General features: G+C 59.0%; 106 protein-coding genes, 1 tRNA gene and 3 pseudogenes (1 of these 110 only partly in view). 62 read left to right on the top strand and 48 right to left on the bottom strand.

The window, feature by feature from the left end; genetic code table 11:
• The 13 genes and pseudogenes from ruvB to MMG91_RS14660 form a co-directional block, all read left to right on the top strand.
• Positions 1-615, top strand: the 3' portion of a protein-coding gene (ruvB, locus tag MMG91_RS14725; RefSeq protein ID WP_008006678.1) for a Holliday junction branch migration DNA helicase RuvB. 447 nt of this gene lie to the left of the window's left edge; 615 of the gene's 1062 nt are visible here — the last part of the coding sequence; its start codon lies beyond the left edge, outside the window; the stop codon is at positions 613-615.
• A gap of 127 nt (positions 616-742) precedes the next feature.
• Positions 743-1210, top strand: coding sequence for a tol-pal system-associated acyl-CoA thioesterase (ybgC, locus tag MMG91_RS14720; RefSeq protein ID WP_007933231.1), 468 nt, complete (start codon positions 743-745; stop codon positions 1208-1210).
• Positions 1200-1895 carry a protein TolQ gene (gene tolQ, locus MMG91_RS14715; RefSeq protein ID WP_007897030.1) on the top strand — a complete coding sequence of 232 codons (696 nt, stop codon included), beginning with the start codon at positions 1200-1202 and terminating at the stop codon, positions 1893-1895. The genes ybgC and tolQ overlap by 11 nt, the downstream gene beginning before the upstream one ends.
• Positions 1896-1918: 23 nt before the next feature.
• Positions 1919-2371, top strand: coding sequence for a protein TolR (gene tolR, locus MMG91_RS14710; protein ID WP_162556275.1), 453 nt, complete (start codon positions 1919-1921; stop codon positions 2369-2371).
• A complete protein-coding gene (gene tolA / locus MMG91_RS14705) occupies positions 2371-3450 on the top strand; it encodes a cell envelope integrity protein TolA (protein ID WP_310659998.1) in 1080 nt (359 codons plus the stop codon). Before tolR ends, tolA begins: the two co-directional genes overlap by 1 nt.
• The gene (gene tolB, locus MMG91_RS14700) at positions 3447-4748 is read left to right on the top strand and encodes a Tol-Pal system beta propeller repeat protein TolB (protein ID WP_038981961.1); all 1302 of its coding nucleotides are present in this window, start codon (positions 3447-3449) and stop codon (positions 4746-4748) included. Before tolA ends, tolB begins: the two co-directional genes overlap by 4 nt.
• A 52-nt stretch (positions 4749-4800) precedes the next feature.
• Positions 4801-5298, top strand: coding sequence for a peptidoglycan-associated lipoprotein Pal (gene pal, locus MMG91_RS14695; protein ID WP_003178634.1), 498 nt, complete (start codon positions 4801-4803; stop codon positions 5296-5298).
• A 6-nt stretch (positions 5299-5304) separates the two neighbouring features.
• A complete protein-coding gene (gene ybgF, locus MMG91_RS14690; protein ID WP_310659997.1) occupies positions 5305-6138 on the top strand; it encodes a tol-pal system protein YbgF in 834 nt (277 codons plus the stop codon).
• A 166-nt stretch (positions 6139-6304) separates the two neighbouring features.
• A complete protein-coding gene (gene queE / locus MMG91_RS14685; protein WP_305446611.1) occupies positions 6305-6952 on the top strand; it encodes a 7-carboxy-7-deazaguanine synthase QueE in 648 nt (215 codons plus the stop codon).
• Between the two features lies 1 nt (position 6953).
• The gene (queC, locus tag MMG91_RS14680) at positions 6954-7646 is read left to right on the top strand and encodes a 7-cyano-7-deazaguanine synthase QueC (RefSeq protein ID WP_305503006.1); all 693 of its coding nucleotides are present in this window, start codon (positions 6954-6956) and stop codon (positions 7644-7646) included.
• Between the two features lie 63 nt (positions 7647-7709).
• Positions 7710-7785 (top strand) — tRNA-Lys (locus tag MMG91_RS14675).
• A gap of 396 nt (positions 7786-8181) precedes the next feature.
• Positions 8182-8759, top strand: a pseudogene (locus MMG91_RS14665) (aminotransferase class III-fold pyridoxal phosphate-dependent enzyme); the annotation flags it as partial.
• A 34-nt stretch (positions 8760-8793) separates the two neighbouring features.
• Positions 8794-10008 (top strand): aminotransferase class V-fold PLP-dependent enzyme, encoded by a 1215-nt coding sequence (locus MMG91_RS14660; protein WP_310659996.1) that lies wholly within the window; start codon positions 8794-8796, stop codon positions 10006-10008.
• A 148-nt stretch (positions 10009-10156) separates the two neighbouring features.
• Here MMG91_RS14660 and MMG91_RS14655 read toward each other — a convergent pair whose 3' ends face one another.
• The gene (locus MMG91_RS14655; protein WP_310659995.1) at positions 10157-10417 is read right to left on the bottom strand and encodes a hypothetical protein; all 261 of its coding nucleotides are present in this window, start codon (positions 10415-10417) and stop codon (positions 10157-10159) included.
• A gap of 140 nt (positions 10418-10557) precedes the next feature.
• Between MMG91_RS14655 and MMG91_RS28990 the strand changes: the two are divergent.
• From MMG91_RS28990 to nadA, 3 genes and pseudogenes are all read left to right on the top strand, one after another.
• A pseudogene (locus tag MMG91_RS28990) lies at positions 10558-10695 on the top strand (hypothetical protein); the annotation flags it as partial.
• A gap of 65 nt (positions 10696-10760) precedes the next feature.
• Positions 10761-10943, top strand: a complete 183-nt coding sequence (locus tag MMG91_RS14650; protein WP_310659994.1) for a LuxR C-terminal-related transcriptional regulator — start codon at positions 10761-10763, stop codon at positions 10941-10943.
• A gap of 275 nt (positions 10944-11218) precedes the next feature.
• Positions 11219-12277 carry a quinolinate synthase NadA gene (nadA, locus tag MMG91_RS14645; RefSeq protein WP_310659993.1) on the top strand — a complete coding sequence of 353 codons (1059 nt, stop codon included), beginning with the start codon at positions 11219-11221 and terminating at the stop codon, positions 12275-12277.
• Between the two features lie 135 nt (positions 12278-12412).
• Here nadA and MMG91_RS14640 read toward each other — a convergent pair whose 3' ends face one another.
• The 12 genes from MMG91_RS14640 to arcD (MMG91_RS14585) form a co-directional block, all read right to left on the bottom strand.
• Positions 12413-12901, bottom strand: a complete 489-nt coding sequence (locus tag MMG91_RS14640) for an RDD family protein (RefSeq protein ID WP_007903319.1) — start codon at positions 12899-12901, stop codon at positions 12413-12415.
• A gap of 94 nt (positions 12902-12995) precedes the next feature.
• On the bottom strand, positions 12996-13208 hold the full coding sequence (locus tag MMG91_RS14635; protein ID WP_003175786.1) for a cold-shock protein: 213 nt from the start codon (positions 13206-13208) through the stop codon (positions 12996-12998).
• A 380-nt stretch (positions 13209-13588) separates the two neighbouring features.
• A complete protein-coding gene (gcvT, locus tag MMG91_RS14630) occupies positions 13589-14713 on the bottom strand; it encodes a glycine cleavage system aminomethyltransferase GcvT (RefSeq protein WP_310659992.1) in 1125 nt (374 codons plus the stop codon).
• A 33-nt stretch (positions 14714-14746) separates the two neighbouring features.
• Entirely contained in the window at positions 14747-16123 is a 1377-nt protein-coding gene (locus tag MMG91_RS14625; RefSeq protein ID WP_305446605.1) for an L-serine ammonia-lyase, read from the bottom strand.
• Positions 16124-16284: 161 nt separating this feature from the next.
• Positions 16285-19137: an aminomethyl-transferring glycine dehydrogenase gene (gcvP, locus tag MMG91_RS14620; protein WP_310659991.1), complete on the bottom strand. Its 2853-nt coding sequence runs from the start codon at positions 19135-19137 to the stop codon at positions 16285-16287.
• An 11-nt stretch (positions 19138-19148) separates the two neighbouring features.
• Positions 19149-19532, bottom strand: coding sequence for a glycine cleavage system protein GcvH (gene gcvH, locus MMG91_RS14615; RefSeq protein WP_008005432.1), 384 nt, complete (start codon positions 19530-19532; stop codon positions 19149-19151).
• Between the two features lie 438 nt (positions 19533-19970).
• Complete coding sequence (locus MMG91_RS14610) at positions 19971-21479, bottom strand: sigma-54-dependent transcriptional regulator (RefSeq protein ID WP_310659990.1); 1509 nt, start codon at positions 21477-21479, stop codon at positions 19971-19973.
• A 168-nt stretch (positions 21480-21647) separates the two neighbouring features.
• Positions 21648-22010, bottom strand: a complete 363-nt coding sequence (locus MMG91_RS14605) for a DUF5064 family protein (RefSeq protein ID WP_310659989.1) — start codon at positions 22008-22010, stop codon at positions 21648-21650.
• A gap of 12 nt (positions 22011-22022) precedes the next feature.
• A complete protein-coding gene (gene arcC, locus MMG91_RS14600) occupies positions 22023-22952 on the bottom strand; it encodes a carbamate kinase (protein ID WP_310659988.1) in 930 nt (309 codons plus the stop codon).
• A 155-nt stretch (positions 22953-23107) separates the two neighbouring features.
• The gene (locus tag MMG91_RS14595) at positions 23108-24118 is read right to left on the bottom strand and encodes an ornithine carbamoyltransferase (RefSeq protein ID WP_008005440.1); all 1011 of its coding nucleotides are present in this window, start codon (positions 24116-24118) and stop codon (positions 23108-23110) included.
• Positions 24119-24187: 69 nt separating this feature from the next.
• Positions 24188-25444: an arginine deiminase gene (gene arcA / locus MMG91_RS14590; protein WP_305446599.1), complete on the bottom strand. Its 1257-nt coding sequence runs from the start codon at positions 25442-25444 to the stop codon at positions 24188-24190.
• 35 nt (positions 25445-25479) lie between these two features.
• Positions 25480-26907: an arginine-ornithine antiporter gene (gene arcD / locus MMG91_RS14585; protein ID WP_305446598.1), complete on the bottom strand. Its 1428-nt coding sequence runs from the start codon at positions 26905-26907 to the stop codon at positions 25480-25482.
• Between the two features lie 444 nt (positions 26908-27351).
• Here arcD (MMG91_RS14585) and arcD (MMG91_RS14580) point away from each other — a divergent pair, with 444 nt between their 5' ends.
• Positions 27352-28779, top strand: coding sequence for an arginine-ornithine antiporter (gene arcD / locus MMG91_RS14580; protein WP_310659987.1), 1428 nt, complete (start codon positions 27352-27354; stop codon positions 28777-28779).
• Positions 28780-28895: 116 nt separating this feature from the next.
• Here the strand turns inward: arcD (MMG91_RS14580) and MMG91_RS14575 are convergent, their stop codons facing one another.
• The 3 genes from MMG91_RS14575 to gap all read right to left on the bottom strand — a co-directional run bounded on the left by MMG91_RS14575 (position 28896) and on the right by gap (position 31882).
• Positions 28896-30227 (bottom strand): CoA transferase, encoded by a 1332-nt coding sequence (locus MMG91_RS14575; protein WP_310659986.1) that lies wholly within the window; start codon positions 30225-30227, stop codon positions 28896-28898.
• Positions 30228-30321: 94 nt separating this feature from the next.
• Entirely contained in the window at positions 30322-30786 is a 465-nt protein-coding gene (locus tag MMG91_RS14570; RefSeq protein WP_305449843.1) for a methylglyoxal synthase, read from the bottom strand.
• A gap of 94 nt (positions 30787-30880) precedes the next feature.
• Positions 30881-31882, bottom strand: a complete 1002-nt coding sequence (gene gap / locus MMG91_RS14565) for a type I glyceraldehyde-3-phosphate dehydrogenase (RefSeq protein WP_008013978.1) — start codon at positions 31880-31882, stop codon at positions 30881-30883.
• A 218-nt stretch (positions 31883-32100) separates the two neighbouring features.
• Between gap and edd the strand changes: the two genes are divergently transcribed.
• From edd to MMG91_RS14510, 11 genes are all read left to right on the top strand, one after another.
• Positions 32101-33927 carry a phosphogluconate dehydratase gene (gene edd / locus MMG91_RS14560; RefSeq protein WP_305446595.1) on the top strand — a complete coding sequence of 609 codons (1827 nt, stop codon included), beginning with the start codon at positions 32101-32103 and terminating at the stop codon, positions 33925-33927.
• The gene (locus MMG91_RS14555) at positions 33924-34874 is read left to right on the top strand and encodes a glucokinase (protein ID WP_310659985.1); all 951 of its coding nucleotides are present in this window, start codon (positions 33924-33926) and stop codon (positions 34872-34874) included. The genes edd and MMG91_RS14555 overlap by 4 nt, the downstream gene beginning before the upstream one ends.
• Before the next feature lie 178 nt (positions 34875-35052).
• Positions 35053-35784 (top strand): response regulator, encoded by a 732-nt coding sequence (locus tag MMG91_RS14550; protein WP_008006907.1) that lies wholly within the window; start codon positions 35053-35055, stop codon positions 35782-35784.
• A gap of 31 nt (positions 35785-35815) precedes the next feature.
• On the top strand, positions 35816-37243 hold the full coding sequence (locus tag MMG91_RS14545; RefSeq protein WP_405046541.1) for an ATP-binding protein: 1428 nt from the start codon (positions 35816-35818) through the stop codon (positions 37241-37243).
• 173 nt (positions 37244-37416) lie between these two features.
• Positions 37417-38676 carry an AGE family epimerase/isomerase gene (locus MMG91_RS14540; RefSeq protein WP_310659984.1) on the top strand — a complete coding sequence of 420 codons (1260 nt, stop codon included), beginning with the start codon at positions 37417-37419 and terminating at the stop codon, positions 38674-38676.
• A 129-nt stretch (positions 38677-38805) separates the two neighbouring features.
• Positions 38806-40113, top strand: a complete 1308-nt coding sequence (locus MMG91_RS14535; RefSeq protein ID WP_305446591.1) for an ABC transporter substrate-binding protein — start codon at positions 38806-38808, stop codon at positions 40111-40113.
• Between the two features lie 186 nt (positions 40114-40299).
• Positions 40300-41208 (top strand): carbohydrate ABC transporter permease, encoded by a 909-nt coding sequence (locus MMG91_RS14530; RefSeq protein WP_007902369.1) that lies wholly within the window; start codon positions 40300-40302, stop codon positions 41206-41208.
• The gene (locus tag MMG91_RS14525) at positions 41201-42046 is read left to right on the top strand and encodes a carbohydrate ABC transporter permease (RefSeq protein WP_008009453.1); all 846 of its coding nucleotides are present in this window, start codon (positions 41201-41203) and stop codon (positions 42044-42046) included. The genes MMG91_RS14530 and MMG91_RS14525 overlap by 8 nt, the downstream gene beginning before the upstream one ends.
• Before the next feature lie 3 nt (positions 42047-42049).
• A complete protein-coding gene (locus MMG91_RS14520; protein ID WP_310659983.1) occupies positions 42050-43210 on the top strand; it encodes an ABC transporter ATP-binding protein in 1161 nt (386 codons plus the stop codon).
• A 162-nt stretch (positions 43211-43372) separates the two neighbouring features.
• The gene (locus tag MMG91_RS14515) at positions 43373-44719 is read left to right on the top strand and encodes a carbohydrate porin (RefSeq protein WP_310659982.1); all 1347 of its coding nucleotides are present in this window, start codon (positions 43373-43375) and stop codon (positions 44717-44719) included.
• 224 nt (positions 44720-44943) lie between these two features.
• Entirely contained in the window at positions 44944-45843 is a 900-nt protein-coding gene (locus MMG91_RS14510) for a D-hexose-6-phosphate mutarotase (RefSeq protein ID WP_305446588.1), read from the top strand.
• 56 nt (positions 45844-45899) lie between these two features.
• On the opposite strand, the gene MMG91_RS14505 is transcribed toward MMG91_RS14510, so the two are convergent.
• A complete protein-coding gene (locus tag MMG91_RS14505; RefSeq protein ID WP_173667542.1) occupies positions 45900-46760 on the bottom strand; it encodes a MurR/RpiR family transcriptional regulator in 861 nt (286 codons plus the stop codon).
• 228 nt (positions 46761-46988) lie between these two features.
• Between MMG91_RS14505 and zwf the strand changes: the two genes are divergently transcribed.
• The 4 genes from zwf (at position 46989) to MMG91_RS14485 (ending at position 50751) form a co-directional block, all read left to right on the top strand.
• Positions 46989-48458, top strand: a complete 1470-nt coding sequence (gene zwf, locus MMG91_RS14500; RefSeq protein ID WP_008072962.1) for a glucose-6-phosphate dehydrogenase — start codon at positions 46989-46991, stop codon at positions 48456-48458.
• Entirely contained in the window at positions 48445-49158 is a 714-nt protein-coding gene (gene pgl / locus MMG91_RS14495) for a 6-phosphogluconolactonase (RefSeq protein ID WP_310659981.1), read from the top strand. Before zwf ends, pgl begins: the two co-directional genes overlap by 14 nt.
• A gap of 17 nt (positions 49159-49175) precedes the next feature.
• A complete protein-coding gene (locus MMG91_RS14490) occupies positions 49176-49841 on the top strand; it encodes a bifunctional 4-hydroxy-2-oxoglutarate aldolase/2-dehydro-3-deoxy-phosphogluconate aldolase (RefSeq protein ID WP_305446586.1) in 666 nt (221 codons plus the stop codon).
• A gap of 184 nt (positions 49842-50025) precedes the next feature.
• Entirely contained in the window at positions 50026-50751 is a 726-nt protein-coding gene (locus MMG91_RS14485) for an intradiol ring-cleavage dioxygenase (protein ID WP_305446585.1), read from the top strand.
• Between the two features lie 2 nt (positions 50752-50753).
• On the opposite strand, the gene MMG91_RS14480 is transcribed toward MMG91_RS14485, so the two are convergent.
• A complete protein-coding gene (locus MMG91_RS14480; protein ID WP_310659980.1) occupies positions 50754-51935 on the bottom strand; it encodes an aminotransferase class V-fold PLP-dependent enzyme in 1182 nt (393 codons plus the stop codon).
• Between the two features lie 25 nt (positions 51936-51960).
• Positions 51961-52197: a DUF3820 family protein gene (locus tag MMG91_RS14475; RefSeq protein WP_007949456.1), complete on the bottom strand. Its 237-nt coding sequence runs from the start codon at positions 52195-52197 to the stop codon at positions 51961-51963.
• A gap of 204 nt (positions 52198-52401) precedes the next feature.
• Here MMG91_RS14475 and MMG91_RS14470 point away from each other — a divergent pair, with 204 nt between their 5' ends.
• From MMG91_RS14470 to MMG91_RS14455, 4 genes are all read left to right on the top strand, one after another.
• On the top strand, positions 52402-52869 hold the full coding sequence (locus tag MMG91_RS14470) for a PA2169 family four-helix-bundle protein (RefSeq protein ID WP_305446583.1): 468 nt from the start codon (positions 52402-52404) through the stop codon (positions 52867-52869).
• Positions 52870-53026: 157 nt separating this feature from the next.
• Positions 53027-55015, top strand: coding sequence for an FUSC family protein (locus MMG91_RS14465; protein ID WP_310659979.1), 1989 nt, complete (start codon positions 53027-53029; stop codon positions 55013-55015).
• Positions 55002-55208 (top strand): DUF1656 domain-containing protein, encoded by a 207-nt coding sequence (locus tag MMG91_RS14460; protein ID WP_305446581.1) that lies wholly within the window; start codon positions 55002-55004, stop codon positions 55206-55208. The genes MMG91_RS14465 and MMG91_RS14460 overlap by 14 nt, the downstream gene beginning before the upstream one ends.
• A gap of 11 nt (positions 55209-55219) precedes the next feature.
• A complete protein-coding gene (locus tag MMG91_RS14455; protein WP_305446580.1) occupies positions 55220-56080 on the top strand; it encodes an HlyD family secretion protein in 861 nt (286 codons plus the stop codon).
• Between the two features lie 85 nt (positions 56081-56165).
• Here MMG91_RS14455 and MMG91_RS14450 read toward each other — a convergent pair whose 3' ends face one another.
• Together MMG91_RS14450 and MMG91_RS14445 are read right to left on the bottom strand one after the other, a co-directional pair.
• On the bottom strand, positions 56166-56636 hold the full coding sequence (locus MMG91_RS14450) for a MaoC family dehydratase (RefSeq protein WP_007934748.1): 471 nt from the start codon (positions 56634-56636) through the stop codon (positions 56166-56168).
• 41 nt (positions 56637-56677) lie between these two features.
• Entirely contained in the window at positions 56678-57622 is a 945-nt protein-coding gene (locus tag MMG91_RS14445) for an alpha/beta hydrolase (protein ID WP_310659978.1), read from the bottom strand.
• Between the two features lie 257 nt (positions 57623-57879).
• Between MMG91_RS14445 and fadD2 the strand changes: the two genes are divergently transcribed.
• Together fadD2 and fadD1 are read left to right on the top strand one after the other, a co-directional pair.
• Positions 57880-59568 carry a long-chain-fatty-acid--CoA ligase FadD2 gene (gene fadD2, locus MMG91_RS14440; RefSeq protein ID WP_310659977.1) on the top strand — a complete coding sequence of 563 codons (1689 nt, stop codon included), beginning with the start codon at positions 57880-57882 and terminating at the stop codon, positions 59566-59568.
• Positions 59569-59952: 384 nt separating this feature from the next.
• Positions 59953-61653, top strand: coding sequence for a long-chain-fatty-acid--CoA ligase FadD1 (fadD1, locus tag MMG91_RS14435; protein ID WP_310659976.1), 1701 nt, complete (start codon positions 59953-59955; stop codon positions 61651-61653).
• A 78-nt stretch (positions 61654-61731) separates the two neighbouring features.
• Here the strand turns inward: fadD1 and MMG91_RS14430 are convergent, their stop codons facing one another.
• Positions 61732-62109: a hypothetical protein gene (locus MMG91_RS14430; protein WP_123719252.1), complete on the bottom strand. Its 378-nt coding sequence runs from the start codon at positions 62107-62109 to the stop codon at positions 61732-61734.
• Positions 62110-62299: 190 nt separating this feature from the next.
• Between MMG91_RS14430 and MMG91_RS14425 the strand changes: the two genes are divergently transcribed.
• The 3 genes from MMG91_RS14425 to def all read left to right on the top strand — a co-directional run bounded on the left by MMG91_RS14425 (position 62300) and on the right by def (position 64142).
• On the top strand, positions 62300-62491 hold the full coding sequence (locus tag MMG91_RS14425; RefSeq protein WP_128870210.1) for a CsbD family protein: 192 nt from the start codon (positions 62300-62302) through the stop codon (positions 62489-62491).
• A gap of 170 nt (positions 62492-62661) precedes the next feature.
• Entirely contained in the window at positions 62662-63606 is a 945-nt protein-coding gene (locus tag MMG91_RS14420; protein WP_305446576.1) for a YihY/virulence factor BrkB family protein, read from the top strand.
• Entirely contained in the window at positions 63603-64142 is a 540-nt protein-coding gene (gene def / locus MMG91_RS14415; RefSeq protein WP_305446575.1) for a peptide deformylase, read from the top strand. The genes MMG91_RS14420 and def overlap by 4 nt, the downstream gene beginning before the upstream one ends.
• Positions 64143-64188: 46 nt before the next feature.
• On the opposite strand, the gene MMG91_RS14410 is transcribed toward def, so the two are convergent.
• Together MMG91_RS14410 and gstA are read right to left on the bottom strand one after the other, a co-directional pair.
• The gene (locus tag MMG91_RS14410) at positions 64189-64605 is read right to left on the bottom strand and encodes a GNAT family N-acetyltransferase (protein WP_305446574.1); all 417 of its coding nucleotides are present in this window, start codon (positions 64603-64605) and stop codon (positions 64189-64191) included.
• Positions 64606-64970: 365 nt separating this feature from the next.
• Entirely contained in the window at positions 64971-65573 is a 603-nt protein-coding gene (gstA, locus tag MMG91_RS14405; RefSeq protein ID WP_310659975.1) for a glutathione transferase GstA, read from the bottom strand.
• 99 nt (positions 65574-65672) lie between these two features.
• On the opposite strand from gstA, the gene MMG91_RS14400 reads away from it, so the two are divergent.
• Entirely contained in the window at positions 65673-66605 is a 933-nt protein-coding gene (locus MMG91_RS14400) for a LysR family transcriptional regulator (protein WP_310659974.1), read from the top strand.
• Between the two features lie 75 nt (positions 66606-66680).
• Here MMG91_RS14400 and MMG91_RS14395 read toward each other — a convergent pair whose 3' ends face one another.
• Positions 66681-67313, bottom strand: coding sequence for a glutathione S-transferase (locus MMG91_RS14395; protein ID WP_310659973.1), 633 nt, complete (start codon positions 67311-67313; stop codon positions 66681-66683).
• A gap of 67 nt (positions 67314-67380) precedes the next feature.
• Positions 67381-68412, bottom strand: a complete 1032-nt coding sequence (locus tag MMG91_RS14390; RefSeq protein ID WP_305446570.1) for a LacI family DNA-binding transcriptional regulator — start codon at positions 68410-68412, stop codon at positions 67381-67383.
• Positions 68413-68627: 215 nt separating this feature from the next.
• On the opposite strand from MMG91_RS14390, the gene MMG91_RS14385 reads away from it, so the two are divergent.
• Positions 68628-69161 (top strand): gluconokinase, encoded by a 534-nt coding sequence (locus tag MMG91_RS14385; RefSeq protein ID WP_007902444.1) that lies wholly within the window; start codon positions 68628-68630, stop codon positions 69159-69161.
• Positions 69162-69242: 81 nt separating this feature from the next.
• Positions 69243-70595: a GntP family permease gene (locus MMG91_RS14380; protein WP_217854227.1), complete on the top strand. Its 1353-nt coding sequence runs from the start codon at positions 69243-69245 to the stop codon at positions 70593-70595.
• A gap of 62 nt (positions 70596-70657) precedes the next feature.
• Here the strand turns inward: MMG91_RS14380 and alaC are convergent, their stop codons facing one another.
• The gene (gene alaC, locus MMG91_RS14375; protein ID WP_123357886.1) at positions 70658-71875 is read right to left on the bottom strand and encodes an alanine transaminase; all 1218 of its coding nucleotides are present in this window, start codon (positions 71873-71875) and stop codon (positions 70658-70660) included.
• Between the two features lie 138 nt (positions 71876-72013).
• On the opposite strand from alaC, the gene MMG91_RS14370 reads away from it, so the two are divergent.
• The 3 genes from MMG91_RS14370 (at position 72014) to MMG91_RS14360 (ending at position 73814) form a co-directional block, all read left to right on the top strand.
• Positions 72014-72676, top strand: coding sequence for a LysE family translocator (locus MMG91_RS14370; protein ID WP_305446569.1), 663 nt, complete (start codon positions 72014-72016; stop codon positions 72674-72676).
• Positions 72677-72742: 66 nt separating this feature from the next.
• On the top strand, positions 72743-73228 hold the full coding sequence (locus MMG91_RS14365) for a GyrI-like domain-containing protein (protein WP_305446568.1): 486 nt from the start codon (positions 72743-72745) through the stop codon (positions 73226-73228).
• Between the two features lie 97 nt (positions 73229-73325).
• A complete protein-coding gene (locus MMG91_RS14360; protein ID WP_305446567.1) occupies positions 73326-73814 on the top strand; it encodes a GNAT family N-acetyltransferase in 489 nt (162 codons plus the stop codon).
• Positions 73815-73950: 136 nt separating this feature from the next.
• Here MMG91_RS14360 and MMG91_RS14355 read toward each other — a convergent pair whose 3' ends face one another.
• From MMG91_RS14355 to MMG91_RS14340, 4 genes are all read right to left on the bottom strand, one after another.
• Positions 73951-75783, bottom strand: a complete 1833-nt coding sequence (locus MMG91_RS14355; protein ID WP_123719238.1) for an ABC transporter ATP-binding protein — start codon at positions 75781-75783, stop codon at positions 73951-73953.
• A gap of 93 nt (positions 75784-75876) precedes the next feature.
• Entirely contained in the window at positions 75877-76434 is a 558-nt protein-coding gene (locus MMG91_RS14350; RefSeq protein WP_007902463.1) for a peptidylprolyl isomerase A, read from the bottom strand.
• Between the two features lie 3 nt (positions 76435-76437).
• A complete protein-coding gene (locus MMG91_RS14345) occupies positions 76438-77241 on the bottom strand; it encodes an alpha/beta hydrolase (RefSeq protein WP_310659972.1) in 804 nt (267 codons plus the stop codon).
• Between the two features lie 14 nt (positions 77242-77255).
• The gene (locus MMG91_RS14340) at positions 77256-78179 is read right to left on the bottom strand and encodes a LysR family transcriptional regulator (RefSeq protein WP_018926731.1); all 924 of its coding nucleotides are present in this window, start codon (positions 78177-78179) and stop codon (positions 77256-77258) included.
• Between the two features lie 49 nt (positions 78180-78228).
• On the opposite strand from MMG91_RS14340, the gene MMG91_RS14335 reads away from it, so the two are divergent.
• The 3 genes from MMG91_RS14335 to MMG91_RS14325 all read left to right on the top strand — a co-directional run bounded on the left by MMG91_RS14335 (position 78229) and on the right by MMG91_RS14325 (position 80456).
• Positions 78229-78558, top strand: a complete 330-nt coding sequence (locus tag MMG91_RS14335) for a 3-phosphoglycerate kinase (protein WP_310659971.1) — start codon at positions 78229-78231, stop codon at positions 78556-78558.
• Positions 78559-78711: 153 nt separating this feature from the next.
• Entirely contained in the window at positions 78712-79311 is a 600-nt protein-coding gene (locus tag MMG91_RS14330) for an FMN-dependent NADH-azoreductase (protein ID WP_310659970.1), read from the top strand.
• A 281-nt stretch (positions 79312-79592) separates the two neighbouring features.
• A complete protein-coding gene (locus MMG91_RS14325) occupies positions 79593-80456 on the top strand; it encodes a carboxylate/amino acid/amine transporter (RefSeq protein WP_310659969.1) in 864 nt (287 codons plus the stop codon).
• A gap of 119 nt (positions 80457-80575) precedes the next feature.
• Here MMG91_RS14325 and MMG91_RS14320 read toward each other — a convergent pair whose 3' ends face one another.
• Positions 80576-81874 carry a mechanosensitive ion channel family protein gene (locus MMG91_RS14320; protein ID WP_310659968.1) on the bottom strand — a complete coding sequence of 433 codons (1299 nt, stop codon included), beginning with the start codon at positions 81872-81874 and terminating at the stop codon, positions 80576-80578.
• 193 nt (positions 81875-82067) lie between these two features.
• Between MMG91_RS14320 and MMG91_RS14315 the strand changes: the two genes are divergently transcribed.
• Positions 82068-83414 carry a DEAD/DEAH box helicase gene (locus tag MMG91_RS14315; protein WP_310659967.1) on the top strand — a complete coding sequence of 449 codons (1347 nt, stop codon included), beginning with the start codon at positions 82068-82070 and terminating at the stop codon, positions 83412-83414.
• Between the two features lie 132 nt (positions 83415-83546).
• Here MMG91_RS14315 and MMG91_RS14310 read toward each other — a convergent pair whose 3' ends face one another.
• Entirely contained in the window at positions 83547-83825 is a 279-nt protein-coding gene (locus MMG91_RS14310) for a hypothetical protein (protein ID WP_310659966.1), read from the bottom strand.
• Between the two features lie 382 nt (positions 83826-84207).
• Here MMG91_RS14310 and MMG91_RS14305 point away from each other — a divergent pair.
• A pseudogene (locus tag MMG91_RS14305) lies at positions 84208-85578 on the top strand (filamentous hemagglutinin N-terminal domain-containing protein); the annotation flags it as partial.
• Here the strand turns inward: MMG91_RS14305 and tnpB are convergent.
• Together tnpB and MMG91_RS14295 are read right to left on the bottom strand one after the other, a co-directional pair.
• Positions 85572-85853, bottom strand: coding sequence for an IS66 family insertion sequence element accessory protein TnpB (gene tnpB / locus MMG91_RS14300; protein WP_310659965.1), 282 nt, complete (start codon positions 85851-85853; stop codon positions 85572-85574). The pseudogene MMG91_RS14305 and the gene tnpB overlap by 7 nt on opposite strands.
• 154 nt (positions 85854-86007) lie before the next feature.
• On the bottom strand, positions 86008-86313 hold the full coding sequence (locus MMG91_RS14295) for a hypothetical protein (protein ID WP_310659964.1): 306 nt from the start codon (positions 86311-86313) through the stop codon (positions 86008-86010).
• Positions 86314-87131: 818 nt separating this feature from the next.
• On the opposite strand from MMG91_RS14295, the gene MMG91_RS14290 reads away from it, so the two are divergent.
• Entirely contained in the window at positions 87132-90047 is a 2916-nt protein-coding gene (locus tag MMG91_RS14290; protein WP_310659963.1) for an aldehyde dehydrogenase family protein, read from the top strand.
• A gap of 48 nt (positions 90048-90095) precedes the next feature.
• Positions 90096-91253 (top strand): MFS transporter, encoded by a 1158-nt coding sequence (locus MMG91_RS14285; protein WP_310659962.1) that lies wholly within the window; start codon positions 90096-90098, stop codon positions 91251-91253.
• A 74-nt stretch (positions 91254-91327) separates the two neighbouring features.
• Here the strand turns inward: MMG91_RS14285 and MMG91_RS14280 are convergent, their stop codons facing one another.
• On the bottom strand, positions 91328-92062 hold the full coding sequence (locus MMG91_RS14280; protein ID WP_310659961.1) for a thioredoxin family protein: 735 nt from the start codon (positions 92060-92062) through the stop codon (positions 91328-91330).
• 201 nt (positions 92063-92263) lie between these two features.
• Between MMG91_RS14280 and MMG91_RS14275 the strand changes: the two genes are divergently transcribed.
• A complete protein-coding gene (locus MMG91_RS14275; protein ID WP_310659960.1) occupies positions 92264-92656 on the top strand; it encodes a transcriptional regulator in 393 nt (130 codons plus the stop codon).
• A gap of 64 nt (positions 92657-92720) precedes the next feature.
• Here MMG91_RS14275 and MMG91_RS14270 read toward each other — a convergent pair whose 3' ends face one another.
• The 3 genes from MMG91_RS14270 to MMG91_RS14260 all read right to left on the bottom strand — a co-directional run bounded on the left by MMG91_RS14270 (position 92721) and on the right by MMG91_RS14260 (position 94783).
• Complete coding sequence (locus MMG91_RS14270) at positions 92721-93590, bottom strand: DUF6279 family lipoprotein (protein WP_310659959.1); 870 nt, start codon at positions 93588-93590, stop codon at positions 92721-92723.
• Positions 93591-93667: 77 nt separating this feature from the next.
• A complete protein-coding gene (locus tag MMG91_RS14265; protein WP_310659958.1) occupies positions 93668-94384 on the bottom strand; it encodes a TorF family putative porin in 717 nt (238 codons plus the stop codon).
• A gap of 210 nt (positions 94385-94594) precedes the next feature.
• On the bottom strand, positions 94595-94783 hold the full coding sequence (locus tag MMG91_RS14260) for a hypothetical protein (protein WP_017337097.1): 189 nt from the start codon (positions 94781-94783) through the stop codon (positions 94595-94597).
• A 351-nt stretch (positions 94784-95134) separates the two neighbouring features.
• Between MMG91_RS14260 and MMG91_RS14255 the strand changes: the two genes are divergently transcribed.
• Positions 95135-95971 (top strand): S1 RNA-binding domain-containing protein, encoded by an 837-nt coding sequence (locus MMG91_RS14255; protein WP_305446554.1) that lies wholly within the window; start codon positions 95135-95137, stop codon positions 95969-95971.
• 267 nt (positions 95972-96238) lie between these two features.
• Positions 96239-97171, top strand: coding sequence for a DMT family transporter (locus MMG91_RS14250; protein WP_310659957.1), 933 nt, complete (start codon positions 96239-96241; stop codon positions 97169-97171).
• Here the strand turns inward: MMG91_RS14250 and MMG91_RS14245 are convergent.
• Positions 97107-98297, bottom strand: coding sequence for an MFS transporter (locus MMG91_RS14245; protein ID WP_305502954.1), 1191 nt, complete (start codon positions 98295-98297; stop codon positions 97107-97109). The genes MMG91_RS14250 and MMG91_RS14245 overlap by 65 nt on opposite strands.
• A 104-nt stretch (positions 98298-98401) precedes the next feature.
• On the opposite strand from MMG91_RS14245, the gene ptrR reads away from it, so the two are divergent.
• Positions 98402-99295: a putrescine utilization regulator PtrR gene (ptrR, locus tag MMG91_RS14240; protein WP_310659956.1), complete on the top strand. Its 894-nt coding sequence runs from the start codon at positions 98402-98404 to the stop codon at positions 99293-99295.
• A gap of 139 nt (positions 99296-99434) precedes the next feature.
• Positions 99435-99569, top strand: a complete 135-nt coding sequence (locus MMG91_RS14235; RefSeq protein WP_310659955.1) for a PA1414 family protein — start codon at positions 99435-99437, stop codon at positions 99567-99569.
• 98 nt (positions 99570-99667) lie between these two features.
• Here MMG91_RS14235 and MMG91_RS14230 read toward each other — a convergent pair whose 3' ends face one another.
• From MMG91_RS14230 to speB, 5 genes are all read right to left on the bottom strand, one after another.
• Positions 99668-99919 carry an acyl carrier protein gene (locus MMG91_RS14230; RefSeq protein ID WP_310659954.1) on the bottom strand — a complete coding sequence of 84 codons (252 nt, stop codon included), beginning with the start codon at positions 99917-99919 and terminating at the stop codon, positions 99668-99670.
• Between the two features lie 243 nt (positions 99920-100162).
• A complete protein-coding gene (locus MMG91_RS14225) occupies positions 100163-101542 on the bottom strand; it encodes a sodium:solute symporter (protein WP_305446549.1) in 1380 nt (459 codons plus the stop codon).
• A gap of 189 nt (positions 101543-101731) precedes the next feature.
• Positions 101732-103243 carry a cytosine permease gene (locus MMG91_RS14220; protein WP_310659953.1) on the bottom strand — a complete coding sequence of 504 codons (1512 nt, stop codon included), beginning with the start codon at positions 103241-103243 and terminating at the stop codon, positions 101732-101734.
• Between the two features lie 54 nt (positions 103244-103297).
• Positions 103298-103720: a nuclear transport factor 2 family protein gene (locus MMG91_RS14215; RefSeq protein WP_310659952.1), complete on the bottom strand. Its 423-nt coding sequence runs from the start codon at positions 103718-103720 to the stop codon at positions 103298-103300.
• Positions 103721-103729: 9 nt separating this feature from the next.
• Entirely contained in the window at positions 103730-104680 is a 951-nt protein-coding gene (speB, locus tag MMG91_RS14210) for an agmatinase (RefSeq protein ID WP_030131905.1), read from the bottom strand.
• 304 nt (positions 104681-104984) lie between these two features.
• Here speB and MMG91_RS14205 point away from each other — a divergent pair, with 304 nt between their 5' ends.
• Both MMG91_RS14205 and MMG91_RS14200 read left to right on the top strand, forming a co-directional pair.
• Complete coding sequence (locus MMG91_RS14205; protein WP_258620607.1) at positions 104985-105878, top strand: LysR family transcriptional regulator; 894 nt, start codon at positions 104985-104987, stop codon at positions 105876-105878.
• Positions 105879-105882: 4 nt separating this feature from the next.
• Positions 105883-106479, top strand: coding sequence for a DTW domain-containing protein (locus MMG91_RS14200; protein WP_310659951.1), 597 nt, complete (start codon positions 105883-105885; stop codon positions 106477-106479).
• 122 nt (positions 106480-106601) lie between these two features.
• Here MMG91_RS14200 and MMG91_RS14195 read toward each other — a convergent pair whose 3' ends face one another.
• The 3 genes from MMG91_RS14195 to MMG91_RS14185 are packed head-to-tail and all read right to left on the bottom strand — an operon-like array spanning position 106602 to position 111518.
• Positions 106602-107957 carry an HlyD family type I secretion periplasmic adaptor subunit gene (locus tag MMG91_RS14195; RefSeq protein ID WP_310659950.1) on the bottom strand — a complete coding sequence of 452 codons (1356 nt, stop codon included), beginning with the start codon at positions 107955-107957 and terminating at the stop codon, positions 106602-106604.
• Between the two features lie 9 nt (positions 107958-107966).
• A complete protein-coding gene (locus MMG91_RS14190) occupies positions 107967-110126 on the bottom strand; it encodes a type I secretion system permease/ATPase (protein ID WP_310659949.1) in 2160 nt (719 codons plus the stop codon).
• Between the two features lie 33 nt (positions 110127-110159).
• Positions 110160-111518, bottom strand: a complete 1359-nt coding sequence (locus MMG91_RS14185; RefSeq protein WP_305446542.1) for a TolC family outer membrane protein — start codon at positions 111516-111518, stop codon at positions 110160-110162.
• A gap of 590 nt (positions 111519-112108) precedes the next feature.
• Between MMG91_RS14185 and MMG91_RS14180 the strand changes: the two genes are divergently transcribed.
• The coding region (locus MMG91_RS14180) for a retention module-containing protein (RefSeq protein ID WP_310659948.1) at positions 112109-114558 on the top strand (2450 nt) is incomplete at its 3' end.

Below are 114558 nucleotides of genomic sequence, written 5' to 3'. Positions count from 1 at the left end.
ATCAAACTCGATTTGCCGCCGTTCACCCTGGTCGGCGCAACCACCCGCGCCGGTATGCTGACCAACCCATTGCGCGACCGTTTCGGGATCGTTCAGCGTCTGGAGTTCTACAACACCGCCGACCTGGCAACGATTGTCAGCCGTTCGGCGAACATTCTCGGTTTGCCACTGGACCCGGAAGGTGCCTTCGAAATCGCCCGTCGTGCCCGTGGCACGCCGCGGATCGCCAACCGCTTGCTGCGTCGGGTCCGGGATTTTGCCGAGGTCCGCGCCAAGGGCCACATCACTAAACCGATCGCCGACCTGGCCTTGAACCTGCTGGATGTCGACGAGCGCGGCTTCGATCATCAGGATCGACGCCTGCTGTTGACCATGATCGAGAAGTTCGACGGTGGGCCGGTGGGGGTGGACAGTCTGGCGGCAGCCATCAGCGAAGAGCGTCACACCATTGAAGACGTGCTGGAGCCGTATTTGATCCAGCAGGGCTACATCATGCGCACTCCGCGGGGGCGGGTGGTCACTCGGCATGCGTACCTGCACTTCGGTTTAAACATCCCGTCACGATTAGGCGAGATGCCCGTGGTAGACGAGTTCCTCGATGCCGTGGACGATTAGTCACCTTTGCGCGCTGATTTATTCGGTGTTTGTGCTGTCCCAGGACCGTACTTTCGCCAGAAAGCCGCGAATCAATGAAAAACAGTTGCCTGGCCGGATTGGCAACCTGAGGAGTAAGCACTAGAGTATGCGCGCGCAAAACGGGCTTGAGCCGTTCGCACATCGTTGTCGCGTTTATTACGAGGACACCGATGCGGGCGGCATCGTGTATTACGTCAATTACCTCAAGTTTATGGAACGGGCTCGAACCGAGCGGCTCCGGGAGCTGGGCTTTGCCCAGTCGGCGCTGGCAGGGGAGGACCTGTTGTTCGTCGTGCATTCCAGCGAAGCGCGTTACCACGCGCCGGCGCGACTGGACGACGAACTGCTGGTAAGCGCTGAAGTAATTGAATTGAACCGGGTCAGCCTGCGCTTCAAACAGCAGGTCAGGCGGGCTACGGATAATGTGCTGCTCTGCGAAGGGCAGTTTCTGGTGGCCTGTGTGCGCACCAACAGTTTGAAACCCCGAGCCATTCCCGAAGCTCTACGTGCGGCCTTTGCCGACGTGAGCGGCGCGGGTACACACTCAAAGCAGGAGATAAAGCGTGGAAGCTAACGTCGTCGACCATTCCTCCATGTGGAGCCTGGTCAGCAATGCCAGTATCGTGGTGCAACTGGTAATGCTGATCCTGGTAGCCGCATCGGTGACCTCATGGATCATGATCTTTCAGCGCAGCAACTTGCTGCGCGCCGGTCGACGTGCCCTGGAGAGCTTTGAAGAGCGCTTCTGGTCCGGTATCGACCTGTCCAAACTCTACCGTCAGGCCGGCAGCAACCCTGATCCGGATTCGGGCGTCGAGCAGATCTTCCGTGCCGGTTTCAAGGAGTTCTCCCGTCTGCGTCAGCAGTCAGGCGTTGATCCGGAAGCGGTCATGGAAGGCGTGGCCCGTGCCATGCGCGTCGCCATTTCCCGTGAGGAAGAAAAGCTCGAGCAGAGCCTGCCGTTCCTCGCCACCGTCGGTTCCGTCAGCCCGTACATCGGTCTGTTCGGTACGGTCTGGGGCATCATGAACTCCTTCCGTGGTCTGGCAACTGCCCAGCAAGCGACTCTGGCCACTGTGGCTCCGGGTATTGCCGAAGCACTGATCGCTACCGCGATCGGTCTGTTCGCCGCTATCCCGGCCGTTATCGCGTACAACCGTTTTGCTGCTCGCAGCGAAACCCTGCTGGGCCGTTACTACACCTTCGCCGACGAATTCCAGGCGATCCTGCACCGCAAAGTGCACACCAGCGAAGAATAAGCAGGTAATTTCCAATGGCTTTAATCGCTCGAGCTCGCAAAAAGCGCAAGCCGGTTGCCGAGATGAACGTGGTGCCTTACATCGACGTGATGTTGGTACTGCTGGTCATCTTCATGGTGACCGCGCCGATGCTTAATCAGGGCGTGAAAGTTGATCTGCCCAAGGTTTCCAGCGAAGCCTTGCCGCAGGACAACAACACTCAGGTCCTGACCATTTCGATCAAGTCTGACAAGACCTACTACTGGAACCTTGGCAGCGAAGTCGACACCGAAAAGCAGCAGGACAAGGCCATGACCTTGCCGCAAATGACTGACGCGGTGACCAAGATCATTCGCGCCGGTACTGAAGGCGGCAAGCGTACCCAGGTATTCATTCGCGGTGACAAGACTGTCGATTACGGCTCCGTCATGGGCGCCATGGGCGGGTTGCAGAAAGCCGGGGTCGGTAATGTTGGCTTGATTACCGAGGCACCCTGATGCAGCAAATGCGAGAGCCGTCCGCCTCGGAAAGCTACTTCTGGCCTAGTGTCTGGGCGCTTGTCTTGCACGTGCTGGTTTTTGGCATGCTGTTCGTCAGTTTTGCCTTCACACCGGAACTGCCGCCGGCCAAGCCGATTGTCCAGGCGACCTTGTACCAGCTGAAATCGAAAAGTCAGGCGACCACCCAGACCAATCAGAAGATTGCGGGTGAGGCGAAGAAATCCGCCGCGCGCCAGACCGAAGTCGAACAGATGGAACAGAAAAAGATCGAGCAGGAAGCGATCAAGGCCGCGGAACAAAAGAAGGAAGATGCGGCTCAAAAAGCCGAAGAATCCAAGAAGGCCGACGAGACGAAGAAAGCGGAAGAGGCAAAAAAGGCTGATGAAGCCAAGAAAGCCGATGAAGCCAAGAAGACCGCCGAAGCCAAAAAGGCCGAAGAGAAACAATTGGCTGATATAGCCAAGAAGAAATCTGAAGAAGAAGCCAAGAAAGCTGCTGAAGAAGAGGCCAGGAAAGCGGCCGCTGAAGAAGCGAAGAAAAAGATCATCGAAGACGCGAAGAAGAAAGCCGCCGAAGACGCCAAGAAGAAATCTGAAGCTGAAGAGGCGAAGAAGAAAGTCGCCGAAGACGCGAAGAAGAAAGCTGCTGCCGATGCCGCGAAGAAAAAATCGCAGGAAGCGGCACGTAAATCCGCCGAAGACAAAAAGGCCCAGGCCCTGGCAGATTTGCTTTCCGACACGCCGCAGCGTCAGCAGGCCTTGGCCGATGAGCAGGGTGACGAAGTCGCCGGCAGTTTCGATGATCTGATTCGTGCTCGTGCAGCGGAAGGCTGGGCTCGTCCACCTTCGGCACGCAAAGGCATGACGGTCGTGTTGCAAATCGGCATGTTGCCCGATGGTACGGTGACTTCGGTCGGCGTGGCCAAGTCCAGCGGCGACGGTCCGTTTGACGCTTCCGCTGTAGCGGCGGTCAAGAACATTGGACGTTTGACAGAAATGCAGGGAATGAAGCCGAGTGATTTCGCTCCGTATCGTTCATTCAAGATGACATTCACACCTGAGGATCTAGCCTTGTGAGAAACCTTCTTCGAGGAATGCTTGTCGTTATCTGCTGCCTGGCAGGGATAGCGGCAGCTGATGAAAAAAACATTCTGGTCACCAGCGGCAGTGATCGGGCCACCCCGATCGCAGTTGTTCCGTTCGGTAACCAGGGCGGCAGCGTGCTGCCGGATGACATGGCTGAAATTATCGGTAACGACCTGCGCAACTCGGGTTACTACTCGCCGATTCCAAAACAGAACATGATCAGCCAGCCGAGCCAGGCCAGCGAAATCATCTTCCGTGACTTCAAGGCGCTGGGAGCCCAATACGTCATGGTCGGCAGTATCGTTCCAGCGGGCGGTCGTCTGCAGGTTCAATACGCACTGTTCAACGTCGCCACCGAGCAGCAAGTGCTGACCGGTAGCGTATCGGGCAGCGTCGATCAATTGCGCGACATGGCGCACTACATCTCCGACCAGTCGTTCGAAAAACTCACCGGTATCAAAGGTGCGTTCTCGACTCGTCTGCTGTACGTGACGGCCGAGCGGTTCTCCGAAAAGAACACTCGCTACACGCTGCAACGTTCGGACTATGACGGTGCCCGTGCCGTGACGCTGCTGCAATCGCGCGAGCCGATTCTGTCGCCGCGTTTTGCTCCGGATGGCAAGCGCATTGCCTACGTCTCGTTCGAGCAGAAGCGTCCGCGCATTTTCATGCAGAACATCGACACCGGTCGCCGTGAGCAGATCACCAACTTCGAAGGCCTGAATGGTGCGCCAGCATGGTCGCCGGATGGTCAGCGTCTGGCATTCGTACTGTCGAAAGATGGCAACCCGGACATCTATGTGATGAACCTGGGGTCGCGTCAGATCAGTCGTGTCACCAACGGTCAAGGCATCAACACCGAGCCGTTCTGGGGTAAAGATGGTTCGACCATCTACTTCACCTCCGACCGTGGCGGCAAGCCGCAGATCTACAAAACCAGCGCAAGCGGTGGTGGTGCGGAGCGTGTGACCTTTATTGGTAACTACAACGCCAACCCTAAACTGTCGGCCGATGAAAAGACCCTGGTGATGATCCATCGTCAGGAAGGCTTCACTAATTTCAAGGTAGCGGCCCAGGATTTGCAGCGCGGTAGTGTAAAGATCCTCACTGATAGCACTCTGGACGAGTCGCCTACTGTTGCGCCCAACGGCACCATGGTAATCTACGCCACCCGCCAGCAGGGCCGGGGAGTCTTGATGCTCGTGTCCATAAATGGACGCGTGAGGCTCCCGCTTCCTACCGCACAAGGCGAAGTCAGAGAACCGTCCTGGTCCCCTTACCTGAACTGACGCGGCGCTACATGTTGTACTTAACACACTGGGGTTCATTAGGAGTTTCACGATGGAAATGCTGAAGTTTGGTAAATTTGCTGCGCTGGCTCTGGCCATGGCTGTAGCTGTAGGTTGCTCGTCCAAAGGCGGCGACAATGCCGGTGAAGGCGCTGTTGATCCAAACGCTGGTTACGGCGCAAACACTGGTGCCGTTGATGGTTCCCTGAGCGAAGAAGCTGCTCTGCGCGCAATCACCACCTTCTACTTCGAATACGACAGCTCGGACCTGAAGCCAGAAGCCATGCGCGCTCTGGACGTTCACGCCAAAGACCTGAAAGCAAACGGCGCTCGCGTTGTTCTGGAAGGCAACACCGACGAACGTGGTACTCGTGAGTACAACATGGCACTGGGCGAGCGTCGTGCGAAAGCCGTTCAGCGCTACCTGGTACTGCAAGGTGTTTCCCCAGCTCAGCTGGAACTGGTTTCCTACGGCGAAGAGCGTCCAGTTGCTACCGGCAACGACGAGCAGTCCTGGGCTCAAAACCGTCGCGTCGAACTGCGTAAGTAATTCGTCATGCGAACGTGCCGTCGTGCTGTAACTGTTTTGGCTCTCAGCCTCGCACCGCTTGCGGTGTGGGCTGCGGTTCCTGTGGTCGAGGACAACTCCGGCTATAACAATAGCGGGAGCAGTTATCCGCCTGCGGGTTACGGTACGAACGGCGCCTATGCCGGGGGAGGGGTTTCGACCCCTGTCTCGGCACAGGGCCAGCTGTTCAACCAACTACAACAGATGCAGGATCAGATCTCGCGCCAACAGGGTGCGATCGAAGAACTGCAAAATGATGTAGCGCGCATGAAGCAAGAGAACCTGGAGCGATATCAGGATCTTGATCGGCGCATAGGAACCGGCGTTGCACCAGCCGCGACTCCTGATAATTCTTCCACCGGTGGCAATTTGAATGCCCCCGGTGCAGGTGCAGGAGCGGCAGCCGCTGCCACACAAGCGCCTGCCGCAGGTGGCGAACCGGCTGATCCGGCGAAGGAAAAACTGTATTACGATGCAGCCTTCGACCTGATCAAAGCCAAGGATTTCGACAAGGCCAGCCAGGCTTTCGCCGCATTCCTGCGCAAATACCCGAACAGCCAATACGCGGGCAACGCCCAGTACTGGTTGGGTGAAGTGAACCTGGCCAAAGGCGATCTGCAAGGTGCAGGTCAAGCATTTGCCAAGGTTTCACAGCTGTACCCCAAGCACCCTAAAGTGCCTGATTCGTTGTACAAGCTCGCTGATGTAGAGCGCCGTCTCGGTCATACCGACAGGGTCAAAGGCATTCTGCAGCAGGTTGTGTCCCAGTATCCGGGCACTTCCGCCGCTCAGTTGGCACAACGCGACTTGCAGCGCATGTAAGGCTGCTTGAGCTGTATTGAAGAAACCCGCGCCTATCGCGGGTTTTTTCGTTAGAATTCATGCCCTTTTTATGAAACACGCTTTTTGGGATCTGCGCGTTGGCGAGGTTCCTTGAAGTGCCTGACGGAGGCGGACAGCCTGTTTAGCTGTTACGCCCGTGGCGACTATGCAAGACACATTGAGAATCACCGAAGTTTTCTACTCGTTGCAGGGTGAAACGCGGACTGCCGGGCTGCCCACTGTATTTGTGCGCCTGACCGGTTGCCCATTGCGTTGCCAATACTGCGACAGCGCCTACGCGTTCACTGGCGGCACCATTCGCACGCTCGACGACATCCTCGAGCAAGTGGCCGGTTTTCGCCCGCGTTATGTTTGTGTTACGGGTGGCGAACCCCTGGCGCAACCGAATGCCATTCCCTTGCTCAAGCAGTTGTGTGACGCCGGCTACGAAGTGTCGCTGGAAACCAGTGGCGCACTGGATATCTCGGCGGTCGATCCGCGGGTCAGTCGCGTCGTCGACCTGAAAACCCCGGGTTCGAAAGAAGCACACCGCAACCGCTACGAGAACATCGAGCTGCTCACGCCTAACGATCAGGTAAAGTTTGTCATCTGCTCGCGGGAAGACTACGACTGGGCCGTGTCCAAACTGATTCAGTACGGTCTTGACCTGCGTGCCGGCGAAGTCCTGTTCTCGCCGAGCCACCATGATCTGAGCGCGCGTGATCTGGCGGACTGGGTGGTGGCGGACAATCTGCCTGTACGTCTGCAATTGCAGCTGCATAAATATCTTTGGAATGACGAGCCGGGGCGCTGAAATGACTGAACAAACGAACACTGTCGAAAAACGTGCGGTCATCCTGCTGTCCGGCGGCCTCGACTCCGCGACCGTCGTGGCCATGGCCCGCGCTGATGGCTACCGCTGCTACACCATGAGCTTCGATTACGGTCAGCGCTCGCACGCCGAATTGCATGCCGCAGCACGTGTCGCCCAAGACTTGGGTGTGGTCGAGCACAAGGTGATTGGCCTGAACCTGAACGGTATCGGCGGCTCGGCACTGACCGACACTAGTATCGATGTACCGGAAACGCCGGGTGAAGGTATCCCGGTGACGTACGTGCCGGCGCGCAACACCGTGTTTCTGTCCCTGGCGTTGGGGTGGGCTGAAGTGCTGGGCGCGCGGGACATCTTTATCGGGGTTAACGCGGTGGATTACTCCGGTTACCCGGATTGCCGTCCCGAGTTCATCGAAGCCTTCGAGCGCATGGCTAATCTGGCGACCAAGGCCGGGGTAGAAGGGCAGGGCTTCCGTATTCAGGCGCCACTGCAGAACCTGAGCAAGGCGCAGATCGTTCAGGCCGGCGTGAAGCTTGGCGTCGATTACGGGCTGACCGTTTCCTGCTATCAGGCAGACGATAATGGCCGCGCCTGCGGTAAATGCGACAGCTGCCGCCTGCGTGCAGAAGGCTTCGCAGCAGCCGGTGTGACCGATCCAACACCTTATTTTTGATTTATTTCAAATTAGGTGTTGAATAGTCCTTAAAAATCAGTATTATACGCGCCACCACACAGCGGGTCGTTAGCTCAGTTGGTAGAGCAGTTGGCTTTTAACCAATTGGTCGTAGGTTCGAATCCCACACGACCCACCATTTTTGTAGCAGTTTTAAAAGTCTGGAAGGCCCACGCAAGTGAGGATTTCCGGATTTTTTTTTGCCTGCAATAAAGCGCAGACGCGGGTCTGGAAGGGGGAAAGGCAAACACCTGTGTCTTCATCCCAACCCTGCTGATCACCAGAGTAAACGGCACGGAAGATTCTGCCTCCACACTTCGCATGCCCGACCCTTGCTGTTCAGGTCCAGATACCGCTGCCAGCGGCTGAGCCCGAAAGCGCTGTCACTATGTGACTTCGAAATCACTGCCCAAGCATTCTAAATAGTATTTAGCCGCCGCTCGACGATGGGCAGTGGTCGCATACACGCGAATTGGCCCAAGCCGATGGTCGCGGTAATGTCGGTCATATTGCATTTGGCGCCTAGGACATTAAGTTGCGTGAGATCTGCAATCGTAAAGGGTGGTTGTTGATGCTGGACGAAGTCCAGACTGGCATCGGCCGCACCGGTCGGTGGTTTTCCCACCAGCACTCGAAAATTCAACTCGACGTAATGACCCTCGCCAAGGGGCTGGGCTCCGGCATACCGATCGGCGCGTGCCTCGCCTGGGGGGGATGCAGCGACAACGTTCACCCCTGGCAGTCATGGTTCGACTTTCGGTGGTAATCCTCTTGCCTGCCGTGCAGGAACAGAGACCATAAGGGGTATCGAAGAAGACGGTCTGCTGGATCACGCCCGAGCTCGGAGAGTTTATCGTGGAACAATTGCGCGAAAAATTAGCCGACTTGCCACAGGTCCAGCAAGTACGCGGCCTGGGTCTGATGATCGGGATCATGCTTGATCGTCCCTGCCAGAAGCTGGTGGCTGAAGCCCTGCGTGAAGGCCTGTTGATTAATGTTACGGCCGAACGCGTTATCCGATTGTTGCCGCCTCTGGTGCTGACTCGCGAAGAGGCCCGCTGGGGAGTCGACACGCTTGTGCGTCTGATCCGGACCTTGCTCCAGCAGGGCTGAATACCTCTCTCGTTGCGAGGCAGTTTGATAGTATATGGCGCGCTTGCAAGCGACATTCGGAGGCTCCCAGCCATCAACTTTCGGAGGAGGTTCCAGCTTTTTTAGTCTTGCCATCCAAGGAGTGATTTTGAGCGAGTTAAAACTGTTCATCCCTGGTCCTACCTGGATCAGGCCCGAGGTACGCAAAGCCGGTAGCTACCCGGAATTCGGACATCGAGACAAGCAGGCAGTCGAGATTATCTCGAACATTCTGATGAACCTTGAGCACATCGCTGAGTTGCCCGCGGCCTATCAGGCGACGCTGATCAATGGCAGTGGCAGCAACGCCATGGAGTGCGCAGTGCGCTCGCTGGTTGCCGAGACCGACCGCGTCCTGTGTATTTGCGTCGGTGCCTTTGGCGAGCTGTTCCAGACGTTGGCCACTGGCTTCAATGCCCACGTTGAGCGCCTGGATTTTACGCCGGGTGCCGGTATCGACTTGGACATTCTGAAGAGTGTTCTGGACAAGGGGAGTTTCGATGTGGTCACGCTGACCCACAATGAAAGCTCCACTGGGGTAGCGACTGATATTGTCCAGGTCTGTGAGCTGATTCGCATGCACGGAGCGCTTGCCATTGTCGATGGCGTCAGTCTTTTTGCCGGCGCACCCACGTGTATCGCACAAGCACTTCCCGCCGCTTACGTAACGGCCACGCAAAAATGCCTGGCGCTGCCACCCGGGTTCGGAATCGCTTTCGTCAATGAGGCTGCGCTCGCCAAGGCGCAGACAATAAAGAACAGGGTGTACACCTTGGATCTGCTTCGGCACGTCGATATGGCGCGGCAGGGACAAACCCTGACGACACCGAACTGCACATTGCTCAACCAGATGCATGTTCAACTTGATTACATCGTCAATCAGGAAGGCTTGCAGGCGCGGTTTGCACGGCACCGCAAGCAGCAGAACGATGTACGGACCTGGGTGCGCGCCCGGCCGGAACGCTTCAGGTTGTTTACTGAGGACGCCGATGCGTCCCCGTCGCTCACCTCGCTCTATGTCGATTCCAGACTCGACCTGTCGCGCACTAAGGTACTGATGCGCGAAGCCGGATATTTGATCGACACGGGGTATGGCAAGTTGAACAAGCGACTGATGGCCGAAAGTGGTCAGGTCATGATGCGCATTCCTCACATGGGTGACATCAGCGATCAGATGCTGGGAAGTTTCCTTAATGCGCTGGACAATTTCACAGGTGATCTTGCCCGCTGAAAGAGTGGACGCGACTATCGCTCCCAAGCAGTAGAAAGTCCGCCTGGCGATTAGGTCGGACCTTGCGGAACTGCTGCTTGGGTCGGTCCTCGATCCGAGTTATGGCATAGAGTTGAAGCGTTTGCGCACGGGTTGTCACCCATACAGGCTAATGACTCGGCCGAACACCTGATGCGCCGAACAGCGCCTGCAGGGTTTTCTCGTCAAGGTTAATATTAAGGGCTACGGCCTGTTCGATACCGATGCGCAATGAAGGGCCAAAGCGGGTCATGGATATGCCCGTATGCTGACTGATCAACAGGTAATAAGGGTTGAGACTGTCGTATTCGTCGACCTCTTTGTTATCAATGACGTGGACATCCCGATTTTTTGTCTTTGAAAATGTGTGCCCGCAACTGGTGCATTCCATCAAGGCGCTGTGTGTTCAAGTGCTCGCGTCGTGCGATTTCGATAAACATTTGATCCCTCCGTGATGTACAGCACTCATTGTCCTCTTGAAAGGTAATGCGACACCACTATCAGTTTTACTAGTCACGTCCCCATTCACATGGACTTATCCATGGCGTTTCCTTGCCGATGCACGGGGCTCGTGGAGAATTTGGCGTGTTTAGTTTCTGTCTGATGCAGAAACGACAGCCATCGCTCGCTCTCATATTTCTCAAGAGATCTCTAATCTTGTCTTGTTAAAAGATATAGCACTTCAAAGTGCTGCATCCTTTGTCTTCGATTCAGCTTCACAAGGCACCTTTAGTTTGACCGAGCAAGAAAGAGAAATCCTGCGATGGTGTTCCAAAGGCAAGACCAGTTGGGAGATATCGGCAATTTTTAACTGCTCTGAAGCCAATATCAATTTTCAAGTCATCCGCAAATTTGGTGTGACGTCTCGCCGCGCTGCGGTGCTGCTCGCTATAAATGCCGGCCTGATTCAACCCTGAGCAAGAGGTGGACCGCGTTCGTGGTTTCACCAGTGCCGCCTTTGGTCGAAATGGCTGAAAGAAGCCTCTAATGTGAGCAGAGGCTCAAGCCGGATGCTGCACCGCGTGACGCAGGTCAGAATGGTCTTTTGCATCTCGGGGATATTCTGTAGCCTTGCGCATCTTCAACGCTATCCACGCCTGATGAACACTCACTCTCCCGGCGGTACCCTGAAGGGTCCAGAGCCGGGTGTATACTCGACTTTCGCGCGAAAGCGCCTGCAGGTCTTGCGAACATGACGCAGATTTCCGAACGCCTTCTGGTTCAAGCTCACCTCGACGCCAAGCAGCCCAAGCCGCTGACCGCCGAGGAAGAGACTTATTACCGTACTGCCATCGCTGCCGAGCTCAAGGCTCAGGACGCAGTGCTGGTTGCCCACTTCTATTGCGATCCCGTCATTCAGGCCCTGGCCGAAGAAACCGGTGGTTGCGTCTCCGACTCTCTGGAGATGGCCCGCTTCGGCAATGCCCACCCGGCCAAGACCGTGGTGGTCGCCGGCGTAAAATTCATGGGCGAAACCGCGAAAATCCTCAACCCTGAAAAACGCGTGCTGATGCCGACTCTGGAAGCGACCTGTTCGCTGGACCTGGGTTGCCCGGTAGATGAATTCTCGGCGTTCTGCGATCAGCATCCGGAACGTACGGTGGTGGTGTATGCCAACACCTCGGCGGCGGTCAAAGCCCGGGCGGATTGGGTGGTGACTTCCAGCTGTGCACTGGAAATCGTCGAAAGCCTGATGGATAACGGCGAAACCATCATCTGGGCCCCGGACAAACACCTGGGCACTTACATCCAGCGCAAAACCGGCGCCGACATGCTGCTGTGGGACGGTGCCTGCATCGTCCATGAAGAGTTCAAGGCCAAGCAGCTCGAAGACATGAAAGCGCTGTACCCGGATGCGGCCATTCTGGTGCACCCGGAGTCGCCGACCGCCGTTATCGATTTGGCCGACGCGGTGGGTTCCACCAGTCAGTTGATCGCTGCTGCGCAAAGTCTGCCAAACAAGACCCTGATCGTGGCCACTGACCGTGGCATCTTCTACAAGATGCAGCAGCTGTGCCCGGACAAGGTCTTTATCGAAGCGCCAACGGCCGGTAACGGCGCGGCCTGCCGCAGTTGCGCGCATTGCCCGTGGATGGCGATGAACACGCTTGAGCGCACGCTGAAGAGCTTGCGCGAGGGGACCAACGAGATCTTCGTTGATCCGGCGTTGATTCCGCAGGCGGTGCGGCCGTTGAAGCGGATGCTTGATTTCACGCAGGCGGCGCGGATGAAGTTGGCGGGGAACGCTTGAGAGCTGTCAGTTAAGCCGCAAAAACTGTGGGAGCGAGCCTGCTCGCGAAGAGGGCATGTCATTCAGCATTGATGTTGTCTGACACACCGATTTCGCGAGCAAGCCCGCTCCCACAGTGATTTTCATACGGCGCAATTACTTGGTTTTCTTTGGGATCCGTACAAGCTGGGTATTGGAATAGATGTCATGCCAGCTGCGCTTCTGCTTGTCGAACAGCGACCAGAAGAACCCCAGCCCCAGGCATAGCCAGGACGCGATCGACACCACAAAGCGCAACAGCGCCTGCCACAGGCTGATGGATGAGCCATCGGCGTTTTGCACGCGGATGCCCCAGACCTGCATGCCCAGCGTCTGCCCCGACCAGGTCCAGAACTTGGCGAAGAAGCCGAACAGCACGAACAACAGCACCGTCGACAGCAGCGGATCACCGTCCAGCGCGCCGGCTTCAGTCAAGGCGCGCATTTGGCCTTCGCCGATGATCGCCATCTGAATCATCTTGTAAATGCCGCTGGTGACGATCAGCAGGGCGGTGCATAACAGAAAGTCGTAGAACATCGCTGCCAGACGACGCCCCAGGCCGACGGCGGGGAAGTCGCCCTGTGGGTAGAGCAGGTGTTTCGACATGGCAGCCTCTGAACGGAAAAGAAGCCATTTTACGGATTTACGCGCACAAAAAAGCCCCTGATATCAGTATCAGGGGCTTTTTCGTTACAGAAGATCAGGCTTCTGCTTGTACTTCGTCAGCCTGCATGCCTTTCTGGCCTTGCACAGCAACGAAAGTCACTTTCTGGCCTTCTTTCAGGCTCTTGAAGCCGTTGCCCTGAATAGCGCGGAAATGTACGAACAGATCCGGACCGCTTTCTGGAGTGATAAAACCAAAACCTTTCTCGTCGTTAAACCACTTGACGGTACCGCTCTGACGTTGGGACATTTCTTATTTCCTTTGACGCAAAAAATGAATGACAGCCTCCTTCTGGTGAAAGAGTACTGGGGCTGGTTGCAGGAGAGTAAGAAGGCGTCGAACGGGATGTAGCTAACTTGTAGGCTACTGCCCAGGTCACGATTCCAAGCGACCCATGCAAACACAGTGAACAAACTCTACGCCAACTACGGGAGAAAAAACAAGCCCTGCGAAGGCCCGTATTTCCTCGGGTTGGTCACACTAGCGCGGGCTTTTTTGACAGAGTTGTTCAGTTGTTTTCGATCGTTATAAGTAACGTTCATAAACGAAACGTACGCACTGTTTTATGGCGGCTGCGTTACAGATTAGTGCACTGTTAACGCAGTCGCGTTACTTATAGAAACAGTCAATCAACCACGGTAGTAGCGTTGTGGAACAAATGGCATTTTGCTTACAAGCAAAGGCACCTTTTTCCCACGAACAATTGCCCAAACCGGCGTATCCAGACCGATGTAAGCGCTGTCGAGGTAACCCATGGCCAAAGGACCGCCGAGGGTCGGACCGAAACCACCGCTGCACACGCTGCCGATGATTTCGCCGGCTTCGTTGACGATCTCTGCACCTTCGCGCACTGGCGTACGTTCCTGCGGAAGTAGCCCAACGCGTTTGCGGCTGACACCGGCTTGCTGTTGGGCGAACACGGTTTCAGCGCCGGGGAATCCGCCGGCCCGTGCGCCATCGGCACGGCGAGGCTTGGAGATCGCCCACAGCAGGCTCGCTTCGATTGGAGTGGTTTCGGTATTCATGTCGTGGCCGTAGAGACACAGGCCGGCTTCCAGGCGCAGGGAGTCGCGAGCTCCGAGGCCGATGGCCGCTACTTCCGGTTCGGCCAACAGGGCACGCGCCAGGGCTTCGGCATTGGCCGCTGGTACGGAGATTTCGAAACCGTCTTCACCGGTGTAGCCCGAACGGCTGACAAAGCAGTCCACGCCCAACAGCTTCACGCGGGCGAACTGCATGAAGGTCATCTTCGCAACTTCCGGCGCCAGGCGTGCGAGCACGGTGACAGCGGCCGGGCCTTGCAGAGCCAGCAACGCGCGCTCTTCGAACAGTGGCTCGATCGTGCATTGGCCGCCGATGTGCTTGCGCAGGTGCGCCAGGTCCTGGTCCTTGCAGGCCGCGTTGACCACCAGGAACAGTTCGTCGTTACCGAGGTTGGCGACCATCAGGTCGTCGAGGATGCCGCCGGTCTCGTTGGTGAACATCGCGTAGCGCTGCATGCCCACCGGCAGGTCGATGATGTCCACCGGCACCAGGGTTTCCAGGGCTTGGGCCGCGTTGGCGCCGGTCAGGCGGATCTGGCCCATGTGCGAAACATCGAACAGCCCGGCCTGATCACGGGTGTGCTGGTGTTCTTTCATCACGCCCATCGGGTATTGCACCGGCATGTCATAGCCGGCAAACGGCACCATGCGGGCGCCGAGTTCGAGGTGCAGTGCGTGCAACGGGGTTTTCAACAATTGTTCGGTGGACATATCCAGCTCCTGAAAATAGTGCAGATGCGCGCATCAGCACTCGATAATGTTGACCGCCAAACCGCCACGGGCGGTTTCCTTGTATTTGCTTTTCATGTCGGCGCCGGTCTGGCGCATGGTGCGGATGACTTTGTCGAGGGAGACGAAGTGCTGACCGTCGCCGCGCAAGGCCATGCGCACTGCATTGATGGCTTTGACCGAGCCCATGGCGTTGCGCTCGATGCAAGGCACTTGCACCAGCCCGCCAATCGGGTCGCAGGTCAGGCCGAGGTTGTGTTCCATGCCGATTTCGGCCGCGTTTTCCACCTGCTGCACCGTGCCGCCCAGCACTTCACACAAGGCGCCGGCGGCCATGGAACAGGCGACGCCCACCTCGCCCTGACAGCCGACTTCGGCACCGGAGATCGAGGCGTTTTCCTTGTACAGAATGCCGATCGCGGCAGCCGTCAGTAGAAAGCGCACGACGCCATCTTCGTTGGCGCCGGGGATGAAGCGCATGTAGTAATGCAGCACCGCCGGGATGATTCCGGCTGCACCGTTGGTGGGCGCGGTGACCACGCGTCCGCCGTTGGCGTTTTCTTCGTTGACCGCCAAGGCGTACAGGTTGACCCAGTCCAGCACCGACAGCGGATCGCGCAGCGATGATTCCGGGTTGTTGCACAATTGCCGATGCAGCGCCGCGGCCCGGCGTTTGACCTTCAGTCCACCGGGCAGGATGCCTTCGTTGCGGCAACCGGCGGTGACGCAGTCTTGCATCACTTGCCAGATCTTCAGCAAACCGGCACGAGTCTCCGCTTCCGGGCGCCAGGCACTTTCGTTGGTCAGCATCACTTGGCTGATGGACAAACCGTAGGTGGTGCAGTGACCGAGCAGGTCCTTGGCGCTTTTGAACGGGAAGGTCAGCGGTGTGGCGTCTTCGACGATGCGGTCGGCACCGGCGGCGTCTTCATCGACGACGAATCCGCCACCGACCGAGTAGTACTCACGGCTGCGGATCTGCAGGCCAGCCGCATCGAACGCGCGAAAGATCATGCCGTTGGGGTGATAGGCCAACGGTTTGCGAATCATCGCCAGGTGTTCTTTCTCGTTGAACGCAATGCTGTGTTCGCCGAGCAGGTTCAAGCGACCGTTGCCACGAATCTCTTGCAGGCGAGCGGCGACGGTTTCGGTGTCCACGGTGTCCGGGTGTTCGCCTTCCAGGCCCAGTAACACAGCCTTGTCGCTGCCGTGGCCTTTGCCGGTGGCGCCGAGCGAGCCGTAGAGCTCGACTTTGACGCAGGTGGTTGCCGCCAGCAGCCCTTCACGGCGCAGACCTTCGGCGAAACGCGCAGCGGCACGCATCGGGCCGACGGTGTGGGAGCTGGAGGGGCCGATGCCAATCTTGAACAGGTCGAACACGCTTAACGACATGGTTGTTCTCCGGTTTCTTGTTATGAGGATCGGCACAGATCGATCGTTCCCATGCTCCCGCGTGGGAATGCAGCCGTGACGCTCTGCGTCACAAAGCGGACGCGGAGCGTCCCGAGAGGCATTCCCACGCAGAGCGTGGGAACGATCATTGTTGTGCAGGTTTAAGCGTAGCTTTCGATCGACGGGCAGGCGCAGACCAGGTTGCGATCGCCGAAGACGTTGTCGACGCGACCGACCGGTGGCCAGTACTTGCCTTCGATCAGCGACGCAACCGGGTACACCGCTTGCTCGCGGCTGTACGGGTGTGTCCACTCGCCGACGATTTCCGCGGCGGTGTGCGGCGCGTTTTTCAGCGGGTTGTCGTCCTTGTCCAGCGTGCCGTTTTCCACTGCGCGGATTTCTTCGCGGATGCGGATCATGGCGTCGCAGAAGCGGTCCAGTTCTTCCTTGGATTCGCTTTCGGTCGGCTCGATCATCAACGTGCCGGCCACCGGGAAAGACATGGTCGGGGCGTGGAAGCCGAAGTCGATCAGGCGCTTGGCGACGTCATCGACACTGATGCCGCTGCTGTCTTTCAACGGACGCAGATCGAGGATGCATTCGTGCGCCACCAGACCATTGCTGCCGGTGTACAACACTGGGTAATGCTCTTCGAGGCGACGGGAAATGTAGTTGGCATTCAGGATCGCCAGTTGCGAAGCACGCTTGAGACCCGCGCCACCCATCATTCGAATGTACATCCAAGTGATCGGCAGAATGCTCGCGCTGCCGAACGGTGCCGCGCAGACCGCGCCTTCCTTGCGTTCCATCTGGGCGTGGCCCGGCAGGAATGGGGTCAGGTGCGACTTGACGCCAATCGGGCCGACGCCCGGGCCGCCACCGCCGTGTGGAATGCAGAAGGTTTTGTGCAGGTTCAGGTGGGACACGTCGCCGCCGAACTTGCCCGGTGCGCAGAGGCCGACCATGGCGTTCATGTTGGCGCCGTCGATGTAAACCTGGCCGCCATTGTCATGAATGATGCCGCAGATTTCGCGGATGCCTTCTTCGAACACACCGTGGGTCGACGGGTAAGTGATCATCAGCGCGGCGAGGTGTTCGCGGTGCTCGATGGCCTTGGCGCGCAGGTCTTCGATGTCGACGTTGCCGCGGGCATCGCACGCGGTCACGACCACACGCATGCCAGCCATGTTGGCGGTGGCCGGGTTGGTGCCGTGGGCGGACGAGGGGATCAGGCAGATGTCGCGACGGTCTTCGCCACGGCTCTGATGATAGGCGCGAATCGCCAGCAGGCCAGCGTATTCACCTTGGGAACCGGCGTTCGGTTGCAGGGAGATCGAGTCGTAGCCGGTGGCGGCGCAGAGCATCGCTTCCAGTTCATCGGTCAGCTGCTGATAGCCGGCGCTTTGCTCGGCCGGGGCGAATGGGTGCAGGGCACCGAATTCAGCCCAAGTCACCGGGATCATTTCGCTGGCGGCGTTGAGTTTCATGGTGCAGGAACCCAGCGGGATCATGGTGCGATCCAGGGCCAAGTCCTTGTCGGCGAGCTTGCGCAGGTAGCGCATCAGCTCGGTTTCCGAGTGATAACGGTTGAATACCGGGTGGCTGAGGATCGGCGATTGGCGAACCAGCGCGGCCGGGAGGGTGCTGTCGACCGTGGTGGCGAGGGCGGCGAAGTCCGGCAGCGCCTTGCCGTCGGCCAGCACGCTCCACAGGGTTTCAACGTCGGCCTGGCTGGTGGTTTCGTCGAGGGACAGACCCAGACGCTCGCTATCTACAACACGCAGGTTGATGCGCTGGGCGCGCGCCTGGTCGTGCAGCTTGGTGGTGTTAGCGCCGGTTTTAATTGTCAGCGTGTCGAAGAAGGTTTCTTGCTCGACAGTCAGACCGAGTGCGCTCAAGCCTTGGGCGAGAATCGCGGTCAGGTGATGAATGCGCTGGGCGATCTGCGTCAGGCCTTTCGGGCCGTGGTACACGGCGTACATGCTGGCGATGTTGGCCAGCAGCACTTGGGCGGTGCAGATGTTGCTGGTGGCTTTCTCGCGGCGGATATGTTGCTCGCGGGTCTGCATGGCCAGGCGCAGGGCCGGCTTGCCGAAACGGTCCACGGAAACGCCGACCAGACGGCCCGGCATGTCGCGCTTGAACGCATCGCGGGTGGAGAAGTAGGCCGCGTGCGGACCACCGAAGCCCAGCGGCACGCCGAAGCGTTGCGCGCTGCCGATGGCCACGTCGGCGCCGAACTCGCCTGGCGGGGTCAGCACGGTCAGGGCCAGCAGGTCAGCCGCGACTGCGACCAGCGCGTTAGCCGCGTGGAAACGCTCGGTCAGTTCGCGGTAGTCGAACACGTCACCGTTGCTGGCCGGGTATTGCAGCAAAGCACCGAAGAATGCGCTGACATCGGTCAGTTCGCGCTCATCGCCTACCACCACGTCGATGCCCAACGGCTCGGCACGGGTGCGCAGCACGTCGAGGGTTTGCGGGTGGCAATGTACCGAGGCGAAGAACGCGTGGCTGCCTTTGTTCTTGCTCAGGCGTTTGCAGAAGGTCATGGCTTCGGCGGCGGCGGTGGCTTCGTCCAGCAGGGAGGCGTTGGCGATCGGCAGGCCGGTCAGGTCGCTGATCAGGGTCTGGAAGTTCAGCAGCGCTTCGAGACGACCTTGGGAAATTTCTGGTTGGTACGGGGTGTAAGCGGTGTACCAGGCCGGGTTTTCCAGCAGGTTGCGCAGGATTGGCGACGGCGTGTGAGTACCGTAGTAGCCCTGACCGATGTAGGTCTTGAACAACTGGTTTTTGCCGGCGATGGATTTGATCAGCGCCAGGGCATCCGCTTCACTCAGGCCATCTTCCAGACCGAGAACGCTGGTGCCCTTGATGCTGTCGGGAATGACGCTGGCGCTCAGGGCTTCCAGCGAGTCAAAGCCCAGGCTGTTGAGCATGGCTTGCTCGTCGCCGGCACGCGGGCCGATGTGGCGCGCGATGAATTCGTTGGCGGTGCTGAGGTTTACTTGAGTCATGTCGGTTTTCCTCAGGCTTCAGCGTTGGCTTTGATCAGACGGTCGTAAGCGTCTTGATCCAGCAGTTGGCCGACAGCCGAGGCGTCGGTTGGCTGGAAGCGGAAGAACCAGCCTTCGCCCAGCGGATCTTCGTTGACCAGTTCAGGGCTGCTGTCCAGCGCCGGGTTCACTTCCAGCACTTCGCCGTCGAGTGGCATGTACACGCCGCTGGCGGCTTTTACCGATTCCACGGTGGCGGCTTCAGCGCCTTTGTCGTAGGACTGCAGCTCAGGCAGTTGTACGAAAACCACGTCGCCCAGGGCGTTCTGTGCGAAAGCAGTGATGCCGACGGTGACGGTGCCGTCAGCTTCGGTGCGCAGCCATTCGTGATCTTCAGTAAAACGCAACTCGCTCATGGAAACTCCTAAGGGGGCCAGACTCGTCTGGTGGACGCGATTGAATGCTGGGGCAATGCCCTGTTTTATGGACGCTGCTTTTTTATAGAAGCTAAGCAAAATCGCGGCCAATGTTATTTATTCTTTATAAATCAATTAGTTATTTGTTTTTGCGGAAGGCGGAGAAGGGCTGGCTGTAGCGAAATCGCTACAGCACAGACTGAAGAAAAAAGCTGAGGTGGATCAAAGCCTTGCACAGCGGTGATCAGGAGAAGATGTAGCGATATCGTTCCACTGTAGCGCTTTCAGTACAGGTGGAGGTCGTTTTTGAGTGAGTGAGTGCTCGTTCCCACGCTCCGCGTGGGAATGCCTCAATGGACGCTCTGCGTCCGCTTTGGGACGCGGAGCGTCCCGGGCTGCATTCCCACGCAGAGCGTGGGAACGATCAATACAGAAGCCTTACGGTTTGTTGGGTATGCCGTACTTACGCAACCGATGGGCAATCGCTGTGTGGGAGGTTTGCAGGCGGCTGGCCAGTTGGCGGGTCGAGGGGTAGCTGACGTAGAGCTTTTCCAGCAGGGTTTTCTCGAACTCTTCCATGGCCTGTTCAAGGCTGTCGACCTCGCTATCACTCTGGCGTGCCACGGAAGTGCCAGCGATGTCGAGGTCGCCGATGTCCACCAGACTGCTTTCGCAAATTGCAGCGGCGCGGAAGATTACGTTCTGCAATTGCCGCACGTTGCCCGGCCAGCGGTTGCCCAGCAGCGCCGGATAGGTGCCTGGGGCCAGGCGACAGACCGGGCGCTGGATCTGCGCGCAGGCCTGCTGCATGAAGTAACGCGCCAGCAGCAGAATGTCCTGGCCGCGTTCGCGCAACGGCGGCACTTCGACATTGAGGACGTTGAGGCGATAGAACAGGTCTTCGCGGAAGGCGCCTTCGCTGACCATTTTTTCCAGATCGCGGTGGGTCGCGCTGAGGATCCGCACATTGACCTTCACTTCACGATCGCCACCGACTCGGCGGAAGCTACCGTCGTTGAGAAAACGCAGCAATTTCGCCTGCAAGTACGGCGACATTTCACCGATCTCGTCGAGAAATACCGTGCCCTGGTTGGCCAGTTCCATCAGCCCCGGTTTGCCGCCCCGTTGTGCGCCGGTGAAGGCACCGGGGGCGTAGCCGAACAGCTCGCTCTCGGCAAGGTTTTCCGGCAATGCCGCGCAGTTCAAGGCCAGGAACGGCGAACTGTGGCGAGCGCTGATGGCGTGGCAGGCGCGGGCCACCAGTTCTTTACCGGTGCCGGTTTCGCCCTGGATCAGCAATGGTGCATCAAGGGCCGCCACCCGTTGAGCGCGGGCCTTGAGCGTCCGAATGGCCGGGGATTCACCGAGCAGGGCATCGAAGCCTTCGGCGTGGTCGTGGTGCAGCGCCGAGAGGCGTTCGCCGATGCGGTTCGGTTGATACAGGGTCAGCAGGGCGCCGGCGTCGGTGATCGGCGTGGCGTCCAGCAGCAGGGTCTGACCGTTGACGGTGATTTCGCGCAGCGGCAGGCGGAAGCCGTTTTCCAGCAACGCGTCGAGCAGCGCCGGGTCGGCAAACAGCTCGCTAATGCTTTCGCCGGCCGGTTCGCGGCCGTACAGGGCAATCAATGCCGGGTTGGCCAGCAGCACCTTGCCGGCGCTGTCCAGAGCCAGCACCGGGTCGGTCATGGCGGCGAGCAACGCATCGAGCTGCAAGTGACGGCGCTGGCCGGGAAGGATGTCGACCACCGTCACTGCTTGCACGCCGCGCACGCTGAACAGTGCATCGCGCAGCTCTTCGAGCACCTGCGGGCTCAAAGTCGGGGCGTCGATGTAGACGTTGGGCGGCACCATCTCCACCGCATCCAGATTGAGATTGCGCCCGCCGAGCAGAGCCAGGACTTCCTGGGTGATACCGACGCGGTCGATGAAACTGACGTGGATACGCATGGGGCGGCTGGGTTCTGGAATGCGGAGGGTGGCAAGTATGCCTTGAGGCGGGCCAATGGTGAAATCCTGCGCAGGACTTCAGGGTTACACCGAACTAATGTGGGAGCGGGCAAGTCGGATCGCCGCACCGCCGCTCCCACAGGTTCAGCATTTACCAAGGGGAGCGTTTTATTCCAAATGTTCAGGTTTGACCGGGTCGCCCGATTTCATGTTCAGCTGCACCCGCACATCTTCGAACATCTCATCGTAGTACTTGTGGATCGAACCGATGCTGCTGTATGCCTTGGGAATCCCGTACTTCTCGGCAATTTTCGTCACATTGCTGGCGAAGTTGTAGGCTTGATCCTTGGGCAGGAAGAAAGTTTCTTTCAGCTCCTTGCCTTCAATGCTGCCGTGCATCGTGAACAGCATCCCTTTGCCGTCCTTGGGATCCTGGGTAACTTCATAGTCGATGCACACGTTGTAGCTGACATCGTCCTTTGTCAGCGCGTGACGTTCGATGTGCAGATGACCCGGCTCAAACGTTGCCATTGACGTCTCTCCTTATAAATAAGTTATGCCAGGTGTCGCCGTACTGATACGCGTGCCGGCCTTGCCCTGGACGATCGCTTCGATGTCCGAGAGTGAACCGATCACCGCGGTTTTTCCAGTATGGCGGGCGAACTCGCAGGCCGCCTGGACCTTCGGTCCCATGGAGCCGGCCGCGAAGCCTAGTTTTTCCATCTCATCGGGGTGAGCCTGGGCGATGGCTTTCTGGGTGGGCTTGCCGAAGTCGATGAACGCGGCGCTGACGTCGGTGGCGATCACCAATAGATCACTTTCAAGCTGTTCGGCCAGCAGCGCTGAGCACAGGTCTTTGTCGATCACCGCTTCCACCCCCTGCAGTTTGCCGTTGGCGTCGTACATCGTCGGGATGCCCCCGCCACCGGCGCAGATCACGATGCTGCCTTTTTCCAGCAGCCACTTGATCGGGCGGATTTCGAAGATGCGTTTGGGTTTCGGGCTGGCGACCACGCGGCGGAATTTGTCGCCGTCTGGAGCAATCGCCCAACCTTTCTCGGCAGCGAGTTTTTCCGCTTCGGCCTTGGTGTAGACCGGGCCGATGGGTTTGCTTGGGGCCTGGAACGCCGGGTCGTTGGGGTCGACTTCGACCTGGGTCAGCAGGGTGGCGAACGGGACTTCGAAGTCCAGCAGGTTGCCCAGTTCCTGTTCGATGATGTAGCCAATCATGCCTTCGGTTTCGGCACCGAGCACGTCCAGCGGGTAAGGGGAAACCTGGGTGTAGGCCGCCGCTTGCAACGACAGCAGGCCCACCTGTGGACCATTGCCGTGGGCGATCACCAGTTGGTTGCCGGAATGGACCTTGGCGATCTGTTCGGTAGCGGTTCGGATGTTGGCGCGCTGGTTGTCCGCGGTCAGGGGTTCACCCCGGCGGAGCAGGGCGTTACCGCCCAGAGCAACGACGATACGCATAATGCAGATCCTTTCAGAGAGGGAACGAACAACACGATGATCGTTCCCACGCTCCCCGTGGGAATGCCGCCCGGGACGCTCTGCGTCCCATGTGACGCGGAGCGTCACCGGATGCATTCCCACGCAGAGCGTGGGAACGATCACCGCGTCAGTCTTTAGATATCCGCCAGCGCCGACACCAGGATCGCCTTGATGGTGTGCATGCGGTTTTCCGCTTGCTCGAAGGCGATGTTGGCCGGCGACTCGAAGACTTCTTCAGTCACTTCGACGCCGTTGGCCAAGTGCGGATAGCGCGCCGCGATGTCTTTGCCGACCTTGGTTTCGCTGTTGTGAAACGCCGGCAGGCAGTGCATGAATTTCACGCGCGGATTGCCCGAGGCCTTCATCATGTCGGCGTTGACCTGGTAGGGCAGCAGCTGTTCGATGCGCTCGTCCCACGCTTCCACCGGCTCACCCATCGACACCCAGATGTCGGTGTGGATGAAGTCCACGCCCTTGACCGCTTCTTTCGGGTCTTCGGTGATGGTGATGCGCGCGCCGCTTTCCTCGGCGAAGGCTTTGCACTGATCGATGAAGTCCTGATGTGGCCACAGTGCTTTCGGCGCGGCGATGCGCACGTCCATGCCGAGTTTGGCGCCGATCATCAACAGCGAATTGCCCATGTTGTAGCGGGCATCGCCCAAGTAAGCGTAGCTGATGTCGTGCAGCGGCTTGTCGCTGTGTTCACGCATGGTCAGGGTGTCGGCGATCATTTGCGTCGGGTGGAATTCGGCGGTCAAACCGTTGAACACCGGCACACCGGCGAACTTCGCCAGCTCTTCGACGATTTCCTGTTCGAAGCCGCGATACTCGATGGCGTCGAACATCCGCCCGAGCACGCGGGCGGTGTCTTTCATGCTTTCCTTGTGGCCGATCTGTGATGACACCGGGTCGATGTAGGTGACGTGAGCGCCCTGATCATGGGCCGCGACTTCGAAGGCGCACCGGGTGCGGGTCGAGGTTTTTTCGAAGATCAGCGCGATGTTTTTGCCTTGCAGGTGTGGACGCTCGGTGCCGGTGTATTTGGCGCGTTTGAGGTCACGGGACAGGTCCAGCAGGTAATTCAGCTCGCGAGTGGTGTGGTGCATCAAACTCAGCAGGCTGCGATTGCGCATATTAAAAGCCATGATTGGATCTCCTTGGGTATCGGTTATCCCCCGGGCCGCGCAGGGTAAGCGGCGGCCAGGGTTTGAAAGTTAATAGTCGATAGGGTCACGAATGATCGGGCAGGTCATGCAGTGGCCGCCGCCACGCCCGCGACCGAGTTCACTGGCGCTGATGGTGATGACTTCCACACCGGCCTTGCGCAGCAAGGTGTTGGTATAGGTGTTGCGGTCGTAGCCGATCACCACGCCGGGTTCCACCGCCACCACGTTGTTGCCGTCGTCCCATTGCTCGCGTTCGGCGGCGAAGCTGTTGCCGCCGGTTTCGACGACGCGCAGCGCTTTCAGGTTGAGGGCCTTGGCCACGGTGTCGAGGAAGCTGGTTTCTTCGCGGCGAATGTCGACACCGCCCGGTTTGCTTTCATCAGGGCGCACGCTGAAGGCGACGATCTGGTTCACCACTTCCGGGAAAATGGTCACAAGGTCGCGGTCGCAGAAGCTGAACACGGTGTCCAGGTGCATCGCTGCGCGGGACTTGGGCAGGCCGGCGACGATCACTCGTTCGACCGCTTTATTCTTGAACAGGTTGACCGCCAATTGACCGATGGCCTGGCGGGACGAGCGCTCGCCCATGCCGATCAATACCACGCCATTGCCGATCGGCATCACGTCGCCGCCCTCAAGGGTGGCGCTGCCATGGTCCTGGTCCGGATCGCCGTACCAGATCTGGAAGTCGGCGTTGGTGAATTGCGGGTGGAATTTGTAGATGGCGGTGGTCAGCAGGGTTTCCTGACGACGTGCCGGCCAATACATCGGGTTCAACGTCACGCCACCGTAGATCCAGCAGGTGGTGTCGCGGGTGAACTGGGTGTTGGGCAGTGGCGGCAGAATGAAGCTTGAGTGACCGAGATATTCGCGGAACATCTGAATGGTCTTGCCGCCGAAGCTGTCCGGCAAGTCATCGGCGGAGACGCCGCCAATCAGGAATTCAGCGATCTTGCGCGGCTCCAGGCTACGCAGCCAGGAAGCTGTTTCGTTGACCAGGCCCAGGCCCACCGAATTGGCGGTGATCTTGCGCTCCAGGATCCAGTCGAGGGCTTCAGGAATCGCAACGATGTCGGTCAGCAGGTTGTGCATTTCCAGCACGTCGACGTTGCGCTCGCGCATTTTAGTGACGAAGTCGAAATGGTCACGCTTGGCTTGAGCAACCCACAGTACATCGTCGAAAAGCAGTTCATCGCAGTTGTTCGGGGTCAGCCGCTGGTGGGCCAGGCCGGGGGAGCAAACCATGACTTTGCGCAGTTTGCCGGCTTCGGAATGGACGCCGTACTTAACTTTTTCGGTGGTCATTACAGTGATCCTCCAGATGATAAATGAGTCGGGCGTTATAGAGTCAGGAAGCCGTCATACAGCCCGTAAGCTGCCACCAGGGCGCCCACGATGACCGCTGCGAAAATCAGCTTCTCGACGTTGGTGAAAACCGGTTTGTTGACTTCAAGTTTGGCTTTGGCGAACAGGATCACGCCGGGCGCATAGAGCAGGGCGGAGAGCAGCAGGTATTTGACGCCGCCGGCATAGATCAGCCAGACCGCGTAAATCAACGCGACGGCGCCGATGAACAGGTCTTTCCTGCGCTCGGCCAAAGCGTTCTCATAACTCTCGCCGCGCACCGCCAGCAGCAGCGCGTAAGCCGCCGACCACAGGTACGGCACCAGAATCATCGAGGTGGCGAGGTAGATCAGCGACAGGTAAGTGCTGGCCGAGAACAGCGTGATGATCAGAAACAACTGGACCATGGCGTTGGTCAGCCACAAGGCGTTGACCGGTACCTGTTTGGTGTTTTCCTTGCGCAAAAACGCCGGCATGGTGTGGTCCTTGGCGGCGGCAAACATGATTTCCGCACACAGCAATACCCACGACAGCAGCGCACCGAGCAGCGAGATGATCAGGCCGACGCTGATCAGCACCGCGCCCCAATGACCGACCACGTGTTCCAGCACCGCGGCCATGGACGGGTTCTGCAGTTTTGCCAGTTCCGGTTGGGTCATGATCCCGAGCGACAGCACATTCACCAGCACCAGGAACAGCAGCACGGTGATGAACCCGATGACGGTGGCTTTACCCACGTCGCTGCGTTTTTCCGCACGGGCCGAGAAAATGCTCGCGCCTTCGATGCCGATGAACACCCACACGGTGACCAGCATCATGTTGCGCACCTGATTCATCACGCTGCCCAGGTCCGGGTTTTTCAGGCCCCAGATGTCGGCGGTGAAGATGTCCAGTTTGAACGCGAACACGGCGATCAGGACGAACAGCAGCAGCGGTACGACTTTGGCGACGGTGGTCACCAGGTTGATGAACGCTGCTTCCTTGATGCCGCGCAATACCAGGAAATGCACACCCCAGAGCAGCACCGACGCACCGATCACCGAAGCTAAAGTATTCCCCTCGCCAAAAATGGGGAAGAAATAGCCAAGCGTGCTGAACAGCAAGACGAAATAGCCGACGTTACCCAGCCAGGCACTGATCCAGTAACCCCAGGCGGACGAGAAACCCATGTAGTCGCCGAAACCGGCCTTGGCGTAGGCGTAAACACCGCCGTCCAGATCAGGTTTTCGATTGGCGAGGGTCTGGAAGACGAAGGCCAGGGTCAACATCCCTACCGCGGTAATTGCCCAACCGATAAGAACGGCTCCGACGTCGGCACTGGCGGCCATGTTCTGGGGCAAAGAGAAAATCCCGCCACCAATCATTGAGCCGACAACCAACGCAACGAGTGCACCGAGTTTCAGTTTTCCGGGGGATTCAGACATTGCATGACTCCAATGCAGGAGAAGAGAGAAAACAGGTTAGTTTCGTTCGCTGTTCAATCATCTGATTTAGATCAATGCATGATCACATTCCATTGTTAATTAAAGACTTATGAGTCTTTGGCAGGCATAAAGGCTAATGCCCGGAAAGCCCTTTCCAGAGGCCTCTGTTAAAAGTTAAAGAAAAAAGCGTATCAGTTGAGATTTAGACGCTAGTTTGTTTTCTTGCTTTGGCAAGTGTTGGGCATTGAATTTGCGGAGATATGGATTTGTTAGGGTCTTGCGACTAAGCCGCTATTTTCAAACAGGTTCGATAGCGTGGTCAGTTATAAAAATCCAGGATTGGCGTTAATTGATAAACGTTATTACGCTTTATCTATTTAGTTAAAAACCGACTATATGACGGTCTCGCGGCGATAGCGCGGCGGGGTAAATGGAGACGCACGAATGTCGCAACCGACACAAAAGCTTCGTCTGAGTGCGCTGATCGCTTTGGTGGTGGGGTCAATGATTGGCGGCGGGATTTTTTCGTTACCGCAAAACATGGCGGCGCGTGCCGATGCCGGGGCGATATTGATTGGTTGGGCGATCACTGCCGTTGGCATGCTGACCCTGGCCTTCGTCTTTCAGACCCTGGCCAATCGCAAACCCGAACTGGATTCCGGGGTGTACGCCTACGCCAAGGCCGGTTTCGGCGATTACATGGGGTTCTCGTCTGCCTGGGGTTACTGGATCAGCGCCTGGTTGGGCAATGTCGGTTATTTCGTATTGCTGTTCAGTACGCTCGGTTATTTCTTCCCGGTGTTTGGCCAGGGCAACACGCCGATCGCCATCGGTTGCGCCTCGGTGCTGCTGTGGGCCGTGCATTTTCTGGTGCTGCGCGGAATCAAGGAGGCGGCGTTCATCAATCAACTGACCACTGTGGCCAAGATCGTGCCGCTGATCATGTTCATCGTTATCGCCGCCGTGGCCTTCAAGGCGGACATCTTCACCCGCGACATCTGGGGCCGCAGCAACCCGGATTTCGGCGGCGTGATGGATCAGGTGCGCAACATGATGCTGGTCACCGTGTTCGTCTTCATCGGCATTGAAGGCGCCAGTGTGTATTCGGCGAAGGCGCAGAAGCGTTCGGACGTGGGCCGGGCGACGGTCATCGGTTTTATCGGTGTGTTGGCGCTGCTGGTGCTGGTGAACGTGTTGTCCCTTGGAATCATGAGCCAGCCGGAATTGGCCACCTTGCAGAACCCATCGCTGGCGGCGGTGCTGGAACATATCGTCGGCCCTTGGGGCGCGCTGCTGATCAGCATCGGCCTGGCTATTTCGCTGTTGGGAGCATTGCTGTCCTGGGCACTGCTCTGCGCCGAAATCCTCTTTGCCACCGCGAAAGACAAGACCATGCCGGCGTTCCTGACCAAGGAAAACGCCAATCATGTGCCGGTCAATGCGCTGTGGCTGACCAACGCGATGGTCCAGGTTTTTCTGCTGATCACGCTGTTTTCCGCCGGTACTTACACCAGCCTGATTTACCTCGCCTCATCGATGATTCTGGTGCCGTATCTGTGGTCGGCGGCGTATGCGGTGTTGTTGAGCGGGCGAGGGGAAACCTATGAGCATGCTTCGGCCGAGCGCACGAAAGACTTGCTGATCGGTGGCATTGCTCTGTGTTACGCGGTTTGGTTGTTGTATGCCGGCGGCGTGAAATACCTGCTGCTCTCGGCGTTGTTGTATGCGCCGGGGGTGATTCTGTTTGCCAAGGCTAAACGGGAACAGGGCGAGCCATTGTTTACGTCGGTGGAGAAGGGGATTTTCAGCGGTGTGGTCGCCGGGGCGGGGTTGGCGGCGTATGGGTTGTACAGCGGGTTACTGTCGTTGTGAGATTGTTGCTGACGTATCAACCGCCTTATGACTGGTCGGTGATGCTGGGTCTTTTGTGGCCGCGGCGATCAGGTTAGCCTGAAGGAGCGAGCCTGCTTGCGATAGCTATCTGATGGTCACCACCACTGCGCACGATGAGAACCCAATTCTCCGGCCGGCAGCGCCCACTGCAACGGTGTCCCGGTGATTTTCAACGGCACCTGCAACCGATGGGCCGGCCCCCAAGGTGTCTGCTCAACCAGCATCCCTTGATCGCTTTGATCCTCCGCCCGCAACGCCTCACCGGTCCCCGCGCCATTTTCAATCAGCAACTTGGCGGTCCGCGCCAACGACAACCTGGCCACCCCGCCTTGTCCCAATAATTTGATCGCCGCAGCCGCCATCAAATACCCGGTGGCGTGGTCGAGGGCCTGCACCGGCAGCGGCGTCGGTTTATTCGCTTTCTTCCAGTGCATCCCCGCTTCGGCAATCCCGCTGCTCATCTGGACCAAACTGTCGAACCCGCGACGGTTCTGCCAGGGGCCGCTCCAACCGTAGGCGTTGAGGCACACATCAATCAGGCCCGGCGCCAGTTTTTGACGCACGGCGACGCCGTAGCCCAGCCTTTCCAATGCATCGGCGCGGTAGCCGTGGAGCAAGATATCGGTGTCCTTGAGCAGGCTTTCGAACACCGCACGATCAGTCTTGTCGTGCAGATCCAGGCGCGCACAGCGTTTGCCCAAAGTAACTTCCGGCACTACGCCCGGTTCGTTCCAGGTCGGTGGGTCGATGCGCAGCACGTCGGCACCGAGCCCTGCGAGGAAGCGGCTGGCGATCGGGCCGGCAAGTACCCGTGTGAGATCCAGCACTTTGATCCCGGCCAGCGGTTGCGCCACTGAGCCTTGCCACGGTTTGGGGTTTTGGTCGTTGTCGGCGCTGAACTGAATCAACGGCTCGGCATTCACCGCCAAACCTTGGGGATGCGCTTGCCATTGCGCCCAGCTGCGCATTTCGGCCGCGCAACCACCGGCACCCACTACGGCCTGTTCCAGATCGCTTTTGGCCCATTGAGCGACCTTGCTCGCCATCGCGGCGCGGTCGGCACAGGCACCGAGGACGCTTTCAGCGGCGGCACGATGATGAGGCGCGTTGGTGTGCAGGCGGATCCAGCCGTCCTTGGTCGCATAGTCACCGGCAACCGGGTCCCACAACGGTGGAACGCTCCAGCCCACGGGGCGGATCGACGTCGCAAACCAGAACGACGCCAGGCGCCGGTCGACTTCAAGGGTAGGCAAACGGCCGGTGTGTTGTTGCAGCAATTGACTGACAGCCTGACCGGCAGCGGCAATGCTGGCGCAGGCAAGGTCGGTGACGGCAAACGCCGAGGGCAAGGCGCCGCTCGAGGTGAACGGGATTGAGGTGTGCGGCAAGCCGAGTGCGGCTTGAATGGACGTGAGTAAATCAGTCATCGAAGGCCCTCCGGAGCGAGAGCCCGAGCATAGATCAAAATACTCGCCGCCCGGGATTTGTGTCAGGAGGGTATCGCGAGTGATTCCGAGCGCATTACCCACGACCCAGCAGATAGGTCGCGTAATCCGGGATGCGGTGTTCGTGAGCCTGATCCATCAACGGGCTGCTGAGCAGGTAATCGGCGCTGCACTCGTTGCAGGCCACCGGGATGTTCCACACCGCCGCGACCCGCAGCAGCGCTTTGATGTCCGGGTCGTGGGGTTGCGGTTCGAACGGGTCCCAGAAGAACACCAGCATATCGACCCGCTGCTCGGCGATTCGCGCGCCGAGTTGCTGATCGCCGCCCAGCGGACCGCTGATCATGCTTTCCACCGGCAGGTCGAGGCGTTGTTGCAATAACAACCCCGTCGTACCGGTGGCGACCAGTTCATGTTGCGCGAGTTTGTCTTTCTGCCGCTCGGCCCAGTCCAGCAAAAATATTTTGCAGTGGTCGTGGGCAACCAGGGCGATACGCTTGCGCGCCGCCAGGGTCTTTTGCGTAAAGCTGATACCGATCATCGCTTGCTTCTCCAGACGAAAATGCGCCTGCAACGACGCATTTTCCGGCGTTTCACATACCCGTAGGGGCCGCGTTCAACGTAGAGCGAGGCGCTTACTCGGCGTTGCAGAGCGCCAGGCAGTTATCGAGCATGCGGTTGGAGAAGCCCCATTCGTTGTCGTACCAGGCCAGCACTTTGAGCAGCTTGCCGCTGGACTTGGTGTGGTTGGCGTCGAAGATCGACGACAGCGGGTTATGGTTGAAGTCGCTGGAAACCAGCGGCAGGGTGTTGTAACCGAGAATCTTCGAGTGCTGGCTGGCTTGTTTGAGCATCGCGTTGACTTCATCGGCCGACGCTTCACGCTTGAGCTGCACGGTCAGGTCCACCAGCGACACGTTGATCACCGGAACACGCACCGCCATGCCGGTCAGTTTGCCCGCCAGTTCCGGCAGCACCAGGCCCACGGCTTCAGCGGCGCCGGTCTTGCTCGGGATCATGTTCTGGGTGGCGGAACGGGCGCGGTACGGGTCGGTGTGGTAGACGTCGGTCAGGTTCTGGTCGTTGGTGTAGGCATGGATGGTGGTCATCAAACCGCTTTCAATGCCCAGCTCGCGGTGCAGCACCTGGGCCACCGGAGCCAGGCAGTTGGTGGTGCACGAGGCGTTGGAAATAATCTGGTGCGATTGGCGCAGAATGTCGTGGTTAACCCCATAAACCACAGTGGCGTCAGCGCCTTTGGCCGGGGCCGAGATAATCACTTTGCGCGCGCCGGCCGTAATATGCGCGGCGGCTTTGGCACGGTCGGTGAACAAACCGGTGCATTCGAACACGACGTCGACCTTTTCCGCAGCCCAAGGCAGTTCGGCCGGGTTGCGAATTGCGCTGACCGAAATACGGTCGCCGTTGACAGTCAGGCTTTCCTGATCGTGCTGGACATCGGCATCGAATGTGCCGTGAACGGTGTCGTACTTGAGCAGATGAGCATTCATTGAGCTGTCGCCCAGGTCGTTGATCGCTACGATCTGCAGATCCTGACGATAACCTTGGGTATACAGTGCGCGCAGGACATTACGGCCGATACGGCCAAAACCATTGATTGCGATTCGAAGAGTCATTGATAGCGCCGCCGTCGTTTTGTTGTTGGAATTACAAGATTATTCGCAAAAAAATAGAAAACAAGCCTTTTTAGTGGCAATATTTTGTTTTATCTACAACGAGTGACCTGAATCAACTGGTCCGAATGATCAAGAAACCGTCTGTCATCCCAATCACAGCGGTGCTTGATCAGCATAGACAATCAGGTCGCCACATCCGTTAGCCTGGAGTTCTACACATGCATCCCCGCGTCCTTGAGGTCACCGAACGGCTTATCGCCCGCAGCCGCACCACGCGTGAGGCTTACCTTGCATTGATCCGCGGCGCCGCCAGCGACGGCCCGATGCGCGGCAAGCTGCAATGCGCCAACTTCGCCCATGGCGTGGCCGGGTGTGGCAGCGACGACAAGCACAGCCTGCGGATGATGAACTCCGCCAACATCGCAATTGTTTCGTCATATAACGACATGCTCTCGGCGCACCAGCCGTACGAAGTCTTCCCGGAACAGATCAAAAAAGCCCTGCGCGAAATCGGCTCCGTCGGCCAGTTTGCCGGCGGCACCCCCGCGATGTGCGATGGCGTGACCCAGGGCGAGCCGGGCATGGAACTGAGCCTGCCGAGCCGCGAAGTGATCGCACTGTCCACCGCTGTTGCGCTGTCCCACAACATGTTCGATGGCGCGCTGATGCTCGGCATCTGCGACAAGATCGTGCCGGGCCTGATGATGGGCGCGTTGCGTTTCGGTCATCTGCCAACGATTTTCGTGCCGGGCGGGCCGATGGTTTCGGGCATTTCCAACAAGCAGAAAGCCGATGTGCGTCAGCGCTACGCCGAAGGCAAGGCGACGCGTGAAGAGCTACTGGAATCGGAGATGAAGTCCTATCACAGCCCTGGCACCTGCACCTTCTACGGCACCGCCAACACCAACCAGTTGCTGATGGAAGTCATGGGCCTGCACTTGCCGGGCGCCTCTTTCGTCAACCCGAATACCCCGTTGCGCGATGCCCTGACTCGCGAAGCGGCGCACCAGGTCACCCGCTTGACCAAGCAGAACGGCGACTTCATGCCGATCGGCGAAATCGTCGACGAGCGTTCGCTGGTCAACTCCATCGTGGCCCTGCACGCCACCGGCGGTTCGACCAACCACACCCTGCACATGCCGGCGATCGCCATGGCCGCGGGCATCCAGTTGACCTGGCAGGACATGGCCGACCTCTCTGAGGTGGTGCCGACCCTGAGTCATGTGTACCCGAACGGCAAAGCCGACATCAACCACTTCCAGGCGGCGGGCGGCATGTCGTTCCTGATTCGCGAATTGCTGGAAGCCGGCCTGCTTCACGAAAACGTCAACACCGTGCTCGGCCACGGCCTGAGCCGCTACACCATGGAACCATTTCTCGAAAACGGCGAACTGGTCTGGCGCGAAGGCCCGATCGAAAGCCTCGACGAAACCATCCTGCGCCCGGTCGCTCGCGCATTCTCGGCGGAGGGTGGCTTGCGCGTGATGGAAGGCAACCTCGGCCGTGGTGTGATGAAAGTATCCGCCGTCGCTTTGGAAAACCAGGTCGTCGAAGCACCGGCCATGGTGTTCCAGGATCAGCAGGATCTGGCCGATGCCTTCAAGGCCGGTTTGCTCGAGAAGGATTTCGTTGCGGTGATGCGCTTCCAGGGCCCGCGTTCCAACGGCATGCCGGAACTGCACAAGATGACGCCGTTCCTCGGCGTGCTGCAGGATCGCGGCTTCAAAGTCGCGTTGGTGACTGACGGGCGCATGTCCGGCGCCTCGGGGAAAATCCCGGCGGCGATCCACGTCAGCCCCGAAGCTTATGTGGGCGGCGCTTTGGCGCGAGTGCAAGAGGGCGATATCATCCGCGTTGATGGCGTCAAAGGCACTCTGGAGCTTAAGGTGGACGCCGAAGAATTCGCAGCGCGCGAGCCAGCCAAAGGTTTGTTGGGCAACAACATTGGCAGCGGTCGCGAACTGTTTGGTTTCATGCGCATGGCCTTCAGCTCCGCAGAGCAAGGCGCCAGCGCCTTTACTTCTGCCCTGGAGACGCTTAATTGAAACTGGCTCTGGTCGGTGACATCGGTGGCACCAACGCACGTTTCGCGTTGTGGAAAAACCAGCAGCTGGAATCGGTCCAGGTGCTGGCGACGGCAGACCACGCCAGCCCGGAGGAGGCGATTGCGCTCTACCTGAGCGGGCTCGGTCTGGCGCCGGGGTCGATCGGTTCGGTGTGCCTGTCGGTGGCAGGCCCCGTGAGCGGTGATGAATTCAAGTTCACCAACAATCACTGGCGGCTCAGTCGCAAGGGTTTCTGCAAGGCCTTGCAGGTGGATCGACTGCTGTTGATCAACGATTTTTCGGCAATGGCGCTGGGCATGACCCGCTTGCAGCCGGGCGAGTTCCGGGTGGTCTGCGAAGGCACGCCGGAACCGTTGCGGCCGGCGGTGGTGATCGGTCCGGGCACTGGCCTGGGCGTGGGCACGTTGCTCGATCTGGGCGGGGGGCGTTTTGCTCCGTTGCCGGGGGAGGGCGGTCACGTCGATCTGCCGCTCAGCAGTCCACGGGAAACCCAACTGTGGCAACACATCTACAACGAGATCGGTCATGTCAGCGCTGAAACCGCGTTAAGCGGCAGTGGTTTGCCGCGAGTCTACCGGGCGATCTGCGCGGTGGACGGTCACACGCCTGTGCTCGACACGCCTGAGGCGATCACAAAGGCCGGGCTGGCGGGCGATCCGATTGCCATGGAAGTGCTCGAACAGTTCTGCTGCTGGCTCGGTCGCGTGGCCGGCAACAACGTGCTGACCACGGGGGCGCGCGGTGGCGTTTACATCGTTGGCGGAGTGATTCCGCGGTTTGCCGATTTCTTCATCAACAGCGGTTTCGCCCGTTGCTTCGCCGACAAGGGTTGCATGAGCGATTACTTCAAAGGCATTCCGGTGTGGCTGGTGACGGCGCCGTATTCCGGCCTCGTTGGCGCGGGTGTGGCGCTCGATCAGGCTTGAAACCGTATGATCGTTCCCACGCTCTGCGTGGGAATGCTTCAAGGGACGCTCCGCGTCCAGTGACGCGGAGCGTCACGGGCTGCATTCCCACGCAGAGCGTGGGAACGATCGACACACTATAGATCCACGATCGATCAGGCATAATCCTCCCCAACACCAACAACAAGGATGCCGCCCTGTGAGCTCAGTCAACAAGTCGATTTTGTTGGTCGATGACGATCAAGAGATACGCGAGTTGCTGGACACCTACCTGACCCGCGCCGGTTTCCAGGTCCGCACCACGCCTGACGGTGCAGGCTTTCGTCAGGCCCTGAACGAGGCGCCGAGCGATCTGGTGATTCTCGATGTGATGCTGCCGGACGAAGACGGTTTCAGCCTCTGCCGCTGGATCCGCCAGCACCCGCGCCAAGCCCATGTGCCGATCATCATGCTCACCGCCAGCTCCGACGAGGCCGACCGCGTCATCGGCCTCGAACTGGGCGCAGACGACTACCTCGGCAAACCCTTCAGCCCCCGTGAATTGCAGGCGCGCATCAAAGCCTTGTTGCGCCGTGCGCAGTTCGGTCAGGAGCGTTCCGGCAGCGAAGTGTTGGCTTTCGACGACTGGCGGCTGGACATGGTCAGCCATCGACTGTTCCACATCGACGGCGAAGAAGTGATTCTCTCGGGCGCCGATTTTGCGTTGCTGAAACTGTTCCTCGATCACCCTCAGGAAATCCTCGACCGCGACACCATCGGCAACGCCACCCGTGGCCGTGACCTGATGCCGCTCGATCGCATCGTCGACATGGCGGTCAGCCGTTTGCGGCAGCGCCTGCGCGACACCGAAAAACCTCCCCGGCTGATCCGTACCGTGCGCGGCAGTGGCTACCAACTGGCAGCGAACGTGGTTGCCAGCAATGGTCACTGATTTTCTGCGCAAACTCGCCGGGCGGCTACCGGTGCCCCGCTCGCTGCTCGGGCGCATGTTGCTGCTGACCCTGCTGGCGGTGCTGTTCGCCCAGGCGCTGTCGAGCGTGATCTGGGTGTCGCAATTGCGCGCCACGCAACTTGAAGGCCTGGTCACGAGTGCCCGTAGCCTGGCTCACTCGATGACGGCCAGCGTCAGTTATTTCCGCTCGTTGCCGGTGGCGTTTCGACCGCTGGTGCTCGATCAATTGCGCAGCATGGGCGGCACCCGGTTTGTGGTGACGCTCAACGACAAACCCTTAGGGATGGAAGTGCTGCCGATCACCCCGCGCAAAGAAGCGGTGCTCAAGGCGGTGGACGAAGTGCTGCGTCAGTCGCTGGGCCAGGACACCGACATCTCGGTGACCTTCGTCAGCCCCGAAGACCTGCGGATTTTCAACGGCGGCTTGAAGCTCGATGAGTTGCCGCGCTCCTGGGCGCATTACGCATTGACCCTGGAACCGGTGAACCCGCCGGTGCTGGTCACACAAATCCAGATGGCGCCGGGCGAATGGCTGTACATCGCCTCCCTGTTGCCCGAGCCCTACACCAGTCTCGAAGAACAGGGCCTGCCGGCGCAGCAGGTCTGGTTCATCGTGCTCACCAGCGGTTTCCTGCTGCTGTTCATCGGCCTGCTGGTGCACTGGCAGAGCCGACCGCTCAAGCGATTGGCGCGGGCAGCTCGGGACATGTCTCTGGGTGCCGAAGTCGAACCGGTGGCCGAGGGTGGCGGCAGTGAAGTGGTGGAAGTGGGCCGCGCCTTCAATGCGATGCGTGAGCGTATCAGCCGTTACCTGACCGAACGCAGCCAATTGTTCAGCGCGATTTCCCATGACTTGCGCACGCCGATCACCCGGCTGCGATTGCGGGTTGAACTGCTTGAAGACGAAAAGCTGCAAGCCAAGTTCGGTCGTGATCTGGATGAGCTGGAGCTGCTGGTCAAAGGCGCGTTGCAATGCGTGAAAGACACCGACATCCACGAAAACATCGAGCCGGTGGACCTCAATCATGTGCTCGACTGTCTGGTGGAACCCTATCTGGCGCCTAACGGCAATGGCCGCGTGACCCAGCACGGTCGGGCGCTGGCGCCGTATCCCGGCAAGCCATTGGCGCTCAAGCGCTGCATTGGCAACCTGATCGACAACGCTTTGAAATATGGGCAGAACGCGCATCTGCACATCGATGACGATGAGAGTGCGTTCGTCCTGCATGTCGACGATGAAGGGCCGGGCGTACCGGAGCAACGGCTGGAACAGGTGTTCGAGCCGCACTTCCGCTTGGCCGGGCAGCAACAGGGTTATGGTCTGGGGCTGGGGATCGCGCGCAACATTGCCCACAGCCATGGCGGTGAAGTCAGCCTGCAAAACCTGCGTGAAGGCGGGTTGCGGGTGACGTTGCAGTTGCCACGTAGTGTTGATTAGCGGCACCGCGTTATCGTTCATCGCGAGCCTGCTCGCGATGGCGTCAGAAGACCCAGCACATCTTCCAGGGTGAATGTCACAACTCGGTGACATAACTCGCCCCCTTCGTTACCTGCCTGCCACCGCTCGTTGTTTAGACTGCCCCCAGTCATAACAACAAAAAAGGTACTCCCATGGACACCTTCCAACCGGCCTTCAGCAGTTGGCTGAACGCGCCTGCCCATCAGCATTGGCTCGCCACCGAAGGCCTGCGCCTGTTGGCGTTTGCCAAGGCTTCAAAGCTTGCCGAAGGCTTCGGTAACCTCGATGAAAAGGGGCGCCTGCCGGCCAATGCTCAAGCCGAAACCATGAACACCGCGCGCATGACCCACAGCTTCGCCATGGCGCACATCCAGGGCCTGCCGGGTTTTGCCGAGCTGGTGGATCACGGCATCAAAGCCCTCAGCGGGCCGCTGCGTGATGCCGAACACGGCGGCTGGTTCGCCACACCCGAACACCGCGACGGCAATACAGGCAAAGCCGCTTACCTGCATGCCTTCGTGGCATTGGCCGCGAGTTCTGCGGTGGTCGCTCAGCGCCCCGGTGCACAAGCCTTGCTCGACGATGCGATCCACATCATCGACACGCATTTCTGGAGTGAGGAGGAGGGCGCCATGCGCGAATCCTTCAACCGCGACTTCAGTTGCGAAGAAGCCTATCGCGGTGCCAACAGCAACATGCACGCCACCGAAGCCTTTCTCGCCCTGGCCGATGTCACCGAGGACAACCGCTGGTTGATTCGCGCCCAACGCATCGTCGAGCGCGTCATTCACGATCACGCCGCAGCCAACGATTACCTGGTGGTCGAGCATTTCGACCGCGACTGGCAGCCGCTGCGTGACTACAACCACGACAACCCGGCTGACGGTTTCCGCCCTTACGGCACCACGCCGGGCCATGGTTTCGAATGGGCGCGCCTATTGCTTCACCTTGAAGCGGCGCGGGTGCAGGCCGGGATACTCACGCCGGGCTGGCTCGTCACCGATGCGCAAAAACTCTTCGACCACAATTGCCGTCACGGCTGGGGCGTCGACGGTGCGCCGGGCATTGTCTACACCCTCGACTGGGACAATCGCGCAGTGGTTCGCCATCGCTTGCACTGGACCCACGCCGAAGCCAGTGCCGCCGCCAGTGCGCTGCTTAAACGCACCGGTGATGAGCAATACGAGCGCTGGTACCGACTGTTCTGGGAATTCTGTGACAGTCATTTCATTGACCGTTGCGATGGCAGCTGGCATCACGAACTCGATCCGCTGAACCGTCCGAGCGCCGATATCTGGGCCGGCAAACCCGACCTGTATCACGCCTGGCAAGCCGTTTTGATCCCGCGCCTGCCGCTGGCGCCGAGCATGGCCACTGCGCTGGCGCAATTGTCCCGGAGCGTTGCTGTGTAACCAGCTATGTAACCATATGGTGACATTCGCGCGTCCCTTCGTTACCTGCGAAGGGGCATCCCCTGTTTAGAATCCTATGCAGCGCAAGCACCAGACTTGCATGCATAACAACAAGAAAGGTACTACTAGATGAATGCGATTTCTCGCCTCGCTACTGTCATTTCTCTCGCTTCGTTGCTTCCCGTTGCTGCATTCCCTGTCAGTGCCCTTGCCGCCGATGCCAAAGGTTCGGTGGAAGTCGTTCACTGGTGGACGTCTGGTGGTGAAAAAGCGGCCGTCGATGTGCTCAAGGCCCAAGTCGAAAAAGACGGCTTCACCTGGAAAGACGGCGCAGTCGCCGGCGGTGGCGGTTCCACGGCCATGACCGTACTCAAAAGCCGCGCCGTGGCCGGTAACCCGCCGGGCGTTGCCCAGATCAAAGGTCCGGACATCCAGGAATGGGGCAGCACCGGCCTGCTCAGCACCGACACCCTCAAAGAGGTTTCCAAGTCCGAAGGCTGGGATAACCTGCTGATCAAGAAAGTCTCCGACACCGTGAAATACGAAGGCGACTACGTCGCCGTGCCGGTGAACATCCACCGCGTCAACTGGCTGTGGATCAACCCGGAAGTCTTCAAGAAAGCCGGGATCGAAAAAGCGCCGACCACCCTCGAAGAATTCTATGCCGCTGGCGACAAGCTCAAAGCCGCCGGCTTCATCGCGCTCGCCCACGGTGGCCAGCCTTGGCAGGACAGCACCGTGTTTGAAGACGTGGTGCTCTCGGTCATGGGCGCAGACGGTTACAAGAAAGCCCTGGTCGACCTGGACCAAAAAACCCTTTCCGGGCCGGAGATGGCCAAGGCCTTCACCGAGCTGAAAAAAATCACCGGCTACATGGACCCGAACCGCGCTGGTCGTGACTGGAACATCGCTGCGGCCGACGTCATCAACGGCAAGGCCGGCATGCAGATGATGGGCGACTGGGCCAAGAGCGAATGGACCGCCGCGAAGAAAGTCGCAGGCAAGGACTACCAGTGCGTGCCGTTCCCGGGCACTGAAAAAGCCTTCACCTACAACATCGACTCGATGGCTGTGTTCAAGCTCAAAGCCGATCGCAAAGGTGACATCGCCGCCCAGCAAGACCTGGCCAAGGTCGCTCTGGGCAAAGACTTCCAGAAAATCTTCAGTATCAACAAAGGCTCGATCCCGGTGCGTACCGACATGCTTAACGACATGAGCGCGCTGGGCTTCGATTCTTGCGCTCAAGCGTCTGCCAAGGATTTCCTGGCTGACGAGAAGACGGGCGGCCTGCAACCGAGCATGGCGCACAACATGGCCACTTCCCTGGCCGTTCAGGGCGCGATCTTCGATGTGGTCACCAACTTCATGAACGACAAGAACGCTGATCCGGCCAAGGCCAGCGCGCAACTGGCGTCGGCCGTCAAAGCTGCCCAGTAATCCCTGACGCCGCGTGACCCCTGTGGGAAAGGGCTTATGTGGGAGTCGGGCTTGCCCGCGATGCAGGCGACTCGGTTTAACTTCAAACCGAGTTGATGCCATCGCAGGCAAGCCAGCTCCCACAGAAACCCGCTCCCACAAGGGATCGCCGTGCCGATTCCATTTCTCTTCACCTGGATTATCCCGATGAGCTCTGTGGCGGTTTTCAGCAAAGCCTCACCGTTCGACGCATTGCAGCGCTGGCTTCCCAAGCTGGTTTTGGCGCCTAGCATGCTGATCGTCCTGGTTGGTTTTTACGGTTACATCATCTGGACATTTGTTCTGTCCTTCACCAATTCCAGCTTCATGCCGAGCTACAAGTGGGTCGGCCTGCAGCAATACATTCGCCTGATGGACAACGATCGTTGGTGGGTCGCGAGCAAGAACCTCGCGGTGTTCGGCGGCATGTTCATCGGCATCAGCCTGGTGCTGGGCGTGTTCCTCGCCGTGCTGCTGGATCAGCGCATTCGCAAGGAAGGCTTCATCCGCACCGTTTACCTGTACCCGATGGCGCTCTCGATGATCGTGACCGGTACCGCATGGAAATGGCTGCTCAACCCAGGCCTGGGTCTGGACAAAATGCTGCGTGACTGGGGCTGGGAAGGCTTCCGTCTCGACTGGCTGGTGGATCAGGATCGCGTGGTGTATTGCCTGGTGATCGCCGCCGTGTGGCAAGCCTCCGGGTTTGTGATGGCGATGTTCTTGGCCGGCCTGCGTGGCGTCGATCAATCGATCATCCGCGCGGCGCAAGTCGACGGTGCGAGCCTGCCGACCATCTACTTGAAGATCGTATTGCCGAGCCTGCGCCCGGTGTTCTTCAGCGCTTTCATGATCCTGGCGCACATCGCTATCAAGAGCTTCGACCTGGTGGCGGCGATGACCGCGGGTGGCCCGGGCTACTCGTCTGACCTGCCGGCGATGTTCATGTACTCCTTCACTTTCAGCCGTGGCCAGATGGGCATTGGTTCGGCGAGCGCCATGATGATGCTCGGCGCGATCCTGGCGATTCTGGTGCCGTACCTGTACTCCGAATTGCGAGGCAAACGCCATGAGTAATCAACTTGGCAAACCGGCGATCAGCTTCAGTCGCATCGCGATCTATGCAACCTTGTTGCTGGCTGCGGCGATCTATCTGGTCCCGCTGGTGGTGATGCTGCTGACCAGTTTCAAATCCCCGGAAGACATCCGCACCGGCAACCTGTTGAGCTTGCCGCAAGTGATTGATGGCATCGGCTGGATAAAGGCCTGGGACAGTGTCGGCAGCTACTTCTGGAACTCGGTGAAAATCACCGTGCCGGCAGTACTGATCTCTACTTTCATCGGTGCCATGAACGGCTACGTGCTGTCGATGTGGCGCTTCCGTGGTTCGCAACTGTTCTTCGGCCTGTTGTTGTTCGGCTGCTTCCTGCCGTTCCAGACCGTGCTGCTGCCAGCCTCGTTCACCCTCGGCAAGATCGGCCTGGCCAACACCACCACCGGCCTGGTGCTGGTGCACGTGGTTTACGGTCTGGCGTTCACCACGCTGTTCTTCCGCAACTACTACGTGAGCATTCCGGATGCGCTGGTCAAGGCGGCGCGACTGGATGGCGCGGGCTTCTTCACGATTTTCTGGAAGATCCTGCTGCCGATGTCGATCCCGATCGTGATGGTCTGCCTGATCTGGCAGTTCACGCAAATCTGGAATGACTTCCTGTTCGGCGTGGTCTTCGCCAGTGGCGATGCCCAGCCGATTACCGTGGCCCTGAACAATCTGGTCAACACCAGCACCGGGGCCAAGGAATACAACGTTGATATGGCCGCCGCGATGATCGCCGGGCTGCCGACACTGCTGGTCTACATATTCGCTGGCAAGTATTTCCTGCGTGGGCTGACGTCCGGCGCGGTCAAGGGGTAGAACATGGCAACTCTCGAATTACGCAACGTTAACAAAACCTACGGCGCCGGTTTGCCGGACACCCTGAAAAACATCGAGCTGAAGATCAATGACGGTGAGTTCCTGATCCTGGTTGGTCCATCGGGCTGTGGTAAATCCACCTTGATGAACTGCATTGCGGGTCTGGAAAACATCAGCGGCGGGGCGATCCTGGTGGACGACGCCGACATCAGCGGCATGAGCCCGAAAGATCGCGACATCGCCATGGTGTTCCAGTCTTACGCGCTGTACCCGACCATGAGCGTGCGCGACAACATCGCGTTCGGCCTGAAGATTCGCAAAATGCCCACCGCCGAAATCGACGAAGAAGTCGCTCGCGTGGCCAAGCTGCTGCAAATCGAACATCTGCTCAGCCGCAAACCAGGCCAGCTCTCCGGTGGTCAGCAACAGCGCGTGGCCATGGGCCGGGCGCTGGCGCGGCGGCCGAAGATTTACCTGTTCGATGAGCCGCTGTCCAACCTCGACGCCAAGCTGCGGGTCGAGATGCGCACCGAAATGAAACTGATGCACCAGCGCCTGAAAACCACCACGGTCTACGTGACTCACGACCAGATCGAAGCCATGACTCTGGGCGACAAAGTGGCGGTGATGAAGGACGGGATCATTCAGCAGTTCGGCACGCCGAAAGACATCTACAACAATCCGGCCAACCTGTTCGTGGCGAGCTTCATCGGTTCGCCGCCGATGAACTTCATCCCTCTGCGTTTGCAACGCAAGGAAGGTCGGTTGGTAGCGCTGCTCGACAGTTGTCAGGCGCGTTGCGAGTTGCCGCTGGGCATGCAAGACGCCGGGCTTGAAGACCGCGAAGTGATCCTCGGCATGCGCCCGGAACAGATCGTTCTGGCGGGCAGCGAGCCGAATGGTTTGCCGACCATTCGTGCCGAAGTGCAGGTCACCGAACCGACCGGTCCCGACACCCTGGTGTTCGTCAATCTCAACGACACCAAAGTCTGCTGCCGCCTGGCACCGGACGTCGCGCCGGCCGTGGGCGAGACCCTGACCCTGCAATTCGATCCATCGAAAGTGCTGTTGTTCGATGCCAAGACCGGTGAGCGCCTGGGGGTGGCCGGCCTGCCAAAAACCGAAGCTCACAGCGCCAACGTAGCCCAATTTAAAGGTAGATAAAGATCAAAAATGTGGGGGCGAGCTTGTGGCGAGGGGGCAGCCCCCTCGCCACAAGCTCGCCCCCACAGGGGGATCCGTGGCGCCCGGACTGTCGTGCGTTGCACTTGATGTAAACCGCGTTAGATAAAAACAGTTAATAACAATAAAGACGAGGATGTAGGGATGAAGAAGAACAACAACGCTCAGCTTATCTGCCAATTGTCAGCTCTTGCGGTGATGACTATGGCCGGTAGCGTACACGCGGCTGACGCGTTCAGTGCTGACTCGCAGTGGATGACCGGGGATTGGGGCGGCGAGCGGACCAGGCTGATCGAACAAGGTATCGACATCAAGGCCGACTACGTCGGTGAAGTGGGCGCCAACCTGCATGGCGGTTACAACGACGACAAGACGGCGCGTTACGCCGACCAGTTTGGCTTGGGCGTGGCGCTGGACCTGGAAAAGCTGTGGGGCTGGGATAACACCCAGGCGAAGATCCAGCTCACCAACCGTAACGGTGAGAACATCTCCAATGACCGTGTCGGCGACCCGCGTGCCGGCACCTTGAGTTCCTCCCAGGAAGTCTACGGTCGTGGCCACATGGTCCGTTTGACCCAGTTGTGGATCAAGCACCAGTTCCTCGACGGTAAGCTGGACGTCAAGGCCGGTTACTTCGGCGAAGGCGAAGACTTCAACACCTTCCCTTGCGAGTTCCAGAACCTGGCATTCTGCGGTTCCCAAGCGGGTAACTGGGCGACCAACATCTGGTACAACTGGCCGGTCATGCAGGCGGCGATTCGCGTGAAGTACAACATCACGCCTGAGTTCTATGCGCAGATTGGCGCGTACAACCAGAACCCGTCGCAACTGGAACACGGTAACGGCTTCAAGCTCAGCGGCAGTGGTACCGAAGGCACCGTCTTGCCAGTTGAATTGGTCTGGTCGCCGAAGGTCAACAACCTGCCGGGCGAATACCGTGTCGGTTACTACAAGAGCACTGCCAACGCCGATGACGTTCGTGAAGACGCCAACGGCAATGATGCAGCGACCAGCGGCAACGCTTATCGCAGCCACGATAGCAAGCACGGCTACTGGTTCGTGGCGCAGCAACAACTGACCACTCACAACGGTGATGCTTCACGCGGTCTGAACATCGCGGCTAACGCCACCTTCCACGACAAGGACACCAACTTCGTCGACAACTACCAGTCGCTGATGTTTGTGTACAAGGGCCCGTTTGATGCGCGTCCTAAAGATGACGTCGGGATCGGTTTCTCCCGTATCCATGTCAACGACGATGTGAAGAAAAACGCCGAGTTGGTCAACGCCGCCAATGGTGTCACTGACTACAACGATCCGCTGTTCTCGCCGTTGCGTTCCACCGAGTACAACTACGAGATCAACTACGGCTTCCACGTTACCAACTGGCTGACCGTGCGTCCTAACCTGCAATACATCACTCACCCGGGTGGTGTGGATGAAGTCGACAACGCTCTGGTGGCTGGTCTGAAAATTCAGTCGGTGTTCTAACGCTGTTGCGATAAGCTCCTCTCTATGTGCGCATATTTGCGGACGGCCATGGCTGTCCGCTTTTTTTTGGGGGCAGCACATCCCTTGGAGCAGATCGTTCCCACGCTCTGCGTGGTAACCGCCGCTCTGCGTCCATCGTATGTGACGCAGAGCGTCACGGGATGCATTCCCACGCAGAGCGTGGGAATGATCAGGTAAAAAAATGATTTTCAGGACCGTGGCACATGCTTGAGCATCCGCTACAACGCTTTTTCAAATCCTTGCGCGAACGGCCGGTGTTTGCGTGGGAGCGCTATCAGATGCGCGATGTGCTGGTGATCGACCATCCGCTGTGTCAGGCGGTGTTCAGTCGACAGGGCGCGCAGTTGCTGCACTTCCAGCCAAAGGGTCAGAAACCCTGGTTGTGGTGCGCGGCGAAGTGGCCGCATGTCGGTGCGATTCGCGGCGGTGTGCCGGTGTGTTGGCCGTGGTACGGCCGTCATCCGAGCGAAAACGCCTGGCCGTCCCATGGCTGGGCGCGTTTGCTCGACTGGAAACTGCTCGACAGCAGCAGTGATGACGATGGCGTGCACCTGCACTGGCAGTTACAGCTGTGCGACTGGCAAGTGGACTTGCACGCGCACCTGGGCGAACGCATGGATTTGCACCTGAGCACCGAGCATCAGGACGACATGCCGTGTCAGTTGAGCCAGGCGTTGCACGCCTACTGGCGTATTGGTGACGTGGGCGAGGTAGCGCTGTCTGGGCTCGACGGCGCGCAAGGTTACGACCAGTTGAGCCGCCAGGTTTGCCAGCAGGAAGGCGAGTTGCGGGTCGACGGCGGTTGTCAGAGAGTGTTCCAGCATGACGGCGAATTGCAGCTCAAGGACCACGCCTGGCAGCGGCAGTTGTGCATCGACACCGGTGACCATGCAGACACGGTGGTCTGGCATCCCGGCTCGCGGCCGTTGCTGGGCGTAAGCTGGAACGAGGTTTTAGAGTTCGTCTGTGTGGAAGCGGCCAGTGGCGGGACCGACAGCCTATGCCTGGCACCGGGAGAGCGGGCGCATTTGAGTTTGCAGGCGCGGGTGATCGTTCCCACGCTCTGCGTGGGAATGCCTCAAGGGACGCTCCGCGTCCAGTGACACGGAGCGTCACGGGCTGCGTTCCCACGCGGGAGCGTGGGAACGATCATGGTGGACTAATTAAACTCATCCCCAATCGGATACCGACTGGCATTCAGGCTTTCCTTGATCTTGCGCAAATGCGGCTGGAAATCCACGCCCCGGCGCAGGGTCATGCCGGTGGCGAGCACATCGAGCACGGTCAACTGAATGATCCGCGACGTCATCGGCATATAGATGTCGGTGTCTTCCGGTAACGGGATGTTCAGGCTCAAGGTGCTCGCCTTGGCCAGTGGCGAACCCTCGGCCGTCAAACCCAGCACTGAAGCGCCGTTTTCCCGGGCAATGCGCGCCACTTCCACCAGTTCGCGAGTGCGACCGGTGTAGGAAATGATCACGAACAACTCACCGGTATGGGCCACCGAAGCAATCATGCGTTGCATCAGCACGTCGGCATGGGCGGTCACCGCCAGGTTGAAGCGGAAGAACTTGTGCTGCGCATCCAGCGCCACCGGGGCCGAGGCGCCGAGGCCGAAGAAGTGGATCTGCCGGGCCTGGATCAACAGGTCGACAGCGCGGCTGATCAGGTTCGGGTCAAGCGCCTGTAATGCACTGTCCAAAGAAGCGATGGCGCTGCCGAAAATCTTTTTGGTATAGGCCTCTGGATTATCGTCGGCCTCGACCGCACGGCTGACATATGCCGCGCCACTGGCCAGGCTTTGGGCCAATTGAAGCTTGAGTTCCGGGTAGCCGCTGACGCCAAACGAACGGCAGAAACGGTTGACCGTCGGCTCGCTGACTTTAGAGGCCTGGGCGAGGGCGGCGATGCTGAACCGGGTGGCCTGCTCTGGGTTGAGCAGGATCACTTCGGCGACTTTGCGTTCAGCCTTGTTCAGGTCTTCAAGGCGATTCTGGATCTGTTCCAGTAAATTTCGCACGCGGTCCATTTCATGTTCCTTAGGTCAGCAGCGCAAATAAGCGTTCGGCTAATGCAAATTGGGCCTTTGATACGGCCCATAACGGTGGCCTATCCTACTGATGGCTCCGACCGACCACCACTCGGAATCTGTATTTTGCGAAAATGTTATGGTTATTACTACATTTTCTCTTGAGTGATGCCTTGAAAAAAGGTATTTGTAGCTTAACTTGATAAAAGAACAAACATCATGCCTTCGATTACGGTTGAACCGTGCACCTTTGCCTTGTTCGGCGCTCTCGGCGATCTAGCCTTGCGCAAGCTGTTTCCTGCCCTCTATCAACTCGATGGCGCCGGCCTGCTTCATGAGGATACGCGCATTATCGCGCTGGCCCGTGAACCCGGCAGCGAGCAGCAGCATCTGGCGTTCATCGCCACCGAGTTGCGTCGCTACGTCGGAGCCAAAGAACTGGATGAAGCGGTGGTCGAGCGCTTCCTGGCGCGTTTGAGCTACCTGCACGTCGACTTCCTCAAGGCTGACGATTACGTCGCCTTGGCCGAACAGGCTGGCAGCGCCCAGCGGGTGATTGCTTACTTCGCCACCCCGGCAGCGGTTTATGGCGCTATTTGCGAGAACCTGTCGAAGGTCGGCCTGACCGAAAACACCCGCGTGGTGCTGGAAAAACCCATCGGTTCGGACCTGGAATCCTCGCGCAAGGTCAACGACGCCGTGGCGCAGTTCTTCCCGGAGAACCGCACCTACCGCATCGACCACTACCTGGGCAAAGAGACCGTACAAAACCTGATCGCGCTGCGTTTCGCCAACAGCCTGTTCGAAACCCAGTGGAACCAGAATTACATCTCCCACGTGGAAATCACCGTGGCCGAGAAGGTCGGGATCGAAGGCCGTTGGGGCTATTTCGACAAGGCCGGGCAGCTGCGGGACATGATCCAGAATCACCTGCTGCAATTGCTCTGCCTGATCGCCATGGACCCGCCGGCCGACCTGTCCGCCGACAGCATCCGCGATGAGAAAGTCAAAGTCCTCAAGGCGCTGGCACCGATCAGCCCGGAAGGCCTGACCACTCAGGTGGTGCGCGGCCAGTACATCGCTGGTCACAGCGAAGGCAAATCGGTGCCCGGTTATCTGGAGGAGCCTAATTCCAATACCCAGAGCGACACCGAAACCTTCGTCGCCCTGCGTGCCGACATTCGCAACTGGCGCTGGGCCGGCGTGCCGTTCTACCTGCGCACCGGCAAGCGCATGCCGCAAAAGCTGTCGCAGATCGTCATCCACTTCAAGGAACCGTCGCACTACATCTTCGCCCCCGAGCAGCGCTTGCAGATCAGCAACAAGCTGATCATCCGCCTGCAACCGGACGAAGGCATTTCCTTGCGCGTGATGACCAAAGAACAAGGCCTGGACAAAGGCATGCAGCTGCGCAGCGGTCCGTTGCAGCTGAATTTTTCCGATACCTATCGCAGTGCGCGGATTCCCGACGCCTACGAGCGGTTGTTGCTGGAAGTGATGCGCGGCAATCAGAATTTGTTTGTCCGTAAAGATGAAATCGAAGCCGCGTGGAAGTGGTGTGACCAGTTGATCGCCGGGTGGAAAAAATCCGGTGATGCGCCCAAGCCGTACGCGGCCGGGTCCTGGGGGCCGATGAGCTCCATCGCACTGATTACGCGGGACGGGAGGTCGTGGTATGGCGATATCTGAATTGAAACTGCCTCAGGGCGTCAGCGCTCATGAGTTCAAAAGCCCGGTGCTGCTGGCCGAAGGCCTGGCGCTGAATGTGGCCAAGCAACTGAGCGACGCGATCGACGCGCGCGGCACCGCGACCTTGGTGGTTTCCGGTGGCCGCAGCCCGGTGGCGTTTTTCCAGCACCTGGCCAAGCAGACGCTGGACTGGTCCAAGGTTGTCGTCACGCTGGCTGACGAGCGCTGGGTGCCGGTGGAACATGTCGACAGCAATGCCGGTCTGCTCAAGCGTTACCTGTTGCAAGGCCCGGCGGCCAAGGCTCAGTTCCTGAGCCTCTACAGCGCCACCGCCAACCTGGAACAGGCCGCCGAGCAGGCTGATCGCTTGCTCGCGGAATTGCCGCCGATCGACGTTCTGGTGCTGGGCATGGGTGATGACGGTCATACCGCATCGCTGTTCCCCAACAGCCCGAACCTGGCCGACGCCTTGAAAGTCGACGGTCCCCGTCGCTGCTGGCCGATGCTGGCGCCGACCGTGCCTCATCAACGGCTAACCATGAGTCGCGCGTTGCTGGCTTCGGCGAAGCACACCGTTCTATCGATTTCCGGTCAGTCCAAGCTGACCACCCTGAATGCCGCACTGGCCGGTGACGATGTCGCCGCCATGCCGATTCGGGCGTTTCTGCAACCTACGTTAGAGATTTACTGGTGCCCATGAACCAAGGATCAGCCGCTATGACAAACACATCACCGACCGTTTCCATGGCGGACAAAGTTGCCCTGATCGACAGCCTCTGCGCCAAGGCGCGGATCCTGCCGGTGATCACCATCGCTCGTGAACAGGACGTGCTGCCGTTGGCCGACGCCCTGGCGGCCGGTGGCCTGACGGCGCTGGAAGTGACCCTGCGTTCGCAGTTCGGCCTCAAGGCGATCCAGATCCTGCGCGAAAAGCGTCCGGAACTGGTGACCGGTGCCGGCACCGTGCTCGATCGCAGCATGCTGGCCGCTGCCGAAGCGGCCGGTTCGCAATTCATCGTCACGCCGGGCATTACCCGTGATCTGCTTGAAGCCAGTGTCGGTAGCCCGGTCCCGCTGCTGCCGGGCATCAGCAATGCCTCTGGCATCATGGAAGGCTATAGCCTGGGTTATCGCCGCTTCAAGCTGTTCCCGGCGGAAGTCAGCGGCGGCGTCGCGGCCATCAAAGCCTTGGGCGGCCCGTTCGGCGAAGTAAAATTCTGCCCGACCGGCGGCGTCAGCCCGGCCAATATCAAGAGCTACATGGCGTTGAAAAACGTGATGTGCGTGGGCGGCAGCTGGATGCTTGACCCCGAGTGGATCAAGAACGGCGATTGGGCCCGCATCCAGGAGTGCACCGCCGAGGCATTGGCCCTGCTGGACTGATTAACCGGATTTACCAAACACTTCGTTGTGTGTTCTACGGCTTTACGGTGCGCTTGGTCGGTGCACCGTTTTTTTTTGCCTGAAATATAACCCGCTCCCACAGGACATCATGCGATACATAGTTACCGCATCTCGTCGCTCGTTCAGCGTTAACCTGCGTTCATCTTATGGATGAGAGAACGTCATGGACGACAACACTGCAATTACATCCCCACCAACGGTGTGCCAACTGTCACCCGAACAGATCGCCGGTCCGTATTTTCGAAACCCGAAACTGATCAGACGAAACATCAGCGAAGGCATGGATGGCATTCCCCTGGTGCTGCGACTGACGATCGTCGATGCGATGACCGGTCAACCGGTCACCGGGGCGCTGGTCGATATCTGGCATTGCAACGCGCGCGGGGCGTATTCGGGTTGGAGCAAGCTCGACCCGGACAAGGAAGTCGATGTCGATGCCATCGGTTCGATTCCGCGCACCGATGACGATACCTACCTGCGCGGCGGGCAATTCACCGATCAACTGGGCGTGGTGCGATTTACCACTATCTACCCGGGTTTTTATGCCGGCCGCGCCGTGCATATTCATGTCGCGGTACGAATCACGGCCGGCAACAACTACCTGGAAGAGCGGCATGTCGCCTGGGTCGGTCAGCTGTACTTTCCCGAGGCGGCTTCACGGTCGGTACTCAATGCCCGCGAGTACCGTGGGCGTGGCACCTGCGCGCTGAACAACGAGCAGGATGAGTTCTATCAGAGCATGGGGGGTGAAGCCTCGATCTTGAATGTCCATTCCATCGGTCGAGATTCGAATGAGGACGGCTTTTTCGGCCGCATGACCATCGGTGTCGACACGTTTGCGCTGTCATCACAGATCAAACCCCAGGACTTCGACAAGTACACCGTGTGACCTCAGCGCAATGCGTTCAGGGCATCGGCCAGCAGATCCATGTCGGCGGCGGTGGTAGTGAGTCCCGGTGTAATGCGGATGCACGGGCCACACGCCGCGCCGCTGCGTGCCACGGTAAACAGGTTGTAATCGTTGAGCAGGCGCTCGACCATCGCCTGTTGATCGGCATGCCGGGTAAAGCGCATCGAGGTGATGCCGCAATACAGGCGCGGGTCATTGGGGGTCATGACATCGATCCCCGGTAACCCCCGCACGGCATCGACCCATCGGTTGCGCAGGTAATTGAGCCGCGTGCCCTTGGCGACGGAACCGCCCATGGCGTGATGTTCTTCCAACACCAGTGGCAGGGTCAGCAGGGCCGGGATATTCGGGGTGCTGTAGGGCGTGCGGGCGCGAATGTCGGTGATCGGGAAGTGCATCTCGCCCATGTCCGGGTCAATATCGGCCAGGCGCTGGGGCGCGATATAAATGAACCCCAGAGTCAGCGGCGCACCGATCCATTTGTGCAGGTTGTAGCCGGCAAAGGCGATGCCCAGCTCATCGAGATTGAACTTGATCTGACCCAAGGCATGGGCGCCGTCGAGAATCACGTCAATGCCGTATTCCCTGGCGGCAGCAGCAATCGCCTGCACCGGCATGACCAGCCCGGTGCGATGGGTGACGTGGGTCAGGGCCATCAGCTTCAGTCGCGGATAACGCACGAAAGCTTCGCGGTAAGTGGTCAGCAAACTGTCGAAACTGGCGGGGTGGTGGTGTTCGATCTCGATCACTTCCACGCCTCGATAGCGGGCCAGCCAACGCATCGCGCTTTTGACCGTGTCGTACTCCAGATCGCATATCAGCACCTGATCGCCCGGTTCCAGGCGGTTGTAGTTGCGGATCAGCGATTGCAGGCCGTCCGAGGCGTTGCGGGTGAGGGCGACGGCTTCGGCGGGGGCACCGATCAGCTCGGCCAGTTGCGCACGAATCGGGACGCTTTCGCCCTGTTCGAAGCGCTGGCGCACATGCACCGAGTTGCCCCGGTTGATCAGTTCGATGTTGCGCTGATACTCCTCGACCACAGTGCGCGACATGCGCCCGAAGTAACCGTTCTCCAGGTTCAGGGGGCCGGGTTCGACAGCGTAGCGGTCGGCAAAGGTCTGCCAAAAGACTTCATCGCGGGAGCGGCGGGTGTTATCGGGCATGAGCAACTCGGTGAGGTAGGGCGGGTCAGTGACGAGGGGCGGGTTTGCCGTGTTTGGCGCGCAGCGGTTCGAGCAGTTCCGACAAGCCGTTGTGGTCGATTTCCTGCATTAAAGCCAGTAAACCGCCCAGTTCACCGTGGGGGAAACCTTCGCGAGCGAACCAGTTCAGGTACTGGCCGGGCAGGTCAGCAATGATGCGGCCCTTGTATTTGCCGAAGGGCATTTCGCGGGTAATGAGTAGTTCAAGCTTTTCGGGATTCATCATCAGTCGTCTTGATTCAAAACAGTCTGGAAAATACAGGCATTCTGCATGCAGGCCAAATGACAGATCATGCAAAAAAAGCGGATACAGATTTCGCCTTAAAAGCTAACCGATTGAAATATAAATAAAAAGTCGTCAATTCAAAGCTGGCATGCAGGGTGCAACTACTTATTGCATCTTTCATCAACCGCAAGGAATTGAAAAATGACCGACATCAACAAAGAAGCGATCTCTGTACTCAACGACCTGATTGAAACCTGTAAAGACGGTCAGGAAGGGTTCAAGACTTGCGCTGAAGACATCAAAAATCCAGAACTTAAAAACCTGTTCATTCAGCGCTCCGCCGACTGCGCGGCTGCCGCTGCCGAGCTGCAGGCCACTGTGCGTTCCCTGGGCGGTGATCCGGAAACCTCCACCAGTGTCAGTGGCGATATGCACCGTCGCTGGGTCGACGTGAAGGCGATGTTCACCGGCAAGGATGAAGAAGCGGTGCTAAACGAGGCCGAACGCGGTGAAGACCACGCTAAGAAGGCTTACAAGGAAGCCCTGGAAAAAATCAACAAAGACAACCTGGTGAGCATTCGTGACATCGTTGAACGCCAGTACCACGGCGTGCAACGCAACCATGATCAGGTGAAAGCCCTGCGTAACCAGGCTCGCGCACGCTCATAAGCGTTCGTTGCCTGTCAAGAACGCCAGCCAGTCTGGCGTTTTTTTATGTTTGGAATTTAACGCTGGACGGGATATAGATAGCTAGCTAATAATTTGTCACCCCTATCATCTTGCCTAACCCGGCTATCGTTAAACCGTCCTTTCAAGAGTGTCTTACGTGCCCATTACTTTGCAGGCCTTGTTCGCGCCTGACCGCCGCGCCTTGCAGTTCGCGATCAAGACGTTGATCGGCGGCGGCCTGGCGCTGTGGCTGGCGTTGCGCTGGGGGCTGGAGCAACCATCGTGGGCGTTGATGACCGCGTTTATCGTCGCCCAACCGTTGTCCGGGATGGTGGTGCAGAAGGGGTTGGCACGGCTGTTGGGGACTTTGGTCGGGACGATCATGTCGGTGGTGTTCATGGGCCTGTTCGCCCAGACGCCCTGGCTGTTTTTGCTGGCGTTGGCGTTGTGGCTCGGGCTGTGTACGGCGAGCTCGACCTTGCTGCGCAGTGCCTGGTCCTATTCCTTTGTGTTGGCCGGTTACACGGTGGCGATCATCGCATTGCCGGCCATTACCCATCCGCTGACGGTGTTCGATCAAGCCGTGGCTCGCTGCACGGAGATCTGCCTGGGCATTCTCTGCGCCACTGCAGCCAGTGCATTGCTCTGGCCGTTGCGGGTCGAATGGCAACTGGCGGATCAAGCCCGGGCAGCCTGGCAAAGCGGGATGAATACCGCGCGTGCGACCCTGGCCGGCGACGGTCAGGCGCGTAAAGGCTTGCTGGAAATCCTCGGGAAAATCGTCGCAGTCGACGCGCAACGGGAGCATGCCTGGTTTGAAGGCAGTCTCGGTCGGCAACGAGCTCGCGCCATCAGCGGTTTGAGTCAGAAGCTGTTGATGCTGTTGCGCATCGCCCGTTCGGTGCGCCGCCAATGGAATCAGTTGGAGCAGCAGGAAGCCGAGCAACTGATGCCATGGATGGCCGAGGTTCAGGATGCTCTTGGCGCTTGTGATACCACCCTGTTGCAAGCGTTGCGCCCGAGGTTGCTCGACGCCTCTCACGATGCATTCATCAGTTCGGCGCAAAGTTACTGCCTGGCCCGTTTCACCTTGTTGCTCGATACCGCCATGGCAGCCTGTGCGGCATTGAAAGCGGTGCAGGAGGGGCGTGAAACGGTCGATCCGCCGAGAACCCTGACGCCGCACCGTGACCTGTCATTGGCGCTGGTCTTTGGCGCGCGCAGTGCGCTGGCGTTTCTGGTGGTGTCGGGTTTCTGGCTGGCGACGGCATGGCCGGCGGCGTCGGGCGCGCTGGTGCTGACGGGTGTGGTGTGCAGTCTGTTTGCCAGCCGCGAGAATGGGGCGCAAATCGGCATGAGCTTTCTGCGGGGGATTGTGCTGGCGATTCCGTCGGCATTTATTGTCGGGCAGATTCTGCTGCCGCAATGGAGCGGGTTTGCCTTGCTGTGCATGGGCATGGGCGTGCCGCTGTTTCTCGGCGCGCTGGGCATGGCCATGCCGCAGATCGGTGCCACGGCCACTTCGTTCTGCCTGCACTTCATTGTGTTGGTATCGCCGCTGAACATGATGAAATTCGATGTCGCGAATTTCTTCAACAGCGCTCAGGCCATGCTGATTGGTGTCGGCGCCGCCGTGCTGGCGTTTCACTTGCTGATCTTGCGTAACCCGACATGGCATGGTCGACGGTTACTGGCGGCGACCCTCGCCGATCTGGTGCGCCTGACCCGACGCAGTCTGCGCGGCGCCGAAAGCTGGTTCGGCGGGCGTATGGCCGACCGTTTGCTGCAACTGGCGCGGCATTATCCCGAGTTGCCGGAGCCGGCGCGCAGCCGCTGGGATGATGGCTTGCTCGGCCTGGACATTGGCGATGAACTTCTGCATTTGCGCTTGAGCCTGGCGGTGGCGCAGGCGCCGGTCAAAGAGCCCCAGCGACGTTATCTCGAACAACTGGAAAAAGTCCTCGAGCAAGGCCCGGCCGGCAGTCGCGCCGAGGCGTTGGCGCAACCGAGTGAAGAGTTATTGAAAGCCTTGTACGCGTTGCCGCCCAGCGATGCGGTGAAACTCGCCCAGGGCGCGGTGCTGCAATTGCAAAGCAGCTGGCGTGCCTGGTGTCACCAACAGGAGCAAAGCCATGGGCTTGCGTGAGTGGTCGATGGGTGGCGTGCTGCTCAGCCCGTTTCTGATTGATGTGCTGCTGGCGTTGCTGGTCACCGGAGCGTTGCGCATGGTGTTGCGCATGACCCCTGTCGGCCGCTGGATCTGGCACGAAGCATTGTTTGATTGCGCCTTGTACGTCTGTGTATTGACCCTGATCACCGTCGTCTTCGGGCCTTTATAAAGGAGTTGAATATGCGTACACCCGTACGTGTCGCGATAACCCTGAGCCTGACGGCGCTGGCGATTTTTGCCGGTTTCCATCTATGGCAGTACTACATGTTGACGCCCTGGACCCGCGACGCTCGGATCCGCGCCGACGTCGTAGTCATCGCCCCGGACGTTTCCGGGTGGGTGCGTGAGCTCAAGGCGTTCGATAACCAACAGGTCAAGGCTGGCGATGTGTTGCTGAGCATCGACCGTGATCGTTTCGAAGCCGCGCTGGAGAAGGCGCAAGCGGTGGTGCAGACCCGTCAGCAGCAACTCAGTCTGCGTGAACACGAAGCCAGCCGCCGCGCCAGTCTTGGGCCGCAGGCGATCAGCGCCGAACTGCGCGAGAACGCACAAATCAATGCTGGCATCGCCCGGGGCGAACTGCGCGAAGCTCAGGCTGAAGCCAAGGTCGCGCAACTCAACCTGACCCGCAGCGAGGTGCATGCGCCGCGTAGCGGCCACGTCACCAACTTGCGTCTGGCCCAGGGTAATTACGTGAATGCCGGGCAACCGGTGATGGCGTTGATCGACGATTCGACTTTTTATGTCCAAGCGTATTTTGAGGAAACCAAACTGCCGCGAATTCGCGTCGGTGATCCGGTCAAGGTCTGGCTCATGAGCGCGGGGGAGGCGTTGCAGGGGCACGTCGAAAGTATCAGCCGCGGGATTACCGACCGCAATACCACGCCCGATGGGCAGTTGCTGGCCGAGGTAGAACCGACGTTTAACTGGGTGCGCCTGGCGCAGCGGATTCCGGTACGGATCAAGCTCGACAAGTTGCCTGAAGGGATCAGTTTGAGTGCGGGGATGACGGCGAGTGTGCAGGTGCAAGAGGGGCGCTAAGATCAAAAGATCGCAGCCTTCGGCAGCTCCTACGCCGATCTCTGCAGGAACTGCCGAAGGCTGCGATCTTTTGGGGGCTTGCAAATCAGCCGATACTGATCGCCGGCAACGTCGGCAATGTCACGGTCTGTTGCTTGCGTGGCGCCAGAATTTCCGCCTCGCCATCCACCACCAACTCATCGCGCTGGTTGAACACTCGAGTGGCGATGCGCACACGAAACTTCGGCAGTTTCTCGAGAATTTCCAGGCGCACAGTCAGTGTGTCGCCAATTTTCACTGGCTTCTGAAAGCTCATCGTCTGACCGATATAAATAGTCCCCGGCCCAGGCAATTCGCAAGCCACCGCCGCGCTGATCAACGCGCCGCTGAACATGCCGTGGGCGATGCGCTCCTTGAACATGCTGGCGGCGGCGAATTCGGCGTCCAGGTGCACCGGGTTGTGATCGCCGGACATCGCGGCGAACAACTGAATGTCGCGCTCTTCGACGGTCTTGCTGTAGCTGGCGGTCTGGCCGATTTCGAGGGCTTCGTAAGGGGTGTTGGTAACCTGGGTCATCTGTCTCGATTCCTGTGACGAATTAAAAAATCCACAAAAAACTATTCGGTTCTGGGTGGCCGGCGAGCGCTCAAGGCTTGGGCGATCCAGTTCAGCACGTCGGCCGTCACTTCGTCGCGGTTGCTCTCATTGAACAGTTCATGCCGGGCCTGCGGGTAGATAGTCAGCTGCAGGCTCTGGCAGCCAGCGTCGCGCAACGCGTGGGCCAGATCTTTCAGACGTTTGCCTTCGCTCACCGGATCACATTCGCCGCCAATCACCAGCAGCGGCAGGCCCGGATCGATCTGGGCGAGATTGGACGCTTTGCTGATTTGCTGCAAGCCGCCGAGCAAATCGATCCACAGTTGATTGGTACAGCGAAAGCCGCAGAGCGGGTCATTGGCGTATTTGTCGACTTCGGCCGGGTCGCGGCTCAGCCAGTCGAACGGCGTACGCGCCGGTTTGAATTTCTTGTTGAACGAGCCGAACGACAGCCATTCGATCAGCGCACTGCGCCCCTTGGGGCCTTGGCGCAGGCGTTCCAGACGAGCAATCTGTCGCGCTGCGCGATAGAGCGCTATAGGCTGGAAATTCGAGCCGCTGAGAATCGCCCCGTGCAGGCTGGCGCTATGGTGCAGCAAGTAAGCCTGGGCGATGTAGCTGCCCATGCTGTGGCCCAGCAGCACGATCGGCACGCCGGGATGCTGTTGGCCGATATGCTGGTTAAGGCTGGCCAGGTCGCCAACCACTTTGCACCAGCCATCATCGTCGGCGAAATGGCCCAGGGTGCCGTTTTCGGCAGTTTTGCCATGTCCACGCAGGTCCGGCGCATAGACGCCGTAATCCTGATCACAGCAGGCTTGCGCCAGGCGGGCGTAGCGACCGCTGTGTTCCGCCATGCCGTGGGCCAGCAGGATCACCGCCTTGAGCGGCGCCGCCGGCAGCCACTGGTTGACGAAGAGGCGGCTGCGGTCACTCGCGGTCAGCCAGAAAGTGTCGTGGATCATGGCGATTCCTTTGCATTGGGCTGCGATGGGAAAACAGCCCCGCTGCATTGTATAGCGCATCCAACGCATGCCGTCTGATCAGGCCACGCCGGGGCAGCAAGATTCACGCGATCAATGACGAGCGTGCGCATATTTGCCTGATTCACCATAGCTGCTAGTGTCCGGGAAGCACCGCTTTTCGCTTTCTGCTTTTGAGGAATGAGAGAGAAGGACAAAAAAGCGGCCCCGAATAGGTTCAGGTAAAGAGGACAAAAACAATGCAACCTGATTTCTGGAATGACAAACGCCCGGCCGGCGTGCCCCTGGATATTGACCTTGGGGCCTATAAGTCGGTGATTGAGGTGTTCGAGCGTTCCTGCAAGAAATTTGCCGACCGCCCGGCATTCAGCAACATGGGCGTGACCCTGACCTACGCCGAACTGGAACGCTACAGCACTGCTTTCGCCGGTTACCTGCAAGCCCACACCGACCTGGTGCCGGGGGATCGCATTGCGGTGCAGATGCCTAACATCCTGCATTATCCGATTGCCGTGTTTGGCGCCCTGCGCGCCGGGCTGATCGTGGTCAATACCAACCCGTTGTATACCGCCCGGGAGATGCGCCATCAATTCAAGGACTCCGGTACGCGGGCGCTGGTCTACCTGAACGTGTTCGGACAGAAGGTCCAGGAAGTGCTGCCCGACACTGACATCCAGTATCTGATCGAAGCGAAGATGGGCGACTTGATGCCCACCGCCAAGGGCTGGCTGGTCAATACCCTGGTGAGCAAAGTCAAGAAAATGGTCCCGGACTATTCATTGCCCCAGGCCATTTCCTTCAAGAGCGCGTTGCGTCTTGGCCGAGGTCTGGGCATCAAACCGCTGAGCGTCGGCCTCGATGACATCGCCGTGCTGCAATACACCGGCGGCACCACCGGGCTGGCCAAGGGCGCCATGCTGACCCACGGTAATCTGGTGGCGAACATGCAACAGGCGCGCGCGTGTCTCGGGCAATTCGGCACCGACGGCCAACCGCTGCTGCGCGAAGGCCAGGAAGTGATGATCGCTCCGCTGCCGCTTTACCATATCTATGCTTTCACGGCGAACTGCATGTGCATGATGGTGACCGGCAACCACAACGTGCTGATCACCAATCCACGAGATACTGGTAACTTCATCAAGGAACTGAAAAACTGGCGGTTCTCGGCACTTCTGGGGCTCAACACGCTGTTCGTTGCGCTGATGGACCACCCCGACTTCAAGACCCTGGATTTCTCCAGTCTCAAACTCACCAATTCCGGCGGCACCGCGCTGGTCAAGGCCACGGCCGAGCGTTGGGAGCAGCTCACTGGTTGCCGGATCACCGAGGGTTATGGCCTGACCGAAACCTCGCCGGTGGCCTGCACCAACCCCTACGGCGACAAATCACGCATCGGCACGGTCGGCTTGCCGGTGCCGGGCACGACGCTCAAGATCATCAACGATGAGGGCGTCGAGCTGCCGCTGAGCGAGCGCGGCGAATTGTGCATCAAGGGCCCGCAGATCATGAAGGGTTACTGGCAGAAACCCGAAGCCACCGCCGAAGTGCTGGACGCCGACGGCTGGTTCAAGTCGGGTGACATCGCGGTGATCGATCCGGACGGTTTCGTGCGCATCGTCGATCGCAAGAAAGACATGATCATCGTCTCGGGCTTCAACGTGTACCCGAACGAAATCGAAGACGTGGTGATGGCTCACCCGAAAGTCGCCAACTGCGCGGTGATCGGCGTGCCGGACGAGCGTTCGGGAGAGGCGGTGAAGTTGTTTGTGGTGGCCCGTGAATCCGGGGTCAGCCTTGAAGAGCTGAAAGCCTACTGCAAGGAAAACTTCACGGCCTACAAAGTGCCCAAACACATCGTCTTGCGTGAGTCGTTGCCGATGACGCCGGTGGGCAAGATTCTGCGGCGGGAGTTGCGAGAGATCGCCTGATCGTTGAATGGCCGCGCATCGTGCGGATCGCGGGCAAGCCACGCTCCCACAGGCCCAGTGTTGTTCACATAGCAGTGAACGACGCGAACCCTGTAGGAGCGAGGCTTGCCCGCGAAGCTTTTAAGGGGCTGAAACCCCGGTTTCAGGGGCTGTCAAGGCTCTATAGAATTTTTGCTCTAAAAGTGACCATTGAATAGTCAATAGTCAAAAATGTGACTGTAGAGGCCGATTTTGGCTCTAGTCGGCCCTTGGCAAAGCTGCTACTCTCGGCGCGCTTTGTGACTTCTCGGCCTTGTTAAAAGCCAGACTCACCAATAATCAAACACCAATAATAATCGCATCAAATGCGGTATTTGAATTCGCGTTGCTGAGGAGTGGGCTTCCATGATCGAAGACTTTTGGAAGGATAAGTACCCAGCTGGAATTGCTGCCGAGATCAATCCAGACGAGTATCCGAATATTCAGGCAGTGTTGAAGCAGTCCTGCCAACGCTTCGCTGACAAACCGGCATTCAGCAACCTGGGCAAGACAATCACCTACGGTGAGCTGTACGAATTGTCCGGTGCCTTTGCCGCTTACCTGCAACAGCATACCGATTTGCAGCCCGGCGATCGAATCGCCGTGCAACTGCCCAATGTGTTGCAGTATCCGGTCGCCGTCTTCGGTGCCATCCGCGCCGGGCTGATCGTGGTCAACACCAACCCGTTGTACACCGCGCGGGAAATGGAACACCAATTCAACGACTCCGGCGCCAAAGCCTTGGTCTGCCTGGCGAATATGGCGCATCTGGCCGAGCTCGTGGTGCCGAAGACTGGCGTCAAGCACGTGATCGTTACTGAAGTGGCCGACCTGTTGCCACCGCTCAAGCGTCTGCTGGTCAACAGCGTGATCAAGTACGTGAAGAAGATGGTCCCGGCGTATCACTTGCCCAAGGCCATCAAATTCAATGACGTGCTGCGCAAGGGCCATGGCCAGCCAGTGGCTGAAGCCAACCCGGCCAGCAGCGACGTCGCCGTGCTGCAATACACCGGCGGTACCACCGGCGTGGCCAAGGGCGCGATGCTGACCCATCGCAACCTCGTGGCGAACATGCTGCAGTGCAAGGCGCTGATGGGCTCCAACCTCAACGAAGGTTGCGAGATTCTGATCACGCCGCTGCCGCTGTACCACATCTATGCGTTCACCTTTCATTGCATGGCGATGATGTTGATCGGCAACCACAACATCCTGATCAGCAACCCGCGCGACCTGACGGCGATGGTCAAGGAACTGTCGAAGTGGAAGTTCAGCGGTTTCGTCGGCCTGAACACGCTGTTCGTCGCGTTGTGCAACAACGAAGCGTTCCGCAAGCTGGATTTCTCCAGTCTGAAAATCACCCTGTCCGGCGGCATGGCCTTGCAACTGGCCGCGGCCGAACGCTGGAAAGCGGTCACCGGTTGCCCGATCTGCGAAGGTTACGGCATGACCGAAACCAGCCCGGTGGCCACGGTGAACCCGAGCCAGAACATCCAGATCGGCACCATCGGTATTCCGGTGCCGTCGACCCTGTGCAAAGTCATCGACGATGCCGGAGTTGAACAGCCATTGGGCGCCATCGGCGAGTTGTGTGTGAAAGGTCCGCAAGTCATGAAGGGCTACTGGCAACGTCAGGACGCCACTGATGAAATACTCGACAGCGAAGGCTGGTTGAAGACCGGTGACATCGCGCTGATCCAGCCTGACGGTTACATGCGCATTGTCGATCGCAAGAAAGACATGATCCTGGTCTCCGGTTTCAACGTGTACCCCAATGAACTTGAAGACGTGCTGGCGACCCTGCCGGGCGTGCTGCAATGCGCGGCCATCGGTGTGCCGGACGAGAAGTCGGGGGAGGCGATCAAGATTTTCATCGTCGCCAAACCGGGCGTGACCCTGACCAAGGAACAGGTGATGGAGCACATGCGCGCCAACGTTACCGGCTACAAAGTACCGAAAGCCGTGGAATTCCGCGACGCGCTGCCGACCACCAACGTCGGCAAGATCCTGCGCCGCGAACTGCGCGACGAAGAGCTGAAGAAACTGGGCGTGAAGAAAGTAAGCGCCTAATCAAACAAAAGCCCCGCAGATGCGGGGCTTTTTGTTGCCTGACTGATCGTTCCCACGCAGAGCGTGGGAGCGATCAACTTACAGGCGGAACTGCGCGAAATTGACATTGGTACCGGCCGGGCGCATGTCCTGCAGATAGGAGTCTTTGTCGGCGCTCAGTTCCAGGCTCAATGCAGCCTTGCGCTTGCCTTGATTGCGCACCACCAGGCCTTCGAGTTTCTCGCGCAGGAACACCGTCGGCACTTTCAGGTGCAGCAGTTCGTCGGTATCCGGGGTATGCATCAGCAAGTGAATCCATTCGTACTGACCAACGGCCAGACGCGCGACCGGGATATCGAACCAGAAAATGTTGCGGTTACGGTTCAATTCGGTGAAATGGCAGTTGTTGACGCCGAGCACCGCACCGCCAAGTTCCTGGTTTCTGCGGGCAATGGCCTGCTTTTTATCGAGTTTCATAACGTTCCTACGGGATTGGATCTTCAGCGCCATGGCCTGAATACGTTGCGCATTCTCGGGGCAAAGCCTGCAAACATAAAGCCTAACCTGCGAAATGTCCGGTTAATAAATAAATGAAACTCTGCGCAAAGGCCCTCGGTCAATCCTTGTGTAACCACTTTCCCCGTTGAATGTTCACAGGAGAAATACCATGGGCAGCACTGGCGATAAAGTTAAAGGCATGGCAAACGAAGCGGCCGGCAACGTCAAGCAAGGCGTCGGCAAGGCCACCGGTAACGACAAAATGCGCGCCGAAGGCGTGGTGCAGGAAAAGAAAGGCGAAGCCCAGCAAGCGGTCGGCAAAGCCAAGGATGCTCTCAAAAAAGGCATCGACAAGGCGTAACCCGGGCTTTGACGAGTAATAGAAACGGCCATCCGCGGATGGCCGTTTTTGTGTCAGCTTGAACTTGAGCAAGGAAATTGTTTCAAAGTCGCCAAGTAGGCTACTTTGTTGTAGAAAACGGCCTCTGAGTCGCCATGACTTCAACCTTTTTGCGGCGAAAGGAGACGCTAATGTTTTTTCCTACCATGAAAGGTCTGCCCCTGCATCGCGTGATGATGCGCACGGTCACCGAGTTCGTCGACGACGAAATGTCGACCTATGCCTCGGCGCTGGCCTATCAAATGCTGTTCTCGCTGTTCCCTTTCATCCTGTTCCTGATCGCCCTGATCGGCTTCCTGCATTTGCCGGACTTCTTCTCCTGGCTGCGCCTGCAATCGGAACTGGTCCTGCCGCCCCAGGCGCTGGAGCAGGTGAACCCGGTGATCGACCAGCTCCAGCAATCCAAGGGTGGTTTGCTCTCGGTGGGTATCGTGATCGCCCTGTGGACCGCGTCCGCCGGTGTGCGGCTGATGATGAGCGCAATGAATGCGGCGTACGACGTGGTCGAAGGCCGTCCGGTCTGGAAGCGTTTTCCTTTGTCGATTTTCTACACCATTGGCATCGCCGGCATGTTGCTGATCGCTGCCGCGCTGATGGTGCTCGGGCCGCAGGTGATGGGCTGGATCGCCGCACAAGTCGGCCTCGAGGATTTCATCGTAACCTTATGGACCATTGTGCGCTGGCCGGTGATCGTGATTCTGTTGATGATGGCGGTGGCGCTGATTTACTACGTCATGCCCGACGTCAAACAAGAGTTTCGCTTCATCACCCCGGGTGCGGTGTTGTCCGTGGTGGTCTGGATCATCGCTTCGCTGGGCTTCGGTCTCTACGTCAAAACCTTCGCCAACTACAACGCCATGTATGGCAGTATCGGCGCGATCATCGTGTTGTTGCTGTACTTCTATATTTCCGCCGCGGTGCTATTGCTCGGCGCGGAAATGAACGCGGTGATCGAGCACATGTCATCCGAAGGCAAGAAGCCTGGCGAGAAGGTGCCCGAAGAACCCAAACACCACGTTTCGGGACTGGGACGGGACCACTCAATCAAGCCGACCACTGACGAAGCCATAAAATGATCCGTGAAATTCTGAAAATGGGCGATGAGCGCCTGCTGCGCATTGCCCCACCGGTGCCGGCAGAAATGTTCGACAGCCCCGAGTTGTGGCAATTGATCGATGACATGTTCCAGACCATGGAAAGCGTCGGCGGGGTCGGCCTGGCCGCGCCGCAGATCGGTGTCGACCTGCAACTGGTGATCTTTGGTTTCGAACACAGCGAACGCTATCCGGACGCCGAAGCGGTGCCGCAGACGATTTTGATCAATCCGCTGATCACGCCATTGAGCCCGACCCTCGAAGAGGGTTTCGAAGGCTGCCTGTCGGTGCCGGGCCTGCGTGGTGCGGTGAATCGTTATCAGCAGATTCGTTATGAAGGCTTCGATCCCAAGGGTGAGCCGATCGTGCGCATTGCCTCGGGATTTCATGCGCGGGTGGTGCAGCATGAATGCGATCACCTGATCGGCCGGTTGTACCCGTCGCGCATCAGTGATTTCAGCAAGTTCGGGTTTACCGAAGTGATGTTCCCTGACCTCGACCCTGCGGCGGACGACTGACACCGTCCCTGAATCCACCGCTCCCACATTCGATCTTCACAGGTCTCTAGTGCTTCGGTTCCAACCCCATCGCAATCATCGGTTTGCTGCGCGCATAACGACTCAATCGTTCAGCCATGGCGTAGGGCAGGGGCGGGTCGAAGGTAAAACCGCGGCGCTCATAAAAGCCACGCAAATCCGGATGGCAAAACAACCAGACCGGCTCTTCGAGGTGCTTGACGGCGTGGGCGATCAACGTCGCGGCGATCCCCTGCTCACGACAGCCCGGATCGACGAACAACCCGGTCAACCAATGCCCGCCCGCCACTGGCCGCAAACATAACGCCGCAATGATCTCATCGCGTTTTGCCACCCACAGCCGAGCGTCGCGGACCGCTTTCATCGACGATTGGTGGGCGCGGTAAAACTTGTTCATCAACGGCCATAACGGCTCGTCGAGCAAGGTGTACTGGGTGTTGGACATGGATTCGGACTGTCGGTACGCAAAGCGGGTGATTATAAAAGAACGCGGGCGCGAGGATAGGTGTATACCTGATCTCACGTCCCGTATGAGTGGAGTATGTATCATGGCCAAAGGCATGGATTCAAAGAAAGCGGCAAAGAAGAAACCGGCTAAAACCGCCGATGAAAAACGTGCGGACAAGAAGGCCAAGAAGGTGGGCGTGTTCGGCCACTGATTCCGCGTCAACGGAGCTCGAGTCCTCGGGCTCCGTTTTATTACGTCTATCGAAATAACCAAACAATCTGCAAGAAATCCCAGCGCGGTGGCACAGAGGCGGACAGGTTCCCGTTCTGAGCAAAGGCTTGCCCGCGAAGCGATTCAGCGCCTTACACCAACTCCGCCGCCAACGCCGCTTTCACGCTTGGCCGCTGATCAACCCTCGCTTGAAACCGCGCCAACGCCGGCCAATCATCCAGATTAATCGCAAACTGCCGAGCCCACCGCAACACCGTAAACAGATACGCATCGGCGATACTGAATCCGCCAGCGAGTAAATAATCCTGCCCCTCCAGCGTCTGACTCAACACGACAAATCGCTTGAACAGCTTCTCTTTGATGAGCGCTTTCACATCACCCGGAAATTGCGAATTGAACAGCCAACCCAGCCCGCCATGAATCTCGGTCGAAACGAAATTCAGCCATTCCTGCAAGCGCACCCGCTCGAACGCCCCGTTCGCCGGTGCCAGGTTCGCCTCAGGCCGCAGGTCTGCCAAGTATTGGAGGATCGCCGGGCCTTCGGTCAGCACATCACCGTTAGCCAGCTGCAATGCCGCAACGTAGCCTTTTGGGTTAATAGTCAGGAAGTTCTCGCCGCTGACGGTTTGCTTGGTGCTGTTGTCGACGCGGACTAACTCGAAAGGCAAATCCAGTTCACGCAGCACAATGTGCGGCGCCAATGAGCAGGCTTGCGGGGCGTAATACAACTTCATGGACAGGGCTCTGGTTGCGGATTTGCGCCAGTGTCATAGTGCGCGGCATGCTCGGTAAAATTAATCTTTCAGAAAACTGCCATTAGGAAAGCTACTGCCATGATGAACCTGATGCATTGGCGAATGGTGGTGGCGGTGGCCGATACCGGCAACATCACCCGGGCCGCCGAGCGGGTCGGAATGACTCAGTCCGGTGCCAGTCAGGCGTTGGCACTGATCGAAGAAACCCTGGGCGTTCAGCTGTTCAGCCGGGAAAACCGTCAGACCTTGCCGACTGCCATCGGCTTGCCTGTGATCGAACAGGCGCGAGCCATGCTCGGTGCTCTGGAGAACATTCGCAGCACCGTCGATGCCACTAAAGATATCCAGCGCGGGACGATTCGCCTGGCCAGTTTCCCATTGGTGCTGGCGACCTTTCTGCCGCCGCTGCTGCGCCAGTTCAATCGGTTGTACCCCGGCATTCAAGTGGTGGCGCTGGAGGTCAGCGACGATGAAGTGGAAACATTGCTCAGTACCGGGCTGGTGGATGTCGGCGTGGCGTTGAACCCGGCACCCGCGCGCAATGCCGGTCATTTGGGGCGTGATGCCTGGGTGGCGGTGCTGCCCGGTGGCCACCCCTTGGCGCGCCGCTCGAATGAGGAGGGCGTTTCATTGGCGGAACTGGCGGAGCAACCCTTTGTACTGGCCACGGGCGGTTGTTCGACCAATGCCCGCAGCCTGGCCGCCGACGCCGGGCTGCAACTGTTGGATGTGCGGGCCGAGGTGCGAGAGTGGAGCAGTGCGTTCACCCTGGTGCGGGAAAATATCGGTGTGACCCTGGTGCCGGAAATGACCCTGCCGAGTAATCGCCAAGGCCTGCGTGTCGTGCCCGTGACGCCGCGTATCGATCGCGAGTTTGCGTTGATGGTCGCGTCCGACAAAGAACCAACGGCAGCGGTGCGGGCACTGTTGGGAATGCTCGCAGACCGCAATCCATGTGGGAGCGGGCTTGCCCGCGATGGCAGCGTCACATTCAACACATTCGTCGACTGACATTTCGCTATCGCGGGCAAGCCCGCTCCCACAGGTTTCGCGCCTGAACTGGGCCAGTAAGTCATTCGGGGGAAATCAAGGCACGCCGTTGCAGGCGTGTTCCATGAACCCCGGCCGCAGCGCCAGTCGTTGGCAATAGGCGTCGACGGCGGGGTAGTCCGGGCGCTCCATCGGTGTCATCCGCCAGCGGTTGACCGACAACCCAATGAGAATATCGGCCAGCGTGAACCGTGGCCCGGCAACATACGCACCGGTTGCCGTGAGTTGCTGTTCGAGGATGCCCATCTTCGCGTTCCAGCCGCGAACGCCATCAGCAATCCGCTGTGAGTCCTGGAAATCTGGCGATTGCCGAACCAGTGCAAAAAAGGCGTAGCCCCACGACGGGTTGAGTTCGGTGGCTTGCCAGTCCATCCACTGCTCCACGCGAGCGCGCGCCGCGGGTTCGATGGGCAACAGGTCAGTGTTTTGGTGTTTACCAGCCAGGTACCGGCAAATGGTATTGGACTCCCACAGCACGCCGGCTTCGTCGATGAGCACCGGCACTTGTGCGTTGGGGTTGAGCTGGAGAAATTCCGGGCTCTGGGTCGATGCGAAACCGCTGCCCCAGTCTTCGCGTTCGTAGGAAACGCTCAGTTCGTCGCAGGTCCACAGGACTTTTCTGACGTTGATTGACGACGCTCTACCCAAAATCTTCAGCGCATGTCCCATTGAGCTTCTCCGTTTGCTGTTCCAGGTATCGGGAATCTAGCACGCGGAGCGTGGGAATGGTCGCGCTTCAGGTGCTCTCGCGCACCTTCAATTCAAACCCCATATCCTGCACCGGTTTGGTCACTGAATTGCCGGCCAGCAAAGTCAGCATCAGTTCCGCGGAGCGACGGCCAATGGCTTCGCGCGGAGTGTTGATGCTGCTCAGGCGTGGGACCATGTGTTCGGACATGGGCAAGTCGTTGAATCCGAGGATCGCCACTTGTTCGGGGATCTTGATGCCGCAGCGCAAGGCTTCGAGCAATGCGCCCTGGGCCAAGTCGTCGTTACCGAAGAAGATCGCATCGACCTGCGGGTGACTGGCCAGCAGTTGCAGAAACAACTCACCGCCCAAACCGACGGAGGAGGGGCGCGGGGTCAGTATTTCCAGGGCCGGATCATACAAACCGGCCTTTTGCAGCGCGCGGCGGAAACCTTCGCCGCGCAGCAGCGTGCGCTGGTCCAGTTGAGCGCCGATGTAGGCCAGACGCTTGCGCCCGCGTGACAGCAAATGCTCGGCCGCCGTTTCGCCGGCAGCCAGTTGCGAAAAGCCGACGCAATTGAGCCCGGCCCCGCTGTCCAGCTCCATCATGTAGACGCAGGGAATGTTGCTGGCCTCGATCATTCGTCGCGAACTTTCGGTGCGGTCGAAACCGGTAAGCAATAAGCCGCGAGGCTGATAAGCCATGTAATTGCGCAGCAGGTTTTCTTCTTCATCACGCGAGTAATGGAAGTTGCCGATCAGCACTTCGAAGCCCTTTGGTCGCAAAACCTGATGAATGGCTTCCAGCGTGTCGATGAACAGCAGGTTGGACAGCGAGGGCACCAAAACCACCACGGAATGGCTCTGGGCCGAGGCTAATGCGCGGGCGGCGGGGTTGACCACGTAGTTCAGGTCGAGGGCGGCCTTCTGGACTTTTTCCACCAGTTCGGTGGCCACCGTGCTGACGCCGCGCAGGGCGCGGGACGCGGTAATCGGGCTGACACCGGCCAGGCGCGCGACTTCGTTGAGGGTAGGACGGCCAGTGGTGCGAGTATTTTTATCGTTTTTAGGGGTATTCATCGGACGGCTTGCCAAACAAAATTCAAGGCACTAAGGTAGCGCTGTCTCGATGCAGCTGCAAATGCGTGAACGAGGTTTGCCTGATCCTCGCTTTTTGGCATCGAGAACGAACATGCTGCAACCCACAAAAATGACAAGAAGGCGTCGGCAACTTCTGCTTTTGCACTTGAGTCTTACGTAGCAAAGGTAGCGCTGTCTGCGCGCTGAGGTGTTACATGAATCATCCCATCACCGCCCTGGTCATCATGGGCGTTGCCGGTTGCGGCAAGACGTGCGTCAGCCAGTCCCTGTGCCAGCTTAGCGGCGCGACCGCCATTGAAGGCGACACTTTTCACCCTGCCGCCAATATCGAAAAGATGAGCGCGGGTATCCCCCTGAACGATGAAGACCGTGCCGGCTGGCTCGACAGCCTGTGCGATGAACTGCGCCGCGTCGATGCCAAGGGCGAACGCCCGGTGCTGACTTGCTCGGCCCTCAAACACAGTTACCGCGAACGCTTGCGCAGTGCCTTGCCGGGCCTGGGCTTCGTTTTCCTTGAGCTGACCCCGGAAGTCGCCGCCGATCGTGTGTCTCATCGGCCGGGCCACTTCATGCCGTCGACCTTGATCGACAGCCAGTTCGCCACACTTGAATCGCCCGTTGGTGAGCCCCTGACCCTGGCTCTGGATGCGTCCAGCCACAGCGTCGATGAATTGGCGAAGCAGGCTCATGCCTGGTGGCTCGATCATGGCTTGAAACTCGCCAGTTGAGTTTTACTCCAAGAGATAGCGCTGTCCTGACGGCTTCTGATTAACCGCTTTAATAACAACAACAACCAGGAGACACCCCTAATGTTTGGCATGTCCCACGAAACGTTTCTGCTGCTAGATGCAGTGGTCACGGTGATCGGACTTATCGTCCTGATCACCAAGTTCAAGTTGCACCCATTCCTCGCACTGATCATCGCCGCCGCCTTCCTCGGGCTGACGTCCGGCATGCCGATCGGCACCATCATCAAGGCGTTCCAGGACGGCTTCGGTGGCGTGCTTGGTTTCGTCGGCATCATCCTGGCGCTGGGCACCATGCTCGGAAAAATGATGGCCGAATCAGGCGGTGCGGATCAGATTGCGCAGACGTTGATTCGCGCCTTTGGCAAGGACAAGGTGCAGTGGGCGATGATGTTCGCCGCGTTCCTGGTCGGCATTCCGCTGTTCTTCGAAATCGGCTTCGTGCTGCTGATTCCGCTGGTGTTCATCGTGGCCCGTCGCACTGGCGTGTCGATCATCAAGATCGGTATCCCGCTGCTGGCTGGTTTGTCTGCCGTGCATGGTCTGGTTCCGCCGCATCCGGGTCCATTGTTGGCCATCGGCGTGTTCGGTGCCGACATCGGTAAAACCATTCTTTACGGTCTGATCGTTGCGTTGCCGACCGCTATTATCGCCGGTCCGATCTACGGCACGTTCATTGCCAAGCACATTCCCGGTCATCCGAATCAGGAACTGGTGGACCAACTGGTGCGCGATGAGGATGCGGGCGATCTGCCTAGCTTCGGCATTACCTTGGTCACCGTGCTGTCGCCCGTGTTCCTGATGCTGCTCAAGACCTTTGCCGATGTGGCGCTGCCGGACGGCAACTTCTTCCGCACTTTCATGGACCTGATCGGTCACCCGATCTCGGCGCTCCTGCTGGCGTTGCTGCTGTCGCTGTACACCTTCGGCTACAAGCAGGGCATCGGTTCGCAACAGATGCTCAAATGGCTGGACGCGAGCCTTGCACCAACCGCCGCGATCATCCTGATCATCGGTGCCGGTGGCGGCTTCAAACAGATGCTGGTGACCAGCGGTGTGGGTAATGTCATCGGCAACATGGCGGTGGAAGCGCAGATCTCGCCAATCCTTCTGGCGTGGCTGGTGGCGGCGGTGATCCGTATCGCGACCGGTTCGGCAACCGTGGCAACCATTACTGGCGCGGGCATCGTGGTGCCGGTGGTGGGGATGATTCCGGGCGTGAACCGTGAGCTGCTGGTGCTGGCCACCGGTGCCGGTTCGTTGATTCTGTCCCACGTCAACGACGCCGGTTTCTGGCTGGTGAAGCAGTACTTCAACATGACCGTGGCGGAAACCTTCAAGACCTGGACCGCGATGGAAACCATCCTGTCCGTGGTGGGCCTGGGCTTCATCCTGCTGTTGTCGTTGTTCGTCTGACACGATTGGCAAACACAAAAAAACCGCAGCGATGCGGTTTTTTTGTGGGAACGATCAATGTGTCAGGCGTTGGTTTTGGTCACTAGCCCATCCGCCCGGAACATCCCGCGAATCCCGCGCACGGCCTGACGAATCCGGTCCTGGTTTTCGATCAGCGCGAAGCGCACATGATCATCCCCATACTCGCCAAATCCTACACCCGGCGAGACACAGACCTTGGCCTCGGCCAGCAGTTTCTTGGCGAATTCCAGCGAGCCCATGTGTGCATAAGCCTCGGGAATCTTGGCCCAGACATACATCGAGGCTTTCGGATTCTCGACCATCCAGCCTAGTTCATGCAGGCCTTTGACCAGCACATTACGCCGCTGCCGATATTGATCGGCAATGTCTTTGACGCATTGCTGATCGCCTTCCAGCGCTGCGATGGCCGCGACTTGCAGCGGGGTGAACGTGCCGTAGTCGTGATAGCTCTTGATCCGCGCCAGGGCGTTGACCAGCTCCGGGTTGCCGACCATGAAACCGATGCGCCAGCCGGCCATGTTGTAGCTCTTGGACAGGGTGAAAAACTCCACTGCGATGTCCTTGGCGCCGGGCACCTGCATGATCGACGGGGCTTTCCAGCCGTCGTAGACGATGTCGGCGTAGGCCAGGTCGTGCACCACCAAAACGTCGTACTGCTTGGCGAGGGCGATCACCCGTTCGAAGAAATCCAGCTCCACGCACTGGGCGGTGGGGTTGGACGGGAAGCCGAGGATCATCATCTTCGGTTTCGGGATCGAGCCGCGAATCGCCCGTTCCAGCTCGGCGAAGAAGTCCACGCCAGGGATCAACGGCACCGACCGCACCTGGGCGCCGGCAATCACGGCACCATAGATGTGAATGGGGTAGCTCGGGTTAGGCACCAGCACGGTGTCGCCCTGGTCGAGGGTGGCCAGCATCAAATGCGCCAGACCTTCCTTGGAGCCGATGGTGACGATGGCTTCGGTTTCCGGATCGATGTCGACTTCGTAGCGATCCTTGTACCAATTGGAAATCGCCCGGCGCAGACGCGGAATCCCTTTGGACGTGGAGTAGCCATGGGTATCTTCGCGCTGGGCGACGGTGACGAGTTTTTCGACAATGTGCGGCGGCGTGGCGCCGTCGGGGTTGCCCATGCTCAAGTCGATGATGTCTTCGCCACGACGACGGGCGGCCATCTTCAGCTCGGCAGTGATGTTGAAAACGTAAGGGGGGAGTCGATCTATGCGCGCAAAGCGGCGCGGCGAACCTTGTTCGGCCATTGTTGCCTCGGATAACGTAAGCGCCCGGAACCGTCCGAGCGACGCTGGCCACTGCGGTGGCCTGTGGCGGAATGTAAGGGCAGTCGTGGCAAACTGTCTAGCCTGCGCATCAATAAATTTTCCCCAAGGATATGGTCGATGGAATTTACCAGTGGCTTCTTGTTGAGCCTTTCGCTGTGCCTGGACATCGGCGTGGCCAATATCGCAATGATCACGCTGGCGATGCAGCGCGGCTATTTTCAAGGCTTTGCCTTGGGGCTGGGGACGTGTGTCGGCGACCTGATTTACGCAGTGCTGGCATTGGCCGGCATGACCGTATTGCTGCAGTACGAGACCGTGCGCTGGGTATTGTGGATTGGCGGGTCGGCGTTGCTGGTGTATTTCGCGGCGAAGATGATTTATTCGGCGATTCACCATGAAGCGCTGTTGGCGCAAACCCCGGAAGTGGGGCACAACTCGCACCGGCGCGAGTTTTTCCGCGGGATTTTTCTCGCCATGTCATCGCCCAGTGCCATTCTCTGGTTCGCCGCGGTGGGCGGCACCCTGATCGCCCGTTCCGGTGGCGGTGACGCGCTCAGCTCGGCGCTGTTTCTCGGTGGCTTCCTGTGCGCCGGAGTGCTCTGGTGTGTCGGCCTGTGCTTCGCGGCGAGCCACGGCGGAAAATTGCTCGGTGACAAATTGCTGCGTTATTCCTACATGGCATCGGCAGCGATCTTCTGCTATTTCGCGGTCTACGTGATTCTATCGGGTTATAACGAGTTTATCGGTCCAGGCGCCCTCGAACAGTTGCACGCACTGTAATTGGGCGAATCGGGTTTGGCTTCTATACTCCCAGCCGAACCCACCTTTTGTACCAGGAGTTGAGTCATGGATGAGCAAACAGGCGTCGAAATGGCAGAGCCACGCTTCGAAAACGGGCACTTCATGCTCATAGCGGGGCTTGGTGGACGATTTACTGCGGATACGACCAAGGCGATCCCCGACCTATGGGAGAAATTCATTCCCGAGATTGGCAAAATCCCCGGTCAGAATAGCGAAGTAACCTACGGCATCTGCTGCAATCCAGATGGCGAGGGTGGTTTCGAATACATCGCCGGTGTCGAAATCAGTAAGCTCGACGACCTGCCCGAGAAGTACCGCTGGATCGAAGTTCAGCCTCAGAAGTATGCAGTCTTCGAACACAAGGGCTCGCTGGATGCCTTGCCCCAGACCTTTCAATACATCTGGAAAACCTGGCTGCCGAAGTCCGGCCACGAAGCGGCGGACGCTCCGGAGTTCGAACGCTACAGCGACGATTTCAACCCGAAGCTCAATACCGGCGTGCTGGAAATCTGGCTGCCGCTCAAGGCGTAATGGTCTGGATCGAGAGGCGGGTCGGTGATTCGCCTCTCGATGTCGGGTTGATGCTGATTTATGATCCCAACCTTTCCCACGCCGATTCCGAGCTGCCATGAACACCGTCATCCGCCACGTCACTCCCGCTGACCTGGACCGCTGCTACGCCATCGAAACCCTTGCCTACGAAGGTGATGAAGCCGCCACCCGCGAGAAAATCGCCACCCGCATCGCCACCTGGCCTGAGGGCTTCATCGTCGCTGAAGTGGATGGCGTTGTCGCCGGTTTCATCAATTCCGGCGCGGCGTTTGAGGTGGAGATGTCGGACGAGGCGTTCAAGGAACTGATCGGCCATGACCCGGCCGGCCCGCACGTAGTGATCATGTCGGTGGTGGTGCATCCGGACTATCAAGGGCAGGGCCTGGCGAAACGCTTGATGGCTGAGTTCATCCAGCGCATGCGCGCATTGAACAAGGCGAGTATCCATCTGATGTGCAAAGAGCGGCACATTGCGCTCTATGCCGGGTTTGGTTTTGCCTACATCAAGCCCTCGGCGTCCGACCATGGCGGGATGGCGTGGCATGAGATGGTGTTGGAGTTCTGACCAATCTGTCAGGACGCCGCAAACCCTGGGAGCGAGCTTGCTCGCGATAGCGGACTCTCAGTCGACTTGGATGTTGACTGACACACCGTCATCGCGAGCAAGCTTGCTCCCACAGGATTGGTGTTGCTCGCAAAACTCAATCGATTCCGACAAACCCCCCGGTCTGGTGCTGCCACAACCGCGCATACAAGCCACCATGGGCCAACAGTTCGGCGTGGCTGCCGGTTTCGGCGATCTTGCCGTTTTCCAGCACCACCAAACGGTCCATCCGCGCGATGGTCGAGAGGCGGTGGGCGATGGCGATCACGGTCTTGCCCTGCATCAGGGTTTCGAGGCTTTCCTGAATCGCCGCTTCGACTTCCGAGTCCAGTGCCGAGGTGGCTTCGTCCATGATCAGGATCGGCGCGTCCTTGAGCAGCACCCGGGCGATGGCAATCCGCTGACGCTGGCCACCGGAGAGCTTCACTCCGCGTTCACCGACGTGAGCATCGAAACCGGTGCGGCCTTCGGAGTCCGACAGTAGCGGGATGAATTCGTCGGCGCGGGCCTTGTGTACCGCTTCCCAGAGTTCGGCATCGGTGGCATCGGGTTTGCCGTACAGCAAGTTGTCGCGGATCGAACGGTGCAGCAGCGAGGTGTCCTGGGTGATCATGCCGATGCGTTCGCGCAGGCTTTCCTGGCCGACTTCGGCGATGTTCTGGCCGTCAATGAGAATCCGCCCGCCCTGCACGTCATAGAGGCGCAACAGCAGATTGACCAACGTCGATTTGCCGGCACCGGACGGACCGATCAGGCCGATTTTCTCGCCGGGTTTGATGGTCAGGTTGAGGTCGCCGATGATCCCGCTTTTCTTGCCATAGTGGAAATCCACGTGATCGAAACGCACCTCGCCACGCGCCACATTCAAAGGTTTGGCCTGTTCGCGGTCGGTGATGCTGACCGGCTGGGAAATGGTCTGCAAACCGTCCTGGACCATGCCGATGTTTTCGAAAATGCCAGTGACCACCCACATGATCCAGCCAGACATATTGACGATGCGGATCACCAGGCCCGTGGCCAAGGCAATTGCACCCACCGTGATCAGCGATTGCGTCCATAGCCACAGCGCGAGGCCGGTGGTGCTGACGATCAGCAGGCCGTTCATGCTAGTGATGGCCACGTCCATGCTGGTGACCACACGACCGGCCAGTTGGGCTTTTTCGGTTTGTTCCTTGATCGCTTCGCGGGCGTATTGCTGCTCGAAGTTGGTGTGGGCGAACAGCTTCAGGGTGGTGATGTTGGTGTAGCCGTCGACGATCCGCCCCATGAGTTTGGAGCGCGCATCGGACGACACCACCGAGCGTTCCTTGACCCGTGGCACGAAGTAGTAGAGGGCGCCGATGAAGGCGGCGATCCAGGTCAGCAACGGGATCATCAGGCGCCAGTCGGCTTCGGCGAACAGCACCAATGAACTGATCGCATAGATCAGCACGTGCCATAGCGCGTCCACCGCTTGCACAGCCGAATCGCGCAACGAGTTGCCGGTCTGCATGATGCGCTGGGCGATGCGCCCGGCGAAGTCGTTCTGGAAGAAATTGAGGCTCTGTTTGAGCACGTAACTGTGGTTTTGCCAGCGGATCAGGCTGGTCAGGCTGGGGCTCAAGGTCTGGTGCACCAGCAAGTCATGCAGGCCAACAAATATGGGGCGCAGGACCAGCGCAACCACCGCCATCCAGGCCAGTTCGATGCCGTGTTCCTTGAAAAAATTGACGTTGGGCGTGCCTTGGGCGAGGTCGATGATGCGGCTCAGGTAGCTGAACAGCGCCACTTCGATCAGCGCGCCGAACAGGCCGACGATCAGCAGGGCGGCGAAACTCGGCCAGACCTGCTTCAGGTAATAGGTATAGAAGGGGAGAACCCGATCCGGCGGAGCCGCCGTCGGTGCATCGCGGAAAATATCGATCAGTTTTTCAAAACGGCGATAAAGCATCAATTCTCCGCCCGCGCACGGGCTCTCCTTTAAACGATATGAGCGGCGCCGGAAGAACCGGCGACCGCTCAAAACTCCCTGTCCAGCTTAGTCTCAGTCGATGCGCTTGGCCGACTTGATGAACACGGGATCGGCTGGCACGTCTTTCATGCCGCTTTTGGTGGTGGTCTGGGAGTTGACGATGACATCGACGACGTCCATGCCTTTAACGACTTTACCGAACACGGCATAGCCGTCGCCCTGGTCCAGGAAGTCGTTGTCTTTGACGTTGATGAAGAACTGGCTGGTGGCCGAATCCGGGACCGAAGTACGGGCCATGGACAGCGTGCCACGCACGTTATGCAGGCCGTTTTTGGATTCGTTCTTGATCGGCGCCTTGGTTTCTTTTTGCTGCATTTGTTGAGTGAAACCGCCGCCCTGGACCATAAAGCCAGGAATCACACGGTGAAAAATCGTGTTGTTGTAGAAGCCGCTGTCGACGTACTCAAGGAAGTTCTTGGTACTGATCGGCGCCTTGACCGGGTCCAGTTCGATTTCGATCTGGCCGTTGGTGGTTTCCAGCAGCACGTGCGGCGCCTTGGCGGGCGTAGCGGCCATCAGGTTGGCGGCGAACAGAACGGAGCCGGCGACGAGGGCGATTTTTTTCAGCATAAGTCAGTGATCCTGAGTGGTGGTGTCGACTGCGGTGAGAAACTCGAGCAGCGTTTGGTTGAAACGTTCGGGTTGATCCAGCGGGGTGGCGTGGCGCGAATCGGCGATCACCACCAGCCGCGCATCGGGCAGCAGTTTTACATAGGTTTCTTTCAGCGCGACCGGGGTGTAGTCACGGTCGGCGCTGACGACGAGCGTTGGACACGAAACCCTGGAAAGTCGTTCCTGAACCCCCCAGTCAACGATGGCATCGAAGCTGGCGAGATAAGCATGTTTGTCGTTTTTTGCCCAGCGCGCGGCTATTTTTTGTCGTAACGAAGCTTGCTCGGGCTTGGGAAACAGCTTCGCACCCAGGGCCTTGCCGATGGTGCCCATGCTCAGCGCGCGCATCAGGCTCCAACGCTTGAACCACTGCCAGTAATCGTTACGGCTGCGCCGTTTGACCTCGGGCGCGCTATTGACGATGCACAGGCTCTTGAGCAGTTGCGGCTGGTCCACCGCCAGTTGAAACGCGATCATGCCACCCATCGAAAGCCCTACAAGATGTACAGGGCCCAGATTCAAGTGTTCCATCAACGCAATCAGGTCGGCGCTGAACCCGGCGATGCTGTAGCGCTCGCGGGGTTTGTCGGAGCGCCCGTGGCCGCGCACATCCGGGACAATCACCCGATGGTGAGCCGAGAGTGCCGGGATCTGCATTTCCCAATCCAGGGTGCTTGAACCCAACCCGTGAATCAGTAGCAACGGCGTGCCGTGGCCATATTCCTCATAGTGCAGGTTGCAACCTTCATGTTCGAAATAGGCCATGGGTACACTCCGTGTCAGGCTTGTTCAGGGGCGGCGAAGGGCGCGTCCAGCGGCGCGGTATCGAAGGTGCGCAGCAGTTCGATGAGAATCTGCGTGGCCGGGCCCAAGGGTTTGTCCTTGTTCGAATACAGATAGAAGCTCGGGTTACGGCTTCCGCCCTGATCCAACGGTAGCACTTTGAGCGTACCTTCCTTGAGTTCACGCTCGATCATGTGCCGGGGCAGCCAAGCGAAGCCCAGACCGCTGCTGACGAAGGTCGCGGCGGTGGCCAGGCTGCCGACGGTCCAGCGCTGTTCGGCGCCGAGCCAGCCGACGTCTCGTGGCTGCTGACGACCGGAGTCGCGGATCACCACTTGCATCTGGCTTTCCAGATCCTGGAAGCTCAGCTCGCGGTTCAGACGATGCAGGGCATGTTCAGGGTGGGCGACCGCGATGAATTCGACATCGCTCAACTCCGCGCCCAGGTACCCGGGAATACTGAAACTGGTAATGGCCAGATCGGCCACGCCTTCGAGCAGCACTTCTTCTACCCCCGATAACACTTCCTCGCGCAGACGCACCCGGCAGCCACGGCTTTGCGGCATGAACGCGGTCAAGGCGCGGACGAGGCGGGCGCTCGGGTAAGCGGCGTCGACCACCAGCCGCACTTCCGCTTCCCAGCCTTGTTCCATGTGGTGGGCCAGGTCTTCCAGTTGGCTGGCCTGTTTCACCAGTTGCCGGGAACGGCGCAGCAGCACGCCGCCGGCCTCGGTGAGCACCGCTTTGCGGCCATCAATGCGCAACAGCGGCACGCCGAGCTGGTCCTGCATGCGCGCGACGGTGTAGCTGACCGATGATTGCGAGCGGTGCAGCACTTCGGCGGCCTGGGCGAAACCTCCGTGATCGACCACGGCCTGCAATGTTCGCCATTGATCAAGGGTCACGCGGGGCGCTTTCATGTTGAGCTCCTCTTGTCCTAAGCTGGCAGTCCTTATTGGAGGCTGCTGAATGAAAAAACTTTGTTGTGTGCTGGCGGGTTGTGCTGTGTTTGCGATGCTGCCGCTGACTGCGTTTGCCTATCCGATCGACGTTCAAAAGCAATTGAACGGCTTGAGCATCGACTACAACGCCTTTGATACAGATGCCGATATCGCCTCCATTCAGGTGAACAACTACGGCAGCGCCGATGCGATCTGCAAGGTGGTTTTCAACAATGGTCCGGAAGCGCCGCGTAACCGCACAATCGAAGTGCCCGCGGGTAAACACAAAAACGCCACCGCCAAGTTCACCCGGACCATCATCAAGATGCGTATCAACCTGACCTGCACTCCGAAATGACATCGAGCGGAGAGCATGCCGACTTGGGCATGCTCCGCTTATAAACGAATTTATCGATGCTTTATAGCAGTTATTTGCGCTTTTTCATCGATATAACTCTGTTTAATCTTCACTCCATCGACCTACAGCATTCTCAGATGGAGGCTACATCCCATGTCCCGCGTTCTGATCATCGAAAGCAGCGCCCGTCAGCAAGACTCGGTTTCCCGTCAACTGACCCAGACCTTCATCAGCCAATGGAAAGCCACACACCTGGCCGACCAGATCACCGTCCGTGACCTGGCCGTCAACCCGGTGCCGCACCTGGATATCAACCTGCTGGGCGGCTGGATGAAACCTGCCGAGCAACGCAACGACATCGAGCAGGCCTCGCTTGAGCGCTCCAACCTGCTAACCGATGAACTGCTGGCCGCCGACGTACTGGTAATGGCTGCGCCGATGTACAACTTCGCCATTCCAAGCACCCTCAAAGCCTGGCTCGACCACGTGCTGCGTGCCGGCGTGACGTTCAAGTACACCGAAACCGGCCCTCAAGGTTTGCTCAGCGGCAAACGCGCTTATGTGCTGACCGCTCGCGGTGGGATCTACGCCGGCAGCACCGCGGATCACCAGGAACCGTACCTGCGCCAGGTCATGGGCTTCATCGGCATCCACGACGTAACGTTCATTCACGCCGAAGGCATGAACCTGGGCGGTGACTTCCAGGAGAAAGGCTTGAACCAGGCCAATGCCAAGCTTTCCCAGGTCGCCTGACCCGTTAATCGCCAGATAATCGCAGGATGGTCTAGTGACCTGGCGCAACCCTTCAAGCCTGTACGCGCATCGAACCTCCCTTTGCACTTATTGCTCCTGAGTGCTCTAGCCCGATTGAACGCATTAGCGAGATCGGGCTTTTTTTTGCCTGCGATTTTGTGAGCGCAACATAAACCTGTGGGAGCGGGCTTGCCCGCTCCCACAGGGATTTGTGTATTGGCTGACTGTCGCGATGAAGGGCAAAACCCGCTATCGTCGCCGCCATTCGAAATGAGGCGACCATGGGCTATCTACTTTTTGTCACGCTGATCCAGGCGTTTTCCTTCAGCTTGATCGGCGAATACCTGGCCGGGCATGTCGACAGTTACTTCGCGGTGCTGGTGCGGGTGCTGCTGGCAGGGCTGGTGTTCATTCCGCTGACGCGCTGGCGTCAGGTCGAGCCGGCGTTCATGCGCGGTATGTTGCTGATCGGCGCCTTGCAGTTCGGCGTGACTTACGTCTGCCTGTACCTGAGCTTCCGGGTGCTGACGGTGCCGGAGGTGTTGCTGTTCACCATCCTCACGCCGCTGCACGTGACACTGATCGAAGACGCGCTGAACCGGCGCTTCAATCCCTGGGCCTTGATCGCGGCATTGGTGGCGGTACTCGGGGCGGCGGTGATTCGCTTTGACCGGATCAACCCGGATTTCTTCATGGGGTTCCTGCTGCTGCAACTGGCCAACTTCACCTACGCTGCCGGGCAGGTGCTGTACAAACATCTGGTGGCCCGTCATCCGAGCGATCTGCCGCATTACCGACGCTTCGGCTACTTCTACCTGGGCGCGTTGGCGGTGGCGTTGCCGGCGTTTCTGCTGTTCGGCAAACAGAACTTCCTGCCCGAAGCACCGCTGCAATGGGGCGTGCTGCTGTTCCTCGGCCTGGTCTCGACCGCGCTGGGTTTGTACTGGTGGAACAAGGGCGCGTGCCTAGTGAACGGCGGGACGCTGGCGGTGATGAACAATCTGCATGTGCCAGTGGGGTTGCTGATCAATTTGCTGATCTGGAATCAGCATGAAGAGCTGGGGCGGTTGTTGTTGGGTGGCTCGGTGATTCTGATGGCGGTGTGGATCAGTCGGTTGGGTGTGCGTAGGCCTGCCATCGCATGATCGTTCCCACGCTCTGCGTGGGAATGCCGCCCGGGACACTCTGCGTCCCTACGCATGTGACGCAGAGCGTCACCGGATGCATTCCCACGCGGAGCGTGGGAACGATCGGTGCCGAGGTGTTACATCACGTGTTTTTCGGGCTCGGGAATGTGGCTCGCGCCCAACACCGCCGGGAGCAACCCGGACCGCAAATCCCCACCGCTCGGCTGCTGATAAAGGCTCAAGCCAAACTCCGGCAGCACCGCCAGCAGGTAATCGAAAATATCCCCCTGAATCCGCTCGTAATCGGCCCACACGGTGGTGCGGGTGAAGCAGTAGATTTCCAGCGGAATGCCCTGGGCGGTGGTCTGCATCTGGCGAACCATGCAGGTCATGTTCGGCTGAATCTCCGGGTGACTCTTCAGATACGCCAGCGCATAGGCGCGAAAGGTGCCGATGTTGGTCATCCGCCGGCGGTTGGCCGACATCGCCGCGACGTTGCCCTGAGCTTCGTTCCAGGCCTTGAGCTCGGCTTTCTTGCGGCTCATGTAGTCGGTCAGCAGATGCACCTGGGCCAGCTTCAGTTCTTCGTCATCGCGAATAAACCGCACGCCGCTGGCGTCGATGAACAGGCTGCGCTTGATCCGACGGCCGCCGGACTGCTGCATGCCGCGCCAGTTCTTGAACGACTCGGACATCAGGCGCCAGGTCGGGATCGACACAATCGTCTTGTCGAAATTCTGCACCTTGACTGTGTGCAAGGTGATGTCCACCACGTCACCGTCGGCACCGACTTGCGGCATTTCGATCCAGTCACCGACCCGCAGCATGTCGTTGCTGGTCAGTTGCACGCTGGCAACGAACGACAGCAGGGTGTCCTTGTAGACCAACAGAATCACCGCCGACATGGCACCCAGACCCGACAGCAGCAACAGCGGCGAACGATCGATCAATGTGGCGACGATAATGATCGCGCCAAACACGAACAACACCATTTTCGCCAGCTGCACATAACCTTTGATCGAGCGGGTGCGGGCGTGCTCGGTGCGGGCATAGATGTCCAACAGGGCATTGAGCAATGCGCTGACGGCCAACACCAGGAACAGAATGGTGAACGCCAGCGCCACGTTGCCGAGGAAGTTCAGGCTGGTCTTGCCCAACTCCGGCACCAGGTGCAGGCCGAACTGGATCACCAGCGAGGGCGTCATCTGGGCCAGGCGATGAAACACTTTGTTGTGGCGAAAATCGGTGATCCAGTGCAACGACGGCTGGCGACCGAGGATTTTGGTCGCATGCAGAATGAGGTAGCGCGCCACTCGTCCGAGCACCAGCGCCACCACCAGCAGCAACATCAGCGCGAGCGTGGAATGCAGGAGCGGATGCTGATCGAGAGCACCCCAGAGGTCTTGGGCGTTGAGCCAGAGCTGTTTGATATCCATGGGTGAAAACGGTTCTTCTGTAGGACGCGACGGGGCGATTAGAGCATTTAAGACGTTCCGGATGACGTTTTGAGACAAAACAGGCAACAAAAAAACCACTGTTTGCAGCCGTTTGTATAAAGAAACTCGGCCTTCGCGCTCGAAACCGTTACCCTATGCAGCTGTTTTTTTGTATTTCTTCGAGGTAGCACCCGTGTTTTCCCAATTCGCCCTGCACGAACGCCTGCTCAAAGCCGTGGCCGAGCTTAAATTTGTCGAGCCAACGCCTGTGCAAGCAGCGGCTATCCCGCTGGCGCTCCAGGGGCGTGACCTGCGGGTGACAGCGCAAACCGGTAGCGGCAAAACCGCTGCATTCGTTTTGCCGATCCTCAACCGCTTGATCGGCCCGGCCAAAGTCCGCGTCAGCATCAAGACCCTGATCCTGCTGCCGACCCGCGAGCTGGCCCAGCAGACCATCAAGGAAGTCGAGCGCTTCGCTCAGTTCACCTTCATCAAGTCTGGCCTGATCACCGGCGGTGAAGACTTCAAGGTCCAGGCCGCCATGCTGCGCAAGGTGCCGGACATCCTGATCGGTACGCCGGGCCGGATGATCGAGCAACTGAACGCCGGCAACCTCGACCTCAAAGAAGTCGAAGTGCTGGTGCTCGACGAAGCCGACCGCATGCTCGACATGGGCTTTGCCGAAGACGTGCAGCGTCTGGTGGAAGAGTGCAGCAACCGTCAGCAGACCATGCTGTTCTCGGCCACCACGGGTGGTTCGGGCTTGCGCGAGATGGTCGCCAAGGTTCTGAACAACCCGGAACACTTGCAGCTGAACAACGTCAGCGATCTGAACGCCACCACTCGTCAGCAGATCATCACCGCCGACCACAATCAGCACAAAGAACAGATCGTGAACTGGCTGCTGGCCAACGAGACCTATCAGAAGGCCATCGTGTTCACCAACACCCGGGCCATGGCCGACCGTATCTACGGTCGTCTGGTGGCTCAGGAATACAAAGCGTTCGTGCTGCACGGTGACAAAGACCAGAAAGACCGCAAACTGGCCATCGACCGTCTGAAGCAGGGCGGCGTGAAGATCCTCGTGGCCACCGACGTCGCTGCCCGTGGCCTGGACGTGGAAGGCCTGGACCTGGTGATCAACTTTGACATGCCGCGCAGCGGCGACGAATACGTTCACCGCATCGGTCGCACCGGCCGCGCCGGCAACGATGGCCTGGCCATCTCGCTGATCTGCCATGGCGACTGGAACCTGATGTCGAGCGTCGAGCGCTACCTCAAGCAGAGCTTCGAGCGCCGCACCATCAAGGAAGTCAAAGGCACCTATGGTGGACCGAAAAAGGTCAAGGCCTCGGGTAAAGCCGTTGGCGTGAAGAAGAAAAAAGTCGACGCCAAGGGCGACAAGAAGAAAACCGGCGCCAAGGCCCCGACCAAGCGCAAGATCGCCAACCGCCCGAAGACCGACGCCCTGTCGCTGGTCAGCAAGGACGGCATGGCCCCGCTCAAGCGCCGCAAGCCGGAAGCGCCGGCTGCTGAATAAGGCGCGGTAGCGATCCAATAAAAACCCGGACAGTGTCCGGGTTTTTTTACGTCTAAAAATCGCAGCAACTCTTACAGCTGCACGCTCAGACCGGTGTAGCTGCCGAATGCTGCGATCTTTTGATCTTGCCCTTTAACTCTCGGCTTTCTTCTCCGCCGACTGCAACTCCTTGAGACGCTGATCAATCAACTGGCACTTGTCCGGCAAATCCGCGCTGGCCGTCTCCAGGTCCATCTTCTGCAACTCATCATTGATCTCCTTGGCCTTGGCCGGGTTCTGCTCAGTGATCTTGGCGACTTCCTTGGCCAGTTGTTCGCGCTTGGCGGTGGCTTCGTCGGGAGGGCAGGCCCAAGCGGGGAGGGCGCAGGCGAGAGTGGCGGCGAGGGTGAGTTTCAGCAGGGTGGTTTTCATGAGTGAGCCTCATTTTATCAATGTCACGGCGTTACTGAGTGGAGGGTTTTTCCACCGGGAAAGTTCAAGCCATGGACCCAAACCCGCGCGCTAGAGCGTCCACACAAAAACATCCTGAACGGCTTATTGACGCCAGAATGATGGCAATTCAACATCGCGCCATCACATTGATATCACTTCGCCGTTTCGAGGGACCGAACAGACTATCTGCACGCTGATGCAATGGTCGTTTACGCCACGCTTTGGACCTTCTGACCCAAGCGCGCACTTCTTCCCTAATGACGTATTCGCTCTGCAAACGCCCCCTGGGTTTGCCGTGTCGGGACGGCTGTGTCTGTGAATTGCCATTCCAATCTTGCCGATCGAAACGAGACCTTTTGACATGGACGTTCGCCACTACGCCTTCCTCGCTGGCCAGCCCTCTTCTGCGGTCAAAAACCGTGAGCACTTCTGGGGCATGCCCAAGCGCGGGTTGGCGTTCCTGTTGGCGAACGTCATGTTCTGGCAGCCGATGTGGGCGCAGGCGGACGGGATTGTGGTGGCCTCGCCGGGTACCAGCCTTGGGCAGGCGGGCAATGGGGTGCCGATCGTCAACATCGCCACGCCCAACGGCAGCGGTCTATCACATAACCAGTTTCACGATTACAACGTCGGCGCCCAGGGTGTGATCCTCAACAACGTCGCCAACCAGACCGGCGCGACGCAATTGGGCGGGATCATTGTCGGTAACCCGAATCTGGCCAATCGGATCGCGGCGCAAACCATCCTCAACGAAGTGGTCGGTGGCAGCCCCAGCCAGTTGCGCGGGTATACCGAAGTGGCGGGGCAGTCGGCCCGGGTGATCGTCGCCAACCCCTACGGCATCAGCTGCAACGGCTGCGGCTTCATCAACACCCCGCGCGTGACGTTGACCACCGGCAAACCGGTGCTGGACAACGGTCGGCTGGATCGCTTTCAGGTCGATCAGGGCAGCGTTGCCATCGACGGCGCCGGGCTGAACGCCAGCAACGTCGACCGCTTCGAAATCATTACCCGCAGCGCCAAGATCAACGCCGAGATTCAGGCCAGGAACCTGACCATCGTCGCCGGTCGCAACGACGTCAACGCCGACAGCCTCAACGCCAACGCCCGCGCCGATGACGGCAGCGGCAAACCAGGGTTGGCCATCGACTCCTCGGCCCTCGGCGGCATGTACGCCGGGGCGATCAAACTGGTGGGCACCGAAGCCGGAGTCGGGGTGAAACTCGACGGCAAACTGATCGCCAGCGGTGGCGATATTCAGCTCGATGCCAACGGCCACTTGAGCCTGGTCGACGCCTCCGCCACGAACGGCGCAGTCAACGTCAAAGCCGCCAGCCTCGATGCGCGCGGCCCGGTCTATGCAGGCACGGCGCTGAACGTGCAAACCCAAGGCAACCTGACCAACCAGCAAACCCTCGCCGCCCGGGACAGCATCACCCTGAGCGCCGGCGGCGTGCTGACCAACAACGGCATCATCGAAGCTGGGGTCAACGCCGACACCAGCCGCAACACCAACGGCGATGTGAGCCTGAGTGCGCAGAACTTCAACAACACCGGCAAGACGGTGGTGGCCAGCCGTAATCTGACGGTCAATACGAGCCAGACCCTGAGCAACCAAAACGGCACGCTGAGCGCCGCGCAAACCGCGAACATCACGGCTGGAACGCTGGACAATCAAAACAACGGCCGAGTGCTGAGCAAGGGCAACCTCAATCTCACGGCCAATCAGGTCAGGCGGTGAAGTTGTTGGTCATCCGAACAATCCGGCGATGTTTTGAAGCGCTCGGACTCCAGCCGCTTTAGCCAAAGGCAAAAACCGTTGCGCTCCCAATACAAAATTTTCACTCGGTTTCGAGGCTTGTTGAGGAACACGAAAAGTACCGGGTCAAACACCGCGACCTTAATGTCCAGTTCGACCAGAGCAGCGAGGCCATCGATGGATTTTCGGAAGTCGACGGGCTTGGGGTAGAGATAGACTTTTTCGACTTTTGCGTCGGGACGCATCATGAGGTGCTGGCTCCGGAAAGGAATCGAGAGCACAGCATCGGGGATCAGGTGGCGGCTTTGAATGTGGGGTTCATGGAGCGCTTACGAAGTTCTAGAGGTAAAGGCTAAGTAGTAAAGAAGGGATGTTTGTATCCACCCTATGAAAATGGGCGACTCATAGATCGCCCGTTACCCTGTTTACTCCGCAGCCTGCCGCAGCCTGCGCCCGCAGCCGCCTACCAATCACATCCATCAAATCACAACCATCACGCAACGGTATGGCCAGCAGTTTTGAAAAGTCGGAAAGTACAACCGTGTCGCAACCGATCTCGGCGCGAAAGGCGATGTTCTCCAGCACCTGAGTGACCGTGCGAATGCGGTAGTCGGCCATGGCGTGCAGGACGTCGAGTGGGGCTTGGGTGTCGATGAGCAGGGAGGCCGGGATCAGGTCGATTCCGGTGAGGGGCATGTATCTATCCATGGGTGGAGCCTCTTGTCATTGATGAGGACTCTCTGTGGTCAGGTCACCAACCCCGGTCGCTGTTTGGGCGACGGGCGGACTATAAGCTTCATCGTTCCAGCGGTGCAAGGCACCTGGTTCCGAGGTTGTTGTAGGGCGTTTGCCCAAGTGCAGTCAGGCAACCGGATGCAACCTACAGAAAACGACAGAACCTTGTGCGAGCCTGCTCGCGAAAGCGGTTTATCAGTCGGCATCAATGTTGAATGTTAGTCAGCCATCGCGAGCTGGCTTACTCCCACAGGGGATTGGCTTCGTAAGGTTGACGCCTGGGGATTGATTTCTGATAAGCGGCTGACGTAGGCTATTTCCGCTTGTCGTCTCAGTTGATTCTCAAGGTTGAGTCAATAACGACACGCATCAGTACCAGATCAGGACGCTTCATCTTTACAAGGGTTGGTGGGCGACAGGTTGTTCGGACCGTTTTGTTGCCTGCCTGTAGTCGAACACGGCGAGTGCGTTGGTAAAAGCGTTTGCGAATATCTGGTTGTTGATACTTCCATGTCTCCTTCCGTATTGAGTCCACATCGATTCATTGTGCGTGTCCGCCCGGACGTCGCCCTTTTCGATTGCCATGTTGCGAACAGTCGTCGTCGCAGCATTTTGTTTGCCTTTACGTTCTCTCCTCCCCCCCAAAAACGCTAAGTCGTTATTAATTATTGCCTTCCTGATAACGGATCGGGTGCTTTGCCCTGTCTGTCAGTGATTGCCTGAGCCTTTTTAACGGGACGTCCTCTTGGGTGGGGCGGGTCTATTGATGCATCAAACAGGGAGTTCACTGCATGTGGTGGAAGAGTCTTGCTCGGCAAATTCAGGAAAGAACTGCCGATAACAATGAGGTCGTCGCGTTTGGCGCGGGTTTCGGACCCTCTGGGCTTCCCCATATCGGGACGTTGTGTGAGGTGTTGCGCGTCAGCATCGTCAAAACAGCATTCGAAAAAATATCCAGCAAAGAAACCCGGCTGTTTATTGTTTCCGACGATCTGGATGCGCTGAGAAAAGTGCCTGGAACATTCCCTCAGCCGCAGCTCCTGCAAGATTGTCTGGGGCTGCCGTTGTGCGATATCCCCGACCCCTTCGAACAGGCGGGAAGTCTGTCGGCTGGCATTAACGCTCGACTTGATCAGGCACTGATGCCCTATGCGCTGGACTATCAGCTGATTGAAAACAGTGCGCTCTATCGATCCGGTTACTACAACTCGACCATCAAGCAGTTTCTCTCTCGAATGGAGGCGATCAATCAGGTGGTGGCCTCCCGCCTGGGGATTACGCGCAGAAAGAGCTACAGCATGTTCATGCCTGTTTCGCGTTTTTCCGGGCGGGTCATCGAGCATCTGGTGGTCCGGCACGTTGATCTGCAGCGCGGGGAGATTGTCTATCAGATTCCGCCAGACTTACTGATCAATCGACCAGGCGAGGAGTACAGCATCACCTCCCAGGAGTACTACGCCGATGAGCCGATTGGCGAAGACATCACCACGTCGGTGTTGAACGGTCACTGCAAGTTGCAATGGAAGGCCGATTGGGCAATGCGCCTGATTCACCGCAATATTGCTTTTGAAATGCATGGCGAAGACCTGACTGACTCGGCGAATACGGTGCGCGATATCTGCCAGGTGCTGGATGTGCGAGCACCGATCCTGATGAAGTACGGGCTGTTTACCGACATCGCCGGCAAGAAAATATCCAAAAGCAAAGGCAACGGTTTTTCTCTGGAGCAAGTCAGCAAGTACATGCCCGAGGGGGCGTTGCAGCATTTCATGTTCAACAACCCTTATCGCACCACTCGTTTCCATCCTCAGGTGTCGATCAAGGCTTATGACGATTACCGGGCTGACCATGCGCGCATGGTCGAGGGAGACGATGACAACCCCGTCGGTTATTTCCATCGTCCTCCGGCCCATGGCAAGCGCTGTACCACCTACCAGCGAATGCTGAACATCTTTACCGCCTGCCATCCAGGTGACATTGATGCGGCTTACCACTACCTGCTCAAACACGATAAAACCCGGCAGGACATCCTTGCGGATGACGCTTTTACCGACGTGGTACAGAAAGCCTTTGCCTATTACCAGGAAAGGGTTGCCCCGGGTTTCCAGCCACGGTTACTCAACGAACGCGCGGAGTCGGTGCTGTATCGGATTTCAGAGCAGTTCCAACAACTGACGGTTCACCGTAGGCCGGTTGCTCGCGAACAGATCACGCAAATCTTCGATCAGGTTGGCGTTTCCAGTCACAGCGCTGCCTACCGGATGCTTTACGCCTGCCTGTTCGGCGACGAGAGCGGGCCGCGACTGCACGAGTACATCAATCGCCTGGGTGTGCAGGCTTTTTGTACGGAACTCGAGTCACGGATCAAACAGGCTGTTCATTACAGGGAAAGTGAAACCATGAGCGATACGCAGGTCAATCAAGCCACTACCGAGTCGTCCGAGGCCCCGCGCCCGATGGTCACGATCGAGTCGCCGCGGGACGCCGGGCGAATGCTGGAAGCCATCGATTTCGAGGAGGTCAAAGTCCGTGCCGCGGCGTTTGCGCAGCATCTTCGAAGCAACAGTGAGGCGATCGCCGAGAGCCTTTCAGGGTTCGAGTGCTACAACGTGGCGGTGGATGAGATTGAGCGGTGTGTCGAGTTTCTGGAGTGCCTGGAGCTCAACAGTCCGTTCTTTGAGCGCAGGGTACGTTGCGTCACCAGTTACCTGCCGCTCAATCAGCCGATCTATGCCACGACTTGCTTTGGCATTATTCCTTCATTGCTGGCCGATTCGGCCTGGCTTCGGCCGCCGACGGCGATGCACTCGCACTATCGGAAGTTGCTGGAGACGTTGCAGCTGGAGCGTTTCTTTCCGAACCTGAATGTCTCTTTTGCCGACAAAGAGACGTTCGTCAGCCAGACCGCAGCGATGTCCGATGTGGTGATTTTTACCGGCACACCGGAAAACGCGACCAAGGTCAGAAAGTCCTACCTCAAGCGCACCTTGTTCATTCTCAACGGGGCAGGTCATAACCCGCTGGTGGTGTCTGCTGACGCATCGATCGACACCGCTATCGAAAGTGCGCTGCGGGTAGTGTTGTACAACCAGGGGCAGGATTGCGCCGGTCCCAACAGCATCCTGGTGCACCGGCAGGTCTACGGTGAGTTCATCCGTCGGTTGCGCGATGAGCTGGTCAAGTGCGAGGGCTATGTGGGCGATTACGCGCGCAAAGAGAACATCGTCGGGCCTAACAGTGACCCTGACCATACGTTGAAAGTGGTGAAGATGTTCAAGGAATATCGCGAACACTGCACCTATGGAGGCGAGATCAATCCGATCAGCGGATTGATCCGTCCGACCGTGTTCGAGCGGCCATTGTCGCTGGGCGGCAACTACAAGGAGTTCTTTGCCCCGGTGTTCTTTGTTCAACCCTATGCCGAAGACGCGGAGCTGGCGGGCTATTTCGAACACCCGCTCTATGCGCCTAACTCCATGTACGTGTCGTTGTTTGGCAGCAGCGGTTACATCGACGGCCTGGTGGCGTCCGGCAGACATGACGTGGAGACGGTGCTCAATAACACCGATCTGCATATCGTGGAGAAGGGTTATAACCCTTATGGCGGGCATGGGGTCGCGGCGTCCTGCCTGTACGTGAACGGCGTGCGGATTGCCAAACCGACGTTGCCACAACGGGACATCCACGAGCATCTCGTTGCGGTTTGACCGTGAGCGGGCCGGCTATCGACGGGCAGTGAGCCCGAGGTGTGATTGATGAATAGATTATTGTTGGCGGCACTGATACTCGGCGTTTCCATTGTCGGGTTAAGTATCGGCTCGACCGTGCCAGTGGTTGCGTTGCGCTTGTACGAGGCCGGCGCTTCGAATGTGCATATCGGCGTGATGTCTGCACTACCGGCGGCCGGCATGATGTTGTCGGCCTTTCTGGTGGACTGGATCTGCCAGCGGTTGAGCCGCCGACATATCTATTTGGGTTGTTTCGCGCTGTCGGCCCTGAGTATTGCCGCCGTCGAGGTCTTCGCCTCGACGTTGTACAGCCTGGCCCTGGCCAGGTTGGTGATGGGGTTGGCCGCGGGGATCATCATTATTCTGGGGGAGTCCTGGGTGAATGAAATCGCCGAGGACTCCCACAGAGGCCGGGTTGTGGCGATCTACACCACCTGCTTCACGATTTTCCAGCTGCTCGGGCCGGGGATGGTGGCCCTGTTCGGCACCGCTGGGCCACAGGTGATCGGTGTGGTGATTGCCGGGCATCTTTTGGCGCTAGGGGTGATCGGGTTCACCTTGCCCAAGCAGATGAGCGATCACGGGCACTCGCAAAGCAAGACGTTCTCGGTGCTGGGCTTCATTCAAGTGGCGCCGGCGCTGTGCATGGGCATCATCTTCTTCTCGTTCTTTGATAGCGTGATTCTGTCGATGTTTCCGGTTTACGCCGCCGATCACGGCTACGCCATCAAGTTCGCTGCGCTCATGGTGACGGTGATCCTGCTGGGTGACGCGGCCCTGCAGTTTCCGTTGGGCTGGCTCTCGGACAAAGTCGCCAGACCGATAATCTACCTGGGGTGCGGTGTGCTTTCTCTGGCAATTGGTGTGTGCCTGCCGTGGCTGATGAACTATCCCTTCTTGCTCTGGCCAAGCCTGGTGGTGCTCGGGGCGGTCGCCGGCGGGGTCTACACCCTGGCGATCATTCTGATCGGCGAAGGGTTCAAAGGCCCGGACCTGGTCACGGCGAATGCCAGCGCCGGTTTTTTATGGGGGGTAGGCAGCTTGCTCGGGCCGCTGGTCAGCGGCGCGGCAATGACAACTAGCGCCCACGGCCTGCCGTTGGCGCTGTCTGCTGCGGCTGCGCTGTTTGTGTTGTTTGCGTTGCCGCTGTTCAGGAGGACGGTCGGGGTGAAGGCGCTGGATTGAACGGCGGAGTCCCCCTTCAAGTCGAAACATGCAAGCGGGCTTGCTCGAGAAGGCCGCGCCCCGTGCTCTGAGCGCTATCCCCCATGGCAGCAGCCCGTTGAGGCCTTGTCCTCATACCGATCGTGATGCCTCACCCAGTCCATGATCTCCTCTTCATTACGGCCCTTGGGCGTGAGGTCGAGGTAGTTGTAAGTGCCGACCAGCAAATCCAGGCCTCGGGCATACGTTGAATAGGTGTGGAAAATATCCCCCACTTCGTTGCGATAAAACACGCTGAGCCCAGGAAGTTCTTCTTCAGCCCCGTCGGATTTTTCGTAGTTGTAGGTGGCTTTTCCCGCGGCGACGTCTTCGGCTCGGGCGGAGACACCAAAGTCATAGTTGAAGTCGCAGCCTTCCGATGACACCCAGTCGAATTTCCAGCCCATGCGCTGTTTGAAGGATTGGAACTCGGCAAACGGTGCGTGGGAAACCGCTACTACCGCTACGTCATGGTGGGCCAGGTGTTGGTTGGCGCCGTCGATGTGGTCGGACAGGAACGAGCAACCCGGGCAGCCTTCGTCCCAGCCTGCGGCGAACATGAAGTGATAGATGATCAATTGGCTGCGGCCGCCGAACAGGTCGACCAGGCTCAGTTCGCCGTTGGGTCCCTGGAAGCGGTAGGGTTTGTCGATTTTCACCCAGGGCAGGGCGCGGCGTTCGGCGCTGAGTTTGTCTCGTTCTTTGGTGAAAGCTTTTTCGTGGGCCAGGTGTTGTTTGCGAGCGGCCAGCCATTCTTCCCGGGACACGACCGGATGATTCTGAATGTTCATGGTGATTTCTCCTGCATGCTGTGGCGAAAGTCGATCCGCGCAGAGGGGTAAACCGTCTTACACAGCCTAGTCGTTTGGCCTGTGCCCTATTCGACATACCGCCGGTCGGTAGGGCGAAATATCCAGGCTGAACGGCCGCCCTCCCTGTCGGTCACAACTTATGAAGGCCATTTCACTCACGGGCTCTGGAGGTTGATCAGGATGACGACTTATAACTGGGATTTGCTTGAACGCTTGCTGCATGAAGTGCAGAACGGCGCTGGCCACAGTTTCACCCCACGACCCTATGCCGAGCAGTATGCAGCGGCGAAAGCTGCCGCGGGGGAGCCGTTTGAGAATCTGGATCACCTGAAAACGGTGGCTGGCGAGTACGAAAAGTTACTGTTGCTACGGGGCTATATCGAACCTCGCCCAGAAGATCAGGGTGGCAATGGCGAGAACTACATTTTGACGCCTCGGGGCTCGAGTTTATTGAGCCTGATCGACAGCAGCATTCCGGGAAATGAACATCCGCGGCAGGTGCTGGATGAACAGGAGGATGCGCTGGAGGAATTGACGTTTGATGAAGTGGCGTCGAAGGCGCAGATTGCCTGAAGATCGCGTTTACCCCCTGTGGGAGCGAGCAAGTCCGCTCCCACATTGGATTGTGGTGGTCCGTTTAATCCTGCCGCGCCACCTTCAGGCATTTCAAATCGGTGAAGTCCTTGCGCACGCCTTCAATCTTCTGCAGCAACCGTTCACGCTGAACCGGTGTGCTCTCGGCCATCACGTCCACCAACAGCGCCCGAGCCTGGGCTTCGGTGTTGGCGAAGGCCTCGCGGTAAGCGGGCGTCCACAAGCTCTCGCGATTCACCAGAAGTGTCTCGATTCGCTGTGGGAATTCTGGACTCTGCCGTTGCGCGACAGCCTCGCTGAATTGCTGTTGCCAATGGGCGCGGTTGCCAATCCATTGTTTGTTCTGATCACCCAAGGCATTCGACCAGGCCACTACCCGTTGCTGTTGGGTTGGGCTGAGCGGGCCGAGCCAGACATTCAGGCGTTTCTCCATGCGCTTGCTCCGCGCGCTGATCTGTTGCTCCAGCGACGGTTTTAGGTAGGCCTCCTGGCGTTTGCGCTGGTCCTTGGCGAAGGCATCGTTCATTTCCGCGACTTGCTTGTCATCAAGGCCTCGCAACAACTCGATGGCCGACGGGGTGATTGCCCGGGCGGTTTCGGCGATGGCCTGTTTGGCTTCCTGGGTGCGGGTTTGCAGTGCGGCGTCGGTGATCTGGTTGGCTTCGACCATGGCCTGTAAGCGATCCAGCCAGTCGAGGTAGCCGGGCAATTGCGTGGTGCAGTGCCAGCTCAGGTGTTCTTTGAGGCGCTCGTTGAACCAGTCTTTTTGCTCGTGGTTCATGTCCAGATAGTCGCTGAGCGTCCAGGGAATGATCACGTCGAGATTGCGGTAAGCCAGGCCTACGCGGCTGCACGCGGCGACGGTGAGGCTGAGAGTGAGGATGACGCCGATCTGTTTCCACCAGTGCGACATGGCGAGTCCTTGCGAAGACCTGGTTTCTTTAAGGGTTCTCTTGTGTGATCGCGGGATGAACCCGGCGGTTCAGCCGATTAATAGAAACTGTGTGCAGCCTTGAGCGTGACCAGGCCGTCGCACTCGGTGTTGTGGCCGGAATAGGCGGAGCAATCGCTACCGCTCAGGCTTGAATCACTGTAGATCAAGTCCAGGTCGATGCCCATGAACGGCCGGGACAATTTCACTGACCAGTCGGTAAAACTGCCTACATACCCATCGTCGACGGATACTGGTGTGTTGAGTTGGTGGGTGGTGTATTTCAGGCTGATCCCGATGCCGAACGGCTGATTGCCACTGAGGTCGGCGAACAGGGTGCTGTTCTGTTTGTCCGGGTCGTTGCTGAAGGCCGCGCCGAAGCGACTGCCCAGCAGGGTCAGGCCGCCGAACAGCTCCTGGCTGTCGAGGGTGTCCACTTTCGGGTAGCTGTAATGGATCATGCCCACTTCGTAGCCGAGGGATTGATCGAAGGGCTGTTTAAAGCCCATGTAGGAATCGACTTCAAGGTTGCTCGACGGACTCAGTCCCATGCTGGGGGACCATTGACCCACGTAGAAGCCGCTGTCGTGACTCAGGTCGAGGCCACCATGGAACGAGCCGGACGTGGAGGGCTTAACCAGACCTTGGGCCATGCTGCGGCTGGGGGTGGTCGCGAGCTTGAGATCGAAGTCGCCCAGTTCGCGCTGGAAGACTTGCGCCTGGGCGACCGAATACCACAGCAGGCTGCCGAGCAGGAAAAGAGAGGGCTTGAACATGCGTCACTCCATGAACAGCGAGGAGCAGGTGCTGAAAAACCTGCTGAAACGCTTGATCCAGACACGTGCAAGCATACCGGCGAATGTTCGGCATCGAGGGCCGTTCGTCGATTTTTGAAATATTGATTTGTTTTATGGGGTATTGCGGGAGGGTTCCAGTCCAAGCGCTTCGAAGCTCAAAGCGCTTAGGGACCAGTTAACGCGGGGGAATTACTTCTTGCCCAGCGTGATCTGCTTGGACGGGCCGAACGTCTGGCCGCTGACGCCTTTGGCAATTTGCTGGATCTCGCCGCCGGACTTGAGAAACGCAGCGATCTGGTTGTTGATCGATTCGCTGGTTTCAACGGCTGGAGCTGGCTTTGCTTTGCTGTTGGATGCTTTTACACGCATGGCGGCCATTAACCTGTAGAAATTAACTTGGCCAGGCATCGTACAGGAAATACTTGACAATTGCTTGGTAAATATCCTCCCGAAATACACAGTGGAGCAACGCAATTTATCGCAAGTTATTATTCGCAATGTTCCCCTAAGCTGCTGTTTTAACTAAGAACCCAAGTGAAGAAAAAGCGTTTTCCGGATGGGCTGGCGAGGGGGAGGAACAGCCGAACGGTCTGACGAGCGGCCAAATGCACGCGGCAAAACCCAGGAAAATTAAGGCCTTCGACGGATTTTCTTGCGCCACCGGGCCGACCGCCGAACGCTGCCCGCAAAACCGGGTAGAATGCCGCCCACGCAATGAGGGTATTGGACATGGCTTTAATCGGGCGCTACAACAGTTTGCAAGTGGTTAAACACACTAACTTCGGTTTATATCTGGACGGTGGCGCGGATGGCGAAATCCTCCTGCCTAATCGTTATATTCCCAAAGATATTCCCAGCGAAGATGAAGACTGGCTCAACGTTTTTATTTATCTGGACAGCGATGACAAACTTATCGCAACCACCGAAAAGCCGAAAGTTCAGGTCGGTGAATTCGCCAGTTTGAAAGTTGTTGAAGTCAACAGCATCGGCGTGTTCCTGGATTGGGGTTTGCCGAAGGATCTGCTGCTGCCGTATTCCGAAGAAAAGCGCCAGATGACGGCCGGCGAGTATGTCGTGGTGCATGTCTACCTCGACAAACACACGCGGCGCATCACCGCGACGGCGCGTCTGGATCGCTATCTGGACAAGACTCCGGCCAATTACACCCCGGGTCAGGAAGTTGATTTGCTGGTGGCCGAAGCGACCGATATGGGCTTCAAGGCAATCATCAACAACAAGCACTGGGGCCTGATCCACAAGAACGAAATCTTCAAGTTCATGCGCGCCGGTAAAGAAGAGAAGGGCTTTATCAAAGAAGTCCGCACCGACGGCAAAATCAGCCTGAGCCTGCAACCGGTAGGCGAGGAAGCTGCCACCAGCCTGAACTCGAAGATCCTCGCCAAGTTGCGCGACAACAACGGCACCCTGCCAGTCAGCGACAAAAGCGACCCGACCCTGATCAGCAGTATGTTCGGCGTCAGCAAGGGCAACTTCAAAAAGGCCATCGGTGCGTTGTACAAGAACGGCCAGATTGTCATTCACGCTGATCGTATCGAACTCAGCTGACCCTATCTGCCCTTCGGAGACGTCGCCGCAGGCTGCGATCTTTTACCGGCAAAAGATCGCAGCGTGCGGTGGCGCCTACAGAGAGGACGCGACCGCCGCATGACGCAAGCAACGATTTAAAGGTCTTTTGCAGACACTTTTTTCTGTCCATCTGGTTAATAATCGGCAGCATCATTTTTCGCCTCGACACCTCTGTTCAGCCAGAAGGCCGGGGCTTTATTTTTACTGTCGAGTCACTGCCATGGGTTGTGTTGTCGAGGTGTTCCGGTGAGCGCCACCCGGCGTAGCGCCGATGGGTTTGCCCTGCAAGTGATGGTGGGGTTGTGCCTGATCTGGGGCGTGCAGCAGGTGATGATCAAGTGGGCCGCGCCCGACATCGCGCCGGTCATGCAAGCGGCGGGGCGGTCGGGTATTTCCGCGTTGCTCGTAGGATTGTTGATCTGCTGGAAGGGTGGCTGGGATCAGGTCGGCGCCACCTGGCGCGGCGGTTTACTGGCCGGCGCGTTGTTTGGCCTGGAGTTCTTCTTCATTTCCGAAGGCCTGCAATTGACCACGGCGGCGCACATGTCGGTGTTCCTCTATACCGCGCCGATCTTCACCGCGTTGGGCGTGCATTGGCTGCTACCGAGTGAGCGTTTGAGGCCGGTGCAGTGGCTGGGGATTTTTCTCGCCTTCATCGGCATTGCCATTGCGTTTGCCGGTGGCGTGTCCTGGGACAATCTTGACCACCGCATGCTGATGGGCGATGCGCTGGGCGTGCTGGCCGGCGCGTCATGGGGCGCGACCACCGTGGTGGTGCGCGCCTCGCGTTTGTCGGAAGCCCCGGTGACCCTGACGCTGTTTTATCAACTGATTGTCGGCTTTGTCGGCCTGCTGTTGATCGCGATCCTCAGCGGGCAGGTCACCCATGTCAGCCTGACCACAGTTGCCGTGGCCAGCGTGCTGTTCCAGGGGGTGGTGGTGTCGTTCTTCAGTTACCTGACCTGGTTCTGGCTGCTGCGCCGTTATCTGGCAGCGAACCTGGCGGTGTTTTCGTTCATGACGCCATTGTTCGGCGTCACGTTCGGCGTGGTGCTGCTGGGCGAAGAACTGAGCCTCAACTTCGTGATCGGCGCGGTGCTGGTTCTGCTCGGGATCACTTTTGTGAGCGCAGAGCAGTGGGTCCGCCGTCATTTGCGCAAAGCACTTGGGCAACCCTGACCGGGCGTAGCAACAGGCCTCCCGCGATGATCAAGCCGCTGCCGGCGATTATCAACGCAGGTTGCAATCCACCGCTGAAATGGCTACTCAGCGCTGCCAGCAACGGCCCGCTGAGTTGCCCCACTGCGAAGCACGCGGTCAGTAGCCCGGCATTGCGCTGGGTAGCGTGGGGCGCCAGTTCCCGGGAGCGCTGCATCACCAGTTGCATGCAGGCCAGGAATGGCCCGCCACACAGGATGACCCCCAACGCCAGGCCGGCACCGCTGCCCAACAGGCAAGCAAACACCCCGGCCGCCTGCAACCACAACGTGGCTATCAACCAATGGCGAGTGGCGTTCGGGTTGTGTCGACGCAGGCTCACCAACACCACCCCGATTGCTGCTGCGAGGCCGAAGCATGGCCAGAACAGATCGGCTTGCCATTGCCCATGGAACTGCGCGCTGGCCATCTGCGAGAGGAAAGTGGCCGGGATGATGTAGCCCAAACCGTACAGACCATAAATCACCGGTAAACGTCCGACACCTTGGGTGCCCGATGTGACGGCAGGCGGTGTCGCTATAGCAGGCGTAGCCGGCTGCGGTAGGAACGGCAGAATCCCCAGCAGCATCACCAGCCCGACACCGGCATACACCAGCCACAAGGTCGCGGACGTCTGCCCCAGCAGGTTCGAGCCCAAGGCCAACAACCCCGTCAGAAAAATCCCCAGGCCCGGCCCGGCAAAGACCAGCGCCCCGAGCCGCGGACGACCGGCCGCCGCTGCCAGCGGTTGACTCAATGCGGTAATCATCACCAACACCCAGGCGCTGGCCACGCCCGTGCCGAAACGCAATACCAGATGCGACCAGAACCCGTCGGCCCAGAACGAGGCCAGGGTCAGCAATACACAGAGCCACAAACCGCCGAGCAGGCGCCGACGAACCTGCTCGGGTCGACGGGCGAACATCGCGTCCACCGCGCCGACGAAGTAGCCGAGGTAGTTGGCGGCGGCAATCAGACCAGCGGCGGTCAGGTCGATCTGGCCTTCGCTGAGCAAGTGCGGCAGTTGCGGGGTCAGGGCGAAGCGCCCGATACCCATGGCCATCATCAGGGCGATAAAACTGGCGGTTAGGCGAATCAGAGGGGACATGGTCTGAGTTCCGTTTCGAGGATCAATGACCGTCAGGCTAGGACTGATTGACTTTCTTTAAAAATGAATAATAGTGAGAAACTTGTTCTTATTTGGAGAATGGCGTGGAATTCAGCCAATTGCGGATCTTCCAGGCGGTGGCGCAGGAGGGCTCGATTACCCGTGCTGCTGAACACCTTCATCGTGTGCCTTCCAACCTGTCGACCCGACTCAGGCAGCTCGAAGAGCAACTCGGTGTCGAACTGTTCGTACGCGAGCGTCAGCGTTTGCAGTTGTCACCTGCGGGAAAAGTCCTCTTGGACTATACCGCCAAGCTGTTCGCTTTACACGATGAAGCCCACGCGGCGGTGCAGGGCGGGCAACCGGCCGGGGATTTCGTCTTAGGCACCATGTACAGCACCGCCGCGATTCATCTGCCGGAGCTGTTGGCGCGATATCACCGCAGTTACCCGGCGGTGAACCTGCAAGTGCAGTCGGGGCCCAGCGGCGAATTACTCGAAGGTCTGCTCACCGGGCGCCTCGATGCGGCGCTGGTGGACGGCCCGCTGGAATTGGCCGGGCTCGACGGCGTGCCGTTGTGCGACGAACGGCTGGTGTTGATCAGCGAGGCCGATCATCCGCCGGTACGCAGCGCGCTGGATGTCGAAGGGCGTTCGGTATTCACGTTTCGGCAGGGCTGTTCCTACCGGATGCGTCTGGAAGCCTGGTTCGCCCATGATCACGCGGCCATGGGCCGGGCCATGGAGATCGAGTCTTATCCGGGAATGCTCGCCTGCGTGATCGCCGGCTCCGGCGTGGCGCTGATGTCGGAGTCGATGCTTGCCAGCCTGCCGGGGCGCGAAAGCGTGGCGGTGCACCCGTTGGCCGAGCCGTTCGCCAGCGCGACAACCTGGCTGATGTGGCGCAAAGGCATGGTCGGGGCCAACCTGAATGCATGGATCGAGCAGCAGCAGGCGGTGTATCCGTCGACAGCGATTCAGACCCAGGCCATTGCTTGAACCAACGTCCAGGGATTTGGATCAATTCAGTAACAGATCATTGCGATGTTGGACGAGCATTGCGTAGGACTTCGGACTATTATCAGTGCGAAGGGGCTACAGAACTTCGGCCGCTCGGCACTACCCTGAAGGGGGCACCATGAAAGAGAAAATCCAAAACTGGCTGCATGACTTGGGTGTCGCACTCGGTTTGATCGAACCGCCTCTGCAACCCGTGCCTATTCGCACTGACGACGAACAACGTCGCCGCCAGCAGCAGCAGCGCCGCAGGTAAGTTATTAATCCTGAGAAAGATCGCAGCCTTCGGCGGCTCCTGCAGGAGGCACCTGTGCTGCGATCTTGGCGGTCGACAGGTTAAATCAAGTGTGGCGGTTAATACCGCCCAATCCCAATCAAAAACCGGCTCAAATCGTCGACAGTCGTCGCCGTCCTGAGCATCCGGTCTTCTTCGGCGGTAAACGCCGTCAATCCCAGCTGATCTTCCAGATGGAAAATCAGATCTTCAATATCTTCTTCATCCAGTCCCAACTGCACCAGGCGAGTGTTGTCGTCAAAGTCCTCCTGATTTTCCAGCAGGCGGCTGATGAAGCGGTGCACGGCTGTACGAACGGCGGCTCTGGTCATGATTGTTCTTCGAGGGCGTCATTGTTGTGGTCCCTGGTGCTGAGTACAGCAGGCTTCAGGCGTGTCGGCGCTGCCACTCGTCAATCATCGTAGCCCGCGTGCAAACGAGATCGAGCCCCTCGCTTCACCTCCAACCACCGATCGCGGCTGACGATCTTCACGGATAGATTCCTTCAGGCGAAAAAAAACGGGTGTGGCAACCGACGCCACACCCGTCGAAGAAATGGTTGCTACAACATCAGCTTAGATCGCGCTCGCCACCACTGCCGGGCGACGGGACAGCAAGCTGACCACCACGAAACTCACCAGGCCCACGCCGAGGCTGTAGTAGATCGGGGTGTTGGCGTCCATACCGTCCTTGAACATGAACACCAGCGCGGTGACGAAGCCCAGCGCCATGCTGGTGATCGCACCGGCCGTCGTGGCGCGTTTCCAGTAGATCGCCCCCATCAGCGGGATCAGCATGCCGCCCACCAACAGGTTGTAGGCCAGGGTCAGTGCGCTGATCACATCATTGACCACCAAAGCGATGCCCAGTACTGCGATGCCGGTCAGCAGGGTAAACAGGCGGTTAACACTCACGTTCGATTGTTTGCCGCCACGCAGCTTCGGCAGCAGGTCTTCGGTCAGGGTGGTGGACGCGGCGAGCAGGCCGGCGCTGGCGGTGGACATCATGGCCGCCAGGGCCGCAGCGATCACCAGGCCGCGGATACCGTCCGGCAGGGACACTTTGACGATGGCGGCAAAGGCATTGTTGACGTTGTCCAGATCCGGAATCAGCACATGAGCGGCCATGCCGATCAGCGCACAAACCAGGCCGTAGACAATGCAATAGATCCCGGCAGACGTACCGGCGTACTTGGCGACTTTCTCGCTTCGTGCGGTGAACACCCGTTGCCAGATGTCTTGACCGATCAGGATGCCAAAGAAGTAGATCAGGAAGTAGGTGATGATGGTGTCCCAGCCGATGCTGGTGAAGTTGAAGCTGGCGGCCGGCAATTGCGCAACCAGTTGATCCCAGCCACCGACACGGTACAGGCAGATCGGCAGCAACAGGAACATCAGGCCCACGGTCTGGATACCGAACTGGACGATGTCGGTCAGGGTCAGGGACCACATGCCACCGATGGTCGAGTAAATCACCACCACACCACCACCCAGCAGCACCGAGAGCCAGAACGGCAGGCCGAAAAGCACTTGCAGCACGGTGCCGATCGCCAGGACCGAGGTCACACCGATCATCAGCGCATAGGCCAGCATGATGGTTGCGCTCGCGGTACGCGCCATTGGGTTGTAGCGCTTTTCCAGCACCTGGGTAACGGTGAATACCTTCAGCTTCAGCAGCGGTTTGGCGAGGAACAGGTTCAGCGCCACGATGCCGCAGCCCAGTGCGGCGCACAGCCAGAAACCGGAAATGCCATGAACGTAGCCCAGGCGCACGGTGCCGACGGTGGACGCGCCACCCAGAACGGTAGCAGCCATGGTGCCCATATAGAGACCAGGACCGAGGTTGCGACCGGCGACCAAATAGTCTTCGTGGGTCTTGGCCTTGCGCATGCCGTAGTAGCCGAGCACCAGCATCGCGGCGGCGTAAATGAGAACGACGAATAAATCCAAAGCCATGATGGCGTGTCTCCGATTGTCTTTTTTATGGTGAGGCGAAACCAATCCCTGTGGAAATATCAATCCCTGTGGGAGCGTGGCTTGACCGCGATGGGGGCGCCACGGTCTGTCAGGCAGACCACGTCATCGTTCTTCGCGGGCAAGCCTCACTCCTACAGGTAATGCGTTGACCACAGGTAATGTGTTGAATCAGGCCGCTTGTCGCATCGCCGGTTTACCGAGCGAATCCGTGCCCTTGCTGCGTGGATCACTGGGGCCGAACACCGTGGCCGGTTCCGGGAACAGGCTCAGCAGCGTCAGGTACACCACGGAAGCCAGGCCCAGCGTCACCGGCAGGGAGATGTCGATACCGCCCGCCAGGTTCCCCAGTGGCCCGACAAACTGCCCCGGCAGGTTCACGAAGCACAAACCCACCAGCGCACTCGGGATCCAGGCACCCAGGCCACGCCAGTTCCAGCCGTGGGTGAACCAGTAGCGGCCACCTTTCTCGCCACGGGTGAACACTTGCAGGTCATCCGGGCAGTAGAAACCGCGACGCACCAGCAGGCCGATGATCATGATCACCATCCACGGGGTGGTGCAGGTGATGATCAGCACGGCGAAGGTCGACACGCTCTGCACCAGGTTCGCCGCAAAGCGCCCGATGAAGATGAAAGCAATCGACATCACGCCGATCAGCAGCGTTGCCTTGACCCGTGACAGCACCCGCGGGAACACGCTGGACATGTCCAGCCCGGTGCCATACAGCGAGGTGGTGCCGGTGGACATGCCGCCGATCACCGCAATCAGGCACACCGGCAGGAAGAACCAGCTCGGCGACACCGCCAGCAGACCGCCGACGTAGTTGTTGGCCGCGATGTAGTCCGGTGCCTTGATCGCTACGATGGTGGCGGTGGCGAGGCCGAACAGGAAGGGGATCAGGGTGGCGATTTGTGCTGCGATCACCGCCAGCATGATGCGACCCTTCGGGGTTTCACGCGGGATGTATCGCGACCAGTCACCGAGGAATGCGCCAAAGGAAATCGGGTTGCTCATGGCCACCAATGCAGCGCCGATGAAGGCGGCCCAAAATCCGGCCTGACCCATGGCGACGGTGCCGGCGAAGTGACTGTCGAAGGTCGGTGCGAAAGCGAAGACACCCAGCAGGAACAGCGCGCTGGCAGCCCACACCGCGATGCGATTGACCCACAGCATGAAACGGAAGCCGTAGATGCAAACGGTCAGTACCAGTATTGCGAACAGTCCATAGGCCAGGCCGAGTGTCAGATCGGTTTCCGGAAGGCCGATCAAGCGTTTAGCGCCACCCACCAGCGCATCACCCGAGCTCCATACCGAGAGCGAAAAGAAGGCGATGGCGGTCAACAGCGACAAAAATGAACCGACGATCCGCCCGTGTACGCCAAAGTGTGCACCGGAAGACACGGCATTGTTGGTGCCATTGAGCGGGCCGAACAGGCCCATCGGCGCAAGGATTAGCGCGCCGAGTACCACGCCCAGCACAATCGCCCACACGCCTGCCTGGAAGGACAGGCCGAACAGCACGGGAAAACTGCCGAGTACCGCTGTGGCGAAGGTATTGGCGCCGCCGAAGATCAGGCGAAACAGGTCGCTGGGTCTGGCGTCGCGCTCATGATCCGGGATCTGTTCGACCCCGTTTGTTTCGATGCTGCTAAGGCTTCTTTGTTTGTTGTTGTTATTCATGATCTGCTCCGATCATAAAGGCGCGCTCATCGTGCGTGAGCGTCACCTGTTTGGCTAAGGGGGTGGCAGCCCTTCCGGCATTGCGGACAAATGTTCGTGGCAGGCCAGCCATAGGCCTTGTTGTTCTTGGCCAGACGTCTGTTTCTTGAAAACAATCGTCTCGCGCTCCTGGCTGAAGTGTTGCTCCCCTTGCATGCGTAGCTCGGTGGCCACGTCATGGATGAAAATCGCCACGTCACCCTGCAGGCTGACGAAGGCGTTGCTCGAGGTGCATGACAGCACCTCGAAGCCGTCCTCGGCGCGCCAGCTGTCCCACAACGCCTGATAGGCATCGCGCGACAACAGGGGTTGCTCGAGGGTGTAGAACACGAAGCTGGCGTCGGCGCTGAATGCGCCGAAGTAGGCTTCGCGATCGTTACGGGCAAAGGCCGATACCAGCTCGGCGGCGGCTTTGAGTACCTGATCACGTTCGCTCATGACCGATCCTCAGCGATGGACCACGCCCGGCAGTACGCAGAGCATTTCGTACAGCAGGTTGGCGCCCAACAGCGAGGTGTTACCGGTGGTGTCGTACGCTGGCGAGACTTCTACCAGATCGCAGCCGACCAGATCGAGGCCTTGGCAGCCGCGCACGATTTCGATCGCCTGAATGGTCGTCAGACCGCCGATTTCCGGGGTGCCCGTGCCTGGTGCCCAGGCCGGGTCGATACCGTCGATATCGAAACTCAAGTACACCGGACCGCCGCCGACTTTCTCGCGAACTTCGGCCATCAGCGGTGCCAGGGATTTGTGCCAGCATTCTTCCGCTTGAACCACACGGAAGCCTTGATTGCGGCTCCAGTTGAAGTCATCAGCGGTGTAACCCTGAGCGCGCAGGCCAATTTGCACCACGCGGTCGCAATCCAGAAGGCCTTCTTCAACGGCGCGACGGAAGGTGGTGCCATGGGCAATCTTCTCGCCGAACATGTGATCGTTCACATCGGCATGAGCGTCGATGTGCACCAGACCGACCTTGCCGTGCTTTTTATGGATGGCTCGCAGGATCGGCAGGGTGATGGTGTGATCGCCGCCGAGGGTCAGGGGGATCACATCGTGTTCGAGGATATTGTCGTAGGCTTCTTCGATGATCCGCACGGCGTCCAGCAGGTTGAAGGTGTTGATCGCCACGTCACCGATGTCGGCAACCGACAGCGAATCGAATGGCGCGGCGCCGGTGGCCATGTTGTACGGGCGGATCATTACCGATTCGGCGCGGATTTCACGTGGCCCGAAACGGGTGCCGGGGCGCAGGGAAGTGCCGATGTCCAGCGGGATGCCGATAAAGGCAGCGTCCAGGCCTGCAGCGGATGGCAAATGGGGGAGTCGCAGCATGGTGGCGATGCCGCCGAAGCGCGGCATTTCGTTGCCGCCCAGTGGTTGGTGAAGAATCTTGTCCACGGGTAAGGCCTCATCGTCGTTGTTTTATTTATGTCGGTTGCCCGCTCGGGGAGAGACGGGCGCCGCTGGGGGCCGATTCTGCGAAATGTAGTGGCCGGGAAGAATCGCTACGGGCAAATACTTAGTTCAGATTTTTCTAAACTAATGGCCGCTGCGACGATAGACTCTTTCCCGTGATCGTTCCCGCGCTCTGCGTGGGAATGCATCCGCGGACGCTCCGCGTCCAGCTGTTCCGAGTATGTGACGCAGAGCGTCACGGGCTGCATTCCCACGCAGAGCGTGGGAACGATCTACGGAGTGCCCCATGGCCAACGCTTTACCCGACCTGAAACTATTGCGCATCTTTGTCAGCGTGGTCCGCCATCAGGGGTTTGCCAATGCCCAGCACGAGCTCAACCTCTCGACCTCGGCCATCAGCACTTACATGAGCCAGCTGGAAGCGGCTCTCGGCCTGGTGCTTTGCCATCGCGGTCGCGGTGGTTTCAGCCTGACCAGCAAGGGCGAGCTGTTCCATCAGGAAACCCTGCGTCTGTTGGCGGAACTCGAAGGTTTCGAACAATACGCCGCCGCCCTCAAAGGCGAGCTGCGCGGCACTCTGAATCTCGGCGTGATCGACTCCACCGTCAGCGACAAAGCCTTGCCGTTCGCCGAAGCCATCGGTGCCTACAGTCAGGAACACCCGGCGGTGCATTTGCATCTGTCGGTGATGAGCCCCTACGAACTGCAACTCGGCGTGCAGGACAACCGTCTCGACCTGGCCATCGGTGCCTTTTCCACGCGCATGAGCGGTCTGGTCTACATGCCGCTGTACCGCGAGCAGCACTGGTTGTATTGCAGCAGCCGTCATCCGCTGTTCACCGAGCGGCGTATCCCTGAGCAAGTCATCACCCAACAGCGCATGGTCGGCCGTGGCTATTGGAGCCAGGCCGAACTCGCGCGCCACGGTTTCAAGCACAGCGCGGCGACCGTGGAAAGTATGGAGGCTCAGCTGATTCTGGTTTTGTCCGGTGCCTACATCGGTTACTTGCCAGAGCATTACGCCCAGGCTTGGGCCGACAAAGGGGATTTGCGCGTGCTGCTGCCAGCGACGTTCGGTTATCAGGCACCGTTTTCGATGATCGTGCGCCGTGGCCGCAGCCGCGAACCGCTGATCCAGACTTTCCGCGACCTGCTCAAAGCGCAGCTCAATCAGGCTTAAGACAATGTCCAGAATCCAGTGCCCGCGTTGCCTGCGTCCGCAAACCCATTGCCTGTGCCCACTGATCTCGAGCCTCGACAGCCGCACTCGGGTGTTGCTGCTTCAGCACCCAAGTGAAGTGAACCATGCGCTGAACACCGCGCGATTGGCGGCGTTGGGATTAAAGAATGCCGAGTTGATTGTGGGCGAGGTGTTCGAGGATTTGCCGGCGCTGCTGAATCAGCCGGGCTATCAGGCACGGTTGCTGTTTCCCGGCGAGGAGGCGCAGCCGATGCAGGCTTACACCGTTAATGATGAACCGCTGCTGCTGGTGGTTCCAGACGGCACCTGGCGCAAGGCGCGCAAAATGCTGCACCTCAATCCGTTGTTGGCGGCGTTGCCCAGAGTGACTCTGGCCGAGGGCGGGGTGTCGCGTTATCGCTTGCGCAAGGCTCCAGGGCCGGGGGCGTTGTCGACGGTGGAGGCGATTGTGCAGGCGTTGCAGACGCTCGAAGCGCCAAGCAGTTTCGAGCCTTTGTTAAAGCCGTTCGAGGCGTTGATCGAGGGGCAGATTGCGGCGATGGGGGAGGAGGTTTTTCAGCGTAATCATGGGCCGAGATAGTGATCGTTCCCACGCTTTGCGTGGGAATGCATCCAGTGACGCTCTGCGTCACATCCTGGAAGGGACGCGGAGCGCCCCGGGCGGCATTCCCACGCGGAGCGTGGGAACGATCACAGCAAAGACTACCGCTCGCGCATCGCTTCGGTCCGCGCTTTCAACACCGGTTTAAGCAAATAATCGAGCACGCTTTTCTCCCCGGTAATAATGTCCACCGTCGCGACCATCCCCGGAATGATCAGCAGCGGTTTCGCATCCCCGCCCAAGTGATTCTTGTCGGTTCTTACCTGAATCAGATAAAAACTGTTGCCCTTGTCATCGGTGATGGTGTCCGCGCCAATCAGCTCCAGCTTCGCACTCAGCCCGCCATAAATCGTGTAGTCGTAAGCGCTGAACTTGACCATGGCTTTCTGGCCTGGGTGCAGGAACGCTACGTCTTGAGGGCGGACTTTGGCTTCGATCAGCAGGTTGTCTTCCAGCGGCACGATTTCCACCATGTCGTTACCCGGCTGGACCACGCCGCCGATGGTGTTGACCTTCAGCATTTTGATGATGCCGTGAACCGGCGACACCACGGTGGTGCGCGTCACCCGGTCGTCGATGGCAATGCTTGAGGCAGTGATTTTCGACAGGTCGGTGCGTTTTTCATTCAGCTCTTTCGCCGCGTCGGAACGGAAGGATTGTTCGGACTCGTCGATCTTGCTTTTGATCTCATTGATCGCCGATTCGGCCCGGGGAATCGCCAGGGTCGTGGCATTCAGCGAGCCGCGGATTTCCACCGCGCTGCGTTTGAGCCGCAAGATTTCCACCGGCGAAACCGCCCCGGTGCCCACCAGCGGCGCAGACATGTTCATCTCTTGTTGCAGCAGCGCCAGGCTGGAACTGAATTGCCCCTGTTTGGAACGGAATTCCGCCAGCTCCTGGGTTTTCTGCCGAAGTTGTTCGGTCAGCGTGCGCTGTTCGCTGGCCAGTCGGCGCTGACGTTGTTCGTACAGCGAGCGTTCGTCCTCGGCCACTTGCGGGGCTTTGGCAATGACTTCCGGGGACAGCTTGAACGGCCGGCCTTCCGCTTCAGCCGACAGCCGTTCGACCTGCGCAGTCAGCGCATAGCGGTCCGCTTCGCTTTCACCCTTGTTCGACAGAAATCGCGTGTCATCCAGGCGCAGCAAAGTGTCGCCCTTGTTCACCATTTGCCCTTCGCGCACGAAAATTTCCGTGACGATGCCGCCTTCCAGGTTCTGGATCACTTGAATCTTGCTCGACGGAATCGCTTTGCCTTCGCCCGTAGTGACTTCCTGCAACACGGCGAACTTGGCCCAGACCAGCGCGGTGATCAGCAGCGCGGCCGCCAGCCATACGGTGATCCGCGACCAGCGCGGTGAATCCTGCAACGAGGCGCCGGCAGTTTCCGGCATGAATTCGACTTCGGCGCTTTTGCCGAAACTGTTGAAGTAGCCACGGGAACCTTGATCCGCAGACATGGGCAACTCCTAAACCGTCGCAGAGCCGACACGGCCCTTGCGCAACGCATCGATGACCGCTTCTTTCGGGCCGTCGGCGACGATCCGCCCGTTGTCCAGCACCACCAACCGGTCCACCAGGCTGAGCATTGAGGTGCGGTGAGTGACCAGCAGCAGGGTTTTGCCCTGGATCCAGCCGTGGAGTTTTTGCCGCAGGACGTCTTCGCTGCTGTTGTCCATGGCGCTGGTGGGTTCATCGAGCAGCATGATCGGTGGATCGAGCAGCAACGCACGGGCCAGCAATACCGCTTGGCGTTGCCCGCCCGACAGCAATTGACCGCGCTCACCCACCGGCCGGTCGAAGCCCTGGGGATGTTGACGAGCCAGTTCGGTGACGCCGGTCAGTTCAGCGACTTCGAGCATTCGGGCATCGCTGATGTAGCGCGCGCCGAGGGTCAGGTTGTCGCGCAGGCTGCCGGCCAGTAGCGGCAGGTCGTGGGCGACGTAGCCGATCTGTTGACGCAGGTCGGCGACGTCCAGTTGTCGCAGGTCCAGGCCATCGAGCAACAACTGGCCTTCTTCCGGCGCATAGAAACCCATCACCAAACGCGCCAATGTGCTTTTGCCCGAACCGCTGCGGCCGATGATGCCGATCCGTTCGCCGGGTTTCATGCTGAAGCTGACATTGGCCAGGGCCGGGGCGTTCTGGCCGTTGTAGTGGAACGTCACGCCGCTGACAGCCAGTGCGCCTTGCAATTGCGTGCGCTCCAGCGGCCGCTGTTTGGCGTCACGTTCTTGTGGCAACGACATCAGCGCATCGGTGCTTTTCATGGTCAGTTGCGCTTGCTGATAGCGGGTGATCAGCCCGGCGATTTGCCCCAGCGGCGCAAGCACGCGGCTGCCGAGCATGTAGGTCGCCACCAGCGCGCCGACGCTTAGGTTGCCGGCGATGATGCTGTAGACCCCGGCGACGATGGTCGCCATGCCGGAGAACTGCTGAATGAACAGCGTGCCGTTGGTGGCCAGCGCCGAGAGGTTGCGCGCATGGCTGTCGAGGCGGGTGAGGGCGCCGTGGGTGCTTTCCCATTTGTGTTGGCGTTCGCTTTCGGCGCTGCACGCCTTGAGGGTTTCCAGGCCGCCGAGGGTTTCGATCAGCAGGGCCTGGCGTTCGGCGCCCAGGCTCAGACTTTTCTGCACGGTGTCGCGCAGACGTGCCTGAATCACCATGGCAAAGATGATCGTGATGGGGAAGGCGAACAGTGGAATCACCACCAGCCAGCCACCGAGCAGGCCGATCACCACCAGCATCAGTACGGCGAAGGGCAGGTCGATCAGGCTGGTCAGCGTGACGGCGGTGAGAAATTCCCGCAGGCCCTGAAAGTCATGAATGCTCTGGGCGAAACCACCGATGGTCGCTGGCCGCGCTTTCATCGCCATGCCGGTGATGCGTTCGAACAAGGTTGCCGAAAGAATCACGTCGGTTTTCTTCCCGGCGGTGTCCAGCAAATGCGCGCGAACCACCCGCAGCACCAGCTCGAAGCCGGTGCCGATCAGCAAGCCGATCGACAGCACCCACAACGTTGAAGTGGCCTGGTTCGGCACCACCCGGTCGTAGGTCTGCATCACGAACAGCGGCACCATCAGCCCCAGCAGGTTGATCAGAAAACTCGCCAGAATCGCATCGCTGTACAGCCACTTCGACAGCTTCAACGTGTCGCGAAACCACGCTTCCACTCGCGGCACCAGCGGCGCGCGCAAGTCTTCGAGTTCATGCCGCGGCCGGGCGAACAAGGCCTGGCCGCTGTAGTTGGCGGTCAGCTCGTCCCTGCTGACCCATTGTTCTCCGCCGTCGGCTTCGCTCGGCAGAATCAGCGCCTGACCGTCATCGCCGAAGCGGCGCAAGACCGCGCAGCGGCCATGGTTGAGGATCAGCATCACAGGCAGGTTGAGCGCGGAAATCTCCCCCAGTTCACGGCGCAACACACGCGCCTGCAAACTGGCCCGAGCCGCTGCGCGCGGCAGCAGGTCCAGGCTCAAGCGTTGGTGTGCCAATGGCAGCCCGGCGCTCAGGCTGGCGCGACTGACCGTCGCGCCATGAAGTTTGCAGAGAATCAACAGACCGTCCAGAAGCGGGTCATCGAAGCTCAGGCGCGGATCGACACCCGTGTTGCCGGTTTCCATGCTGGTCACATTGATCGCTCCCTTTGCGCTACTTCATTTGAGCTACTTCAGTTCAGGCAAACGCGCTTCGTTTTTCACTTCGGTGGAGGCGATCGCATCGGCGGGCAGCACCACCCGTTGTTTGCTCAGCAACTGACCCATGTTCGCCAGCACGCGGTACATCGAAAACTCCTCGGTGTAGCGCACTTCGGTGTAGCGGCGGTTGGCGTTGTAGAGTTCGTTTTCACTGTCGAGCACGTCAAGCAGGGTTCGTTGACCAAGGCCGAACTGATCCTGATACGCGGCCCGCACACGGGTGGTGGTTTCGGCGTATTCACGGGCGGTCGGGGTTTGTTTCTTGGCATTGAGCATGGCGTTCCAGGCCAGGTGGATGTTCTCGTTGAGCTGGCGCAGGGCGTTGTTGCGGATGTCCAGCGCCTGGTTGATCTGGTGCGCATTGGAGGCCAGCCGGGCCTTGTCGCTGCCACCGCGGAACAGGTTGTAGTTCATCACCACACCCACTCGCCATTCGTTGTCGTGGCCTTCGTCGCCCTGAATATTGTTATTCGCACCCACCGCCGCTTCAGCGTCAAAACGCGGGTAGAACGGCGACTTGGAGACTTCGTACTGGCTCTCGGCCGATTGCACATCGGCCTGGGCGGATTTCAGGTACGGGTTGTTTTCCACCATGCTCTGCTGGGCTTCCGGCAGGGTGGCGGGCAATTCGCCGCGGGTCGATGGCGGCGCTTCGAGTTCATCGGGCATGCGCCCCACGACGCTGTAGAAATTCGTCTCGGCATCGGCCAGATCGACTTCGGCGGTGTCGAGGTTGTTTTGCGCCAGCGCCCGGCGAGCGGTGGACTGGTCGGAGTCGGCGTTGCTGCCGACCCCACGCTGGGTGCGCAGGCCGATCTGATCGTTGACCCGCATGTGCGCTTGCAGGTTGTTCTTGGCCAGGGTCACCAGTTCGCGGCGCTTGAGCACTTCGAGGTACACCTCGACGGTGCGCAGGGCCAGATCCTGGGCAGTGCCCTGAGCGTAATAGGCTCGCGAGTTGGCCACGCCTTTGGTGCGTGCAACCTCGTTGGAGGTGTTGAAGCCGTCGAACAGCATCTGTCGCAGGCGCAGTTCCGACTGGGTGTAGGTGAGGATTTCGGTGTGGTGATTGCCCTGCGCCCGAGTGGTGGTGTTATCGCTGTACCCGCGCCCGTAGCCGGCGTTCAAATCCACCGATGGATAGAAGCCCCCTTTGGCGACTTTAATCTGCTCGTCGGCCGAGAGCCGGGCATCGACCCGCGACGACAGTTCCGGGTGGGTCGCAATGGTGCTCTGGATCGCCTCGGTCAATGACATCGCCTGAGCCTGAGAAGTGCAGGCCATGGCCAGCAAAATCGCGCTGCAGAGGGGGGTTAAAACGCGCATGGATGCCTCTCCCTGATTCCTGATGGTATTTTGCGGGTCGCCAAATATTTGACGTTATTTTTAAGTGAATCCGTCTCACGCTTGTTACAGCTAGAGCTAAGAACATCCTGACGCGAAGCTAAGAAGGATTTCTCATAAGGCTTATGCCGAAAAAAACTTATGCGCTCTGAAAAATCCAGCACATTGTTCAATGCGAAAGCCTTTGTTTATGAGCTCTAAGGAGCATCGAAGGGCTTGAGGAAAGTTCAATTCACTTTTCGACACAGAGCGAAGAAGTGCTGGAGGGGAGGGAGGCGAGACGGTTTAGAGGCGACAATTTTTTGTCGCTCGAGTGATTCAAAACCGTTACGCATCGTTCGCAGGGCGGTTATTTTGGAAGTGGACCCCGATGCCGTTGATTGCACAGGGTTTTATCCTGATCCAGAAATTCCCCTTGCGAGCGACACGCCTGGCGAGAGCGTCGGGAGGCAGCGGTTTACCTCAGGTAAACGCTTTCTCGGCAAGCAATCCGCCAGACAACCTGACTGAACCATGAGCACGTCTTCGCGCAAACAGGATGCCGACAGCAGTTGGCGGCGGAGGAAATGCACATGGCAACGCTCATCGGTATCGTCAGTAAGGTCATCGGTCAGGTGTACGCAGTGGCGGGTGATGGCACCCGACGCACACTGGTCGAGGGCGATCGGCTGTTTGCCGGCGAGCAACTGGTCACCGGGGCCGAAGGCGCGGTGGCGGTGCAGTTGAAAAATGGCCAGGAGCTGACCTTGGGGCGTGACAGCAGCCTGCAGATGACGACCCAATTACTGGCGCATCAGGTCCCGCACGTGGAGACCGCCGATGCGGTAACGCCGAGCCAGGCGCAACTGACCGATGTCGAGCAACTGCAAAAAGCCATTGCCGCCGGCGCCGACCCGACCCAGACCGGTGAAGCCACCGCCGCCGGGCCAGGCGCCTCGGGCGCGCCGGGTGGATTGGGCGGCGGTCACAGTTTTGTGTTGCTAGAGGAAGTGGGGGGCCGGGTCGATCCCACGATTGGTTTCCCCACCGCGGGCTTCAACGGTATTCCCGAATTCCCCCTGGAACGCCGGGACCCGGACAACGGCGACAACGATGCTGGTGGTGCAGGAGGTACAGGCGCGCTGAATAACCCGGTCACCCTCATTGGCCTTTCGGTGGAGGGAGGCGAACTGACCCTCAATGAAGCCCACCTGGCGGACGGTTCGGCCAGCACCCCCGGAGCGCTGATTCAAAACGGCACCTTCACAGTCATTGCGGCAGACGGGCTGACCAGCTTGAACATCGGCGGGATTAACGTGATCAGTGGCGGTGTGCCCGCCGGTTTTCCGCAGTCGATCACCACGCAACTGGGCAACACCCTGACGATCACCGGCTATAATCCGGCCACCGGCGTGGTGAGTTACAGCTACACCCTGGTCGGCAACGAAACCCACGCGGCTGGCGACGGCGCCAACAACCTCAGTGAACAGTTCACCGTGGTCGCGAGTGACAGCAACGGCGATACCGCCACCGGTTCGCTGGACGTCAACATCACCGACGATGTGCCCAAAGCCATCGACGACACCAACGCCAATAGCGCCTCGGAAACCCTGCTGACCCTGACCGGCAGCGTGCTGCCCAATGACGTCCAGGGCGCTGACCGCATTGCCACCGGCCCCGACAGCGGGCCGATCATCGGTGGCACGTTCAATGGGACTTACGGCACGCTGGTACTCAATCCCAACGGCACCTACACCTACACCTTGAACACCGGCGACGCCGATTTCAAAGCCCTGAACGGCGGTGGCAACGCTACCGAGAATTTCGTCTACACCCTCACCGATTCCGACGGCGATACCAGCACCGCGACGTTGGTGCTGAACATCCATAACAACGATGACCCAGTGACCCTCGATGGCCTGAACGTCAACGGCGGTGAACTCACCGTTTACGAGAAAAACCTCAGCGACGGCACCAGCCCCAACACACCGGCCTTGACCCAGAGCGGCACCTTCACCGTCACCGCCCTCGACGGTTTGCAAACCCTGACCGTGGGCGGCATCGCGGTGGTCACCAGCGGTGTGGCCGCAGGCTTCCCGCAATCGATTGTCACTGCGCTCGGCAATACGCTGACCATCACCGGTTTCAACAGCACGACCGGCGTGGTCAGCTACAGCTACACCCTGACGGATAATGAAACCCACCCGAACGCCAACGGCGCCAACAGCATCACCGAGAACCTCGATGTCGTCGCCACCGACATCGATGGCAGCACGGCATTGGGTCAGATCAACGTCAACATCGTCGATGACTTGCCCACAGCCAATCCTGATCTCGCCACGATCGCCGAAGGCGCAACGGCCTCGGGCAACGTGCTGAACAATGACGTGGGTGGCGCTGACGGCCCGGCACTCAGTGGTGCGGTGGTCGGCGTGCGCGCCGGCAGCGACACGTCGACTTCAGCCATCGGCGGCCTGAACACGCAAATCAACGGCACCTATGGCTACCTGACCCTGGATGCCAACGGCAACGCCGTGTACCACAGCAATCCGAATTCGGTCAGCGCGCCGGGCGCCACGGATGTGTTCACCTACACCGTGCGCGATGCCGACGGCGATGAAAGCACCACGACCATCACCATCAACGTGGCTGACTGCACCCTCGTGGCGGTCAGCGATAGCGACGTGACGGTTAACGAAAAGGCCCTGGATTTGACCCAGGATGGCCAGGACCTGGCGGCAGGCACCGTCACCGGCAGCGAGCCCGGCAACACCGGTGAAACCGCCTCCGGCACGTTGGTCGGCTCGGTCACCGGCACCACTGGCACGATCACTTACACGTTGGTCGGCAGCGCTACCGGAACCTACGGGCAAATCCTCCTCAACCCGGATGGCAGCTACACCTACACCCTGACCTCCGCACCAACGACCCCCCCCCACGCCAACGACGGGCCGAATACCCTGAGCGAAAGTTTCACCTATCAAGCGACCGATCCCTTGGGTAACAGCGTCACCAGTACCATCGTGATCAACATCGTCGATGA

The sequence above is a fragment of the Pseudomonas sp. JL3 genome (assembly GCF_031570575.1).
GTDB lineage: Bacteria > Pseudomonadota > Gammaproteobacteria > Pseudomonadales > Pseudomonadaceae > Aquipseudomonas > Aquipseudomonas cucumis.
Note: the sequence above shows the minus strand (reverse complement) of the source record. Positions and strands in the feature narration are given on the sequence as shown.

Excerpts from the sequence above, each read along its gene's own strand:
- ybgC (WP_007933231.1), top strand. The coding sequence starts at position 743 with ATGCGCGCGCAAAACGGGCTTGAGCCGTTCGCACATCGTTGTCGCGTT.
- tolA (WP_310659998.1), top strand. The coding sequence starts at position 2,371 with ATGCAGCAAATGCGAGAGCCGTCCGCCTCGGAAAGCTACTTCTGGCCT.
- pal (WP_003178634.1), top strand. The coding sequence starts at position 4,801 with ATGGAAATGCTGAAGTTTGGTAAATTTGCTGCGCTGGCTCTGGCCATG.
- ybgF (WP_310659997.1), top strand. The coding sequence starts at position 5,305 with ATGCGAACGTGCCGTCGTGCTGTAACTGTTTTGGCTCTCAGCCTCGCA.
- queE (WP_305446611.1), top strand. The coding sequence starts at position 6,305 with ATGCAAGACACATTGAGAATCACCGAAGTTTTCTACTCGTTGCAGGGT.
- queC (WP_305503006.1), top strand. The coding sequence starts at position 6,954 with ATGACTGAACAAACGAACACTGTCGAAAAACGTGCGGTCATCCTGCTG.
- MMG91_RS14660 (WP_310659996.1), top strand. The coding sequence starts at position 8,794 with ATGGCGCGCTTGCAAGCGACATTCGGAGGCTCCCAGCCATCAACTTTC.
- MMG91_RS14655 (WP_310659995.1), bottom strand. The coding sequence starts at position 10,417 with ATGGAATGCACCAGTTGCGGGCACACATTTTCAAAGACAAAAAATCGG.
- nadA (WP_310659993.1), top strand. The coding sequence starts at position 11,219 with ATGACGCAGATTTCCGAACGCCTTCTGGTTCAAGCTCACCTCGACGCC.
- MMG91_RS14640 (WP_007903319.1), bottom strand. The coding sequence starts at position 12,901 with ATGTCGAAACACCTGCTCTACCCACAGGGCGACTTCCCCGCCGTCGGC.
- MMG91_RS14635 (WP_003175786.1), bottom strand. The coding sequence starts at position 13,208 with ATGTCCCAACGTCAGAGCGGTACCGTCAAGTGGTTTAACGACGAGAAA.
- gcvT (WP_310659992.1), bottom strand. The coding sequence starts at position 14,713 with ATGTCCACCGAACAATTGTTGAAAACCCCGTTGCACGCACTGCACCTC.
- MMG91_RS14625 (WP_305446605.1), bottom strand. The coding sequence starts at position 16,123 with ATGTCGTTAAGCGTGTTCGACCTGTTCAAGATTGGCATCGGCCCCTCC.
- gcvP (WP_310659991.1), bottom strand. The coding sequence starts at position 19,137 with ATGACTCAAGTAAACCTCAGCACCGCCAACGAATTCATCGCGCGCCAC.
- gcvH (WP_008005432.1), bottom strand. The coding sequence starts at position 19,532 with ATGAGCGAGTTGCGTTTTACTGAAGATCACGAATGGCTGCGCACCGAA.
- MMG91_RS14610 (WP_310659990.1), bottom strand. The coding sequence starts at position 21,479 with ATGCGTATCCACGTCAGTTTCATCGACCGCGTCGGTATCACCCAGGAA.
- MMG91_RS14605 (WP_310659989.1), bottom strand. The coding sequence starts at position 22,010 with ATGGCAACGTTTGAGCCGGGTCATCTGCACATCGAACGTCACGCGCTG.
- arcC (WP_310659988.1), bottom strand. The coding sequence starts at position 22,952 with ATGCGTATCGTCGTTGCTCTGGGCGGTAACGCCCTGCTCCGCCGGGGT.
- MMG91_RS14595 (WP_008005440.1), bottom strand. The coding sequence starts at position 24,118 with ATGGCTTTTAATATGCGCAATCGCAGCCTGCTGAGTTTGATGCACCAC.
- arcA (WP_305446599.1), bottom strand. The coding sequence starts at position 25,444 with ATGACCACCGAAAAAGTTAAGTACGGCGTCCATTCCGAAGCCGGCAAA.
- arcD (WP_305446598.1), bottom strand. The coding sequence starts at position 26,907 with ATGTCTGAATCCCCCGGAAAACTGAAACTCGGTGCACTCGTTGCGTTG.
- arcD (WP_310659987.1), top strand. The coding sequence starts at position 27,352 with ATGTCGCAACCGACACAAAAGCTTCGTCTGAGTGCGCTGATCGCTTTG.
- MMG91_RS14575 (WP_310659986.1), bottom strand. The coding sequence starts at position 30,227 with ATGACTGATTTACTCACGTCCATTCAAGCCGCACTCGGCTTGCCGCAC.
- MMG91_RS14570 (WP_305449843.1), bottom strand. The coding sequence starts at position 30,786 with ATGATCGGTATCAGCTTTACGCAAAAGACCCTGGCGGCGCGCAAGCGT.
- gap (WP_008013978.1), bottom strand. The coding sequence starts at position 31,882 with ATGACTCTTCGAATCGCAATCAATGGTTTTGGCCGTATCGGCCGTAAT.
- edd (WP_305446595.1), top strand. The coding sequence starts at position 32,101 with ATGCATCCCCGCGTCCTTGAGGTCACCGAACGGCTTATCGCCCGCAGC.
- MMG91_RS14540 (WP_310659984.1), top strand. The coding sequence starts at position 37,417 with ATGGACACCTTCCAACCGGCCTTCAGCAGTTGGCTGAACGCGCCTGCC.
- MMG91_RS14535 (WP_305446591.1), top strand. The coding sequence starts at position 38,806 with ATGAATGCGATTTCTCGCCTCGCTACTGTCATTTCTCTCGCTTCGTTG.
- MMG91_RS14530 (WP_007902369.1), top strand. The coding sequence starts at position 40,300 with ATGAGCTCTGTGGCGGTTTTCAGCAAAGCCTCACCGTTCGACGCATTG.
- MMG91_RS14525 (WP_008009453.1), top strand. The coding sequence starts at position 41,201 with ATGAGTAATCAACTTGGCAAACCGGCGATCAGCTTCAGTCGCATCGCG.
- MMG91_RS14520 (WP_310659983.1), top strand. The coding sequence starts at position 42,050 with ATGGCAACTCTCGAATTACGCAACGTTAACAAAACCTACGGCGCCGGT.
- MMG91_RS14515 (WP_310659982.1), top strand. The coding sequence starts at position 43,373 with ATGAAGAAGAACAACAACGCTCAGCTTATCTGCCAATTGTCAGCTCTT.
- MMG91_RS14510 (WP_305446588.1), top strand. The coding sequence starts at position 44,944 with ATGCTTGAGCATCCGCTACAACGCTTTTTCAAATCCTTGCGCGAACGG.
- zwf (WP_008072962.1), top strand. The coding sequence starts at position 46,989 with ATGCCTTCGATTACGGTTGAACCGTGCACCTTTGCCTTGTTCGGCGCT.
- pgl (WP_310659981.1), top strand. The coding sequence starts at position 48,445 with ATGGCGATATCTGAATTGAAACTGCCTCAGGGCGTCAGCGCTCATGAG.
- MMG91_RS14490 (WP_305446586.1), top strand. The coding sequence starts at position 49,176 with ATGACAAACACATCACCGACCGTTTCCATGGCGGACAAAGTTGCCCTG.
- MMG91_RS14485 (WP_305446585.1), top strand. The coding sequence starts at position 50,026 with ATGGACGACAACACTGCAATTACATCCCCACCAACGGTGTGCCAACTG.
- MMG91_RS14480 (WP_310659980.1), bottom strand. The coding sequence starts at position 51,935 with ATGCCCGATAACACCCGCCGCTCCCGCGATGAAGTCTTTTGGCAGACC.
- MMG91_RS14475 (WP_007949456.1), bottom strand. The coding sequence starts at position 52,197 with ATGAATCCCGAAAAGCTTGAACTACTCATTACCCGCGAAATGCCCTTC.
- MMG91_RS14470 (WP_305446583.1), top strand. The coding sequence starts at position 52,402 with ATGACCGACATCAACAAAGAAGCGATCTCTGTACTCAACGACCTGATT.
- MMG91_RS14460 (WP_305446581.1), top strand. The coding sequence starts at position 55,002 with ATGGGCTTGCGTGAGTGGTCGATGGGTGGCGTGCTGCTCAGCCCGTTT.
- MMG91_RS14455 (WP_305446580.1), top strand. The coding sequence starts at position 55,220 with ATGCGTACACCCGTACGTGTCGCGATAACCCTGAGCCTGACGGCGCTG.
- MMG91_RS14450 (WP_007934748.1), bottom strand. The coding sequence starts at position 56,636 with ATGACCCAGGTTACCAACACCCCTTACGAAGCCCTCGAAATCGGCCAG.
- MMG91_RS14445 (WP_310659978.1), bottom strand. The coding sequence starts at position 57,622 with ATGATCCACGACACTTTCTGGCTGACCGCGAGTGACCGCAGCCGCCTC.
- fadD2 (WP_310659977.1), top strand. The coding sequence starts at position 57,880 with ATGCAACCTGATTTCTGGAATGACAAACGCCCGGCCGGCGTGCCCCTG.
- fadD1 (WP_310659976.1), top strand. The coding sequence starts at position 59,953 with ATGATCGAAGACTTTTGGAAGGATAAGTACCCAGCTGGAATTGCTGCC.
- MMG91_RS14430 (WP_123719252.1), bottom strand. The coding sequence starts at position 62,109 with ATGAAACTCGATAAAAAGCAGGCCATTGCCCGCAGAAACCAGGAACTT.
- MMG91_RS14425 (WP_128870210.1), top strand. The coding sequence starts at position 62,300 with ATGGGCAGCACTGGCGATAAAGTTAAAGGCATGGCAAACGAAGCGGCC.
- MMG91_RS14420 (WP_305446576.1), top strand. The coding sequence starts at position 62,662 with ATGTTTTTTCCTACCATGAAAGGTCTGCCCCTGCATCGCGTGATGATG.
- def (WP_305446575.1), top strand. The coding sequence starts at position 63,603 with ATGATCCGTGAAATTCTGAAAATGGGCGATGAGCGCCTGCTGCGCATT.
- MMG91_RS14410 (WP_305446574.1), bottom strand. The coding sequence starts at position 64,605 with ATGTCCAACACCCAGTACACCTTGCTCGACGAGCCGTTATGGCCGTTG.
- gstA (WP_310659975.1), bottom strand. The coding sequence starts at position 65,573 with ATGAAGTTGTATTACGCCCCGCAAGCCTGCTCATTGGCGCCGCACATT.
- MMG91_RS14400 (WP_310659974.1), top strand. The coding sequence starts at position 65,673 with ATGATGAACCTGATGCATTGGCGAATGGTGGTGGCGGTGGCCGATACC.
- MMG91_RS14395 (WP_310659973.1), bottom strand. The coding sequence starts at position 67,313 with ATGGGACATGCGCTGAAGATTTTGGGTAGAGCGTCGTCAATCAACGTC.
- MMG91_RS14390 (WP_305446570.1), bottom strand. The coding sequence starts at position 68,412 with ATGAATACCCCTAAAAACGATAAAAATACTCGCACCACTGGCCGTCCT.
- MMG91_RS14385 (WP_007902444.1), top strand. The coding sequence starts at position 68,628 with ATGAATCATCCCATCACCGCCCTGGTCATCATGGGCGTTGCCGGTTGC.
- MMG91_RS14380 (WP_217854227.1), top strand. The coding sequence starts at position 69,243 with ATGTTTGGCATGTCCCACGAAACGTTTCTGCTGCTAGATGCAGTGGTC.
- alaC (WP_123357886.1), bottom strand. The coding sequence starts at position 71,875 with ATGGCCGAACAAGGTTCGCCGCGCCGCTTTGCGCGCATAGATCGACTC.
- MMG91_RS14370 (WP_305446569.1), top strand. The coding sequence starts at position 72,014 with ATGGAATTTACCAGTGGCTTCTTGTTGAGCCTTTCGCTGTGCCTGGAC.
- MMG91_RS14365 (WP_305446568.1), top strand. The coding sequence starts at position 72,743 with ATGGATGAGCAAACAGGCGTCGAAATGGCAGAGCCACGCTTCGAAAAC.
- MMG91_RS14360 (WP_305446567.1), top strand. The coding sequence starts at position 73,326 with ATGAACACCGTCATCCGCCACGTCACTCCCGCTGACCTGGACCGCTGC.
- MMG91_RS14355 (WP_123719238.1), bottom strand. The coding sequence starts at position 75,783 with ATGCTTTATCGCCGTTTTGAAAAACTGATCGATATTTTCCGCGATGCA.
- MMG91_RS14350 (WP_007902463.1), bottom strand. The coding sequence starts at position 76,434 with ATGCTGAAAAAAATCGCCCTCGTCGCCGGCTCCGTTCTGTTCGCCGCC.
- MMG91_RS14345 (WP_310659972.1), bottom strand. The coding sequence starts at position 77,241 with ATGGCCTATTTCGAACATGAAGGTTGCAACCTGCACTATGAGGAATAT.
- MMG91_RS14340 (WP_018926731.1), bottom strand. The coding sequence starts at position 78,179 with ATGAAAGCGCCCCGCGTGACCCTTGATCAATGGCGAACATTGCAGGCC.
- MMG91_RS14335 (WP_310659971.1), top strand. The coding sequence starts at position 78,229 with ATGAAAAAACTTTGTTGTGTGCTGGCGGGTTGTGCTGTGTTTGCGATG.
- MMG91_RS14330 (WP_310659970.1), top strand. The coding sequence starts at position 78,712 with ATGTCCCGCGTTCTGATCATCGAAAGCAGCGCCCGTCAGCAAGACTCG.
- MMG91_RS14325 (WP_310659969.1), top strand. The coding sequence starts at position 79,593 with ATGGGCTATCTACTTTTTGTCACGCTGATCCAGGCGTTTTCCTTCAGC.
- MMG91_RS14320 (WP_310659968.1), bottom strand. The coding sequence starts at position 81,874 with ATGGATATCAAACAGCTCTGGCTCAACGCCCAAGACCTCTGGGGTGCT.
- MMG91_RS14310 (WP_310659966.1), bottom strand. The coding sequence starts at position 83,825 with ATGAAAACCACCCTGCTGAAACTCACCCTCGCCGCCACTCTCGCCTGC.
- tnpB (WP_310659965.1), bottom strand. The coding sequence starts at position 85,853 with ATGATGCGTCCCGACGCAAAAGTCGAAAAAGTCTATCTCTACCCCAAG.
- MMG91_RS14295 (WP_310659964.1), bottom strand. The coding sequence starts at position 86,313 with ATGGATAGATACATGCCCCTCACCGGAATCGACCTGATCCCGGCCTCC.
- MMG91_RS14290 (WP_310659963.1), top strand. The coding sequence starts at position 87,132 with ATGTGGTGGAAGAGTCTTGCTCGGCAAATTCAGGAAAGAACTGCCGAT.
- MMG91_RS14285 (WP_310659962.1), top strand. The coding sequence starts at position 90,096 with ATGAATAGATTATTGTTGGCGGCACTGATACTCGGCGTTTCCATTGTC.
- MMG91_RS14280 (WP_310659961.1), bottom strand. The coding sequence starts at position 92,062 with ATGAACATTCAGAATCATCCGGTCGTGTCCCGGGAAGAATGGCTGGCC.
- MMG91_RS14275 (WP_310659960.1), top strand. The coding sequence starts at position 92,264 with ATGACGACTTATAACTGGGATTTGCTTGAACGCTTGCTGCATGAAGTG.
- MMG91_RS14270 (WP_310659959.1), bottom strand. The coding sequence starts at position 93,590 with ATGTCGCACTGGTGGAAACAGATCGGCGTCATCCTCACTCTCAGCCTC.
- MMG91_RS14265 (WP_310659958.1), bottom strand. The coding sequence starts at position 94,384 with ATGTTCAAGCCCTCTCTTTTCCTGCTCGGCAGCCTGCTGTGGTATTCG.
- MMG91_RS14260 (WP_017337097.1), bottom strand. The coding sequence starts at position 94,783 with ATGGCCGCCATGCGTGTAAAAGCATCCAACAGCAAAGCAAAGCCAGCT.
- MMG91_RS14255 (WP_305446554.1), top strand. The coding sequence starts at position 95,135 with ATGGCTTTAATCGGGCGCTACAACAGTTTGCAAGTGGTTAAACACACT.
- MMG91_RS14245 (WP_305502954.1), bottom strand. The coding sequence starts at position 98,297 with ATGTCCCCTCTGATTCGCCTAACCGCCAGTTTTATCGCCCTGATGATG.
- MMG91_RS14235 (WP_310659955.1), top strand. The coding sequence starts at position 99,435 with ATGAAAGAGAAAATCCAAAACTGGCTGCATGACTTGGGTGTCGCACTC.
- MMG91_RS14230 (WP_310659954.1), bottom strand. The coding sequence starts at position 99,919 with ATGACCAGAGCCGCCGTTCGTACAGCCGTGCACCGCTTCATCAGCCGC.
- MMG91_RS14225 (WP_305446549.1), bottom strand. The coding sequence starts at position 101,542 with ATGGCTTTGGATTTATTCGTCGTTCTCATTTACGCCGCCGCGATGCTG.
- MMG91_RS14220 (WP_310659953.1), bottom strand. The coding sequence starts at position 103,243 with ATGAATAACAACAACAAACAAAGAAGCCTTAGCAGCATCGAAACAAAC.
- MMG91_RS14215 (WP_310659952.1), bottom strand. The coding sequence starts at position 103,720 with ATGAGCGAACGTGATCAGGTACTCAAAGCCGCCGCCGAGCTGGTATCG.
- MMG91_RS14205 (WP_258620607.1), top strand. The coding sequence starts at position 104,985 with ATGGCCAACGCTTTACCCGACCTGAAACTATTGCGCATCTTTGTCAGC.
- MMG91_RS14200 (WP_310659951.1), top strand. The coding sequence starts at position 105,883 with ATGTCCAGAATCCAGTGCCCGCGTTGCCTGCGTCCGCAAACCCATTGC.
- MMG91_RS14195 (WP_310659950.1), bottom strand. The coding sequence starts at position 107,957 with ATGTCTGCGGATCAAGGTTCCCGTGGCTACTTCAACAGTTTCGGCAAA.
- MMG91_RS14185 (WP_305446542.1), bottom strand. The coding sequence starts at position 111,518 with ATGCGCGTTTTAACCCCCCTCTGCAGCGCGATTTTGCTGGCCATGGCC.